At 55.0% G+C, this 113,956-nt stretch carries 108 protein-coding genes, 1 tRNA gene, 1 other RNA gene and 3 pseudogenes (1 of these 113 running past the window's edge); 45 read left to right on the top strand and 68 right to left on the bottom strand.

From position 1 onward, the window contains the following. A protein-coding gene (locus tag ACLRGG_RS09755; RefSeq protein ID WP_416249566.1) for a carbonic anhydrase crosses the window boundary here: on the bottom strand, positions 1–188 show its beginning. 439 nt of this gene lie to the left of the window's left edge; only the first 188 of its 627 coding nucleotides appear in the window; the start codon lies at positions 186–188; the stop codon falls past the left edge of the window. 1,096 nt (positions 189–1,284) lie between these two features. On the opposite strand from ACLRGG_RS09755, the gene ACLRGG_RS09750 reads away from it, so the two are divergent. The 4 genes from ACLRGG_RS09750 to aroQ are packed head-to-tail and all read left to right on the top strand — an operon-like array spanning position 1,285 to position 5,212. Then, positions 1,285–2,664 (top strand): MFS transporter, encoded by a 1,380-nt coding sequence (locus ACLRGG_RS09750; protein WP_416249564.1) that lies wholly within the window; start codon positions 1,285–1,287, stop codon positions 2,662–2,664. 19 nt (positions 2,665–2,683) lie between these two features. Further along, on the top strand, positions 2,684–3,943 hold the full coding sequence (locus ACLRGG_RS09745; RefSeq protein WP_416249562.1) for a gallate dioxygenase: 1,260 nt from the start codon (positions 2,684–2,686) through the stop codon (positions 3,941–3,943). Next, a complete protein-coding gene (locus tag ACLRGG_RS09740) occupies positions 3,943–4,767 on the top strand; it encodes an amidohydrolase family protein (protein ID WP_416249604.1) in 825 nt (274 codons plus the stop codon). Before ACLRGG_RS09745 ends, ACLRGG_RS09740 begins: the two co-directional genes overlap by 1 nt. 10 nt (positions 4,768–4,777) lie before the next feature. Further along, a complete protein-coding gene (gene aroQ / locus ACLRGG_RS09735; protein WP_416249561.1) occupies positions 4,778–5,212 on the top strand; it encodes a type II 3-dehydroquinate dehydratase in 435 nt (144 codons plus the stop codon). Between the two features lie 29 nt (positions 5,213–5,241). Here the strand turns inward: aroQ and ACLRGG_RS09730 are convergent, their stop codons facing one another. Continuing rightward, positions 5,242–6,477 (bottom strand): LysR family transcriptional regulator, encoded by a 1,236-nt coding sequence (locus tag ACLRGG_RS09730; RefSeq protein ID WP_416249559.1) that lies wholly within the window; start codon positions 6,475–6,477, stop codon positions 5,242–5,244. A gap of 127 nt (positions 6,478–6,604) precedes the next feature. On the opposite strand from ACLRGG_RS09730, the gene galB reads away from it, so the two are divergent. From galB to ACLRGG_RS09690, 8 genes are read left to right on the top strand one after another with little or no spacing between them, the layout of a single operon-like run. Next, complete coding sequence (galB, locus tag ACLRGG_RS09725; protein ID WP_416249602.1) at positions 6,605–7,345, top strand: 4-oxalmesaconate hydratase; 741 nt, start codon at positions 6,605–6,607, stop codon at positions 7,343–7,345. Continuing rightward, positions 7,342–8,055: a 4-carboxy-4-hydroxy-2-oxoadipate aldolase/oxaloacetate decarboxylase gene (locus ACLRGG_RS09720; RefSeq protein WP_416249557.1), complete on the top strand. Its 714-nt coding sequence runs from the start codon at positions 7,342–7,344 to the stop codon at positions 8,053–8,055. The genes galB and ACLRGG_RS09720 overlap by 4 nt, the downstream gene beginning before the upstream one ends. A 1-nt stretch (position 8,056) precedes the next feature. Beyond that, positions 8,057–9,157 (top strand): 4-oxalomesaconate tautomerase, encoded by a 1,101-nt coding sequence (locus ACLRGG_RS09715; RefSeq protein WP_416249555.1) that lies wholly within the window; start codon positions 8,057–8,059, stop codon positions 9,155–9,157. Continuing rightward, positions 9,157–10,065: an NAD(P)-dependent oxidoreductase gene (locus tag ACLRGG_RS09710; RefSeq protein WP_416249600.1), complete on the top strand. Its 909-nt coding sequence runs from the start codon at positions 9,157–9,159 to the stop codon at positions 10,063–10,065. The genes ACLRGG_RS09715 and ACLRGG_RS09710 overlap by 1 nt, the downstream gene beginning before the upstream one ends. Position 10,066: 1 nt before the next feature. Further along, positions 10,067–10,525: a GlcG/HbpS family heme-binding protein gene (locus tag ACLRGG_RS09705; RefSeq protein ID WP_416249553.1), complete on the top strand. Its 459-nt coding sequence runs from the start codon at positions 10,067–10,069 to the stop codon at positions 10,523–10,525. A 31-nt stretch (positions 10,526–10,556) separates the two neighbouring features. After that, complete coding sequence (locus ACLRGG_RS09700; protein WP_416249551.1) at positions 10,557–11,168, top strand: sugar dehydrogenase complex small subunit; 612 nt, start codon at positions 10,557–10,559, stop codon at positions 11,166–11,168. Beyond that, positions 11,161–12,774, top strand: a complete 1,614-nt coding sequence (locus ACLRGG_RS09695) for a GMC family oxidoreductase (RefSeq protein WP_416249549.1) — start codon at positions 11,161–11,163, stop codon at positions 12,772–12,774. The genes ACLRGG_RS09700 and ACLRGG_RS09695 overlap by 8 nt, the downstream gene beginning before the upstream one ends. Beyond that, positions 12,771–14,096 (top strand): c-type cytochrome, encoded by a 1,326-nt coding sequence (locus ACLRGG_RS09690; RefSeq protein ID WP_416249548.1) that lies wholly within the window; start codon positions 12,771–12,773, stop codon positions 14,094–14,096. The genes ACLRGG_RS09695 and ACLRGG_RS09690 overlap by 4 nt, the downstream gene beginning before the upstream one ends. Here the strand turns inward: ACLRGG_RS09690 and ACLRGG_RS09685 are convergent. Continuing rightward, complete coding sequence (locus ACLRGG_RS09685; protein ID WP_416249547.1) at positions 14,080–14,325, bottom strand: hypothetical protein; 246 nt, start codon at positions 14,323–14,325, stop codon at positions 14,080–14,082. The two genes, ACLRGG_RS09690 and ACLRGG_RS09685, sit on opposite strands and share 17 nt — an antisense overlap. Continuing rightward, positions 14,309–15,628, bottom strand: a complete 1,320-nt coding sequence (locus tag ACLRGG_RS09680; RefSeq protein ID WP_416249546.1) for a gluconate:H+ symporter — start codon at positions 15,626–15,628, stop codon at positions 14,309–14,311. The genes ACLRGG_RS09685 and ACLRGG_RS09680 overlap by 17 nt, the downstream gene beginning before the upstream one ends. A gap of 178 nt (positions 15,629–15,806) precedes the next feature. Here ACLRGG_RS09680 and ACLRGG_RS09675 point away from each other — a divergent pair, with 178 nt between their 5' ends. After that, on the top strand, positions 15,807–17,816 hold the full coding sequence (locus ACLRGG_RS09675) for an oxidoreductase (protein WP_416249545.1): 2,010 nt from the start codon (positions 15,807–15,809) through the stop codon (positions 17,814–17,816). Positions 17,817–17,906: 90 nt separating this feature from the next. On the opposite strand, the gene ACLRGG_RS09670 is transcribed toward ACLRGG_RS09675, so the two are convergent. Then, complete coding sequence (locus ACLRGG_RS09670) at positions 17,907–18,719, bottom strand: 5'-nucleotidase, lipoprotein e(P4) family (protein WP_416249544.1); 813 nt, start codon at positions 18,717–18,719, stop codon at positions 17,907–17,909. Between the two features lie 123 nt (positions 18,720–18,842). Here ACLRGG_RS09670 and ACLRGG_RS09665 point away from each other — a divergent pair, with 123 nt between their 5' ends. After that, positions 18,843–19,589, top strand: coding sequence for a purine nucleoside phosphorylase YfiH/LACC1 family protein (locus ACLRGG_RS09665; protein WP_416249543.1), 747 nt, complete (start codon positions 18,843–18,845; stop codon positions 19,587–19,589). Here ACLRGG_RS09665 and rlmG read toward each other — a convergent pair. Next, positions 19,576–20,703, bottom strand: a complete 1,128-nt coding sequence (gene rlmG, locus ACLRGG_RS09660; protein WP_416249542.1) for a 23S rRNA (guanine(1835)-N(2))-methyltransferase RlmG — start codon at positions 20,701–20,703, stop codon at positions 19,576–19,578. The genes ACLRGG_RS09665 and rlmG overlap by 14 nt on opposite strands. A gap of 81 nt (positions 20,704–20,784) precedes the next feature. Between rlmG and ACLRGG_RS09655 the strand changes: the two genes are divergently transcribed. The 3 genes from ACLRGG_RS09655 to ACLRGG_RS09645 all read left to right on the top strand — a co-directional run bounded on the left by ACLRGG_RS09655 (position 20,785) and on the right by ACLRGG_RS09645 (position 22,996). After that, positions 20,785–21,285 (top strand): M48 metallopeptidase family protein, encoded by a 501-nt coding sequence (locus tag ACLRGG_RS09655; RefSeq protein ID WP_416249540.1) that lies wholly within the window; start codon positions 20,785–20,787, stop codon positions 21,283–21,285. Between the two features lie 422 nt (positions 21,286–21,707). Continuing rightward, complete coding sequence (locus tag ACLRGG_RS09650; protein ID WP_416249539.1) at positions 21,708–22,115, top strand: YsnF/AvaK domain-containing protein; 408 nt, start codon at positions 21,708–21,710, stop codon at positions 22,113–22,115. Between the two features lie 26 nt (positions 22,116–22,141). Beyond that, a complete protein-coding gene (locus tag ACLRGG_RS09645) occupies positions 22,142–22,996 on the top strand; it encodes a YsnF/AvaK domain-containing protein (protein ID WP_416249538.1) in 855 nt (284 codons plus the stop codon). A gap of 218 nt (positions 22,997–23,214) precedes the next feature. Here the strand turns inward: ACLRGG_RS09645 and ACLRGG_RS09640 are convergent, their stop codons facing one another. Beyond that, positions 23,215–23,439, bottom strand: a complete 225-nt coding sequence (locus ACLRGG_RS09640) for a hypothetical protein (RefSeq protein WP_416249537.1) — start codon at positions 23,437–23,439, stop codon at positions 23,215–23,217. A 341-nt stretch (positions 23,440–23,780) separates the two neighbouring features. After that, positions 23,781–25,496: a chloride channel protein gene (locus tag ACLRGG_RS09635; protein ID WP_416249536.1), complete on the bottom strand. Its 1,716-nt coding sequence runs from the start codon at positions 25,494–25,496 to the stop codon at positions 23,781–23,783. Positions 25,497–25,861: 365 nt separating this feature from the next. Between ACLRGG_RS09635 and ACLRGG_RS09630 the strand changes: the two genes are divergently transcribed. The 10 genes from ACLRGG_RS09630 (at position 25,862) to ACLRGG_RS09585 (ending at position 32,928) form a co-directional block, all read left to right on the top strand. Then, positions 25,862–26,827, top strand: coding sequence for a TerC family protein (locus ACLRGG_RS09630; RefSeq protein WP_416249535.1), 966 nt, complete (start codon positions 25,862–25,864; stop codon positions 26,825–26,827). A gap of 151 nt (positions 26,828–26,978) precedes the next feature. Beyond that, positions 26,979–28,214: a serine/threonine transporter SstT gene (gene sstT, locus ACLRGG_RS09625; protein ID WP_416249598.1), complete on the top strand. Its 1,236-nt coding sequence runs from the start codon at positions 26,979–26,981 to the stop codon at positions 28,212–28,214. A 356-nt stretch (positions 28,215–28,570) separates the two neighbouring features. Continuing rightward, entirely contained in the window at positions 28,571–29,242 is a 672-nt protein-coding gene (locus tag ACLRGG_RS09620; RefSeq protein ID WP_416249533.1) for a DedA family protein, read from the top strand. A 5-nt stretch (positions 29,243–29,247) separates the two neighbouring features. Beyond that, positions 29,248–29,634: an EnvZ/OmpR regulon moderator MzrA gene (gene mzrA / locus ACLRGG_RS09615; RefSeq protein ID WP_416249532.1), complete on the top strand. Its 387-nt coding sequence runs from the start codon at positions 29,248–29,250 to the stop codon at positions 29,632–29,634. A gap of 171 nt (positions 29,635–29,805) precedes the next feature. Beyond that, positions 29,806–30,180 (top strand): DUF1090 domain-containing protein, encoded by a 375-nt coding sequence (locus ACLRGG_RS09610; RefSeq protein ID WP_416249531.1) that lies wholly within the window; start codon positions 29,806–29,808, stop codon positions 30,178–30,180. A gap of 41 nt (positions 30,181–30,221) precedes the next feature. Continuing rightward, positions 30,222–30,527 carry an ElaB/YgaM/YqjD family protein gene (locus ACLRGG_RS09605; RefSeq protein ID WP_067704006.1) on the top strand — a complete coding sequence of 102 codons (306 nt, stop codon included), beginning with the start codon at positions 30,222–30,224 and terminating at the stop codon, positions 30,525–30,527. A 1-nt stretch (position 30,528) separates the two neighbouring features. Further along, positions 30,529–30,924: a phage holin family protein gene (locus tag ACLRGG_RS09600; RefSeq protein ID WP_067704009.1), complete on the top strand. Its 396-nt coding sequence runs from the start codon at positions 30,529–30,531 to the stop codon at positions 30,922–30,924. Continuing rightward, positions 30,921–31,208: a YqjK-like family protein gene (locus ACLRGG_RS09595; protein ID WP_067704012.1), complete on the top strand. Its 288-nt coding sequence runs from the start codon at positions 30,921–30,923 to the stop codon at positions 31,206–31,208. Before ACLRGG_RS09600 ends, ACLRGG_RS09595 begins: the two co-directional genes overlap by 4 nt. 237 nt (positions 31,209–31,445) lie before the next feature. Further along, entirely contained in the window at positions 31,446–31,838 is a 393-nt protein-coding gene (locus tag ACLRGG_RS09590; RefSeq protein ID WP_416249528.1) for a DoxX family protein, read from the top strand. Positions 31,839–31,941: 103 nt separating this feature from the next. Continuing rightward, a complete protein-coding gene (locus ACLRGG_RS09585; protein ID WP_416249526.1) occupies positions 31,942–32,928 on the top strand; it encodes a glutathione S-transferase family protein in 987 nt (328 codons plus the stop codon). A gap of 29 nt (positions 32,929–32,957) precedes the next feature. Here the strand turns inward: ACLRGG_RS09585 and ACLRGG_RS09580 are convergent, their stop codons facing one another. Further along, complete coding sequence (locus ACLRGG_RS09580; protein ID WP_416249524.1) at positions 32,958–33,860, bottom strand: LysR family transcriptional regulator; 903 nt, start codon at positions 33,858–33,860, stop codon at positions 32,958–32,960. Between the two features lie 121 nt (positions 33,861–33,981). Here ACLRGG_RS09580 and ACLRGG_RS09575 point away from each other — a divergent pair, with 121 nt between their 5' ends. Further along, positions 33,982–34,686 carry a pirin family protein gene (locus ACLRGG_RS09575; RefSeq protein ID WP_416249523.1) on the top strand — a complete coding sequence of 235 codons (705 nt, stop codon included), beginning with the start codon at positions 33,982–33,984 and terminating at the stop codon, positions 34,684–34,686. Between the two features lie 28 nt (positions 34,687–34,714). On the opposite strand, the gene ACLRGG_RS09570 is transcribed toward ACLRGG_RS09575, so the two are convergent. After that, positions 34,715–35,290, bottom strand: coding sequence for a YecA/YgfB family protein (locus tag ACLRGG_RS09570; RefSeq protein WP_416249521.1), 576 nt, complete (start codon positions 35,288–35,290; stop codon positions 34,715–34,717). A 1,210-nt stretch (positions 35,291–36,500) separates the two neighbouring features. Here ACLRGG_RS09570 and cspG point away from each other — a divergent pair. Beyond that, the gene (gene cspG, locus ACLRGG_RS09565; protein ID WP_416249520.1) at positions 36,501–36,713 is read left to right on the top strand and encodes a cold shock protein CspG; all 213 of its coding nucleotides are present in this window, start codon (positions 36,501–36,503) and stop codon (positions 36,711–36,713) included. Positions 36,714–37,172: 459 nt separating this feature from the next. On the opposite strand, the gene rnpB is transcribed toward cspG, so the two are convergent. Both rnpB and rsmI read right to left on the bottom strand, forming a co-directional pair. Then, positions 37,173–37,600: RNase P RNA component class A (gene rnpB, locus ACLRGG_RS09560), an RNA gene on the bottom strand. A 32-nt stretch (positions 37,601–37,632) separates the two neighbouring features. Next, on the bottom strand, positions 37,633–38,496 hold the full coding sequence (gene rsmI / locus ACLRGG_RS09555) for a 16S rRNA (cytidine(1402)-2'-O)-methyltransferase (RefSeq protein WP_416249518.1): 864 nt from the start codon (positions 38,494–38,496) through the stop codon (positions 37,633–37,635). 62 nt (positions 38,497–38,558) lie between these two features. Here rsmI and ACLRGG_RS09550 point away from each other — a divergent pair, with 62 nt between their 5' ends. Genes ACLRGG_RS09550 through dolP form a run of 4 tightly spaced genes read left to right on the top strand, consistent with a single transcriptional unit; the run spans position 38,559 to position 42,230 of the window. Then, entirely contained in the window at positions 38,559–40,676 is a 2,118-nt protein-coding gene (locus ACLRGG_RS09550; protein ID WP_416249516.1) for a penicillin-binding protein activator, read from the top strand. Next, positions 40,634–41,026: a YraN family protein gene (locus tag ACLRGG_RS09545; protein WP_416249514.1), complete on the top strand. Its 393-nt coding sequence runs from the start codon at positions 40,634–40,636 to the stop codon at positions 41,024–41,026. Before ACLRGG_RS09550 ends, ACLRGG_RS09545 begins: the two co-directional genes overlap by 43 nt. 30 nt (positions 41,027–41,056) lie before the next feature. Further along, on the top strand, positions 41,057–41,647 hold the full coding sequence (gene diaA, locus ACLRGG_RS09540) for a DnaA initiator-associating protein DiaA (protein ID WP_416249512.1): 591 nt from the start codon (positions 41,057–41,059) through the stop codon (positions 41,645–41,647). 10 nt (positions 41,648–41,657) lie between these two features. Further along, a complete protein-coding gene (gene dolP / locus ACLRGG_RS09535) occupies positions 41,658–42,230 on the top strand; it encodes a division/outer membrane stress-associated lipid-binding lipoprotein (RefSeq protein ID WP_345830193.1) in 573 nt (190 codons plus the stop codon). Positions 42,231–42,285: 55 nt separating this feature from the next. Here the strand turns inward: dolP and ACLRGG_RS09530 are convergent, their stop codons facing one another. The 12 genes from ACLRGG_RS09530 to pmbA all read right to left on the bottom strand — a co-directional run bounded on the left by ACLRGG_RS09530 (position 42,286) and on the right by pmbA (position 53,485). Further along, positions 42,286–44,196, bottom strand: coding sequence for a BglG family transcription antiterminator (locus ACLRGG_RS09530; RefSeq protein WP_416249510.1), 1,911 nt, complete (start codon positions 44,194–44,196; stop codon positions 42,286–42,288). Positions 44,197–44,251: 55 nt separating this feature from the next. Continuing rightward, positions 44,252–45,394 (bottom strand): lactonase family protein, encoded by a 1,143-nt coding sequence (locus ACLRGG_RS09525; protein WP_416249508.1) that lies wholly within the window; start codon positions 45,392–45,394, stop codon positions 44,252–44,254. 59 nt (positions 45,395–45,453) lie between these two features. Continuing rightward, the gene (gene dagF / locus ACLRGG_RS09520; protein ID WP_416249506.1) at positions 45,454–46,194 is read right to left on the bottom strand and encodes a 2-dehydro-3-deoxy-phosphogluconate aldolase; all 741 of its coding nucleotides are present in this window, start codon (positions 46,192–46,194) and stop codon (positions 45,454–45,456) included. Continuing rightward, positions 46,191–47,312 carry a DgaE family pyridoxal phosphate-dependent ammonia lyase gene (locus ACLRGG_RS09515; protein WP_416249504.1) on the bottom strand — a complete coding sequence of 374 codons (1,122 nt, stop codon included), beginning with the start codon at positions 47,310–47,312 and terminating at the stop codon, positions 46,191–46,193. Before ACLRGG_RS09515 ends, dagF begins: the two co-directional genes overlap by 4 nt. Beyond that, on the bottom strand, positions 47,296–48,429 hold the full coding sequence (locus tag ACLRGG_RS09510; protein ID WP_416249502.1) for an amidohydrolase/deacetylase family metallohydrolase: 1,134 nt from the start codon (positions 48,427–48,429) through the stop codon (positions 47,296–47,298). The genes ACLRGG_RS09515 and ACLRGG_RS09510 overlap by 17 nt, the downstream gene beginning before the upstream one ends. Positions 48,430–48,503: 74 nt before the next feature. Beyond that, complete coding sequence (locus ACLRGG_RS09505) at positions 48,504–49,148, bottom strand: DUF4310 family protein (protein ID WP_416249501.1); 645 nt, start codon at positions 49,146–49,148, stop codon at positions 48,504–48,506. 13 nt (positions 49,149–49,161) lie between these two features. After that, a complete protein-coding gene (locus tag ACLRGG_RS09500; RefSeq protein WP_416249499.1) occupies positions 49,162–49,938 on the bottom strand; it encodes a DUF4311 domain-containing protein in 777 nt (258 codons plus the stop codon). Positions 49,939–50,006: 68 nt separating this feature from the next. Further along, a complete protein-coding gene (locus ACLRGG_RS09495) occupies positions 50,007–50,303 on the bottom strand; it encodes a DUF4312 family protein (RefSeq protein WP_416249497.1) in 297 nt (98 codons plus the stop codon). Positions 50,304–50,306: 3 nt separating this feature from the next. Next, positions 50,307–50,669 carry an SFCGS family glycine-rich protein gene (locus ACLRGG_RS09490; protein WP_416249495.1) on the bottom strand — a complete coding sequence of 121 codons (363 nt, stop codon included), beginning with the start codon at positions 50,667–50,669 and terminating at the stop codon, positions 50,307–50,309. Positions 50,670–50,780: 111 nt separating this feature from the next. Next, positions 50,781–51,128 carry a glycine dehydrogenase gene (locus ACLRGG_RS09485; RefSeq protein WP_416249494.1) on the bottom strand — a complete coding sequence of 116 codons (348 nt, stop codon included), beginning with the start codon at positions 51,126–51,128 and terminating at the stop codon, positions 50,781–50,783. Positions 51,129–51,658: 530 nt separating this feature from the next. Further along, positions 51,659–52,042 (bottom strand): cytochrome b562, encoded by a 384-nt coding sequence (gene cybC, locus ACLRGG_RS09480; protein WP_416249492.1) that lies wholly within the window; start codon positions 52,040–52,042, stop codon positions 51,659–51,661. Between the two features lie 102 nt (positions 52,043–52,144). After that, entirely contained in the window at positions 52,145–53,485 is a 1,341-nt protein-coding gene (gene pmbA, locus ACLRGG_RS09475; protein WP_416249490.1) for a metalloprotease PmbA, read from the bottom strand. A gap of 163 nt (positions 53,486–53,648) precedes the next feature. Between pmbA and yjgA the strand changes: the two genes are divergently transcribed. After that, positions 53,649–54,194, top strand: coding sequence for a ribosome biogenesis factor YjgA (yjgA, locus tag ACLRGG_RS09470; protein WP_416249489.1), 546 nt, complete (start codon positions 53,649–53,651; stop codon positions 54,192–54,194). Between the two features lie 91 nt (positions 54,195–54,285). Here yjgA and mpl read toward each other — a convergent pair whose 3' ends face one another. Then, positions 54,286–55,641, bottom strand: a complete 1,356-nt coding sequence (mpl, locus tag ACLRGG_RS09465) for a UDP-N-acetylmuramate:L-alanyl-gamma-D-glutamyl-meso-diaminopimelate ligase (RefSeq protein WP_416249487.1) — start codon at positions 55,639–55,641, stop codon at positions 54,286–54,288. Positions 55,642–55,809: 168 nt separating this feature from the next. Between mpl and fbp the strand changes: the two genes are divergently transcribed. Both fbp and ACLRGG_RS09455 read left to right on the top strand, forming a co-directional pair. Next, entirely contained in the window at positions 55,810–56,808 is a 999-nt protein-coding gene (fbp, locus tag ACLRGG_RS09460) for a class 1 fructose-bisphosphatase (protein ID WP_067704091.1), read from the top strand. Positions 56,809–56,892: 84 nt separating this feature from the next. Next, on the top strand, positions 56,893–57,162 hold the full coding sequence (locus tag ACLRGG_RS09455) for a hypothetical protein (protein WP_416249485.1): 270 nt from the start codon (positions 56,893–56,895) through the stop codon (positions 57,160–57,162). On the opposite strand, the gene ACLRGG_RS09450 is transcribed toward ACLRGG_RS09455, so the two are convergent. Continuing rightward, positions 57,112–58,674 (bottom strand): methyl-accepting chemotaxis protein, encoded by a 1,563-nt coding sequence (locus ACLRGG_RS09450; RefSeq protein WP_416249484.1) that lies wholly within the window; start codon positions 58,672–58,674, stop codon positions 57,112–57,114. The genes ACLRGG_RS09455 and ACLRGG_RS09450 overlap by 51 nt on opposite strands. Before the next feature lie 655 nt (positions 58,675–59,329). On the opposite strand from ACLRGG_RS09450, the gene ppa reads away from it, so the two are divergent. Then, positions 59,330–59,860: an inorganic diphosphatase gene (ppa, locus tag ACLRGG_RS09445; protein WP_416249483.1), complete on the top strand. Its 531-nt coding sequence runs from the start codon at positions 59,330–59,332 to the stop codon at positions 59,858–59,860. Between the two features lie 58 nt (positions 59,861–59,918). Here ppa and ACLRGG_RS09440 read toward each other — a convergent pair whose 3' ends face one another. From ACLRGG_RS09440 to tamA, 3 genes are read right to left on the bottom strand one after another with little or no spacing between them, the layout of a single operon-like run. Then, positions 59,919–60,272: a gamma-glutamylcyclotransferase family protein gene (locus ACLRGG_RS09440; protein WP_416249481.1), complete on the bottom strand. Its 354-nt coding sequence runs from the start codon at positions 60,270–60,272 to the stop codon at positions 59,919–59,921. A 2-nt stretch (positions 60,273–60,274) separates the two neighbouring features. Next, on the bottom strand, positions 60,275–64,045 hold the full coding sequence (gene tamB / locus ACLRGG_RS09435) for an autotransporter assembly complex protein TamB (protein ID WP_416249479.1): 3,771 nt from the start codon (positions 64,043–64,045) through the stop codon (positions 60,275–60,277). Beyond that, the gene (gene tamA / locus ACLRGG_RS09430) at positions 64,042–65,781 is read right to left on the bottom strand and encodes an autotransporter assembly complex protein TamA (protein ID WP_416249478.1); all 1,740 of its coding nucleotides are present in this window, start codon (positions 65,779–65,781) and stop codon (positions 64,042–64,044) included. The genes tamB and tamA overlap by 4 nt, the downstream gene beginning before the upstream one ends. Before the next feature lie 560 nt (positions 65,782–66,341). On the opposite strand from tamA, the gene paeA reads away from it, so the two are divergent. Continuing rightward, entirely contained in the window at positions 66,342–67,667 is a 1,326-nt protein-coding gene (gene paeA / locus ACLRGG_RS09425; RefSeq protein ID WP_416249476.1) for a polyamine export protein PaeA, read from the top strand. 88 nt (positions 67,668–67,755) lie between these two features. Here the strand turns inward: paeA and ACLRGG_RS09420 are convergent, their stop codons facing one another. Further along, complete coding sequence (locus ACLRGG_RS09420; protein WP_067704109.1) at positions 67,756–67,962, bottom strand: DUF1107 domain-containing protein; 207 nt, start codon at positions 67,960–67,962, stop codon at positions 67,756–67,758. 312 nt (positions 67,963–68,274) lie between these two features. Here ACLRGG_RS09420 and ACLRGG_RS09415 point away from each other — a divergent pair, with 312 nt between their 5' ends. Further along, on the top strand, positions 68,275–68,868 hold the full coding sequence (locus tag ACLRGG_RS09415; protein WP_416249474.1) for a YtfJ family protein: 594 nt from the start codon (positions 68,275–68,277) through the stop codon (positions 68,866–68,868). Positions 68,869–69,140: 272 nt separating this feature from the next. Here the strand turns inward: ACLRGG_RS09415 and cysQ are convergent, their stop codons facing one another. Beyond that, positions 69,141–69,881: a 3'(2'),5'-bisphosphate nucleotidase CysQ gene (cysQ, locus tag ACLRGG_RS09410; protein ID WP_416249472.1), complete on the bottom strand. Its 741-nt coding sequence runs from the start codon at positions 69,879–69,881 to the stop codon at positions 69,141–69,143. Positions 69,882–70,222: 341 nt separating this feature from the next. Here cysQ and ACLRGG_RS09405 point away from each other — a divergent pair, with 341 nt between their 5' ends. Then, positions 70,223–72,163, top strand: coding sequence for a bifunctional 2',3'-cyclic-nucleotide 2'-phosphodiesterase/3'-nucleotidase (locus ACLRGG_RS09405; RefSeq protein ID WP_416249470.1), 1,941 nt, complete (start codon positions 70,223–70,225; stop codon positions 72,161–72,163). A gap of 119 nt (positions 72,164–72,282) precedes the next feature. Here the strand turns inward: ACLRGG_RS09405 and ACLRGG_RS09400 are convergent, their stop codons facing one another. Both ACLRGG_RS09400 and bamJ read right to left on the bottom strand, forming a co-directional pair. Continuing rightward, on the bottom strand, positions 72,283–72,543 hold the full coding sequence (locus ACLRGG_RS09400; RefSeq protein WP_416249468.1) for a hypothetical protein: 261 nt from the start codon (positions 72,541–72,543) through the stop codon (positions 72,283–72,285). A gap of 232 nt (positions 72,544–72,775) precedes the next feature. Beyond that, positions 72,776–73,396, bottom strand: a complete 621-nt coding sequence (gene bamJ / locus ACLRGG_RS09395) for a BamJ family beta-barrel-assembly machinery protein (RefSeq protein ID WP_416249467.1) — start codon at positions 73,394–73,396, stop codon at positions 72,776–72,778. A gap of 299 nt (positions 73,397–73,695) precedes the next feature. Here bamJ and ACLRGG_RS09390 point away from each other — a divergent pair, with 299 nt between their 5' ends. Beyond that, positions 73,696–74,256, top strand: coding sequence for an OapA family protein (locus ACLRGG_RS09390; RefSeq protein ID WP_416249465.1), 561 nt, complete (start codon positions 73,696–73,698; stop codon positions 74,254–74,256). 72 nt (positions 74,257–74,328) lie between these two features. On the opposite strand, the gene rplI is transcribed toward ACLRGG_RS09390, so the two are convergent. From rplI to yjfP, 5 genes and pseudogenes are all read right to left on the bottom strand, one after another. Next, the gene (gene rplI / locus ACLRGG_RS09385; protein WP_416249463.1) at positions 74,329–74,781 is read right to left on the bottom strand and encodes a 50S ribosomal protein L9; all 453 of its coding nucleotides are present in this window, start codon (positions 74,779–74,781) and stop codon (positions 74,329–74,331) included. 38 nt (positions 74,782–74,819) lie between these two features. Beyond that, a complete protein-coding gene (rpsR, locus tag ACLRGG_RS09380; RefSeq protein ID WP_002210155.1) occupies positions 74,820–75,047 on the bottom strand; it encodes a 30S ribosomal protein S18 in 228 nt (75 codons plus the stop codon). 4 nt (positions 75,048–75,051) lie between these two features. Beyond that, positions 75,052–75,368: pseudogene (gene priB, locus ACLRGG_RS09375) on the bottom strand (primosomal replication protein N). 6 nt (positions 75,369–75,374) lie between these two features. Next, positions 75,375–75,770 (bottom strand): 30S ribosomal protein S6, encoded by a 396-nt coding sequence (rpsF, locus tag ACLRGG_RS09370; RefSeq protein WP_416249460.1) that lies wholly within the window; start codon positions 75,768–75,770, stop codon positions 75,375–75,377. Between the two features lie 286 nt (positions 75,771–76,056). Continuing rightward, complete coding sequence (gene yjfP, locus ACLRGG_RS09365) at positions 76,057–76,803, bottom strand: esterase (RefSeq protein ID WP_416249458.1); 747 nt, start codon at positions 76,801–76,803, stop codon at positions 76,057–76,059. Between the two features lie 174 nt (positions 76,804–76,977). Here yjfP and ACLRGG_RS09360 point away from each other — a divergent pair, with 174 nt between their 5' ends. Both ACLRGG_RS09360 and bsmA read left to right on the top strand, forming a co-directional pair. Further along, the gene (locus ACLRGG_RS09360; protein WP_416249457.1) at positions 76,978–78,912 is read left to right on the top strand and encodes a methyl-accepting chemotaxis protein; all 1,935 of its coding nucleotides are present in this window, start codon (positions 76,978–76,980) and stop codon (positions 78,910–78,912) included. A gap of 276 nt (positions 78,913–79,188) precedes the next feature. After that, positions 79,189–79,518, top strand: coding sequence for a biofilm peroxide resistance protein BsmA (bsmA, locus tag ACLRGG_RS09355; protein WP_416249456.1), 330 nt, complete (start codon positions 79,189–79,191; stop codon positions 79,516–79,518). On the opposite strand, the gene ACLRGG_RS09350 is transcribed toward bsmA, so the two are convergent. The 14 genes from ACLRGG_RS09350 to nnr all read right to left on the bottom strand — a co-directional run bounded on the left by ACLRGG_RS09350 (position 79,489) and on the right by nnr (position 97,487). Further along, a complete protein-coding gene (locus tag ACLRGG_RS09350; RefSeq protein WP_416249455.1) occupies positions 79,489–81,120 on the bottom strand; it encodes an isovaleryl-CoA dehydrogenase in 1,632 nt (543 codons plus the stop codon). The two genes, bsmA and ACLRGG_RS09350, sit on opposite strands and share 30 nt — an antisense overlap. Before the next feature lie 102 nt (positions 81,121–81,222). Then, the gene (rlmB, locus tag ACLRGG_RS09345; protein ID WP_067704147.1) at positions 81,223–81,960 is read right to left on the bottom strand and encodes a 23S rRNA (guanosine(2251)-2'-O)-methyltransferase RlmB; all 738 of its coding nucleotides are present in this window, start codon (positions 81,958–81,960) and stop codon (positions 81,223–81,225) included. Between the two features lie 70 nt (positions 81,961–82,030). After that, on the bottom strand, positions 82,031–84,487 hold the full coding sequence (gene rnr, locus ACLRGG_RS09340) for a ribonuclease R (RefSeq protein WP_416249454.1): 2,457 nt from the start codon (positions 84,485–84,487) through the stop codon (positions 82,031–82,033). Positions 84,488–84,811: 324 nt separating this feature from the next. Then, positions 84,812–86,110, bottom strand: a complete 1,299-nt coding sequence (locus ACLRGG_RS09335; RefSeq protein WP_416249453.1) for an adenylosuccinate synthase — start codon at positions 86,108–86,110, stop codon at positions 84,812–84,814. Between the two features lie 191 nt (positions 86,111–86,301). Beyond that, positions 86,302–86,508 carry a DUF2065 domain-containing protein gene (locus tag ACLRGG_RS09330; protein ID WP_416249452.1) on the bottom strand — a complete coding sequence of 69 codons (207 nt, stop codon included), beginning with the start codon at positions 86,506–86,508 and terminating at the stop codon, positions 86,302–86,304. Between the two features lie 65 nt (positions 86,509–86,573). Then, a complete protein-coding gene (gene hflC / locus ACLRGG_RS09325; protein WP_416249451.1) occupies positions 86,574–87,578 on the bottom strand; it encodes a protease modulator HflC in 1,005 nt (334 codons plus the stop codon). 3 nt (positions 87,579–87,581) lie between these two features. Beyond that, positions 87,582–88,832: an FtsH protease activity modulator HflK gene (hflK, locus tag ACLRGG_RS09320; RefSeq protein WP_416249450.1), complete on the bottom strand. Its 1,251-nt coding sequence runs from the start codon at positions 88,830–88,832 to the stop codon at positions 87,582–87,584. A gap of 68 nt (positions 88,833–88,900) precedes the next feature. Continuing rightward, entirely contained in the window at positions 88,901–90,181 is a 1,281-nt protein-coding gene (hflX, locus tag ACLRGG_RS09315; RefSeq protein WP_416249449.1) for a ribosome rescue GTPase HflX, read from the bottom strand. 216 nt (positions 90,182–90,397) lie between these two features. Further along, positions 90,398–90,709: an RNA chaperone Hfq gene (gene hfq / locus ACLRGG_RS09310; RefSeq protein WP_416249448.1), complete on the bottom strand. Its 312-nt coding sequence runs from the start codon at positions 90,707–90,709 to the stop codon at positions 90,398–90,400. A 102-nt stretch (positions 90,710–90,811) separates the two neighbouring features. Continuing rightward, entirely contained in the window at positions 90,812–91,762 is a 951-nt protein-coding gene (gene miaA, locus ACLRGG_RS09305; protein WP_416249447.1) for a tRNA (adenosine(37)-N6)-dimethylallyltransferase MiaA, read from the bottom strand. Then, a complete protein-coding gene (gene mutL / locus ACLRGG_RS09300; protein ID WP_416249446.1) occupies positions 91,755–93,803 on the bottom strand; it encodes a DNA mismatch repair endonuclease MutL in 2,049 nt (682 codons plus the stop codon). Before mutL ends, miaA begins: the two co-directional genes overlap by 8 nt. A gap of 17 nt (positions 93,804–93,820) precedes the next feature. Beyond that, positions 93,821–95,494 carry an N-acetylmuramoyl-L-alanine amidase AmiB gene (amiB, locus tag ACLRGG_RS09295; RefSeq protein ID WP_416249445.1) on the bottom strand — a complete coding sequence of 558 codons (1,674 nt, stop codon included), beginning with the start codon at positions 95,492–95,494 and terminating at the stop codon, positions 93,821–93,823. Then, the gene (gene tsaE, locus ACLRGG_RS09290) at positions 95,491–95,967 is read right to left on the bottom strand and encodes a tRNA (adenosine(37)-N6)-threonylcarbamoyltransferase complex ATPase subunit type 1 TsaE (RefSeq protein WP_416249444.1); all 477 of its coding nucleotides are present in this window, start codon (positions 95,965–95,967) and stop codon (positions 95,491–95,493) included. The genes amiB and tsaE overlap by 4 nt, the downstream gene beginning before the upstream one ends. A gap of 2 nt (positions 95,968–95,969) precedes the next feature. Next, positions 95,970–97,487, bottom strand: a complete 1,518-nt coding sequence (nnr, locus tag ACLRGG_RS09285) for a bifunctional ADP-dependent NAD(P)H-hydrate dehydratase/NAD(P)H-hydrate epimerase (protein ID WP_416249443.1) — start codon at positions 97,485–97,487, stop codon at positions 95,970–95,972. Between nnr and ACLRGG_RS09280 the strand changes: the two are divergent. Next, positions 97,486–97,863, top strand: a pseudogene (locus tag ACLRGG_RS09280) (QueG-associated DUF1730 domain-containing protein); the annotation flags it as partial. The gene nnr and the pseudogene ACLRGG_RS09280 sit on opposite strands and share 2 nt — an antisense overlap. A 499-nt stretch (positions 97,864–98,362) precedes the next feature. Here ACLRGG_RS09280 and ACLRGG_RS09275 read toward each other — a convergent pair. The 16 genes and pseudogenes from ACLRGG_RS09275 to ACLRGG_RS09200 form a co-directional block, all read right to left on the bottom strand. Next, positions 98,363–98,438: transfer RNA gene (locus ACLRGG_RS09275), tRNA-Gly, on the bottom strand. A 253-nt stretch (positions 98,439–98,691) separates the two neighbouring features. Further along, a pseudogene (locus tag ACLRGG_RS09270) lies at positions 98,692–98,825 on the bottom strand (IS5/IS1182 family transposase); the annotation flags it as partial. 345 nt (positions 98,826–99,170) lie between these two features. After that, on the bottom strand, positions 99,171–99,566 hold the full coding sequence (gspS, locus tag ACLRGG_RS09265) for a type II secretion system pilot lipoprotein GspS (RefSeq protein ID WP_416249442.1): 396 nt from the start codon (positions 99,564–99,566) through the stop codon (positions 99,171–99,173). Between the two features lie 49 nt (positions 99,567–99,615). Further along, positions 99,616–100,479, bottom strand: a complete 864-nt coding sequence (locus ACLRGG_RS09260; RefSeq protein WP_416249441.1) for a prepilin peptidase — start codon at positions 100,477–100,479, stop codon at positions 99,616–99,618. Between the two features lie 48 nt (positions 100,480–100,527). Beyond that, positions 100,528–101,016 (bottom strand): type II secretion system protein GspM, encoded by a 489-nt coding sequence (gene gspM / locus ACLRGG_RS09255; RefSeq protein ID WP_416249440.1) that lies wholly within the window; start codon positions 101,014–101,016, stop codon positions 100,528–100,530. Next, complete coding sequence (gene gspL, locus ACLRGG_RS09250) at positions 101,013–102,218, bottom strand: type II secretion system protein GspL (protein WP_416249439.1); 1,206 nt, start codon at positions 102,216–102,218, stop codon at positions 101,013–101,015. Before gspL ends, gspM begins: the two co-directional genes overlap by 4 nt. A gap of 10 nt (positions 102,219–102,228) precedes the next feature. Then, entirely contained in the window at positions 102,229–103,326 is a 1,098-nt protein-coding gene (gene gspK, locus ACLRGG_RS09245) for a type II secretion system minor pseudopilin GspK (protein WP_416249438.1), read from the bottom strand. Between the two features lie 9 nt (positions 103,327–103,335). Next, positions 103,336–103,932, bottom strand: a complete 597-nt coding sequence (gspJ, locus tag ACLRGG_RS09240; RefSeq protein WP_416249437.1) for a type II secretion system minor pseudopilin GspJ — start codon at positions 103,930–103,932, stop codon at positions 103,336–103,338. After that, positions 103,929–104,249 carry a type II secretion system protein GspI gene (locus ACLRGG_RS09235; RefSeq protein WP_416249596.1) on the bottom strand — a complete coding sequence of 107 codons (321 nt, stop codon included), beginning with the start codon at positions 104,247–104,249 and terminating at the stop codon, positions 103,929–103,931. Before ACLRGG_RS09235 ends, gspJ begins: the two co-directional genes overlap by 4 nt. Further along, a complete protein-coding gene (gene gspH / locus ACLRGG_RS09230) occupies positions 104,179–104,865 on the bottom strand; it encodes a type II secretion system minor pseudopilin GspH (RefSeq protein ID WP_416249436.1) in 687 nt (228 codons plus the stop codon). Before gspH ends, ACLRGG_RS09235 begins: the two co-directional genes overlap by 71 nt. A gap of 2 nt (positions 104,866–104,867) precedes the next feature. Continuing rightward, on the bottom strand, positions 104,868–105,323 hold the full coding sequence (gene gspG, locus ACLRGG_RS09225; protein ID WP_416249435.1) for a type II secretion system major pseudopilin GspG: 456 nt from the start codon (positions 105,321–105,323) through the stop codon (positions 104,868–104,870). 11 nt (positions 105,324–105,334) lie between these two features. Further along, positions 105,335–106,531 carry a type II secretion system inner membrane protein GspF gene (gene gspF / locus ACLRGG_RS09220; RefSeq protein WP_416249434.1) on the bottom strand — a complete coding sequence of 399 codons (1,197 nt, stop codon included), beginning with the start codon at positions 106,529–106,531 and terminating at the stop codon, positions 105,335–105,337. Position 106,532: 1 nt separating this feature from the next. After that, positions 106,533–107,981: a type II secretion system ATPase GspE gene (gene gspE / locus ACLRGG_RS09215; protein ID WP_416249433.1), complete on the bottom strand. Its 1,449-nt coding sequence runs from the start codon at positions 107,979–107,981 to the stop codon at positions 106,533–106,535. A gap of 20 nt (positions 107,982–108,001) precedes the next feature. Further along, complete coding sequence (gspD, locus tag ACLRGG_RS09210) at positions 108,002–109,954, bottom strand: type II secretion system secretin GspD (protein WP_416249432.1); 1,953 nt, start codon at positions 109,952–109,954, stop codon at positions 108,002–108,004. A 65-nt stretch (positions 109,955–110,019) separates the two neighbouring features. Continuing rightward, on the bottom strand, positions 110,020–110,547 hold the full coding sequence (locus ACLRGG_RS09205; RefSeq protein WP_416249431.1) for a type II secretion system protein N: 528 nt from the start codon (positions 110,545–110,547) through the stop codon (positions 110,020–110,022). 107 nt (positions 110,548–110,654) lie between these two features. Next, complete coding sequence (locus tag ACLRGG_RS09200; protein WP_416249430.1) at positions 110,655–112,454, bottom strand: glycosyl hydrolase family 18 protein; 1,800 nt, start codon at positions 112,452–112,454, stop codon at positions 110,655–110,657. 697 nt (positions 112,455–113,151) lie between these two features. Between ACLRGG_RS09200 and ACLRGG_RS09195 the strand changes: the two genes are divergently transcribed. Beyond that, positions 113,152–113,637 (top strand): winged helix-turn-helix domain-containing protein, encoded by a 486-nt coding sequence (locus ACLRGG_RS09195; RefSeq protein WP_416249429.1) that lies wholly within the window; start codon positions 113,152–113,154, stop codon positions 113,635–113,637. Positions 113,638–113,956: the final 319 nt, after the last annotated feature.

Raw genomic sequence — 113,956 nt, 5'->3', positions numbered from 1 at the left:
TGAACAAAAAGCTCTCCCGGATGCGCGCCCGTTAATACCTCTGCGGGGACCCGGCTGTCTGAACAGCCAATCCATAATGAATGGGGCGTTTGGGAATGAACATTTTGCCGAAAATAGTGAGGATTGCGTTGGCGGCGCTGTAAGGCCCAACTGCGGTTTTTCGCTAACAGGGGTTTTAGAGTCGTCAAAATAAAGCCTCTCTTTTCAGGACGGCAGGAATAAACCTGAACGGCAAATAAGCCGGGTAAACACCAGAGGGTTGCTCCGGTATTGCTTCACAGCTTTCGGTGAAATAAGTTCTAACACTTAACGCTTAATTTATTCATTAAGAATAATCCTGGATGAATAATTAATCCCGTTTTGTAATTTTATTTAAATACTCTTTATTTCCATTGCGTTATTTGCATTGAAACGGATTTAATATAAGCCCTTCATATGACCGCCATCAGCACTAACCATAAAACACTTATAAAACAAATAATTGAAAAATAATCCAGGGTGATTTTTATGGGTTAAACAGCGTTCATGACAGCAGACGCAAAGCAGATCACAGCCAGGCGAGAAACGAATAACAAGCAAATAATAAGACTGCTATCTAATAAACTTTATGGCGTAAAAAAATATTTAGATTTATCCATGGTGTCAGCAGGGATTATTTCGATGTGATAATAACTATTCCCGCCGTGCGCATAAGTGGAAAACCCCGCCAGTATTACCGTTTATTTTAAATAGTAGTGTCAGAACTTCTCGAGGAATATTTAATTTAATTTACATCTCTTCTGGGTTAGCTACGCTCCCTGTAGATCATTCTTCGTCACTGCCATCGTATTACAGGCGATTGCGCAGGCGATCGGCTAATTCAATAATGCTGCGCCTCATATCCAGCTATCCGTTCCTGACCGCCACGCTCCATTTTTGCAGGTTGACGGGGTTTATGCAGCCAGAGCGCGTTGAATGCAAAATTTATGCTGCCGGTCCATCCCGTCTCACCGCCTGAAAAGACCGCGTCGCCCAGGAGTAAATTTAAGGCCCGCAACTGATTCCGCCCCGCAAATGATAAACAAAAATCATGGCTCTTTAATCATTTTATGGCAGACAAAAAGCTCGCCTCACCCTAAGTTGGTATTGGAATAGTAGCACTAGTGATATATAAACGATTGTTTTAAAAATAAAAATAGACACAATTCGCCCGAAGCGATCCGCGACGAAAGGGCCATTGCCGCCGTTATACAGGCATTTTCTTACCCGATTACGGATTAGCAAAAAAAACAGAGAGCATACCCTATGAGCAATCGTGACATGGTTAACGTGAAGGAGTGGATAGACGGCCGCTCAATATCCGGGAGGCAGTGGCTAATCCTCGCGCTGTGCTTCTTTATCATTACCTTCGACGGCTACGATGCTGCCGTGATGGGATTTATCGCCCCTGCCCTGATCGAAGACTGGGGCATTGCCCGCTCGGAAATGGGCCCCATTCTGGGTGCGGCGATGTTAGGTGTTGCTCTCGGCGCGCTGTTTGTCGGGCCGTGGTCTGACCGCTTTGGCCGTAAACGCGTTCTACTGCTTTCCGTCGCCGGTTTTGCCTGCTTCAGCCTTGCCAGCGCCTTTGCCCGCACGCCGGTTGAGATGGCGCTGCTGCGCTTTATTACTGGCCTGGGGCTGGGTGCGGTGATGCCGAACTGCGTTACCCTGGTATCCGAATATATGCCTGAACGCCGACGGGGTCTGATGATCTCCCTGATGTATAGCGGCTTCAATATCGGTTCGGGTCTCGGCGGCTTTATCGCGGCCGGGATGATCCCGCGTTTTGGCTGGCAGTCTGTGCTGCTGTTTGGCGGCGGTATTCCCCTGCTGATGCTGCCGCTGCTGATTTGGGTGCTGCCCGAATCCGCTCTGTATATGGTCGTCCGCAAGGTCAGTCAGCATAAGATCGCGGCGGTGCTCAATCGTCTCGGCGGGCAGTTTAGCAGCGGCGTAACCTTTGTGCTGAATACGCCGGTGGTCCCCAAAAAGTCACAGGTGCTGCAACTCTTCTCACCGGGCTATACCGTGGGCACGCTCTCTCTCTGGCTGACCTATTTTATGGGCCTTTTCGTTATTTATCTGCTTAACGGCTGGCTGCCAACCATCATGCGGTCAGGCGGCGTCACCATTGAGCGCGCGGCGATTGTTGCCGGACTTTTTCAGCTGGGTGGCACCCTTGGCGGACTGCTGGTGGGCGGGCTGATGGACCGCCTGAAAGCCAAATACGTCATCGCCAGTTTCTATCTGCTGGGCTGTTTCTGCCTGCTCGCACAGGGCGTCTGGGGATTTGGCCCCACTATGCTGGCGGTACTGGTCTTTATCAGCGGTGCCTGTATTAACGGTGCTCAGACCGGTTTGCAGGCCTTTTCGCCTGCCTTTTATCCGACAGAAATGCGCGCGACCGGCGTCTGCTGGATGCACGGCGTAGGCCGTACCGGCGCCATCCTCAGCTCCTCGCTCGGTGGCGTGCTGCTGGGTATCTTTCCCGGACAAACCAGTATTTTCATTGTGTTGTCACTTCCTGCCCTGCTGGCAGCACTCGCCATTACCCAACACAGAGATGCGCATGGCGTACGGACGCTCAAAGGTGCCGAACCGGACGAGATCCCTGGCCTGACGCGCACAATAAATAACCGATAAGTGAAGAAAGAGGATTATTATGGCTAAAATCATCGGCGGTCTGGCGGTTTCACATACGCCAACAATCGGCTTCGCAGTTGACCATCACAAACAAAAAGAAGAGCCCTGGGTGCCCATCTTTGATGGCTTCGCCCCCATGCAGCGCTGGCTGGAAGAGAAAAAACCCGATGTGCTGCTCTACGTCTTCAACGATCACGTCACCTCATTTTTCTTCGATCACTACTCCGCTTTTATACTGGGCATTGATGACCAGTATGCGGTAGCAGATGAAGGGGGTGGCCCGCGTGATTTACCCCCGGTTCGGGGTCACGCCGCGCTGTCGCAGCATATTGGTGCCAGCCTGATGGCCGATGAATTTGATATGTCTTTTTTCCAGGATAAGCCGCTGGATCACGGCCTGTTCTCACCGCTGTCGGCCCTGCTTCCCTTTGATAACGACTGGCCGGTACAGATTGTCCCGCTCCAGGTCGGCGTGTTGCAGTTCCCTATTCCCAGCGCCAGACGCTGTTATAAGCTTGGCCAGGCCCTGCGTCGCGCGGTGGAAAGCTACCCGGAAGATCTGAAGGTCGCTATTGTCGCCACCGGGGGCGTGTCGCATCAGGTTCACGGTGAACGCTGCGGTTTTAACAACCCGGACTGGGATGCCCAGTTTGTTGATATGCTGGTTAACGATCCTGAACGCCTGACCGAAATCACCCTCGCGGAGTACGCCACCCTGGGCGGCCTGGAGGGTGCGGAAGTCATTATGTGGCTGGTTATGCGCGGGGCGCTGTCGGCCAACGTAGAGAAGCTGCATCAGGCTTATTACCTGCCCTCCATGACCGGTATTGCTACGCTTATCCTGGAAAATCAGGCCCGTGAGGCGCCAGCCGACGTGCATCAGCGCCAGCGTGACAAAATTGAGCTACAGCTCAAAGGGGTCGAAAAGCTGCCCGGTACCTATCCCTTCACCCAGGCGCGCAGCCTGAAGGCGCTGCGAATAAACCGCTTCCTGCATAAAATGATCCAGCCCGCCTGGCGCGAGCGCTTTAAGCACGACCCTCAGGCGCTCTACGCCGAGGCAAAGCTGACCGATGAGGAGCAGACGCTGCTGACCCAGCTCGACTGGCGCGGCATGATCCACTATGGCGTAAGCTTCTTTCTGCTGGAAAAGCTGGGCGCGGTGGTTGGCGTCTCCAATCTGCATATCTACTCTGCCATGCGCGGGGAAACGCTGGAAGCGTTCCAGAAAACCCGTAATCAGCAGGTGCTCTACTCGGTGGCAGGAAAAAAAGCATGATGACACCGCAACCTATTATTGACTGCCATCACCATGTCTTTGATCCGGCGCGATTTCCCTACGATCCGGCCAGTACCTATCGCCCAGAGGGACATGAGCTGGGTACGCCCGATAATTATCAGACGGTGATGGCGGCATATAACATTCGTCATTCGCTGATCGTCGGTCCTACGTCGGCCTACAACACCGATAACCGCTGCCTGCTCGATACCCTCAAGCGCGGCGAGGGAAAGTTTAAAGGCGTTGCCGTCACCCCACGCGACGTGGACAGCGCAACGCTCAGCGCCCTGCGCGATCGGGGCGTGGTGGGCATTGCCCTTAACGTTGCGATGCTGGGCACCGAGCCTTTTCTGAAGCTGGACGACCTGATGGAAAGGCTGGCCGCATTAGAGATGTATGCGCAGATCCAGGTGCAAAACGATCAGCTGCTGGCGCTGATGCCGCTGCTGAAGCGTACCCGAACCCGGCTGCTGATTGACCACTCCGGCAGACCGGATGTGAGCGCGGGTCTCGATCAGCCGGCCTTTCAGGCGCTGCTGTCGCTGGCGGACAATGGGCGTACCTTCGTCAAACTCTCGGGTTTGTCGCAGTTCTCAAAGCAGGGTTACCCCTGGGCCGACGGCCACGCTTTTCAGCTGGCGCTGCTGGCGCACTTTGGGGCTGAAAACTGCATGTGGGGATCGGACTGGCCGTTTTTGCGGGCCAAAAGCCGGATGGATATGGGCGCACTGTTACTGCTGCTTGAGCAGCTGATCCCGGACGAAGCGACGCGGCGTCAGATCCTGTGGCATACGCCAAAACGCCTGTTTGGCTTCAGCGAATAAGGAGAAATTTATGCAGACCGTTTATATCCTCAATGGCCCCAATCTTAACCTGCTGGGCACCCGCGAACCGGCTACCTATGGTACCGATACGCTGGCTTCGATTGAGGCGTTATGCCGCGCCACGGCGGCAGAACTGAATATCGACGTCGAGTTTCGTCAGACCAACCACGAAGGGGAGATGATCGACTGGATCCAGGAGGCGCGCCACCATGCTCAGGCGCTGGTGATAAATCCTGCGGCCTGGACGCACACCTCGGTGGCCATCCGCGATGCGGTGACGGCGATCGCCCTGCCACTCTATGAGGTACATATCACTAACGTGCATAAGCGTGAGCCCTTTCGCCATCACTCGTATCTCTCGGACGTGGCGCAGGGGGTGATTTGCGGCTACGGACTGCGCGGCTATCGCTACGCCCTGATCGAAGCGGCCAGGCAGCACGGCTAAGCGTTAGCGTCTGGCCGTTCAACCGGGCGCTATGCCTCTGACGGATAGTCGCCGCAGACGTCACGCAGGCAGACAATTAACGCATCGGCGGCGGGCGAATGCAGGCAGCCGGTACGGTAGCAGAGACCGATAGCCCTGCCGGTAGCCGGTAGCGCTATCGGCAGCACGGCCAGCTCGCCTGAGGCCAGCTCAACTTCCAGCTGGTGGGCGGAAACCGCCGCCAGCATATCGGAGTCGCGCAGCAGCCCGCGCACCAGCGCCAGATCGCCGCTTTCCACCACCGGGTCGGGGGCGGGGATCCCCATCCGTTGAAAACAGGTATCCAGCAGTCGGCGGGCAGGCGTATGCGAACGTGGCAGCACCCAGCGCGCCTCGCGCAGTGCACGTCTGTCGCAGGGATGCTGGCTCAGCGGATGGCCGGGGCGGGCCACCAGCACCATCTCCTCGCCAAACAGCGTCTCGCTGGTCATATCCTGCTGCTCTTCGCTGTTGCGCAGCGCACCGAAAATAAAGTCGATTTCACCGGCGCGCATCTCCGCGGCCAGCATCCCCCAGGCGCTTTCGCTGGTTACCACCTTAATACCGGGATACCGCGAGGTCAGCCGGATAATCGCCTGGGGCAGCAGCCGGGTGCGCCCTAGGGGCAGCGCCCCGACCCGCACCGTGCCGACCAGATTGCCCTTGCGCGCGGCAATATCGGCTGGGATATGCCGCAGCTCATTCAGCGCGCGGCGAATATTGGGTTCAATCTCGCGCCCCGCCAGCGAAGGCACCATGCCGTGAGGCGTGCGTTCCAGCAGGGGGATACCCGCGCCGTTCTCCAGCACCTTGAGCGCAGCGCTGACGGCGGGCTGACTCAGACCCAGCAGATGCGCAACCGACTGCATATGATTGGTCTGACACAGAGTGATAAAAATTTGCAGCCGGCGGACGTTGAATAACCACAGCGGTTCTGACTCATTGCGGCTGCTTCTGCTTAGCAGTTTCGCCAGCAGGCGCGGCAGGGAATGCAGTTCTTCAATCGCCCGGCGCGCGCGCGGAAGAATGCACTTGCCAAAGTCGGTCAGCATCATGCCGCCGGAGTGGCGCTCGAACAGCGGCACCGCAAGACGCTGCTCCAGATCGTGAATCGATCGCGTGACTGCCGACTGGGTACGAAATAACTCATCGGCCGCGCGCGAGACGCTGCCCTGCGTAACCACCTGACAAAATGCCCTGATTTGCATCAGATTTACTGGCTCATGCCCGGTTATATTTGGCGTCATACCCTGCCCTCTTTTGCCCGGCTGAATTAAGGCACTATAAATAAAACGCATACCTGCTGCAATCAAATGAATTATCCCGCCTGCGACCAGAGTGACAGCATAAAAAAAAACGCAAAGGAACCCGATGATGACTGAAATCACTTCCCCTAAAACAGCTCTGGTCGTTAGTGCACACTCCGCTGATTTCGTCTGGCGAGCAGGCGGGGCCATCGCCCTGCATCAGCAGCAGGGTTATCAGGTGCACGTGGTCTGCCTGTCGTTTGGCGAACGCGGCGAATCCGCGAAGCTGTGGCGTAAAGGCAATATGACCGAAGAGAAAGTTAAAACGGCACGCCGCGCCGAAGCCCTGGCCGCCGCAGACATTCTTGGTGCCAGCATAGAATTTTTTGATATGAGCGATTATCCGCTGCGTGCGGATAAAGAGGCCCTGTTCCGCCTGGCAGACGTCTATCGCCGGGTCCAGCCGCACTTTGTGCTGACGCATTCACTGCACGATCCTTATAACTACGACCATCCGCTGGCCAACAACCTGGCGCAGGAGGCCCGCATTATCGCTCAGGCAGAGGGATACCGCCCCGGCGAAAAAATTGTCGGCGCGCCACCGGTCTACTGCTTTGAACCTCATCAGCCAGAGCAGTGCAGCTGGAAGCCGGATGTGTTGCTGGATATCACCCCCGTCTGGGATAAAAAATATGCCGCTATCCAGTGTATGGCCGGGCAGGAACATCTGTGGGAATACTACACCCGCGTGGCGCAGCAGCGCGGCGTGCAGGCGAAACGCAACGTTGGCATCACCTCGACCCGCGATATTATTTACGGCGAAGGCTACCAGAGTATTTTCCCGCGTGTGACGGAGGATCTGGCATGAGTGCGATCGGTAAAAAAGGGGTCGTGGTGCGTCATATCGAACGGGCGGACGGGCGTGATATCGCCGCGCTGGCCGGATATGGCGTTGCGACGGTACATGAAGCGCAGGGTCGAAAAGGACTGCTGGATGCGGCAATCCGTCCGATTCAGCAGAATAAAGGCATTGCGGGCAGCGCCGTTACCGTTCTGCTGGCACCCGGCGACAACTGGATGTTTCACGTGGCGGTCGAGCAGTGCCAGCCGGGGGATATTCTGGTTGCCGTACCCACTTCCCCCTGCGTTGACGGTTACTTTGGCGATCTGCTCGCTACCTCCCTGCAGTCGCGCGGCGTGCAGGGCCTGATTGCCGACCACGGCATTCGCGACAGCAAAACGCTGCGTGAGATGGGTTTTGCCGTCTGGTCCCGCGCCATTTATGCCCAGGGCACGGTAAAAGAGACGCTGGGATCGGTCAACGTCCCCGTGGTTTGCGCCGGCCAGCTGGTCTGGCCTGGCGATGTCATCGTCGCCGACGACGACGGTGTGGTGGTGGTGCGTCGTGCAGAGGCCGCCAGTACCGCAGAAAACGCCGCTAAACGTGAAGCGCTGGAGGAGAGCAAGCGCGCGCGCATGGCCTCCGGCGAGCTGGGGCTGGATATCTATCAAATGCGCCCCCGGCTGGCTGAAAAAGGCCTGCGCTATGTGGACACCCTCGACGATCTGGAGAACTGATATGCGCCAGCGCCGCCTGCCCTGCCTGCTGATACGGGGGGGCACCTCTAAAGCCGCCTGTTTTCTTGCCGACGATCTGCCGGAAGACAGGGATCTTCGCGATCGCGTACTGCTGGCGGTAATGGGATCGCCGGATATCAGGCAGATCGACGGGCTGGGCGGCGGCGATCCGCTGACCAGCAAAGTCGCCATCGTACGTGCTTCCCAGCGGGATGATGCCGACGTGGATTATCTGTTTGCCCAGGTTAATGTAGATCGCGCCAGCGTGGATTACGGACAAAACTGCGGCAACGTGCTGGCGGCCATTGGCCCCTTTGCGCTGGAGCGGGGGCTGGTGAAAGCGGCTGGCGAGACTACCGACGTGCGGATTTTTATGGAAAATACCGGCCAGATAGCGACGGCCCAGGTCGCCACCCCGGACGGCGAAGTCTGCTACGACGGCGCGCTGAAAATTGACGGCGTGCCGGGTACGGCAGCGGAAATTGTCCTGAACTTCAGTGATATTGCCGGCTCCAGCTGTGGCGCGCTGCTGCCCACCGGCAACGTGCGCGACACTGTTGAGGGTGTTGATATCACCTGCATTGATAACGGCATGCCGGTGGTGATCCTGCGTGCCGCCGATTTCGGCCTGAGCGGCTATGAATCACGCGAGCAGCTGGACGCTGACCAGACGCTGAAGCGACGTCTGGAATCCATTCGCCTGCAGGCCGGTCCGCTGATGAACCTGGGGGATGTGAGTCAGCGAACCGTGCCTAAAATGAGCCTGCTGGCCGAACCGCGCGAGGGCGGCGCAATTTGCAGCCGGACCTTTATTCCTCACCGCTGCCATGCCTCGATCGGAGTGCTGGGCGCGGTCAGTATTGCCAGCGCCTGCCTGCTGCCGGGAAGCGTGGCCGAAGGGCTGGCGCGTATCAGCGACGCGCGCGATCAGCGCCTGAGCGTTGAGCATCCCAGCGGCGAATTTAGCGTTATTTTGCAGCGCGACGAGCAGATGACGCTGACTGGTGCAGGGTTACTGCGCACGGCCAGGTCGATCTTTGACGGCGAGGTGCTGATCCCGGCCGCCGTCTGGCCAGCGACAGACACCCACGGAGCGCCATGATGATCAATATTACCTTTATCGGCTTTGGCGAGGCCGGGGGCATTTTCGCGGCGGATCTGGCCGATCGCGCCGTAGTCACCGTTTGGGATCGCAAGTTTATCACTCCGTCCGCACAGGCCGAATCGCTGGCGGACGAGCAGGCCGGGCTGCGACAAAAAGCGGCCGGGGCGGGCGTGCGGGTGGCGGGATCGCTGGCGGAGGCGCTGGACCATGCCGCGCTGGTATTCTCTACCGTTACTGCCTCCCAGGCGCTGGCGGTCGCCACTGAAGCCGCCGCGCTGCTGGAGCCCGGACAGGTATTTCTCGATCTGAACTCTGTTTCCCCGGCGACCAAACAGGCCGCTGCCGTACAGGTCCAGGCCAGCGGTGCCGACTATATTGATGTGGCCGTGATGTCGCCCGTCCCGCCTAAGCGCCTGGCCACACCGCTGCTGATTGGAGGCCTGGAGGCCGAGGCAATAACCCATAAACTGGAGGCGCTGGGGTTAAACAGTCGCTTTCAGAGTCAGCAGGTGGGCGAAGCCTCGGCAATAAAGATGTGTCGCAGCGTGATGATCAAAGGCCTGGAGGCGCTGACCACCGAGTGTCTGAGCGCCGCCCGTCGCTATGGCGTTGAACAGCCGGTGCTGGCCTCCCTGCACGCCAGCTTTCCCTCGCTGGGCTGGAACGATGCGCTGCCGGACTACCTGATCAGCCGCGTCGCCGAGCATGGCCAGCGCAGAGCAGAGGAGATGCAGGAAGTGGCAAAAACGCTGGCAGATGTCGGTGTGGATCCCGCTATGAGTCAGGGGATTGTCACCACGCAACAGGGCCTGGTGGACGGCCTGCGTCAGCGTAAGCTGACTTATCAGCAGCTTACGCCCTTCAACTGGCAGCATACCCTGGATATATTATTTAAGGACAGATGAGATGAAAAAGCATTTACTTGCCGCCACCCTGCTAATGGCAGCAGCGGGCGGTAGTCAGGCAGCCTCCGCATCAGATCTTAATGCGGATCAGGCCTGGCAGGTGATCGCGCAGGTGAAATCCACGCTGGCAGCGGCGCACAGTACCGGCTGCGTCGCCGTGGTTGATGGCGATGGCCTGCTGCTGGCCTTTCAGCGGCTGGATGGCGCACCGCCCGGCTGCGTAGAAGCCTCGCTGGCCAAGGCGCGCACCTCGGCCCTTTATCACACCCCGTCGCTGAAAATGATGCAGCGTCTGCAAAAAGGAGAAACCACCGTGCTGGCGATCCCGCAGGCTGTGGCACTCGGTGGAGGTTACCCCCTCTCTCTTAAAGGTGATGTTGTCGGCGCCGTTGGCGTCAGTACACCCCAACAGGAACTGGATAATCAGGCGTCGGAATCCGCAGCCCGTTCGCTGCACTGACCCGGACAACATGTACTTAAGGACTCATCCCATGCCCCTTACACGTCGTCGACTTCTGGCCAGCTCAGCGGGACTGCTGGCTGCCGGTGTCCTGACCCGGTGGTTACCGGGCGGCGCCGTTATCGCTGCTGCACCGCAGGCGCAGGCCTTTCTGTTACCGGATAATTTTCTTCTGCTTTCCCGGCAGCTAACCGGCACCCTCAGCCCGGACCCGGTGCTGGCGCAGCGCCTGCACCGCTGGCTACACGCCACGGTTGAGGACCTTGACCACAGTATTGACCGCCTCACCGCGCTGCTGGCGCAGGAGCACGGGCAGACGCTACCCGCGTCGCTTCCCCCTGACCTTCAGGCTCTGGCCCATATGCTGATCTCCGGCTGGTATCTCGGCGTGGTCGGGCGTGAGCATCCTCGCTGCATCGGTTTTGAAAATATCGTCAGCTACCGGCTGGTCAGAGACTCCCTTCTTCCGCCCAGCTATGCCCCCGGCGCACCCAATTTCTGGACCAAGCCCCCGGCAGAAGGAAGCCAGGTGGCCGGGCAGCCTCTCGCCACGAACGCTAATCCGCCAGCGCAGACCCTCGCCGCCGAAAAAGGTTACCCGACTGGCCGTCAGCATATGACAAAGGAGAGTCTGCATGGCTGAATCATTAAGCGCAGATGTGGTCGTGATTGGTGCCGGTATTGCGGGTTCTCTGGCGGCGCTGAAAATGGTGAAGGCGGGTGCTTCGGTGCTGATGCTGGAGTCCGGTCCTGAAATCAAAAGGGATCAGGCGGTGGAGTACTTCCGTAACTCCCCGTTTAAAGGCGACTTTACCGAACCTTATCCGCCCGAGCCCTGGGCGCCGCAGCCCAGGTTTATCCCGGTGGATAATGAATATCTGATCCAGAAAGGCCCGGATCCCTACCGTGCGCAGTATCTGCGCGGGATCGGCGGCACCACCTGGCACTGGGCCGGACAGGCATTTCGCCTGATGCCCAGCGATATGCGGCTGCACTCGCTGTACGGCGTGGGCCGTGACTGGCCCATCAGCTATCAGCAGCTTGAACCCTGGTACTGCGAGGCCGAATATCAGATGGGCGTCTCCGGTGACGCAGATCTCTCCTCGCCGCGATCGCGCCCCTACCCGCTGCCCGGTATCCCGCTGCCCTATGGCTTTGAGCGGCTCAAACAGCGTCTTGCTCCGCTGGGCTATGAGGTGGGTATTGGCCCGCAGGCCCGCAACAGTCAGCCTTATGATGGCCGTCCCGCCTGCTGCGGCAATAACAACTGTATGCCCATCTGCCCGATTGATGCGCAGTACCACGGCGGCATCTCGGCGCGCAAAGCCCTTGATGCGGGTGTGCGGGTCGTTGCCAACGCGGTGGTGTACCGCATCGAGTCCGATCCGCAGGGACGGATCCAGGCGGTGCATTATCTCGACCGCAACCGGGAGAGCCACCGCGTCACCGGCCGGTGCTTTGTGCTGACCGCTAACGGCCTGGAAAGCCCGAAAATTCTGCTGCTCTCCACCAGCTCGCACCATCCGCAGGGTATTGCTAATCGCTCCGGCATGGTTGGACGCAACCTGATGGATCACCCCGGATCGTCGGTGGAATTCTATGCTGATGAACCGATCTGGTTTGGCCGCGGCCCGATGCGACCGGGGAGTATCAATAACCTGCGCGAAGGCGCGTTTCGCCGCACGCGCTCGGCAGTGCGCATTGACTTTGCAAACACCTCGCCGGTGCGCTATCTGACCGAGCGTCTGGTACGTCAGGGCTTCTACGGTAAAGCCCTGAACGAGAAGCTGCGCTGGCAGGCAGAGCGCTTCGTCCTGCTGAAGTCGCTGCTGGAGATGCTGCCGGAGCCGGACAACCGCGTCACGCTCAGTCAAACGAAGAAAGATGCCTGGGGCATTCCAAAGCTGGAGGTTTACTACCGCTTTCCGCAGTACGTTCATCGCGGCTATGACCAGGCCGCCGCTGATTTTAAACGCATCGTGGCGCAGATGGGTGGCCGCGACGCCGCATTCAGTCCGCGCGGCGTTTACGACAACAACCAGCATATTACCGGCACGATGATCATGGGCAACGATCCTGAGAACTCGGTGGTCAATGCGGCGTGTCGTGCGCACGATCATCCCAACCTGTTTATTGCCGGTACCGGGATCATGCCCTCCTGCGCCACGGTCAACTCCACCCTGACCGGCACCGCGCTGGCGCTAATGATGGCGGACAACGTGTTGAAAACGCTCAGAGGTGCCGGATGAAACTGCCCTTAACAGCTCTTCTTGTGCTTATCCCCCTGCTGTTAAGCTTTCAGGCGCAGGCGGACCAGGCGCAAATTACGCGCGGGGCGTACCTGGCTACCGCATCTGACTGCCTGGCCTGCCATACCGCCACCCATGGCAAGCCGCTGGGTGGCGGCTTTGCGGTGAGTACGCCGTTTGGACAGATTTACGGCAGCAATATCTCCTCAGACCCGGAGTACGGCATTGGCGGCTGGAGCGAAGATCAGTTTGTCGCGGCGGTCCGCGAGGGCGTGGCGCCAGACGGCCAACAGCTGTATCCGGCCATGCCCTATGATGCATTCCGTAAAATGCGCCGCGACGATGTGCTGGCGATCCGCGCCTGGATCCTCTCGCAGCCCGGCGTTCACCAGCCCTCACCGCAAACGCATCTGCCCTTTCCCTTTAATCAGCGCTGGGGACTGCGCGTCTGGAAGTGGTTTAACCTCGATCGCGGTGAATTGCAGCCGGATCCGACGCGGAGCGCAGCGTGGAATAATGGCCGCTATCTGGTGGAGGCGCTGGCCCACTGCGGTACCTGCCACACGCCGCGAACGCTGACCTTAGGCATGGATAACGATCGTCCGCTGGCGGGCGGCGATCTCGGCGGCTGGATCGCCTGGAATATTACGCCGGACACTAATGCAGGCATTGGTGACTGGACGGAGGATCAGCTGGTTCAGTACCTGAAAACCGGCTATGTGGCCGGTCGCGCCAGCGCTTCTGGCCCGATGGCCGAGGCGATCGAGCACAGTATGCAGCATCTGCCGGAGCAGGATCTGCGCGATATCGCCGACTATCTGCGCTCGGTAAAGCCAGAGGGGGATAAGACGCAAACCCGGCCACGCAGCCAGTGGGGACAACCCGACTGGCGGGTGATGGGGCTACGCGGCGCCAGCGAGCAGCAGCGTCTGGCGCAGCCGGGCGCTGTGCTGTATGCCGGTAACTGCGCCAGCTGCCACGGCGCGCAGGGCAGCGGTTCTGGCAGCGGCTTTGGAGCCTATCCTTCGCTTTATCACCACACCACTACCGGCGCGTCCGACAGCCGGAATGTTGTATCGGTGATCTTAAATGGCGTGCGGCGGCATACGTCGCAGGGAGAAATCCTGATGCCCGCCTTCGCCTCTGAGCTGAGCGATCGGCAGATAGCAGATATCAGTAACTACGTCAGCCTGCGCTTCGGCAATCCGGCAGCGGCAAAGGTCAGCGAAAAGCAGGTCGCCGCCTGCCGTAAGGGATCAAAACTGCCCACGCCGCCGGTTTACAGCGAAGGTACTCTGATTAACCTTAGCCAACGACCTTAACGCCCTCGTCTGCGCCCGGCTCAGCGAAATAACGCGCGATCGGGGTACACTGCTCCACTGCTGAATAATCAGGCAAGTCCGTTGCATAAGGAGCGTACAGGCGGGATTGCCAGACTTCATCAGGCACGTTGAGTGCGAAGTGAATCATCGTGAATCCATCACCACTGTGCACGATCTGCTGGAGAATGCCGGGCATCATGCGATAGGGGGCATTAATGAACAATCGCATTAATAATCAGTACGCCAGCCAGCCCCAGGAAGGAGATCAAGGTTTCCATCACCGTCCAGGTTTTTAGCGTTTCGACCAGGCTAAGATTGAAATAGCCCTTAAACAGCCAGAAGCCCGGATCGTTGACGTGAGAGGCGATCACGCTGCCGGATCCCACCGCCAGCACCATCAGCGCCGGATCGGTGTGAGTGATCGCCACGAGCGGCGTAACGATACCGGCAGTGGTGATCGCCGCGACCGTTGCCGATCCCAGCGCCACGCGCAGCATCGCCGCGACCGTCCAGCACATCAGCAGCGGCGACAGCGACGATCCCTTCATCAGGCTGGCAATGTAGTCGCCTACGCCGCTGTCCACCAGCACCTGCTTAAAGGCCCCGCCCCCGGCGATGATGAACAGGATCATGGCGATGGCCGCGATCGAACTGCCGCAGATATCCATCACCTCCTCCATTTTCCGACCGTTGCGCAGCCCCAGCGTCAGCACGGCAACCACCACCGAGATAAACAGCGCCACCGCCGGATTACCGACAAACTCAAAAAACTGCCGCAGCGCGTTCTCTTTCGGCATTGTCAGCTCGCAAATCGCCGCCAGCGCCATCAGGATCACCGGGATCACCGCCGCAAAAATGCTGGTCCAGAAGCCAGGCATTTCATGCTCTTCAAAGATTTTCGGGTTAAACAGTCCTTCCGGCGGGCTGTGCTCAAAGCTTTTCAGAAAGCGGGAGAAAAGTGGCCCGGCGATAATCACCGTCGGCAGCGTAATGATCAGGCCGTACAGCAGCGTGGTGCCGATGTTGGCCCCAAATATCGTGGCGATTGCCGTGGGGCCGGGGTGCGGCGGCAGGAAGCAGTGGGTGACCGACAGCGCCGCCACCATCGGCACGCCAACGTAGAGCAGCGGCAGCTGTGCGGCCGCCACAATGGTAAACACCAGCGGCAGCAGCAGCACAAATCCCACCTCATAAAACATCGCCAGCCCGACGATCAGCCCGGTTACCACCAGCGCCCACTGCAGGCGCGCCTTGCCGAAGGCGGCTATCAGCGTAGTGGCCACGCGCTGCGCGGCACCGGTGTCCGATACCAGCCTGCCGAGCATGGCGCCAAAGCCCAGAATCAACGCCAGGCTGCCCAGCGTGCCCCCGACGCCCTTCTGAATCGAGGCGATGACCGCCAGCGGCGTCATGCCCTCAGCCACGCCCACCACGGCAGAAACAAAAATGAGCGCAATAAAGCCATTCACTTTGAAGACGATCATCAGTACCAGCAGCAGGATCACACCAAGCACAATAAAGGTAATGGGCATCGCAGTTCCCTGAAAGCGTTAGCATTGGATAGTTAAGGTGTAGACTCCTGCGGCTTCGTCTGCCCTTTTCTCTGTTGAATTGTTGGGCGCGCATCACACTCCGGTTAACAGATTGTTGCGAACAGGCTTTTCATCGCTAGAGTTAACTCATCCGACCACTTACGCTCAGGGGGGGCCTGTGAGCGTTTCACTTTTTTCTCCGCTGGATCTGGGCTTTACCCAGTTAAAAAACCGCATCCTGATGGGGTCCATGCATACGGGGCTGGAAGAGCATGAAAATGGGCCGCGCCGACTGACGGCATTCTATGCCGACCGCGCGGCGGCTGGCGTGGCGCTAATCGTCACCGGCGGCATCGCCCCCTCGCCGGAGGGGGTGGTGATGCCGGGCGCGGCCATTCTGAATCATGCTGACCAGCTGGCGCGCCACCGCCCGGTCACCGAGGCGGTTCATCGCGCCGGGGGAAAAATTGCCCTACAGATCCTGCACGCCGGGCGCTACAGCTATCAGCCTTCGCTGGTGGCCCCTTCCGACCTTCAGGCCCCTATCAACCCTTTCCGGCCTGCGGCGCTGAATCATGATGATATTCTGGCGTTGATTGGTGACTTTGCCCGCTGCGCCGCGCTGGCGAAGGAGGCGGGCTACGACGGAGTTGAAATCATGGGCTCCGAAGGCTACCTGATCAATCAGTTCCTGGCGGCGCGGACGAATCAGCGCAACGATGAATGGGGCGGTGACGATCCCCGCCGGATGCGCTTTGCCGTCGAGATCGTCCGCGCGGTGCGCGAAGCGACGGGACGCGAATTTATTATTATTTATCGCCTGTCGATGCTGGATCTGGTGGCGGGCGGCAACAGCCTGCCGCAGACGGTGCAGCTGGCGCAGGCGATTGAAAAAGCGGGTGCCACGATGATCAATACCGGTATCGGCTGGCATGAAGCCCGTATTCCTACCATCGCCACGTCGGTTCCGCGCGCCGCGTTCGGCTGGGTCACCAAATTGCTGCGTCAGCACGTTAGCGTGCCGCTGATCGCCACCAACCGTATTAATCATCCCGCCGTGGCGCAGGCCCTGCTGGATGACGACTGCGCCGATATGGTTTCTATGGCGCGCCCTCTGCTGGCCGACGCGCAGTGGGTCAGTAAGGCGCAGCAGGGTCGCAGCGATGAAATCAATACCTGCATTGGCTGCAACCAGGCCTGTCTGGATCAGATTTTTGCTGGCAACGTCACCTCCTGCCTGGTAAATCCCCGCGCCTGCCACGAAACTGAAATGCCGGTGACGTCGGCTACGCAGATTAAATCGCTGGCGGTGGTCGGCGCGGGCCCGGCGGGGCTGGCATTTGCGGTCAATGCCGCCCTGCGCGGTCATCGGGTGACGCTGTTCGACAGCGCACCCGTGATTGGCGGCCAGTTCGATATCGCCAGACAGATCCCCGGCAAGGAAGAGTTTGCCGAAACGCTACGCTACTACCAGCGTCAGCTGACCCTCACCGGCGTCACGCTGCGCCTTAATCAGACGGCGACCAGCGGAATGCTGGCGGATTTTGATGAGGTGGTGCTGGCCAGCGGGGTGGCACCGCGCACGCCGCAGATCCCCGGCATCGACCACCCTTCGGTGCTGAGCTATCTGGAGGTTCTGCGCGATAAAAAGCCGGTAGGCCAGCGCGTTGCTATTATCGGCGCGGGCGGGATTGGCTTTGACACCGCAGAGTATCTGAGCCAGCACGGCCAGTCACCCAGCCTGGACGTGGCGGCCTTCTGCCAGCAGTGGGGCATAGACCAGACGCTACAGCAGCCCGGCGGGCTGACTGCGCCACGCCCGTCCTCCTCCCGCCGCCAGATCTGGCTGTTGCAGCGTAAAACCGGCAGGCCGGGAGCCACCCTCGGCAAAACCACCGGCTGGATCCATAAAGCCACGCTGCATATGCACGGCGTAAGGATGTGGGGCGGCGTGCAATACCTGAAGATCGACGATGAGGGCCTGCATATTCTGCGTGACGGACTGCACGAAGTACTGGCTGTTGATAACGTCGTGATCTGCGCCGGGCAGGAGCCTTATCGGCCGCTGGCCAGCGAACTGCGAGCGACGGGGAAAACGCTGCACGTCATTGGCGGGGCCGACGTGGCGCAGGAGCTGGATGCCCGTCGGGCGATTGCCCAGGCTACCGCGCTGGCGCTGAGTCTATAAGCGGGCGATGACGGGCGGGGCTGAATCTGTAAACGAGAGATGCGCAGGGGACAAGGCGGTAAAGCCCGGGTCCGGCCCGGGCACAGGCTTTTATTTGTCGCTCCACGCCTTAAGGTTCGCGTCGCGCGTTTGCAGCTTTTGCGCCGGCGTCAGTGTGTTATAACCCTGTGCCAGCCCGCTTTCCCAGTCGCCGTAAAGCGGGTTCGGCAGGATAATAAACTGGGTGCCAAACAGGCGATGGTTCTGATTCACGAAGGCGCGGCGCTGGGCGTTGCCCTGATGGTAAGTGGCGGTGCCGTAGTCGTTAAGGTTATCGCCGATATAAAGCACTACGTTGTAGCCTTCCGCACGGATGGCATCAAAACGCGCCTGTTTGTTGGAGCTGTCGGTTTTCAGCCTTAGCGTTTTGTCATTTACGCCGGTAAAGCCCAGCCGCTTCAGATTATCCGCCGTGGCAGCGGCGTCCTGACCGTCGCGGTTTGAGACGTAAAACATCGTGCCGCCGTGGCTGTTAACGTAGTTGGCAAACTCTACCGCGCCCGGTATCGCCGTCGCCTGACGCGCCTGAGTCCACGCGGACCAGGTTTTATCGTCAAACGGCTGGTTAGCCTTTACCTGCCAGGCGCTGTAGGCGCTGTTATCAATCATCGTTTCATCCAGATCGACGATCACCGCTTTTGGCTTGCCGGTCAGTGACGCGGCATGGTCGAAGGCAAGCGTGGCAAAGTTAAACGCCTGCCAGGCCAGCGCCTGGTACTCTCCCGACTGCTGGAACCAGTTTAACGCCATCACCGACTGCTGATTAAGCCGATCGGCGGCATCCTGCTGTTGGCTGGCGCAGCCGGACAGCGTCAGGGCGACCAGCAGGGCGGCCCCGGTTAAACCTGTTCTGTTAATCTTCATTCTCACTGGCGTTTCCCTGTCTGAAAGTTTAAGAAGGAGGGGTGAAATAACGCCTTAAAATGTCGCATTTCACGCATAATGTGAAGAGATTGTTCTCCTGCTGGCTACCGATAAGGAAACCCTATGACCCCCGTCTGGCACTCACCGCTGCTTTCGTCCTTCGACTGGCTCGATCACGCCTTCCTGCCCGCCGGAGAGCGGCCCCAGGCGAATGCCATCTACAATCTCCAGCGCCATACCGCCGTGGTGGTGCCCGACAGCGACGCGCTGCCGGTAAAAAGTCGCGAAGCGGATGCGCTGATCGCTACCGGAACGCGTCCGGTGGCCGTATACACCGCCGACTGCCTGCCCATTCTGATTGCCGATACCCGCCAGCGCCAGGTTGCCGCCGTCCACGCGGGCCTGAACGGCGCGCTGAAGGGGGTGCTGATCAATACCCTTCGTCGCCTGTGTGAACAGGGCGCCAGGCCGGAAAGCCTGTTTATGGCGATTGGCCCGGCCATCGGCCCCTGCTGCTATGAGCTGGGAGAGGATCTGATTGCCCGTACGGCGAAGGAAAACCCGCACGGCCTTGCGCCGCTGCTGCCCTTCTCCCCTCTGCAGCCTGCCAACCCCCACGCGCGGCGTGCTCAGGCCGCAGGGACCACCCAGGGGGTCTGGTTTGACCTGCCGCTGCTGGCAAAACGCATGGCGATGCGCGAAGGCGTACCGGAAGCGCAGATCGAGTTAAGTCAGATCTGCACCTACTGTATGGCGGAAGAGCAGGCGAGCTATCGCCGCAATAGCCACTTTCATCATGGCTATGAACAGCGATTTTCGTGGATCTCACGACGACAGGCGTCAGGAAATGGCGGATTTAGCGAAGCTTAACCGAACGCAGTATGACGAATTTCTGATGTGAGGCGACGGTGGTGCAGTTGCCGAACAGCTTTTTCATCTTGCGGTAGTAGTCCAGGTGACGATTGCCGACCACACGCAGTTCACCGCCGTACTGCAGGCAGCGACGGGCGTCGCGAAACATCTGCCAGGCAATGTGATCGGTCAGGGTGTTCTGCTGGTGAAACGGCGGGTTACACAGCACCGCATGCAGACGGTCGGAGGGGAATCCGGCCAGCGCATTATTGACGGCAAAATGACAGCGGGTCAGGTCGTCCGGACGGTTGGTCGCGACATTAAGCTGGCTTGAGGCGACCGCCATATAAGACTCGTCAATAAAATGCATTTCAGCCGCGGGATTCTGCGCCAGCGCCGTCAGACCAATTACGCCATTACCGCAGCCAAGGTCTGCCATCTCACCCTCAACGTTTTCCGGTAAATGCGCCATAAAGAAACGCGCACCCACGTCCAGACCGCTGCGGGCAAAGACGTTCGCGTGGTTGTGGATCTGATAATCGGTGCCCTCCAGCGGCCAGACGTGGGTCACGTCTCCTTCGGCCAGCGGCGGCAGATCGGGCGTACAGAATACCAGGCGCGCTTTTTTCACCGCCAGCGAGGTGGTGGTTGGCCCCAGCACCCGTTCAAACAGCTGCAGGGTCGAAGTGTGAATATCCTTCGCTCTGGCCGCGGCGATCACCTGCGTGTCAGGGGTAACCACGCTGCGCAGGGCGCGTAGCTGCTGCTCCAGCAGGGCCAGCGTCCTGGGGATTTTAATCAGCACGCGGGCGGGCGCCGCAGGCAAGGGTGACAGACTGTCCAGCAGGCGCACTTCGCCTTCATCCATCCCGTTCAGCGAGAGGTTTTGCCGCGTCGCCTGCTGACTGATATAAGAATCGCTGACGCTGTACAGGTCATCGCCCTGTAAGGCGCAGGCCAGCGTCCCGAAGGTATCGTTAAACAGGATGGTGGGGCCACCGATCGCTGAGTTCTCAAGGTGTTTCAGCAGATATTCATCTGCGGCGTCCCAGGCCTGCAGCGGACTCTCTTCGCGCATCTGGGGAAAACGATGCAGCGTCAGCGTGCGGTGGCTCAGTTCGAGTTGGCTCATGGGATCTCCGGCGTGGTAAAATTCTCGCGATTTATCCCCTAAAACGGGCCGACAGTAAACGTTTTTCTTGCAGGAGCAGCCATGTCATTGATTTATCTTCAGGGGTATCCCGAGTCGCTGCTGGCACAGGTTCGCCAGCTGATCGCTGAGCAGCGGCTGGGGGAGGTCCTGCGCAAGCGCTATCCTGAGGGGCACGCCATCACCAGCGACCGCGCGCTCTATGACTACGCGCTGACGCTAAAAACCCAGGCGCTGCGCAACGCGCCCCCGCTCAACAAGGTGATTTACGACAGTAAAATAAAGGTGATGAAGCATGCGCTTGGGCTGCATACCGCCATCTCCCGGGTTCAGGGCGGTAAGCTAAAAGCTAAGGCCGAGATTCGCGTCGCCACAATATTTAAACAGGCACCTGAGGCTTTCCTGCGAATGATCGTGGTCCATGAGCTGGCGCATATAAAAGAGAAGGATCATAACAAGAGTTTCTACCAGCTCTGCTGCCATATGGAGCCGCAGTATCACCAGCTGGAGTTTGACACCCGGCTATGGCTTACCGAACAGGCGCTGCGTGGCCGGGAGAGCTAAAGCGCTGTTCTGAACAGGGCTACAGGTGTGGGAATACGGTAATTCTGTATTTAAACCACACCGTTACGCTATTCCTCTTTTTTTAAATGGTACTACAGGGCACCTAAATAAATATAAATTCCGCTATATAATTCTCTTAAGCGCTTTATCAACTAACGTTAAATAATTTTTTTCATAATTATCTTTGGGACATTAATTTATCAGAATCATTCAGTTATGTGCTATAAAATAAGAGCATTCCTAAGCGACGCGCTAATTAAAAACAAATTACAAGTTGTTACATTTGAAAGGCCAATTAAACTCGCGCCATGAGCATTTCTTGCTAAAGTTAAAAACGTGCAGGACGTTATACCGAAGCGGTGAATTAAATACGCGTTCAGCCCGATGGCGAATTTTTAAATATTCTCACTAAGGTTAACCATATGGGAAATAAAAACGAGCCGCTGGATGAATACGCTGAAGGCGTAGATAAAATGCAGCTGGCTGAAGAGCAGGTGAAAATCTCTAAAGAACGCAGCGTCGACGCGAGGTACCGCATACATCGCACGACACACGTCAGTGAAGAGCGACTTGAAGCCGAGCTGTCGCACGATGAAGTCGACATTCGACATGTCGCCATCAATCAGGTGCTGGGTGAAAACGATTCACCGCAGGTTCGTCAGGAAGGGGATGTACTTATTATTCCCGTCATTGAGGAACAGGTAGAAATTGTCCGTCGAAACGTGCTTAAGGAAGAAATTCATATCCATAAGCGCAGCAAAACAGAAAATTTCAGGCAGAGCATTACTCTGCGTAATCAGGAAGTCACTATCGAGAAAGAAGAAACCTGATTTAATCAATCTACGAGGATCCATTTATGTCACATGAAAAAATCGTAACCGCATTCAACCAACTTCAACAGGCAGAAGCGGCGAAAGAAAAATTGATCGTCGAAGGTATTGCTGAAAAAAATATCGATATTATTTCAGGTAAAAGATTACAGGTCGAAGATAAAGAGATTCGCCATCCAAGCTTCTGGCAGCGTCTGTTTGGTACGGATGTTGATGATAACTATGCAACCGAGTACAGCAAAGCGCTGCGCTCCGGCGGCGTCCTGCTGACGGTAAAAGTACCAAAAGACCAGGCCGACCATATTGAGCATGAGCTGAGCGCCTTTGCAGCCGACTACTCTTCGCTGTCCACCCACCGTGGCGCGCTGACCGGCGGCGAATTTGCCGGAGAAACTAATGACCTCGGTACGACGCCTGGCTCGCTCTCTTCTACTGCTACCGCGCAGACCCCCATCGCCACGCCAGCGGGTAAAGGTCCTGAAACCGACCGCGATGCGCTGAAGCTTGCGGAAGAAGAAGTGGCCATTGGTAAACGTCAGGTCAGCGATGGTTCCGTTCGCCTTCGTCGTTACACGGTAGAAGACGAAGTATCAGAAGACGTTTCACTGTACGATCAGCACGCTGAAGTTTTCCGTCGCGCAGTCGATGAGCCTGCCTATCTGAACGACGTTGACTGGTCTGATAAAACCATTGAGGTTGAAGAGTCCCATGAGATCCCAACCATCGAGAAGACCACGCGTGTGAAAGAAGAAGTCGGTCTTCGCGGTGAAGAAACTGCGCGTACCGAAACCGTTAAGGACAGCGTACGTCGTCAGGAAGTGGAAGTTGAGCACGATAAAGAAACGCGTCTTAACACCCCGCCAGTCGATAAGAAATTTTAAGCAGCCCTACCCCGCGCCCCTCGCGGGGTAGTGAAGACTGATGAAAACAGTGCGCCGCTTCCTTTGGGAGCGCGCACATTGTTATCAGATAACGGCGACGCCGCCGGTGATGGCAATCGTCGCGCCAGAAATGTAGCTGGCTTCGTCACTGGCCAGCATCACCTACGGCGCGGCCAGTTCAGCGGTTCAGCGGTTCAGCGGTTCAGCGGTTCAGCGGTTTAATCTTTATATAAATCATGCTCTCTCAACCGTTTACGGTGGAAATGCTGCAGAGTCATTCCGCCGGGTTCAGAGTAGCCAACAATGTTGCGAATCGCTTTGTTAAGGGCGCGCATCTCATCGTTGATCACTGCCCTTCTGTTTTGCTCAAGATAGCGCACCTCCTCAGGCTTTTTACTCAGGGCTGCGGTTAGGACAATATGCTGGGAAAGCACCTTTTTCATTTTGATTTTCGATAAAGTCATAAAACAGCTTTCCCATTTACGATATTTTATGCTGACAGCTTCCAGATAAGTAACGATAAAACTTCACTTGCCGAAAGAGGGCGTGATCGCTCATTTTCTGCAAAGTCTGCTCTGTTTAACGGATGTGCGATAATTCAGTTCAGTGCTTAAGCAGCAAAAAGGGATAAAGTTCTCTGCGACAGCCCCTGAAAGCTGACGGCTGATGAGGCAGGTCAGCTTCAGAAGAGGAGAAAAGGAAGCGCTTCTGGACGGAAAGGAACAGAAGGGGCTGCGCCGGCTCAGCCTGCAGTGATAAACTGCCCCGGCGGTGATCAGCAGGCTTAAAGAAACGCCTCCGCCTTCTGGATCAGGCTGGTTTTGGTCAGCGCGCCGAGATATTTCCGTTCCTGTGGATTATTCAGCACCGGCAGCCGTTCCAGCGTAACCCGGGCAAAGGCCTCCCATCCCTGGGTAATGGTCTGGTTTTCATAAACGGTGGGAAAGCTGGCATCCACTACGCAGCTAACCGGTGATTCCAGCGTGATCTCTTTATCCAGAACCTTATGGGAAATATCGTGAATAGAGACGGCTCCCATAAACTGCCCGCTGTCATTGATAACGTAGACAAATCGCTCACGCTTTAGCGTGCTGACCGCCAGCGCCTTGCCCACCGGATCCTCAGGCTTTAGCGCCGCGCCGGAGACGATAAACTGTGAGATAATGCCGTTGTCGAAATCGAACTTCGCATCCGAACGGCTAAAGTGGTTTTTAACCACCGGATAGGTGCTGGTAACCTGGAGTCGGTAAGCCGTCATGGTCGCCAGCACGCAGGCGATCATCGTCGGGAACAGCAGGCTGCTGTTGAGGGTCATCTCCAGCACCATCAGCATCGCCATCAGGGGAGCCTGACTTACTGAGGCCAGTACCGCCCCCATGCCGACAGCGGCAAAAATCACCGGATCGCTGACCGGAAAACCTGCCAGCCTCGCCAGCATCGCCACCAGTACACCAAGAACCGCACCCGTTAACAGCGACGGAGTAAACAGGCCGCCCACGGCGTTAGATCCGACCGATATGGCGGTAGCGAGCATTTTCAGCACCAGCAAAATCACCAGCCCTTTAATCATAAAGCCACCGGCCATGATCGCCACAATCACTTCATAGCCATTACCGAGAATGGCCGGGGTGGCTATCGCCATCGCTCCAACAATCAGCCCACCCAGCCCCAGCCGCAGCGGCAGGCTTGCCACCCGGCTGAAGCGCTGTCGACTCTGCTGGATCAGCCAAATCATCCCGCCGCCCACCAGCCCGGCCAGCAAGCCTACCACGACGGTCAGCAGCATATTTCCGGGCGTCAGGTCAAACTGAGCGTGTGAGAAAGGATAGATGGCCGAGCGGTAGCCCAGCGTCCAGAGGGTAAGTACCGCCACGCCGGAGGAGATAATCAGCGGAATAAGCCGCTGTAGCGCCGAAATGCCAAATGCGATCTCCGCCACGAAAATCGCCGACGCCAGCGGCGCATGATAAACTGAGGAGAGGCCAGCGGCGGCGGCCATCGCCACAATGTCACTGTTTCTTAATGCCAGCCGCGGAAAGCAGAAGCGGCCCATCAGGCTACCCGCCAGCGCCGAGAGCTGGACCATTGGCCCCTCTTTACCAATGGATGCACCGCTGCCAATACTGGCGATCGAGGAGAGCGCGCGGAACAGCGATGTTTTCGTGGGTACGGCATCCAGCCTGGCGTTAATCACTTCCAGATAGTCGGTGCGCACCGTTTCTTTTTTCTCAATAGCCGTGGCGTAGCGCAGGAAAAATCCGGCTAACAGGCCGCCGACGCCCACGATCAGCGGCCAGAGGTAAGCCGGATAAACGGCAATAGCCTGGGTGACATCCTGCTTACTGCCAAACAGCAGCGAGTTGATGAGTTCAATGACCAGTCTGAACCCCAGCGTCACCAGCGTGGCGGCAAACCCTACCGGGATGGCGACCAGTATGCTGGTCCAGTTAAGCGCGTGTCCGCTGCCCGTCTTAAGTACGTGTCTGCTGCCCGTCGTCATAAGTCTCGTTTATCCCCTGCTCCGCCTTCAGCCCTTATCGTGGGAGAGGTGACGGCAAAAATCAAACCCTCCTCGGCTCAATGCGCCTGCCGCCGCCAGGTGATTCTGTAAATATGTCTAAATATGACTGAAGAGTGTTGACCTTTCTGTCACGGTTCCTTATCGTCTGCCTCAGCAAAGGGGAGTAACTTCATTGCCGGCTAATCGTCAATACGGTGCGTACGCACCCGGTTACCGGGCATCCAGGATCCCATCCTGTGTTGTAAGTGAGACCTTGCCGTAAGGCGAGGTTTGCATACAGCAAAAATACTGTGGCTGACGTCGTCCAACGTTGGCCATTTTTATTTTATACAGGATACCGCGCTATGCACACCATGGGCACACCGCTTCTCTGGGGCTGCTTCGCCGCCATCGTATTGATTATGCTTGCCATCGACCTGTTTCTCCAGGGCCGACGCGGCGCACAAACCATGACCTTCAAACAGGCAGCCGTCTGGTCACTTATCTGGGTGACCGTTTCGCTGTTATTCAGCGCCGCGCTCTGGGCTTATTTGCAGGCAACCGCCGGACCTGATGTGGCACATCGCCAGACACTGGCTTTTCTGACCGGTTACGTGCTGGAAAAAGCGCTGGCCGTGGATAACGTCTTCGTCTGGCTGATGCTGTTCAGCTACTTCGCCATTCCCCCCGCATTGCAGCGGCGAGTGCTGATTTACGGCGTGCTTGGCGCGATTATCCTGCGCACCCTGATGATTTTTGCCGGCAGCTGGCTGGTGACCGAATTTAGCTGGGTGCTCTACCTCTTCGGCGCCTTTCTGCTGTTTACCGGGGTTAAGATGGCTCTCCCGGGTAAAGAGGACGACCAACCGGCGGGAGAGAAGCCGCTGATTCGCTGGCTGCGTGGTCACCTGCGCATGACGGAGGGACTGGAGGGCGAGAAGTTCTTTATCCGTCGTCAGGGATTACTGTATGCCACACCGCTGCTGCTGGCATTAATCATGGTTGAAATCAGCGATGTGATCTTCGCCGCAGACAGCATTCCGGCCATTTTCGCGGTTACCACCGACCCCTTTATCGTGCTGACCTCCAACCTTTTCGCCATTCTGGGCCTTCGCGCCATGTATTTCCTGCTCGCTAACGTGGCGGAGCGCTTTTCCATGCTGAAGTATGGCCTGGCGGTAGTGCTGGTATTTATCGGCATCAAAATGCTGATTGTCGATTTCTACCACATTCCGGTGGCGGCCTCGCTGGCGACGGTCGGCGGGATTCTGACAGTAACGCTGCTGATCAACGCCTGGATTAACCAGCGCAGTCGTCGCAAAGCGGGATAATCATCCGGAATGGCAGGATCACTTTTCACTTCCCCTGCCATGACATTTCCTTATACTCCTCAGCGCAAACTCGAGAATGCCGCTATGTTCAGCGCAGACGACGCTGACGCGCATCAGGATCACACTACTAAGCTGGTTGTTTAATATGAATATGGGAAAAGAACGCGCGGGGATACTCCAGCGCCTGATGCAGGGAAGTCTGGTTACACAGATTATGATCGGCCTGTTCGCGGGAATGGCGCTGGCGTGGTTTTCGAAGGAGAATGCGCTGGCAGCAGGTCTGTTTGGCGAGCTGTTCGTTAGCGCGCTTAAGGCCGTCGCCCCCATTCTGGTGATGGTGCTGGTGATCGCCTCGATTGCGAACCATCAGCAGGGGCAAAAAACCAATATCCGCCCCATTATTGTACTTTATCTGCTGAGCACTTTCTTTGCCGCCGTCGTGGCAGTCGTCTTTAGCCACCTGTTTCCACAAACGCTGACGCTGGCCGACCAGGGGCAGACCATCGCCCCGCCCTCCGGCATTCTTGCCGTGCTGCACAGCCTGCTGATGAGCATGGTGGCTAACCCCATTGATGCGCTGATGCACGCCAACTACATCGGCATACTGGTCTGGGCCATCGGTCTTGGCTTTGCCTTTCGCCACAGCAGCGATACCACGCGCGCCTTTCTTAACGATGCCTCAGAGGCCGTTACCGGGCTGGTGCGCATCGTCATCCGCTTTGCACCGCTGGGGATTTTTGGCCTGGTCGCTTCGATCCTCGCCTCGACCGGCTTTGCGGCACTGTGGAATTATGCCCACCTGCTGGCGCTGCTGTTGGGCTGTATGCTGCTGATGGCACTGGTGTTTAACCCGCTGCTGGTCTGGTGGAAAATCCGCCGCAATCCTTATCCTCTGGTATTTACCTGCCTGCGCGAAAGCGGCGTGACCGCGTTCTTCACCCGCAGCTCAGCGGCCAATATTCCGGTAAATATGGCCCTGGCGAAAAGGCTCCAGCTGGATGAGGACACCTATACCGTTTCTATTCCTATTGGGGCGAATATCAGCATGGCTGGCGCCTCCATTACCATTACCGTGCTGACGCTGGCAGCGGTCCATACGCTGGGGATCCACGTTGATAGCGGAACGGCTATTCTGCTTAGCCTGGTCGCATCAATATGTGCCTGTGGCGCATCCGGCGTGGCAGGGGGATCTCTACTGCTGATCCCGGTGGCCTGTAATATGTTCGGTATTCCTAACGATGTTGCCATGCAGGTGGTGGCCGTCGGCTTCATTATTGGCGTGCTACAGGATTCTGCCGAAACGGCGCTGAACTCCTCCGCCGATATTCTGTTTACCGCCGCCGCCTGCATGGCAGAAGATCGGCGGGAACAGCAAAAAAGCCTTTAATCTCGCCAGCGCGGTCGGGTATCTGTCCCGACCGCTTCACCTCTTTCGCATCAACCTGGCACGCGCCACGTAAGAGACTCTTCTTAAGTGTCAGTCTGTGTAAAGCGCCTTTCCGCTCACCGCCCGCCCCTGTAAAACATTCTGGCAAAGAGTTTATGCTGTCTCACCTGTCGGGATTTTGTTACATTTAGCGGCATTTCCTTACTTACCGTAAGGGGCGCGATGCCTTATCCCCTGCCAGGTTTCGGAGATTTTTGGCTTTGTTTAGCTCAGTTACGTACTCACTATTATACTAATAAGCTCCTTGTGACGGACACCGCCCGAACACGGCTAACAATGATGTTCAGGAATACCTTATGGATATTTTTAAAGCACTGATACAGGCTCTCTGGCAACAGGATTATAATTCGCTGGCCGATCCGACGCTGGTATGGGCAATCTACGCGGTGCTGTTTATGATTTTATTCCTTGAGAATGGCCTGCTTCCCGCGGCGTTCCTGCCGGGCGACAGCCTGCTGATTCTGGTTGGGGTGCTGATCGCTAAGGGCACCATGACCTTCCCCATGACGTTGTTTATTCTGACCACTGCCGCCAGCCTGGGGTGCTGGGTGAGCTATATTCAGGGCCGGTGGCTGGGCAATACGGCGACCGTACAAAAGTGGCTGTCGCATCTTCCCGCTCAGTACCATCAGCGTGCGCACAGCCTGTTTCATCGCCACGGCCTTTCCGCGCTGCTGGTTGGCCGCTTTATCGCCTTTGTCCGCACGCTGCTGCCCACCATTGCTGGCCTGTCCGGCCTGAGCAATGCGCGCTTTCAGCTATTTAACTGGCTGAGCGGGCTGCTGTGGGTCTTAATCCTCACCGTGACAGGCTTCGCGCTCGGCAAAACGCCACTTTTTCTAAAATACGAAGATCAGCTGATGTTCTGTCTGATGCTGCTGCCCCTGGTGCTGCTGGTTTTCGGACTGGCAGGATCGCTGTACGTGTTGTGGCGGAAAAAAACTTGCTCTGATGCTAATAAGGGATAATCCGGATGCGCAAATTTCTCAGATCCTGCGCGACTACGCGGATAGTTTCGATACTTTTATTGGGCGCGGCTGCGCTGGTGGCGATCTTTTTTCTGCCCACGCTGTTTCAAAGCGAAAGTGCGCTACAAATCCGCGCTTCACGGCAGGGCATTACGCTGCCCGATGGCTTCTACGTTTATCAGCGGCTCAATGCGGAGGGCATACATATCAAAAGTATTACCCCGGATAACAATGCATTATTGATAAAATTTGACTCCGTTGAGCAAAGTAATGCTGCGGAAAAGGTGCTCCATGAGCTGTTGCCCTATGGTTTCAGTATTGGCCGGCCAGACGCGCCGGGCACAAGTGAATGGATGCGCCGCCTCAGCCAGAATAAACAGGCCGTTGGCTAACATTTACACCCTGTCTCCGGCAATTTTTGCAGTCTATCTCTAAGAATATTCTCTCTTTTTGAGCTTTTCAGGATTTCTGACTATGCTTACTAAGCCAGACTCACCCGGATAGCCATGACGGGAGCATAGGTGTCGTTTCTGCGGCACCAAAATTAGAAAGGAAAATCTGATATGAAATACCGCACGATTCTCGGCTTAAGCCTGTTAACTCTGACCACTTTCTCACATGCGGCTGTCTCACTTTGCCAGCAAAAAGAGCAGGCTATTCAGCATGAGATCGATCTGGCCCGCCAGCACGACAATCAACGTCGCGTAAACGGACTGGAACGGGCTCTGACTGAAGCCCGCGCTGGCTGCACGGATGAAAAACTGAAATCGCTCCATCAGGAGAAGATCAAAGAACATCAGCAGAAAGTGGAAGAGCGGCAGAAAGAGCTGGATAAAGAAAAGGCGGATGGCGATGACCGTAAAAAAATTACCCGGCGTGAACAGAAACTGGCAGAAGCAAAGCGCGAATTAAAGGAAGTTCAGGCGGCTCGCTATTAAGCGCTGCATGACTCTCACAACAAAATTTAAAGGAGTTTGTTATGTCTAAAGACACCACATCTGAGCATCTGCGTGCCGAACTGAAAACCCTGGCGGATACGCTGGAAGAAGTTCTGAGCCATACTGGCGAAAAATCTAAATCCGAACTGGATAAGCTTCGCAGCAAAGCGCAGAGTGCGTTAAAAGATACGCGTGCGCGTCTTGGCGACTCCGGCGAGCGTATTGCACAGACCTCACGTGAAGTAGCCGATCAGGCCGACGTTTACGTGCGTGAAAATCCATGGACCAGCGTGGGTATCGGTGCCGCAATCGGTGTGGTGCTCGGTGTCCTGCTGACGCGTCGTTAAGATGGCAAATCTTCAGCAAAGCCAGGGCCCCGGCAAAGGGGTCATTAACATTGGGCAGCGTCTGGTCACCACGCTGGTAGGCCTGGTAGAAACGCGCGTCCGGCTGGCGGTCGTGGAGCTTGAAGAAGAGAAAGCGAATCTCATTCAAATGCTTCTGATGACCGGCCTGACTATGCTCTTTACCGCATTTGGCCTGATGAGCCTGATGATCCTCATTATCTGGGCGGTGAGCCCGCAGTATCGATTGATGGCCGTGGCGATCACCACCGGCGTACTCTTTGGACTGGCGGTTATTTTCGGCCTGTGGACGCTGGCGAAATCACGCCGCTCGACGCTGCTGAATGCCACTCGTAAAGAGCTGAAATCCGATCGTAAGCTGCTGGAGGAAGAAAAATGAGCAGCAGCCGGGAACGTGCCGAACATAAAGCGGAGCTGCTGCGTCTGGTACAGCAACAGCGGCTCGACTTAAGCGCTGAAAAAAAGCTGTTTCTGGAAGCCACCGCTCGCTACGACCGTGGCTGGCTTAAGCTGGTCAGCCTGCGACGCTTTGCCGTAGTCGGTAGTGGCCTGATGGCCATCTGGTCCGTTCGCCATCCCCGTCGCATTACCCGTTGGGCAAAACGCGGTCTGGGCCTTTGGAGCACCTGGCGCGTTGTACGCAATTATCTTCCTAATCGTTGAAGTCTGCCTTTCAGTCCGATTTATCCTGCCGTTTTAACGTCTGTGGCTCAGTTTTGACTGGGCCTGCGTCACATTCAATTTTACTGATAAACTCCGACAATTTATCTCGCTTACAATAGTTTCACCTTGCGAATATTATCCTGAGTGACAAAGGTGAGTCAGGACTAATCTCCTGACAGGCCTGAACTTAATGCGACGAACCGGTGTTCGTTGAGATAATTCCTCCTGGGGTGATTGATGAAAAAATTAGAAGACTTTGGCTTTCTGCTTGCCCGGATCCTGATGCCAGTGCTGTTTATTGTGGCGGGCTGGGGCAAAATTCACGGCTATTCCGCCACGCAGCAATATATGGAACATATGCACGTGCCGGGCTTTCTGCTGCCGCTTACTATCCTTCTGGAGTTCGGGGGTGGCCTGGCCATTCTGCTTGGTTTCCTGACCCGCTTTACCGCTATCGTCACCGCCGTCTTTGCGGTTATTACCGCGCTGATTTTCCATAGCGATGCGTCAGTGGCGGGCAGTTCTGTCAACTTTATGAAAAACCTGTCTATATCCGGCGGCTATCTGCTGCTGTTTATTACCGGTCCGGGCGCGTACAGCATCGATCGTCTGCTAAACAAAAAGTGGTAAAAACGGTGTCAGCCCCTGGTGCCCGAGTGCAAGGGGCAGATAACGATCCGACACGCAGTAAGGCGCTATACTCTTAGGCACTTACAGCAAGGGGGATGACACGATGGGCCAACTAATTGATGGCGTCTGGCACGATAACTGGTATGACACGGCATCCACGGGCGGCCGTTTTCACCGCTCTGAGTCTGCCTTTCGCAACTGGGTGACCGCCAGCGGTGATGCCGGGCCAACCGGTAAGGGAGGGTTTCGCGCCGAAGCGGGCCGCTATCACCTCTACGTCTCCCTCGCCTGCCCCTGGGCGCATCGCGCCCTGATTATGCGCAAGCTGAAAGGCCTGGAGTCGCTGATTTCAGTATCGGTTGTCCATCCTCTGATGCTGGAAAACGGCTGGACCTTTGATCAGACCTTCCCGGGCGCCACGGGCGATGATCTTTACCAGCACCAATATCTCTACCAGCTTTACCTTCAGGCCGATAAATCCTATACAGGACGAGTCACCGTTCCGGTCCTGTGGGATAAGCAGCAAAACACCCTGGTCAGCAATGAGTCAGCCGATATTCTGCGGATGTTAAACAGCGCTTTTGACGCCGCTGGCGCACGGGCGGGAGACTATTATCCTGTGGACCTGCGGGATAAAATTGATCGGGTTAACGGCTGGATTTACGACACGGTCAATAATGGCGTTTATAAATCTGGCTTTGCGACCACGCAGGAGGCCTATGACGAAGCCGTAACGGCCCTGTTCAATTCACTCGACCGGCTTGAGCAGATGCTGGGACAGCACCGTTATCTGACGGGTGAGCGTCTGACCGAAGCCGATCTGCGTCTGTGGACCACCCTGGTACGCTTCGATCCCGTTTACGTCACCCACTTCAAATGCGATAAGTATCGCATTAGCGACTATCTCAATCTGAATGGGTTTCTGCGTGAGATCTATCAGCTACCTGGCCTGGAAGAGACGGTAAACCTGGCGCATATTCGCCATCACTACTATTGCAGCCATAAGACTATCAACCCCAGCGGGATCATTTCACTGGGGCCAGCCTTTGACTGGGATGAGCCGCACGGACGTGATGAGCGCTTCCGTTAAACGCCCGCAGCCTCGGCCTGCCTGCCCGATCATCCCTGCCGCTTCCCCAGCAGTTTAGGAATTTCCCGCAGGCACCAGGCTTTCGCTTCGCCCATGCTGTCACGACGCCACGCCATTATAATATCCACCTCGCGGGTATATTCCGGGCTGACCACCCTCAGGCGACCTTCGGCAATATCTTTTTCCACCAGCGGATAAGGCATCGAAGCCACGCCCAGCCCGGCCAGCAGCGCCCGGTGTTTATCCGCAATCGAGCTGACGGTCAGCCGCTGCTGCTTGTCCAGCAGCTGGACGGTGAGCACCGGACGTTCGCGGGCGGTATCCGCCACGGCGATACCGCGATATTTCACCCGCGTCACCTCAGAGAGCGGTTCAGGCTCGTCATGAATAGGGTGGTCGGGACTGGCGACAATCACGCTAATCATGCTGTACAGCTTACGGGTATTAATTTCCGATGAGGCACGAAAGTGCATATCCGGGGCGATAACAATATCCGCTCTGCCCTGTTCCAGCCGCTCCCAGGCTCCCGCCAGCACCTCTGTTATCAGTGATATTTGGGTGTTTGCTTTCACCGCCAGCTTTTCAATCAGAGGAAAGAGCGACTCACAGGGAACCAGCGCCTCGTTCACGATTGTCAGATGGGTTTCCCAACCCCGCGCCAGCGCTTCTGCATCGGTAGTCAGCTTATCGGCTGCCTCCAGCAGGACCCGCCCTCGCTCCAGCAGCATGCGGCCAACGTTAGTAAATTTTGTGCGATGGCCGGAGCGGTCAAACAGCACCACATCCAGCTCCTCTTCCAGCTTTTGCATGGTATAGCTGAGCGCAGAAGGCACCCGGCCCAGCTCGTCCGCCGCCGCCGCAAAACTACCCCGGCGATCGATAGCATCCATGACTCGTAACGCTTCCAGCGTCAGAGCGCGATCTTTAGCCATCTCAATTCTCTGTCAGGAATTTTGAATGTAGTAAGCAGATTAACTGGCTAACAATCCGGCGTCCAGAAACTTACCATAGCAGTATTGTCGGGGCAGCAGACCGACTGTTGAGGAGAGTCACATGATTACCCGTCGCATAGCGAAAGCCTGTGGCAAAGCAGATTACGGTTGGTTACAGGCGCGCTACAGCTTTTCTTTTGGCCACTACTTCGATCCAGACCTGCTGGGATATGCATCGCTACGCGTGCTTAATCAGGAAGTGCTGACGTCGGGGGCCGCTTTTCAGCCCAGAACCTATCCGAAAGTCGATGTGTTAAACCTGATCCTTCAGGGTGAAGCGGAATATCGTGATAGCGAGGGAAATCATTATCGCGCGCGTGCGGGAGAAGCCCTGCTGCTCGCAACCCAGCCTCATATCAGCTACAGCGAACATAACGTCAGCAAAGAAACGGCTCTGACGCGCATGCAACTCTGGCTGGATGCCTGCCCGTCCCGGGAGATCCCGCCGCTTCAGCGCGTAAACCTCTCCGACGGTGACTGTGCGCAGCTGCTTGCATCACCGGACGGCGCAGAGGGCAGTCTTCAGCTTCGCCAGCAGGTCTGGATACATCATCTGGATCTGGTACCGGGTGAAACCTATACCGTCCGGCTTAATGGCCCCCGCGCCTATTTGCAGTCCATCCATGGCGCGCTGCATGCCGATACGGGCTCGCGGGCCAGAGAAGACCTCGTTTGTGGCGATGGGGCCTTTATACATCAGGAAGAGAGCGTGACGCTTACCGCCGCCACGCCGCTGCGGGCGCTGGTCATTGATCTGCCGGTCTGAACCGGGCACAGGCCCGGAACGGAACAGATTAATGTAATGTGTCCGTTCGCTGTGCAAACCAGTATTGAAAAAGACGAAGCGCAGCAGGACCGATGGCAGCCTGACTATGGTCATACGCCTCCTGCGTCATCTGCTCCAGTGCCGAAAGATTATCGTCCTCACCGTGCAGGGCGATGGCCTCCAGCGCAGGTTGCAGGCTTTCAGGTAGCGCGGACCAGTCATCCAGCGCGACGCCGCGCAAATAGCCAATACACCACTCCTCCACAACCAGGTACTCCTTCCCGTCAATTTCATTGAAACCAAACAGGGGCTCGAACTGATCGGGCGCATGGCGCAGCCGCTCTCCAATGTCGTTCATATGCTGGAAAATCAGCGAGGTAAAGCGCGTGAACTCCTGTTCCGACGCCCACGCGGGAAGGTGTTCCTCGCCGCCCCATATTCCTGGCAGCCATTGGGAAGGCATGATGACATCAGGGCCGGAAAGAAGGGCCGTCGTCATGCCGTCCAGTTCAGAGACGTCCAATACAGAGGCGTCATTGCCATACTTAAGCAGGATATCATCCAGCCATTCCAGATCGTCTTCTGAGAGCGGTCCGTTTTCCATGCTGCGGTCTCCTGTGGCATGTTGCAAATTCATTAAGCTCTATCTTATCGCGTTTAAAAATGAAAAACCCAGGGGTTGAGCACAGATGCTGGCGACAATGCCCGCTGGCTGGCGGGATGTCGTGCCGACGACTGACTGTGCCATGCCAACTGGTTAGCCCACTGGCTTCTGGCTTCTGGCTTCTGGCTTCTGGCTTCTGGCGGGCGCATCTTCGTCATCCGCTTGCAAAATTCAATTGTGAATAATCACGTACCTTATATTGTGGCATATCGTCATTACCGCGATACTGATAATATTTACATGGCATTAAAAACAGTATTGACTCTTATTTTTTAATGCGTAAAGTGGATTTCAACGGCACGAGAGAAGTTCTCGCCCGTTAAGTTGAAAGAGTTAATAAGTTGGATTTTTGAATATATTGCGATAAAGGCCACGAAGTTTGTTGTATGGGTAAGTCGCTGTGGACATTTGTTTTTCATTCACAGGATAATGCTTTCAGGCCATGCAGTGAGCATCACCAATCGCAACGGGTGTAAATAAGCGCGATGATGTAAGGCTATGATTCAACGAGTAAATATCTTTGCGAATACTGTTTTATGATTATGTGTTTCGCAATGAATGTACAGCCACGCATCAAAGAGTCTGTATCGCGAGGGGAGTGTACTTGTTTAACCTGCCGTGACTCATGGTTCAAAAGGTTAGCAGGCTATTATTAACCGATAAATATATGGGAGGTTCCACTGGATTTCTTAATCCCTAATATTATCTTTAATAAACATGTGCATTTAGAGTAGTACCGATAGCAGTAAAAACGTAATTAAGCCCATTAATGTTAAAGTTTGATTCTGTAGTACCTTAAAAGCCCTGACCGTTTCTGTCAGGGCTTTTATCATTGTGGCGTACCTGACCCGGCGGTTGCGCGACCTGGTTGTTTTCCTTCCTGTATAGCCACCTTCCGTTACGTGCTTTCCCGCTCGCAAAATAAAAAAAATTAACACTTGCTAAATCAACCCGATTGGGGCTAGTATCTGGCCATCGGTTTGGTACACAGACCTTATGAAAGCAGTTTTAGTAAAGCAGTCCTCAGTTCAAGTGTTATCTTAGATACCCTTCATCGTGAGCCTCCTCCTAAGTGCCCAATAAGTTTAATTCTGCTAAGCAGACCATCTTCGCCACAGTAAGTGGCTCAAAAAAATGACAGGAAATATCTATGTCTAACAAAATGACTGGTTTAGTAAAATGGTTTAACGCTGATAAAGGTTTCGGCTTCATCTCCCCTGAAGATGGCAGCAAAGATGTATTCGTACATTTCTCTGCAATCCAGAGCAACGATTTCAAAACCTTAGATGAAGGCCAGAAAGTTGAGTTCTCTATCGAGAACGGCGCTAAAGGTCCATCAGCTGTAAACGTTGTCGCGTTATAATTCGCGAAACACACTAAAAATTACGATAGCGATGACGGCATCTGCCTGAGCAGTTGAAATTTAGTGATAAAAAACCGCCCTGGGCGGTTTTTTTTTGCCTGTAATTCGAGTAAAAAACGGTCTGCCACACGTTTGTCATGACTGATGCCAGACTCGCACCCGCGCCAGCCGGCATTGGCCCGGAACAATCTCCGGTTTTCTGCCCGCCACCACATCGCTTACTTTCCTCAATGGCTGTGCCTGTGCATGGGCAGTAAAACCGGAGTCATAAAACGAATTGACGGGGCCAGAGATGAAGGTTAACGCGTAGTGCACAGAGTGTAAGCCGACAGGGCTCACGTAAGGCGATGTGGGGATATTGATGGGCGGAAGTAAAAGAACGACCGCTGATGCATTCCCTCGTCGGACTCATAGTGGCCTGTGAGTAACGGGGATACACCAACGGCTTGTTTCTGAATGAGTTGAAGCTGACCGGTAAGCCGGGTTCTGTCGTGGACAGTCATTCATCTAGGCCAGCAATCGCTCACTGGCTCAAGCAGCCTACCCGGGTTCAGTACGGGCCGTACCTGGTGAACCCCTATTTGGCCTTGCTCCGGGTGGAGTTTACCGTGCCGCGAACTGTTGCCAGCCGCGCGGTGCGCTCTTACCGCACCCTTTCACCCTTACCTGATCCCATATCCCCTTTGTCTTTCAAGCTGCGGCTATTGCTGCATCCTGAAATCTGCCGGGGGGGCCATCGGCGGTTTGCTCTCTGTTGCACTGGTCGTGGGCTTGCGCCCCCCAGGCGTTACCTGGCACCCTGCCCTATGGAGCCCGGACTTTCCTCCCCTCTGTTTGTCTCCCCCGAAGGAGGACGGCAACAAAGCGGCGACTGTCTGGTCAGCTTCGGCGCGGATAATAGGGCATTCGGCGCGGTTTGTCACCCCTCTTGCTGATCCAGTGCGTACTTATAGAGCGCATTCTTTTTTACACCGTGAATTTCGGCGGTCAGCTGCGCGGCTTTTTTCAGCGGCAGCTCTTTTTGCAGCAGGCCCAGCGTGCGTAGCGCTTCAGGCGGCAGCGCATCCTCTTCGGCGTGAAAACCTTCCACGACAAGCACCATCTCGCCTTTACGCCGGTTCTCATCCTCGCGCACCCATGCCAGCAGTTCTCCCACCGGCGCGCCATAAATGGTTTCCCACGTTTTAGTGATTTCACGGGCCAGTACCACATAGCGATCCATTCCCCATACCGTCACCATATCCTGTAGACTCTCCAGCAGGCGGTGGGTGGATTCGTAAAAAATCAACGTGCGTGGCTCCTGCTCAAGAGCACGAAGCGTATCGCAGCGCCCTTTGCTTTTGGCGGGCAGAAACCCTTCGTAACAGAATCGATCGGACGGAAGTCCGGCTGCACATAATGCTGTAATGGCTGCGCAGGCACCGGGCAGGGGTACAACGCGAATGCCTGCTTCACGGCACAGGCGCACCAGGTGATAGCCCGGATCGTTGATGAGTGGCGTACCCGCATCGGAAACCAGCGCAATGCTCTGCCCTTCCCGCAGCTTAGCCAGCAGGGATTCTGCTTTTTGCTGTTCATTATGATCGTGCAATGCGAACAGGCGCGCATTGATGGCGAAATGTTGTAGCAACAGCCCGGTATGACGTGTATCTTCCGCTGCGATCAGATCGACGCCCGCGAGTACCATCAGGGCACGCTGGGTAATGTCACCCAGGTTGCCGATCGGTGTGGGAACAATATAGAGCGTGCTGGCAGAAATATCTGCCCGATCGTGTTGTTTCATTGTGAGATCCGAATTGCCGATTTAATATTGAGCATCTTGAAAAAAACATCACTGGATACAGTATGCTTCCTTCGAAAGTCATTCATAACAAAGCAGGACGCTGCATGCCTGTTCTGCTGGCCGCCCTGATTTTTGCCGGATGTACCGGTCAGGCGCCGCAATCACCGACGGCAAACGTGCAGGGCAGCGCCCAGGGTACGTCCGACTACTACCTTCAGCAGATGCAGCAAAGCTCAGATGATAACAAGGTTGACTGGCAATTACTCGCAATCAGGGCGTTGTTGAAAGAAGGGAAGCTGCCCCAGGCTAAGGACCAGATTGGCCAGCTGCCGCAAAAGCTCAGCGATAAGCAGCGTCAGGAGAGCCTGCTGCTACAGGCAGAGCTGCAATTAACCCAGCAGGACGCCAACGGCGCCAGCGCGCTGCTGAAGCAGATTGATGCGGGTTCATTGTCCAAAGACCAGCTGGCCCGTTACTACCAACTGCAAATTGCCGCCGCCCAGGGGCATCCATCGCTGGATCTGCTGCGTGCCTTAATCGCGCAGGAGCCGCTGCTGACGCCTGCCGACAGGCAAAAAAATATTGATGCAACCTGGCAGGCGCTGGTACAGCTCACGCCAGAACAGCTCAGCAACATGGTGATCAATGCTAACGAGAATATCCTTCAGGGGTGGTTGGATCTGCTGAGCGTTTACCGGACTAACGGCAGCAACCCGGATATGCTCAAAGCGGGCATCAGCGACTGGCAGAAGCGCTACCCTTATAATCCGGCAGCTAAAATGCTGCCAACCCCTCTGGGCCAGGTACAGAATTTCCAGCAGTCGTCGACCGGTAAAATCGCCCTGCTCCTGCCGCTAAGCGGACAGGCACAGGTGTTCGCTAATGCCATTCAGCGCGGCTTTAACGACGCCAAAAATGGCGTACTGGCTCAGTCGCAGGCGCCTGCCCAATCCTCAGCGCAGCCAGCGACTCCGTCAGACTCCTCCGCGCCAGCCACCCCCCCTGCCATACAGACCCCAGGTACATCAGCGCCGGCCAGTCAGGCTGCGGTCAGTACTTCTGCCGCTCAGGCCAATCAGCCAGCCGCCAGCCCGTCGGGTGCTCCGGCTCAGACGCCAACTGAAAATACAGACAATGCAGCCGCTCAGGGCCAGCCTGCTCAGCAGAGCAGCCTTGCCGCGCAGACCGCTCCGCCTTCCAGCGCGACGCAGGTTCAGGTTTACGACACCAGTTCTCAGCCCATTGACCAGGTGCTGGCAAAAGCCCGGCAGGATGGCGCAACCCTGGTGGTTGGTCCGCTGCTGAAAAGCAACGTAGAGCAGTTGGCGAATGTGCAGACCCCACTGAATATTCTCGCCCTGAACGAACCTGAGTCTGTCCAGAACCATCCGAATCTCTGTTATTTTGCGCTTTCTCCTGAAGACGAAGCCCGCGATGCGGCCCATCATATGTGGGACCAGGGCAAACGTGCACCATTATTGATGGTGCCACGAAGCTCGCTGGGTGATCGGGTAAGCAAAGCGTTCGCAACTGAATGGCAGAAGCTGGGCGGCAACACCGTTCTGCAACAGCAGTTTGGTTCGACGGGAGAACTGAAGCAGGGTATTAACAGCGGAGCAGGCCTGCGCCTGAGCGGTACGCCGATTACGACTCAGCCGCAGCAGCCGCAGGGCGTGACCATCGCCGGTCTGACCATCCCTGCCCCGGTGCAGGATACCCCGTCCTCTTCTGCTGATGGCGGCAGCGTGGACTCGGTATATATCGTCGCGACGCAGGGTGAGATGGCGCTGATCAAGCCGATGATATCGATGCGCACCAGCAGCCGCAGCATGGTACAGCTCTATGCCAGCTCACGCAGCAATCAGGCCGGTGCCGGCCCGGACTACCGTCTTGAAATGGAAGGCGTACAGTTTAGCGACGCGCCGCTGCTTTCAGGCAGCAATCCGGGGCTGATGCAGCAGGCAGCTAAAACCTTTAACAATGACTACTCGCTGGTTCGCCTGTATGCCATGGGCGTTGATGCCTGGACGCTGGCTAACCATTTTAATGAGATGCGACAGCTGCCCGGCTTTCAGATCAAGGGAGAAACCGGTAGCCTGAACGCTTCACAGGACTGCGTAATCAACAGGAAGTTGATATGGAACCAGTATCGCCAGGGGCAAATCGTTCCGGCATCCTGAGTCGACAGCAGACAGGGGCGGGCGTTGAACAACAGGCCCGCCGCCTGCTGGAGAATGCAGGATTAACGTTTGTTTCAGCCAACGTTCGCTTTCGCTGCGGGGAAATTGACCTGATCATGCGGGATGCGCATACGTGGGTTTTTGTGGAAGTACGCTACCGTCGCAACGCGCTGTATGGCGGCGCAGCGGCAAGCGTGACGCGAAGCAAACAGCAAAAGCTGCTGCGCACTGCCGCGCTGTGGCTACGCGGGCAAGGAGCCAGCCTCGATACCACTGACTGCCGCTTTGACGTGGTGGCGATGACCGGGACACAGGTCGAGTGGTTGCCCAATGCATTTACGGCGGTGTAGCTGTCCGCCAACACGAGCCAGGTGAAAGAAGTGCTGGAAAGAATAAAAGTCTGTTTTACCGAGAGTATTCAAACACAGATTGCGGCGGCAGAAGCGCTGCCGGATGCGATCTCCCACGCTGCTATGGCTATCGTTCAGTCGCTGTTAAATGGCAACAAAATTTTGAGCTGCGGCAACGGCACCTCAAGCGCAAACGCCCAGCACTTTGCCGCCAGCATGATTAACCGTTTCGAAACCGAACGTCCAAGCCTGCCCGCGATTGCGCTCAGTGCTGATAATGTACTGCTGACGGCTATCGGTAACGATCGTCTGCACGATGAAGTTTACGCCAAGCAGGTTCGGGCGTTAGGCCACACTGGCGATATCCTGCTGGCTATTTCAACACGCGGCAACGGCCGCGATATTGTGAAAGCCGTGGAGGCCGCGGTCACGCGGGATATGACAATAGTGGCGCTTACCGGCTATGACGGCGGCGAGCTGGCCGGATTACTGGGGCCACAGGATGTAGAAATTCGTATTCCTTCGCACAGAAGCGCGAGGATCCAGGAAATGCATATGTTAACCGTAAATTGCCTGTGTGATTTAATCGATAACACGCTTTTTCCCCAGCAGGACGTTTAAAGGAGCTTAAATGAAGGCATTCTCTGCACTTGCCGTTATTCTTACCGCGCTGATGCTTCAGGGCTGCGTGGCCGCCGTAGTAGGCAGCGCAGCGGTAGCAACTAAAACCGCGACCGACCCCCGCACCGTTGGCACCCAGGTGGATGATGGCACCCTGGAATTGCGCGTAAGCAATGCGCTGTCCAAAGATCAGCAGATCAAAAACGATGCGCATATTTCTGCTACCGCTTATCAGGGCAAGGTTCTCCTCAGCGGGCAGGCACCCACTGCTGACGTTGCCAGCCGCGCCAAACAGATCGCCATGGGCGTGGACGGAGCCACGGAGGTCTATAACGAGATCCGCACCGGCGATAAAGCCACCTTTGGCACCGCCTCTTCGGATACGTGGATAACCACCAAAGTACGTTCTCAGCTGTTGTCGAGCGATCAGGTGAAATCTTCTAACGTTAAGGTGACGACCGAAAATGGCGAAGTCTTCCTGCTGGGTCTGGTAACCGAGAGTGAAGCCAAAGCGGCAGCAGATATTGCCAGCCGCGTTGGCGGCGTGAAACACGTCACGACGGCTTTTACAATCCTTAAATAGCCTGACAGCCGCCCGTGTAGCGTTATCACACGGGCGGTCATGCTACCGCTGCGCTTTATAACCGACTTAAACAGTCCATGGCCACCGCCTTGAAACTGTCGAAATCCTTGCTATCCCGTAGCCGTGCCATCGCCCTTTCGCGCATAAACGTCACAAACAGATCGTAAATGGCCATCGCCTCTTCATATTCCGTTTTGCTGATCGCCAGCAGGAAAATCACGCAGGCCGTTTCATCCCCCCAGCTAATTCCCTGCGGAGCCAGCACGGTGTAAACCACCGTTTTCTTTGCTAACAACCCTAATGCGTGCGGCAGGGCGATCCCCTCGCCCAGCATGGTGCTGACAATGGCCTCACGCTCCTCCACCGAGGGGAAAAACGCTGCATCCACCACGCCTTCCTGTTCCAGCTGATCGCATAGCGATCGGAACAGTTCGGACTGGGTCATGGGCCTGTCGATAATGCGGAAGTGGCTGGCATCAAAAAACTTCTCCAGCATATAAGGCCGGGTGCGATCGACCAGCACCAGCTTGCCAATCTGCTCCAGCTGATAGTCGGTGGGAAAAGGCGACATCACCACAACGGGCTTGTCCTTTTCGCTCAGGCGGGCGGTTGAGATAACAAAATCCTCCTCAACGCTACCCTGCTGCTCATACTGTCGAAGTGAAACAATATTACTGACGACAATCTGCGGATATTTCCGCATCAGCATGGCCTGGATCATCCGCACGGTGGAGTTACCCGTGTCGCACACCAGTAAAACCTGCGGATGCCGCTGATAGCCTACGTTGTAATGCCGTTCCAGCCCCACGCCGATATGCAAAACCAGAAAGCCAATTTCGTTTTCGCTAATCACATAGGGGGTGTATTTCCCCCAGCTTGATACCGCCGCCAGCGTCACGTCATATGCCAGCGGGTAGTGCTGCTTGATATTGGCCAGCAGCGGATTGGGAATATTAATCTGGTAGCGCATCCGCGTAATCATTGTTTTGATATGCGTCAGCAGGTCCGCACGAAGCTGTGGATCGTTTTGCAGATTGAAATTGTACTGGGTATTGATATAGCTAAGAATATAGTTAACCAGCGATTCGCCATCGTCCGGGCTGATGGCGCTGGGAGCAATCTCCTCAATTCGCCTTGCGGCAATGTTCACCCGCAGATAAGCCTCCTCGGAGGGCGAGATATCCTTGCCGGTAACAGGCCGTAGCAGGTTGACGATGTGGCGGGCCGCATCCCGTACGTCTTCATCCACATCTTCCGCGCTAAAGTCAGAGAGCGGATGACCTTCGCTGATGCGCCTTACCGCTACCGCACAGTAGAGGCGCAGATAAAACTCGCTGTCGTCAGTCATACGAATATGGAAGCGGCTGAAGCACTCCTGTAACAGAGGCTGTAGCTGGTCGAGAATACCGCTGTTTAGCGCTTCGATATTGAGCAGCGGGTTATCGCTGTCTTCCAGCGCAATCTGGTAGAGCAAGTCGGTCAGACAGGTGCGGATCGCCACTTCACTGCCGAACAGCTTCATTCCATAGCGCGGCTTGGTTTCAACCGACAGTCTGTAGCGTCCCAGCCACTCTCTTACCTCAGCCATATCGCTCTGTAGCGTGGCGCGGCTGACAAACCATTCGTCCGCCAGGTCCTCCAGCTTCAGGGAAAAAGCAGAGGTGAGAAAACGGGTCAGCAGGTAGTGTACCCGTGCGGCAGAGGTACGCGGAACCCGCAGATGGGAAGGAGACTGTTGCTGTAGCAGGCTATAGCGGACGGCATCATCGATCTTGAGCTGATAGCCCTCTTTGCGATTCAGTACAAAGCGCGCGCCGTGATCCACCAACATTCCGTTGAGGGCTGTCACATCAGTGCGCACGGTGCGCGTCGACACGTTGAAGCGGCGCGCCAGTTCATCCTGAGGCAACGTCTCGTTTTGAAGCAGGTCATACAGCTGAGCAAGGCGTTGGTTAGGAAATCTCACGATTTCTCCCATCTTAATGGAGCCGGTCAGCGCGTCCGACTCGGGTTACAAAATGCTAAGGCGTAAGCACCAGCTGTGAGGGTGCGCCAACGGCCGTATAGTCCTGGGTAAAAGAGAGCGCGCCGCTGCTATCTACCCGGAAGCGCGTGATGTTATCGCTACGCTGATTGATAGCGTAAAGCGTCTTACCATCGTGAGAGAGCGTGAGAGTGCGCGTGTAGTCACCTCGCGTCCAGACGTCATCTTTATGGCTCAACGTTCCGCTGGGTTTAATCGCAAAATGCGCAATGCTATTGTGCAGCCGGTTCGCCACATAAAGATTCTTACCCGCTTTATCAATGACCAGCCCGGCGGCAAAACTGGTGCCTTTGTAGCCATCGGGCAATGCAGAAACCGTAGCCCCCTCAGTAAGAACGCCGGTTTTCGGGTTAAGCCGGTAGCGGGTTAGCGTTGAGGACTCTTCATTGATCAGATACAGCGCGCTGCCGTCCGGTTGAAAAACGAAATGCCGTGGGCCTGCGCCCGCAGAAGATGCGGGGATCCATGGGGGCGTATTCGGCTGTAGCTGGCCTGCATTGCTCAGGCGATACTGATAGATACGATCCAGCCCCAGATCGGTCGAGAAGACAAATTTGCCGCTGGGATCGCTGGCGATCATATGCGCATGCGGACCGTTGTGATCGCTCACGGCAAAACTCCCTTCGACCGCCGCCGCCGGGTGACTGGCTCCGGCTGGCCCACTGTCCTGCTGCGTATCGCTGGCTTCTCCCAGACGGCCATCGGCCTGCACTGGCAGAACGGCTTTACTCCCGCTAATGTAGTTAGCCACCAGCAAATATCTGCCATCCGGGGTCAGAGAAAGGTATACCGGTCCGGCCCCCTGTGAACTGACCTCATTCAGCTTTGTCAGGCTGCCATCCCCATTGATGGTATAAGCGGCCACCGTCCCTTTCTCGCTCTCACTGGCAACGTAGAGCGTTTTCCCTTTGGCATCAAGGGTAAGCTGCGCCGCATTGACCTGATGGCTTACCAGGGTTTTATCGCTCAGTGCGCCATCGTGTGGACTAACCTGGAAGCGATAGACGCCCTCACCGTTGGGATGATAAGTACCGACATAAGCATACTGTGCATGGGCTGCCAGCGAAGTGGCGGCCATCAGAGATAACGAAAGGGCGGTAATTAGCGGGCCGTTACGCATGGTGATCCTCATTCAGAAGAGAGGCCGACCCGCCTCAGGCTGAGGCGGGTCGGGCGGGCTTATTTAACCCATTTTTTTGTCATTGCCAGCAGCGCACTGACATCGGCAGGGCGCGTATTGCCCGAAGCTTTATCAATGATAGAGCTGTAGATATGCGGGATGATTTTGCTTACGCCCGCATCCAGCGCAATTCTGAGAATCGCCTCATAATTTTCCAGATCGATTCCGCCGGTTGGCTCAAGCCAGAAGTCCTGCTCCGCGCAGGCCTTCGCCACGGCAGTGAACTCATCGATGGCTTTCAGCCCCCCCATTGGGAAGTACTTCACCGAGCTGCCACCCATATCTTTCAGCATAGCAATCGCGGTTGCCACCGGCACAATGCCATCAGCTGCCCCTGAGCTCAGCGGACCGGTGGATATTTTTACCAGACCGGGCGTGCCGGTAGGTGAAATCAGGCCGTTGACGACGGTCTGGTTCTGCCCCAGCAGCGCACGGCTGGTTGCCACGCCGGTAAAAACCTGATTAACGTGCTGCGGCTGAATTTCAGCGGAGATGGCGCTCACCATCGCCGACTGGTTAGGGTCGCCTGCGCCAAGGCCAACGGAGAGCGCATTGTCGATAAGCGCAGCATATTCACGCATATCAGCAACGGCGCTTGCTACGCTGGCATAGTTTTTCGACAGCACGCCCACCAGCACATGGCCTTCAGCGGCCTGCCAGATCTCACGGGCATTCTCTTTTGAACCAGCCAGCACGTTCAGACACACGCGGTCTTGATAAAATTTAGGGTTCAGCGTCATGCTTTTTTCTCTCCTGCTAACAACGCGTTAATACATGCATAGATGGTATCCAACTGCCCGACCGACACGCTGCGCACATCGACCTCAATAATACTTTCGTTAGCTTTATAGCCGCGGAAATAGATGGCGATTTCACCGGTTTTTAGCGCCTGTACCACGTCGCCGGTGGTATAACCTATTACCGCTTCATCCAGCTTAATCTCGGCTCGCGCAATGTCGCGTCCCGCCGGGTCCCATACCACGCGGGCGGTAATGCCATTAAGGCCATTCAGATTGCTGATAAACGGCGTCATTTTCTCGACCATCTGCACGCCGGTGACCTTCTCCTGGGTCAGATAGCTTTCAATCGCCTGGGTCAGCCCGAGGATGCCCTCTTTGCCCACTTTCATCGCGCGACCAATACCCATTGACTGCCGTTTTACCCATTCAACAGGCTGCCTGCGCCCCATGACCAGGCCACTGGTGGGGCCCTCAATGGCCTTGGCACCGCTGTAAATCACCAGGTCCGCACCGTACTGGTAGTAGCGCCTGAGATCTTCTTCTGCGGCGGCATCAACGATCAGCGGCACACCGTGTTTGCGGGCGACACTGACCGCCTGCTCAACGTTGAGATGGCTTTTCTGCACGCAGTGGTGCGATTTGATATAGAGAATGGCCGCCGTCTGCGGCGTGATAGCCGCGGAGAGCTGCTCGGCTGAACACTCGTTAGCGTAGCCTGCTTCTACCAGACGTCCCCCGCCCAGGGTGACCATCGTTCCAACCGGCGCGCCGTAGTTCACATTATGGCCTTTAGGTACCACAATATCGTGCGGCACGGTTAACGGCGCGGCGTGGAGGTTCTCCAGCAGCCAGTCGTTATCCTTTACAATCACTCCGGCTACGGCCTGAGCGATACCCGCAGAGGCGCAGGAAACCACTACCGCATCTTCCGAGCCAAGCAGCCCGGCGATATACGCGCCGGTCTTGTTGACCAGGTCTTTCATTTCAAAGTAATGATTCAGCCCATATTTGACCGTATCAACCACCTCTTCACCCGGCGTCGATACGCCCAGAATAGTCATGCGGCCGGAGGCGTTAATGACCTGCTTCAGGCCATATTTTTCATAAATTGACGACATGATGCTTTTTCCCTTCATCGGTAATAAACCACTCGCCACCCACAACGGCGGCCAGAGGTATCAGCTGTTTCTCACCGGCAACCGACTGCCCTTCGGAGTCGATAAACAGGCAGGGTTCTTCTTTGAGATCAAAAAGGGTCAGGTCGGCGTCAAGTCCCACTTCAAGCCGCCCTCTGTCGCGCAAACGCAGGCTCTGAGCAGCGTGAAGCGTCACACAGTCAATAATTTGCGGCAGCGTCATACCCACACTGAAGAATTTCGACATTACGTGAGCCAGCGAATGGACCGGGCCGTTAATGCGGTTGCGGCAGTAGATATCTGAACTGATGGTGTACGGCAGAATCCCCTGTGCGATGGCCACGCGGGCGACCTCAAAGCTAAAGCTGGCGCTGCCGTGCCCCACGTCCAGGCGTACTCCACGATCCAGGGCACGTTTAACCGAGGCGCGAAGCTCTCCGGCGGGCGTCAGAATACGGTTAGGCTTACCGTTATAGCAGTGAGTAATGATATCGCCGCTGCCAAGCAGGTTGGCGATTTCATCCAGATCCGGCGGGTTATTGCCGATATGCACCATCAGCGGCAAATCACCATTTTCCTGCTGGATCTCTTTAGCTCGCACCAGCGGGTGAATGCCGTTTGCGCCCACCACGCTGCTGCTCATTCGCGCCTTAATGCCGAGAATAAAACCCGGTAGCCGCTTAATGGCATCGCGAATGCCCACCTTGTCGATCTGACTCATATCCGCCAGCTCGTTTTGCGTCACGATGCCGGTACGGGCGATATTGAGCAGCGCATGAACCCGCGTATCTGCCTCGCGGGTGATCTGATAAAACGCGTCGATATCGTCCGCGCCGGTGCTGCCTGCATCCACAACGGTGGTGACGCCCGTTGCCACGCCGATGCGGTCGGCTTCATCATGATAGATGGGCGATTTGGGGTAGCAATGAACGTGGGAATCGATCCAGCCAGCGCTAAGCCAGTACTGCCCGGCAAGATCCTTTTCAGTGGCCGCTTCACCGCGCACCTCGCCAAGCGCAGCAATTTTACCGTCGCTTATGGCGATGTCGGTCAGGCTGCCATCAGGCAGACGCGCACGGCGGATAACAAGATCAAACATGACTGACTCCTTTAATACCGGATGCCGCAGCATCCACAGCGCGGTTTACCCATTCCAGGTAAACCGCCGTGACATCAGAGGGCTACCGGGAAAATCGCCCCCAGTAACATCGCCCCCAAAATGGCTCCGCCGGTAATGGGCTTATTCCACATGTAGAACAGCAGCGCCCCCAGCAGCGAGCCTAAGCCAATCGGTATTGAAGCCGTCATCGCAGAGAGAATAATCAACGGCCCCAGGAAGCGCCCGGAGGTGTTCCCAGCCCCCATCATCACGTCTGCACCATAGGTGGAGTCGCTGTTATTGATGGTGAACCTGCGCGCCAGAATAATGACGTAGCCAACCGCAACCCCAAGGGCCAGCCCGGTAACCAGCGAGGCCGCAAAGTTCGCCACCGGGTAAATAATTCCGGCCCCCAGCAGCAGGGCCGGTACACCCAGACCGATGCCGGTCTGAATCGCGCCGCCGATATCCAGAATACCGACCAGCGATCCTTCAATGATGCGGGCAAACAAAAAGCTGGCGCCGAACGCTGCAACCGCGCCGTAGACTCCCGTTTCCATGCCCGACCGCAGCATGGAAACAAAGGCGACTTCATTGAATGCGCCCAGCCCATAGACGTAATACATGTGCGTCCCGGCAAATACCCCAGCAGATAGCAGGCCGACAAAAATCGGAAAGGACCAGTCTGCATACCAGAAACCGTTTTTTGACTCTTCCATCGTCATCGTCCTCTTATTTACCGCTCATGGCGTTGTGGATCATTTCCAGCCAGTCCGGTACGCCCAGCTGGAAGGATTGCAGCATTTTCATGTCAAAGCCGCGGAAGAAGCCGCTGAGTACGAAAAGCAGAACGATGGCCGCCATCATCACCTTAGTGACTTTATTCCAGCCGCTCTCTTCAACGCCTTTGCCAATCAGGATGCCCAGCACCAGACCCGGTACGGCATTCCCCATCATCAGCTGGGCAAGGCCGCCGAAAATCGTGGCCCAGAATCCCGACTTCTTGCCGGCATCAATCGCAGCCAGCCAGAAGATCACCGGCATCACGGTATTCACCAGCAGATTCGCAGCGGGCACCAGTACCTTAACGGCGGTGACCTGCAGCGCTGCCGGGACGGCGGAGGCGGTTGAATTAAGGAAGGCGACCACGATCATGCCGATGATGCCGCAGGCAATCGCCATTTTTTTCGGATCGTGAAGGGTTTCAGCGACGTTACGGTTTTTCACCATCAGCGCAGCGGCACCCCAGTGGGGGATAATGCGGTGATCGACATCCTGGGTGAAGGAACCCGCGGCCACGGAAGAGGCCCAGGCATTAAAGAAAAAACCCAGACCAAAAGAGAAGTGAGAGGCCGGATCGCCTTCACAGGAGTTAAGTTCACCCAGTGTACGAAATGCACCCATTCCCTGCGTGGTGGGGGCGTGGAACATACGCGCTGCACCAGCGCCTACGCCCACACCAACCAGACCGCCGATGATGAGTGACTTAAGTAAGATTATTAAAAACATCAGTCTTTCCTTTCAGGCTTGCGCCAACGTTTTTAAATCATGATTATTGCTGCCTCGGGGGCAGTGCTTTATTTCGTGGCGAAAACGACCTTATCGGCGTCGATAACGGTCACGCTGACGGTAATATCCAGCTCAACGCTGTAACTCCGTCGTTCTCTCGCCAGAAAGAAAAACAAAAATTTCTCCTTCCTGACGCTCTGCTGTGCCCGGACCACCCTGACATCCTGAGGTTCAATACGCAGCAGTACCTTGCTTGTCGATTTAAGTAGCGTGTTCTGTACCCGGCTTAGCGCGTCAGCAAAGGCGCGGGACTTACTGTCCCCTTTGCCGCTTACGTTTACCGTTGTGGTGAATTGCTCCTTCATCGATCAGCCACCGTGTTTTTTTGTCCATGCCTGAACCAGACGTTCGCCCAACTCTTCTTTATCCATAAAGCCAAAACCCAGCGCGACGGCTCCTTCGTTGATGGCGGTAACACCTTCATCGACGGAACGCATCCCGTACTTTGCCTTGTAGCCGTGTTTGTTCTGTGCGGTGATCGACCCTGCGCCGCCGCTGCCGCAGAACGAGATGCCAAACGACGCCCCTTCCGCCTTCATCACGTCGCCCAGCTTCATATCAGCCGCCACGCCGGGGATGACGATGGCTTTCCCTCCGGCTTTCTCAACGCCTGCCGCGACTTTCTGGCCTTTACCTAAACGGTCACCAATGACCACGATTACCTGAGTCATGTCTGCTCCTTGATTCAATGAATGATGTCGTTATCAATTACAAAATGCGTGACGGGACGGCGACCATGCAGCAGTTTGCGCATTCGTGAAGACGCCATCATCCTTCTCCGTTCACGCCGGACCCGTATTCTCTTTCGCCACTTCAAAATGGACGGAGAGCATCCAGGCTTCCTCCACCGGCAAATTACCGAACAGATCCACTACCTGCTGCGCGAGCGCCATGGATGCAGCGGAGATATCTTCAAACAGATCGGCTTCTACTTCAGGTAGCGGCTCACCGGTTATCGAACGCAGCGCCATTGCCCGCACGTGTGAGGTCAACATTTGCTGCTGAACCGGGTTGGGATATATTTTTTGGGCGGCAAAAATATCTGCTATCTGCGCCATGACCTTATCTGCCAGCGCCTGAATAGCCCGTTCTTCATTAGCCGTATTAATCGATACCGCTGCATTATCCAATTTACGTCCCTCTTTTACCGTTTCTTCCCGGCCAGGAAATTTGGTTAATTTGTGATGTCCGTAAAATAGCGTCCCCGCCTGCTGGTGTGTAGAACGACTTTTTCCGTTTCGAAGTGGAAACAGGCTGCCGAAATACGATCGAGTACGCAAAAGCGCTAATTCATGCACAATCGGTGAAAACAGCCGGAGGAATATCACAATCTGCACTAAATTTTGCTAACATCGTTCATTATTATTCAAAACAAGATGTTAAGCGCTTCGCGCACGCATGTATCCAGAGGAAAAACTTATCACTGCCGAGTTATAGATGATTTTATGGAAATAATAAGCGCTAACGATGGTAATGAGTAATCACCATAATATAAAATATAAAACACTTTTCGCTATTGAGTTAATGTTATTTTTTAGGGTTTTATTTTTAGTTCCAGGTTAAATAAAAAAATGAAGCGTTACTTAATTAATATTAATGGCCCGAAAAAACTCTTCCCTGTTAACAGTCACTGAAAAAGGCTCCGCAGAGCCTTGCCGTTTCAGCGGAATTTTTTGTGATTTTCATCACGGGTGACGGTAAATTTTTTGGCTTCCGCCTTAGCCCCCGCGAGGTCGCCCGCCTCAACAAGCTTAATGTTGCTGTCAATCTGTCGGGTCAGCGTCTCCAGCCCGGCCCGGAAATCCTTCATCTGCGCGCTATCCGTGGGCTGGCCTTTGAGTTTATCGGGCGTCTGGGTTTTGGCATCACCGGCCGCCGCCCGCATTTTGATCAATGCCTGTTTCATTTCCGCCGCGTCGTCCGTTTTGGTTACGGTGCGCAGACCGGCGTTCAGCGTATCCATATCCTCTTCCAGACTCGCCAGAGCAGAGAGACTGGAACACAGCAGGGTCGCGGTTAACAGGGCCAGTAAACTTTTACGCATTGCTTAATTCCTTATTTTTATTTAAAGAGAACAGCAAAAAGGGCGCCCCTAAGGCCATCCCATAATAGTACGCAATAACTGAGAAATTGCCGCAGCCGGAAATTACTGCCCGGCGATTTTCATTTCTGGCAGCAGCACGGAACCACACTGAATATTGCTGCGGGTTTCGATATCGCTACCTACGGTGACCATATTACGCCACATATCCTTCAGGTTTCCGGCAATGGTCACTTCACTAACCGGATACTGAATTTCACCATTTTCCACCCAGAACCCCGCCGCACCGCGCGAATAGTCACCGGTAATACCGCTGACGCCCTGCCCCATCAGTTCGGTGACCACCAGACCGGTGCCCATCTTCTTCAGCAGCTGATCGAAGCTGTCACCCTGGCCGTTGATGCGCCAGTTATGGATACCGCCCGCGTGGCCGGTACTCTTAAGGCCAAGCTTGCGGGCCGAATAGTTGGTCATCAGCCAGGTCTGGAGAACGCCGTCCTTAATAATGTCACGATCGCGGGTCTGCACACCTTCGCTGTCGAAGGGGGTGGAAGCCAGACCTTTCAGCAGGTGTGGCCGCTCCTGAATGGTCAGCCACTCAGGCAGGATCTGCTGGCCCATCGAATCCAGCAGGAAGGTAGACTTGCGGTAAACGCTTCCTCCGCTGATAGCGCCTACCAGGTGGCCAAACAGGCCGGTCGCCACTTCAGCAGCAAAAATGACCGGGGCTTGCATGGTCGACAGTTTACGCGGTGAAAGACGCGACAGGGTGCGGCGGGCGCACTCTTCACCCACCCACTCCGGCGACTGTAAATCCTCCATCGCGCGGCCAATGGTGTAAGCGTAATCACGCTCCATATCGCTGCCCGCACCGGCAATTACGCTACAGGAGATGGAGTGGCGGCTGGAGCTGTACCCCTGGATCATACCGTGACTGTTGCCAAACACCTTCATGCCAACATGGCTGTTAAAGCTGCCGCCCTCGGTATTGGTGATGCGCGAATCGCTTTTTAGCGCCGCCTGCTCTGCGCGGGCAGCCAGTTCGATCGCCCGGTCCGGATCGAGGTCCGAGGGGTGAAAAAGATCGAGATCCGGCGCATCAAAGGCCAGCAGCTCGCGATCGGCTGGGCCGGCATAAGGATCCGGCGAGGTGTAGCGGGCAATATCAATGGCTGCCTGTACAGTGCGTTTGATCGCGTCCGGGCTAAGATCGGTCGATGACGCGCTGCCTTTACGGTTCTGCTGATAGACGGTGATACCCAGGGCGCCATCACTGTTGAATTCTACGTTTTCCACCTCACCGTAGCGCGTACTGACACCAATACCGGTGGTTTTGGTCACGGCGACTTCCGCCCCATCGGTGCTGGCCTTCGCCAGTTCGAGTGCTGTCGCTACCGCCTGTTCGAGGGTTTTACGCTGTTCTGCAACTTGGGAGAGTAATTTCATCGACCTACCATATAATTAACAGAGGGCTTTCTGACCGCGTAAAAGCGCCAGATTTCCAGACTCTTTGGTGATTAAGGTTCATTTCAGTCTAACAGACTCGGAGAACAATTTCGCAGTAGCCGCTTAACCTGATAGCATTAGCCTCTTTTTTAGGGAGCCTCCCATGACTAAACAGCCCGACGACTGGCTCGATGATGTACCGGATAATGAAGAAGAAGAAGACGACGAGATTATCTGGGTCAGTAAAAGTGAAATTAAACGTGACGCCGAGGAGCTAAAGCGCCTGGGCGCAGAGCTGGTCGAGTTAAGTAAAAACTCGCTGGATAAGATCCCGCTGGATGAAGATCTTCGTACGGCCATTGAGCTGGCGAAGAAGATCAAAAAAGAGGGCTACCGCCGCCAGATCCAGCTGATTGGCAAGATGCTGCGCTCACGCGATGAAGAGCCAATCCGCCTGGCGCTCGATAAGCTGAAGAATCGCCACAACCAGCAGGTTGCGCTTTTCCACAAGCTGGAGATGCTGCGCGACCGGCTGATTGAACAGGGTGACGAAGCGATCCCCGACGTGCTGACGCTTTATCCGGATGCCGATCGCCAGCAGCTGCGTTCGATGATCCGCAATGCGCAGAAAGAGAAAGCCTCTGAGAAGCCGCCAAAATCCAGCCGCCAGATCTTCCAGTATCTGCGCGAGCTTGCCGAGTCCCGCTAGCCAGCGCGCCAATAGCAAAAAGGGCGGAGTCGCCTCCGCCCTTTGACTGCTTTGCCGACCGGAAAGGTCGCACGGGGTTAAGCCCGCTGAATCAGCGCGCCAGCTTTTCCAGCAGCTTCTGATGAATCCCGCCAAATCCTCCGTTACTCATGACCAGAATGGTATCGCCGGGCTGTGCGGTTTTAACGATCATTTCCACCAGCGTATCCACCTCCGCGCTCCAGTGCGCTGGCTGCACGCACGCCTCAGCGACATCAGAAACCTGCCACGGAATATGGTGCGGCTGCAGCAGGAAGACTTCGTCCGCGCGGGCCAGTGCCGGAGCCAGATCGTCTTTACTGACACCCATTTTCATAGTGTTGGAACGGGGTTCCAGAACGGCCAGAATACGCGCCGTACCGCCGACCTTACTGCGCAGTGCGGTCAGCGTTGCGAGAATGGCCGTCGGATGATGAGCGAAATCATCGTAGACCTTGATACCGTTCGCTTCGCCGCGCAGTTCAAGACGCCGACGCGCATTGATAAAGTCGTTCAGCGCCCGCCCGGCATCCTCCGGCCTGATGCCGACGTGACGCGCAGCGGCGATCGCCATCAGCCCATTATGCATATTATGCTCGCCGACCAGCGCCCAGTTAACCTCGCCCACGCATTCGCCATCCAGCCAGATTTCCCACTGGGAAGCGTCAGGCACGCGCTTTTTCGCCTGCCAGCGCCCGCCATCGCCCAGGCTCTCCTGCTCGCTCCAGCAGCCCATGGCCATCACCTGTTTCAGGTTATGGTCCTGCTCCGGTAACAGGATTTTCCCCTGACCCGGTACGATACGCACCAGATGATGGAACTGACGCTGAATAGCGCGCAAATCATCAAAAATATCGGCGTGATCGAACTCAAGATTGTTGAGGATCAGCGTGCGCGGACAGTAGTGAACAAACTTAGACCGCTTATCAAAGAAGGCGCAGTCGTACTCATCCGCCTCAATCACGAAGAATGGGCTTTTTCCTAAAGTAGCCGATACGTCGAAATTTCCGGGTACACCGCCGATAACAAAGCCCGGTTCCAGCCCGCAGGCCTGTAAAATCCACGCTGCCATGCCCGCCGTGGTGGTTTTTCCGTGCGTGCCGGCTACCGCGATCACCCAGCGATCGCGCAGGACAAAATCATGCAGCCACTGCGGGCCGGAGAGGTAAGGAATATTGCGTTCAAGCACCGCCTCCACGCAGGCATTGCCCCGCGTCATGGCGTTACCAATAATCACCAGATCGGGCGCGGGTTCGAGCTGGGAAACATCATAACCCTGAATTAAATCAATGCCTTGCTTTTCTAAAAGCGTGCTCATTGGCGGATAGACGTTGGCGTCCGAGCCCGTCACTTCATGCCCGAGCGCGCGGGCAAGCGTCGCCAGGCCCCCCATGAAAGTGCCACAGATACCGAGGATATGAATACGCATAACAGGTCCGTTTACAGGAAAGTTCGGCGCACAGTGTAACGCCCTCACCGTATGGAATAAACGGATTTGCCCTATGTTCTTTCGTCTTCATTCGGCTAAACTGCGTACGCATACGTTGGCAGTTTGTAAATCAGGCTGCTGCTCAACCGCAGATTCAGGGATTGTGTTATGAAAACGTTAGGCGAATTCATCGTCGAGAAGCAACACGACTTTCCTCACGCCACAGGTGAACTGACGGCACTGATTTCCGCCATCAAGCTGGGCGCAAAAATCATTCACCGCGATATCAATAAAGCCGGGCTGGTTGATATTTTGGGCGCCAGCGGTGCCGAAAATATTCAGGGTGAACAGCAGATGAAGCTCGATCTGTTTGCCAATGAAAAACTCAAAGCGGCCCTGAAGGCGCGCGGCATTGTGGCCGGTATTGCCTCGGAAGAAGAAGACGAAATTGTTATTTTTGAAGGCGTGGAGAACGGTAAATACGTCGTTCTGATGGACCCGCTGGACGGATCGTCGAATATTGACGTCAACGTTTCGGTCGGTACGATTTTCTCTATCTATCGCCGCATCACCCCGCCGGGTACGCCGGTGACGGAAGAGGACTTCCTGCAGCCGGGCAGCCAACAGGTCGCCGCAGGCTACGTCGTATATGGTTCTTCTACCATGCTGGTCTACACTACCGGCTGTGGCGTCCATGCCTTTACCTACGATCCCTCACTGGGTGTGTTCTGCCTCAGTGCGGAAAAAATGGCGTTTCCGGAAAAGGGTTATACCTATTCGATTAACGAAGGAAACTATATCCGTTTCCCGAAAGGCGTAAAAAAATATCTGAAGTTCTGTCAGGAAGAAGATCAGCCCACCCATCGTCCTTATACCTCCCGCTATATTGGCTCACTGGTTGCTGACTTCCATCGTAACCTGCTGAAGGGCGGTATTTATCTCTATCCCAGCACCGCCAGCCACCCGAAAGGTAAGCTGCGCCTGCTGTATGAGTGCAACCCAATGGCGTTTCTTGCGGAGCAGGCCGGTGGTAAAGCCAGCGATGGCGCACAGCGTATCCTGGATCTGGTGCCGGAAACCCTGCATCAGCGTTCGCCGTTCTTTGTTGGCAATACCGATATGGTTGAAGACACCGAACGCTTCCTGCGCGAGTACCCGGACGCCTGAGCATCAGGCGTAGCGCCAGCTATACCGGCGGTTGCAGTCAGCCAGTGAAGCGTCAACAATCCTGGTGACAGAAGCCTGCGGATAATGGGTCAGCTAATTCGGCCAGTGCTGCCCGCTGATGATGAGCCGACGAACTGGGCAGCACAAGCCGCTGATAATGCATCAGTAACCCTGGCTATTGCTGCCGGGAGTGGTCAGCAACAGGGCGATCTTGCGATCGCCCTGTTTTTTTCCGTGATCCCGCCCGCTGCTGCCCGCTGGCAGGATTTCACCACCGTGCCTGAAGGGGAAGATGGGGTAACGTCAGGCTGGACTCACCCGGAAGGCCGCCATCGACTGAACCAGCTGCTGTGACTGCTCTTCGAGTGACTGCGTGGCCGCCGTAGCCTCTTCGACCAGAGCCGCGTTTTGCTGAGCGACTTCATCCATCTGCGTCACCGCCAGATTAACCTGTTCAATTCCCCGGCTTTGCTCCTGCGACGCGCTGGAAATCTCTTTCATCAGCTCGGTGACGCGCATCACCTCCGTGGCTATCTCATCCATGGTTTCTCCCGCTCGGGTCGCCATCTGGGACCCTTCACTGACGCGGCCCTGAGATTCGGTAATTAGCGAGCGGATCTCCGTGGCGGAGGTGGCACTGCGCTGTGCCAGGTTGCGAACTTCTCCGGCAACGACCGCAAAACCCCGCCCCTGCTCACCAGCCCGCGCCGCCTCTACGGCCGCATTCAGCGCCAGAATATTCGTCTGGAAGGCAATATCGTCGATCACCCCAAGAATGTCGCCGATACGCTTTGAGCTGTTAGTAATCTGCTGCATTTTCTCCATCACATAGCTAACGACTTCGCTACCGCGATCGGCGCTGTCTGATACGGAACGTGCCAGCTGATGCGCCTGGCTGGCATTGTCAGCATTCAGCTTCACCGTGGCGGTGAGCTGCTCCATGCTGGCGGCGGTCTGCTCCAGTGACGCAGCAGACTCTTCGGTACGCTGCGAGAGGTTCAGGTTGCCAGAGGCCAGCTCGCGGCTCCCCACGTCAATTTGCAGGCTGGCATCCCGTACGCGGCTGACAGAAAGCTGTAGTGAAGTCTGCATCGCCGACAGCGCCGCATTCAGACGTCCCAGCTCATTTTCCCCGCTTTCAGGAAGACGGCGTGTCAGGTCACCCGCAGCCACAAACTCAAGATGCGAAATGGCGGTGTTCAGCGGTCTGAGCAGGATTGTGCGTAGCAGCATCCAGGCCGTCGCCAGCAGAATTATCGTCAATACCCCGCAGAACAGGATCAGCACGGTGAGGATGCGTTCATTCTTTTTCGCCTCCATCAGCTGAGCCTGGGTGACCTGGTTGGCATAAAGACTGAAATCGTCCACCGCTTTAGCAAAGGCAATATTTAGCGAGCCCAGCTTATCTTCAAGCAGGGTGTAATAGCCGTCAGGATCCTGCTTCTCCAGGGCCTGCTGCATCGGGACGATCCCTTCGCTCAGATACTGGTTGTAGCGGGCAATCAGGGCATCCGCCAGCGCTTTACCGTGAGTGGTCACGGTGCCGGCGTCGACGAAACGCTTGATTTCAACGTGCGAGTTAGCCACATTATTTTTCACCAGCAGGGTGATGGCGCTGGATTCGTCTAACATACCGATTTCCATTTTCCGGGTCGCCAGCGCGGCGCTTGCCCTGGCGCGCAGCAGGCTGTTATTAGCCAGAAACAGGCTGTTCAGTTCCACCCCCTGAATGCGGTTAACCACATCCAGCGAACGATTCCCTTTATTAATGGCAAAAATACCCATCACGCTGACGCTAAGCAGCATTATCGTCATCAGGGCAAGAAGCACGATCAGGCCGGTGCGTATTGAAATTTTTTTTAACATAGTTTGAATGACCCTTAATTAAGCGAGATGCCTGAAAGCCAAAAAGAGATGAAGGTATCGGCAGTTTGGCAGCCATTCTTTAGCAAAGATGATGTAAGGGGGCTTATACAAAGCAGGAGGTTTGATGAGGATCACTTTTTCCTGCGCTTAAGAAAGCAGATGCACCTATTCGTTATAAAGCATTCATTAACAGGGATTTCAGTGATTTTCAGCCGCTATGGCAGCGCTTAAGGGCAGCCTACCCTACAGATTAATAGTGGAATAAATCTTCACTCCTTACGCAATTTCACAGTGATTTCACACAGACCTAAGCCTGTTAAGCAGTTAATTCCACCGAACTTCCGCCCATATAACAAAAAAAATTAACTGTGTAATTAAGCCAAATCCATACGTTCTTTCGTTCAGATAACGAGGTAGGCGTGGGCACAGGCTGGGCGCCACATCTGGCGCTGGGGGAACCCTTAGCGACCGCGATTTACATGCGATGTTATCGCCTGACCCGGCAGCCATTTACTGGCCCACATTTTGTCTGACGGCAGCCGCCATATCACCCCAAAACTGGAGCATTCTGAAAGGCCAAAAAGGGGGGATACTTTCATATTCAGTTGGCTATAATGAGCGACACATGATTTAAGACTGAATGAAGGAATTCACCATGAGTTTGAACCTGGTTCCAGCAGGTAAAGATCTGCCAGAAGATATTTATGTGGTTATTGAGATCCCGGCCAACGCCGATCCCATCAAATACGAAGTTGATAAAGACTCCGGCGCGCTGTTTGTTGACCGCTTTATGTCTACCGCCATGTTCTACCCGTGCAACTACGGCTACATCAACCACACCCTCTCTCTGGACGGCGACCCGGTTGACGTGCTGGTACCAACGCCACATCCATTGCAGCCGGGTTCAGTGATCCGCTGCCGTCCGGTGGGCGTCCTGAAAATGACCGACGAGTCTGGCGAAGATGCCAAACTGGTCGCGGTCCCTCATACCAAGCTGACCAAAGAGTACGATCACATTAAAGATGTGAACGACCTTCCGGAACTGCTGCGCGCGCAGATCACCCACTTCTTCGAGCAGTATAAAGCGCTGGAGAAAGGCAAGTGGGTTAAAGTTGAAGGCTGGGATAATGCAGCAGCGGCAAAAGCTGAAATCATCGCCTCTTTCGAACGCGCCGCGAAGAAGTAATCCTCTTCAGGGCAAAAAAAACACCGCTCACTGAGCGGTGTTTTTGTTTATCAGCCCATCAGGACTGCTCCTGCGCATCGCGCAGCAGCCAGTTGCCGCTGTCGATACGTTGTTTTCCTCTTACCGATCGCTGATAGACATACAGCCAGGCGCTGCCATAAGGCGTCTGCACCAGAGTCCGCTTATACTCTCCCCCCTGGGTGCGTAGCGCATCCAGTTCGCCCAGCGTGGAAGCATCAATGCGGTAGACTTCACAGTACACCTGGCCCTCTCCCACCACAACGCCGGGATAATGCCCAAGGTTGTATAGCGCATAGCCGCTAATCTGGTGATCGCCCAGCCACTGGCCGTTGGTCATCCAGTGACTGTTCCCTTGCTTACGCCTTAAGCTACCGTAGACAATTATTCGCATTGCTAAAACTCAAACTGATAAAGTAAATCCAGCGCCTGATCGATACCAGACACCGCTTCTAAATAGAGTTTAGGCATCAGGCGATAACGCAGAGTAAGCGTCGCCAGTGAATCAAAAATGCCAACGCCGTATTTTACCTGCAGACCCGGCAGTACGTAGCCGCTAACCTGGACCTGCTGACTGTCACCGACGCCAGCCGTATCCAGCGCCAGATTACTCACGCCGAAAGTCTCCCCGATTTTACCCACAATCTGACCACTTTGCGCAAGCCCCAATCCCACCAGCGCTGAGGTTATTGCACTGCTATCGCTGCCGCTCGCATCCAGTCCCTGTCCGCGCAGCAGATAAGACAGCGCTTCCTGCTGCGACATGGTGGGGTCAGCGAAGACTTCGGCCTTCGGTTCATCCGCCAGTCCGGTTACGCGAACGCCTGCGGTCACGTCGTCTTCCGTGGCTTCCGGATTACGGATTGCCTCGATGTTCAGATAAGGCTGATCCGGTGGTCCGGCAAACTGTAGCTCGCCCTTACGCACGATAAGATCCTGTCCATAGGCGTGAAAGCGGCCAGATGGAATATTGATCTGACCGTTCAGCCCCAGACCGCGCTTGTCCTGCACCAGCTTCAGGTCACCATTCAGACTGGCTTTCAGACCGAATGCGCTGAGACGCACGTCGTCACCGACGTGAATAACCAGATTACTGTTAATCGGGATGGCCGCAGTTTTCGGGGCCACCGGCTTAAGGTCTTTATCCAGCAGCACTTCGTCCGATGATACGCCCACCGCACTCTCAGGAACCTCCTGCACGGTGATACGCGCCCAGGGGATATCCACGCGGCCATTAAGATTGAACATCTGCGGCGTCGCCTCGAAAACCAGGTCCGGAGAGACATCCATCCGCACCATCGGCGGCACGGTAACCCGGACCCTGTCGCCCTTCGCGGCTACGCGCGCGCGCCAGGCATCCAGCTGCCGCCAGTCGGCATCCCCGTTAAGGGCAATCTGTCCGTGGGAGGTCTTAATCAGCCCTTCCAGCGTTGAGCTCATGCCGTTAAAAACCATATTCAGGCTGGCCGAAGTCAGTTCAACCGGCATAAAGCTGCCCTGTACATCAACATCTTTCAACCCCAGCTGACCAAATACCTGTGGCTGTTGCAGGTTTCCGCCCAACCGCAGGTTGCTGTTAAGCAGGCCTGCGACCTTCTCACCCTTCATCAGCGCAGGATTCAGCATCGCCAGCGACAGGCTGGCAATATTGACGTTGCCGGAGAGGGTGCGCTTACCCTGCGGATCGGCAATCTGCACGTTGCCGTTAAGCTGGCCGTTGTTCGCGATGCGGATCAGCCAGTCGAGCTGAGCACGACCCTCGTGCAGCCCGGCGTTAAGGTTTAGCTGGTCGAAGGCAACAGGCAGTTTATTGCCCTGCACGTCCTGCACCACCTTCACCCCGTTACCTTTCAGCGTCACGCGGCCCTGTGGCAGCCCGCCGTCAGCTTTCCAGGTGACGTCGGCATCACCCGTGAATACGCCGCTAAGCGCGGTTTCTTCGCCGAGGAGGGGTTTTGCCATCGCCAGATCGAAGCGGTTCAACACCACTTTGGCATGGCCGGATGGCCCCGCCTCAATGGTTTGCGGAACGCAGATCTGCGCATTCGGGTTTTGCCAGCAGTGCGGCCCAATGCTCACCGTCTGCTTCGCGTTCAGATAATCCAGCGCAATGGCCCGGGTCAGGCGCCATTCCCCTACCGGCGTATCGAAGCGCGTATTGTTCAGCGTCCCGGTCCAGCGCTGTGCCTGGCGATCAAAACTGCCGTTGAGCGCCAGCTGCCCGGAAACCGGTTGCCCGCTGATGGTGAGCTTCATCTGATGCTGCTTCTCATCGCCGCTGGCATCCAGCGTGACCAGAGAGAGGTTAAGCGCATCCTGTTTGATCCGCTCGACGCGCAGCGCCAGCTTACCTTTGATCTCATCCCCTGAGCTGACGTCGCCTTTTAGCTTCGCCCGGGCAATACTCAGCGCCTGCCAGCGCAGCCCGGCGGCGGTCACGTCGGCCAGCAGCTGCGGCGCTTTCAGATCGCCACGCGCTTTAATCGTCCCTTTCACCACGCCGCCCAGACCGGGAAGCGCGTTATCGAGGTGTGCGGCGTCTATATTGGCATCCAGCGCCAGCTTGTCGCCCAGGGAACCCTTAACATCAAGATTATTACGCCCCAATACCAGCTTCAGGCCGGGAATATCCCACTGGTTGTAGCTGTTGCCATACAGGGAACCGTCGGCGGTAACCGCATTTTGCTTCACGTTGCCGCGCAGCTTCAGCTCCGGCACGCGCACCTGCCAGCTGCCGCCATAGAGGCTGCCGCGGGTGGTGATTTTCCCTTCCAGCTTCGCCGGCCAGTCCGGATACTGCTTCGCGGTATTAATCCCGGAGAGCGTCAGCTCACTGCGCCAGCTGATAGCCTTGCTCCAGTCCACCAGCGCCGTTAGATCGGTATTGCCCTCCAGCGCCGCCAGCCTGAGCTTGTCCAGCGAGAAGTGTTCAACATCGCCTTTACCGTTCAGGGTGAGCGTCGCGGGAGGAACGCTCTGCCCTTTCAGGGCGGTCCTGAGCGACATCACGTAATCCGTCGCCTTGCCCTTAAAGCTGAAGTTCAGGTTATCCGCCTGGTACTGCGTTTCCCCATTCAGCGGCCAGCGCAGCTGCGCGCTTTGTAGCGTAAGCGACAGAGGCAGGCCGGCCTCGGCCAGCCTGGCACCGGCGTCCAGCTGCGCCCGCAGCGGGCCGGAAAGGTTGAGCGCCAGGTTTAGCTGCTCGCGCAGGCCGCCGCTGAGGGTCATTTTTATCTTCTCACCTTTGACCGGATCAACATTCAGCGCGCTGTTAAGCGTGAGGCTGACCGGCCAGTTATCCGCCAGCGTCGCCTCTCCCTGCGCGTTGAGACGTCCCTGAGGTGAATCCACCGCCAGCGTCTTCAGCTGTAGCTTGCGCTCCTGCGTTTTGGCCTTCACCAGCAGGCGGTTAATGGCAATGTCGGTATCGCCGGTAATGCGCAGCTGTTCGCCCAGTAGCTGCTGTACGTCGACGTCCAGCGGCATTTTGAAGTCGGGCAGCTCCGGCAGCAAAGGCTTAGCAAACATCGCCTTTAGCGTCTCGCCCAGCGGTTGCTCATCCGCTTTCGGCTGCTGTACCTTTGGCTGAACGACCTCTTTATCGGCCACCTGCGCGGCCTTCGGCAGCGCAATCAGCAGCCCCTGAATATGGGTCGGCATCAGAGTCAGCGCGCGCTGCTGCCAGTGCATACCCGAGGTGAAGTCGGCGAGTGAAATTGCCGTATCATCCACCTTAACGGTGATATTGTGCAGCGCCAGGCGGCGAAGCGTAATCGGGTAAGGCGTACTCAGATCGCCCGTGGACGTATCTTTGTCCTGCGTCTCTGCTGCGGGCGTCATTTTTTTGCTATCGACCGCCACGTTGACGTCTTTCAGGGAGAGGTCGTTAACGCAGAAGGCACTGTGCCTCAGGCAGCCCAGCTGCAGGGCCAGATGAAACTCCCCGGCGTTAACCGTCACGCCCGGCATCTGGTATTGCACCCCTTTGAGGGTCAGGTTTCGCCAGCCGCCGTCGATCTGTTTAATCTGCAATCCCGGCACCCAGCGCGATGCGCCGTTCAGCACCAGATGCAGGCCGGTTGTGGTGCCCACCAGGAAGGCGATTGTGCCCAGCAGCAGCATAATGAAAATCAGAATGCCGATCAGGACCTTTTTCCAGCGACTCATAGTTCAGGCCCCAGTCCGATATAAAACTGTATGTCACGATCTTCGTCATCACCCACCGGGCGGGCGATATCCAGCTTAATCGGCCCCACGGGTGACTGCCAGCGCACGCCAAAGCCCGCGCCCGTTTTCACGTTACTCTGTTTGATGTCGTTTACCGCTTCACCGGAATCAATAAACACCGCGCCCCACCACTTGCCGGTGACGTTGTACTGATACTCCAGCGATCCGGTTGCCAGCTTTGAGGCACCGGTTAGCTTACCGTCGTCGTCGCGCGGCGAAATGCCCTTGTATTTGTAGCCACGGATGCTGCGATCGCCCCCGGCGAAGAAGCGCAGATCGGGTGGAACACGCTCAAAATCGCTGGTTTCAATCCAGCCAAGGTTGCCACGCACGACAAAGCGGTTTTTTTCTCCCAGGGTACGGATCCAGACGTTCTGCGCCTGCACCACGGCAAAATCAACATCCGACCCCCATGTGGTATCGGACACGTCCAGGGAGTAGCGCTGGGAATCGCCCCAGACCGGCATCAGTCCGCCGCGTGAGCGGGTACGGTTGATGCTCACGCCGGGGTAGATAAGCATGGTGGTGTTGGTGACGTTACCCTGGGTAAAGTGATCCAGACTCCAGCGCAGGTTAATGGCCCGCTGCCAGCCGGATGATGATTCCCAATAGCGCGATGCCGCCAGGGTTGAGGAGTCCGCTTTAGTGTCATTCAGATCGGTACGCTTCAGTCCGCCCTGTAACAGGTAATACTGTTCGATCGGGCTTTTCAGCAGCGGGATCTTATAGCTGAAATCCAGCTGCTGTTCGGGCGCGGAGATGTTCGCGCTGGTAGTCAAGCTATGGCCGTAAGAGTTAACCCAGGGCCTTTTCCACGTTGCCTTAACGCGCGGGCCCACATCGGTGGAATAGCCCACGCCGGTTTCAATGGTATTTTCGGTTCGCGGAGTGACCACGCCCTGCAGCGGCAGTATTTTGCTTTTACGGGATTTGTCGAATTCAGGCGCCACCACCACCGAGTTAAACCAGCCGGTAGCTGAGAGGCGGCGGTTGAGTTCGGCCAGATCGCGCGAACTGTAGTAGTCGCCTTTTTTGAAGGGCACCAGATTCTGCAGGTACTCTTCCCGGATTTGTGAGCCTTCAAAGCTGACGCTGCCAAAGCGATACCGCTGGCCGCTGTCATAATCAATATCCCAGAACGCCTCGTGACGATCGACCGATACGCCAAGCTGGCTTTTGGTAAAGTCGCCGTCGAAATACCCTTTGCGCAGGGCCATATTGCTGAGCGAACTTTTGAATTTGTCGTACTCACCGTGATTCAGCACGCTGCCAATTTTGCTTTTGCCGCCCTGCACCAGAGCCTGATAGTCAGCGTCGGTGCGTCCTTCACCGCGAATAATCACCGTTTCGCCCGCCAGCTTAACCGGCTGGCCCGGCTTGACGTTGGCCACCAGCAGCGGTCTTTTACCGCCTGCTGGCGGCGGGAGCAGGCTAAACTCGATGGTGGGCTCATAGTAGCCCAGCGCCTTCAGGCCCTCTTTGACCGCCTCGCTTACGCGTGCGCGAAAACGCCCATCGGCAGAGATTTCATCGCTGGAGATGGTCGAAAGCCTCGCCCGCACGTTTTTCTGTAATTCCCCGGATAACCCTGTCACCTGCAATCGCACGGTCGCAGCCTCTACAGCGGGTGCGGCAGCGATCAGACAGATCACGCAGTAAAGATGGATACGTGGCACGCTTACTCCTGGTTTTATAGCCGACCCTGGTCCAGATGGGCATGACATCTTCTGGTTACTCGTCCTGAAGTTCAGGGTGGTGTTAATCATGGCAAAGTTTTGGCTGATTTCACCCTTCTTTCACCGATAAAGCTAAAATTTTCACTTATTGTGCGTAAAGAATTGACATGATACAACATATGATCGTGATCGAATGTAAATCGGGCTGTCAGGGAAGAGAGAGGCTTACAGGAGAAGCTCTCGCTTCGTAAAGCGCGCCACACGCGATGGCGACCGGGACGAAAGCGAGTCTGTCGAGCGCCGTAATTGTAAGCACTCGCCACCACGGCTATAATCCCCAGCACGGACCGCGATGCGGACCGTCGATACATTTCTGCCCCGGCTTTATTACCCGATGCAGACATTTTTGGCACGGACAGCCGACCCTGACTGAACGGCATCTCACGTTCGCAGAACCTTATGCGCTGCCCAGGCCAAAAATGACAGGTGATTAACCCAAGGCCAGGTTTCAGGCGCTTCACTCTGATTGCTACTGAATCGAGCCATATTATGGATGTTCTATGTTAGACAGCTTGCTTGTCATCTTACTGCTGATTGCGGTCAGTTCATTTTTCTCTCTTTCAGAAATCTCGCTGGCGGCGGCACGCAAAATTAAACTGAAACTGCTGGCCAACGAGGGCAATATCAACGCCCAGCGTGTGCTGAATATGCAGGAAACGCCGGGGATGTTCTTTACCGTGGTGCAAATTGGGCTGAACGCGGTCGCCATTCTCGGCGGTATCGTCGGCGACTCGGCCTTTTCGCCTGCCTTCCGCTCGCTTTTTCTCCGCTTTGCCAGCCCGGAGCGAGCCGAACAGCTTAGCTTTATCTGCTCCTTCACCCTGGTGACCAGCCTGTTTATTCTGTTTGCCGATCTGTTCCCTAAGCGTTTGGGTATGATTGCCCCCGAGGTCATTGCCCTCAAAATCATCAACCCAATGCGGCTGTGCCTGTTTATTTTCCGCCCGCTGGTGTGGTTCTTTAACGGCGGAGCCAATATTATTTTTCGCCTGTTTAAAATCCCGCTGGTGCGTAAAGACGACATCACTTCTGACGATATTTACGCGGTGGTGGAAGCCGGTGCGCTGGCGGGCGTACTGCGTAAGCAGGAACATGAACTGATTGAAAACGTGTTCGAACTGGAGTCACGCACCGTTCCGTCATCGATGACCTCGCGTGAAAACGTCGTGTGGTTTGATCTGCACGAAGACGAAGAGAGTCTGAAGAAAAAAATCGCCAATCATCCCCACTCTAAGTTCCTCGTATGTAATCAGGATATCGACCATATCGTGGGCTATGTGGACTCTAAAGAGCTGCTGCTGCGCGTACTGGGGCACCAGAGCATGGCGCTGAACAGCGGCGTACAGATCCGCTCCGCGCTCATCGTGCCGGACACCCTGACGCTGTCGGAAGCGCTGGAAAGTTTCAAAACCGCCGGGGAAGACTTTGCGGTGATCATGAATGAGTATGCGCTGGTGGTGGGGATCATTACCCTCAATGACGTGATGACCACGCTGATGGGCGATTTGGTCGGTCAGGGAATGGAAGAGCAGATTGTCGCCCGTGATGAAAACTCATGGCTGGTCGAAGGCGGTACGCCGATAGATGACGTCATGCGCGTGCTGGATATTGACGAGTTTCCGCAGTCAGGCAACTATGAAACCATCGGCGGCTTTATGATGTTTATGCTGCGTAAAATCCCGAAGCGCACTGATTTCGTTAAGTTTCACGGCTACAAGTTTGAGGTAGTCGATATCGACAGCTACCGTATCGATCAGCTGCTGGTTACCCGCATCGTTGCGCGTCCACCGGCGGCTCCGGTGCTGCCTGATGCAGCGGAAGAATAATCAGCCTGTCAGACATTCAGGGTTGCCAGAAACAGGTAAGGCGCGAAATTCGCGCCTTATTTTATCCCCCACGCTGGCTGCAGGGCGATCAGTTAAATTCTGTCTGCATACGCAGAACCTGACGGTTCACTTCTGACATCACGCTGTAGTGCTGTTTGTCTTTGATACGCGGAAGAAGGATTTTCCCCTTATCGAACTCGAAAGCGCCTACGTCTTTTATATACAGCCTGCCACGAAAAAGAATTTTAACGTATTTAGCAACCTGCAGCGGGTTATATCGCTGAAAGATCTTCATTGTGGTTCAACTCCTGAAAATGATGCTCGCTGCGTCGTGTCCAGGCTTGGTACGAAGCTGTGCAGCGAAAAGTGGATTTACTATAGACCAGGATCGTCTTCCTGAAGTCCTAAAATCAAACTTTTTTACTGTTATTACATAACCTGACAGTAGGCTCTGTCAGCCAAATGCGGACAAAGAGTATAAACCTTCAAACCGCCCGGATTTGTGCTGTGTGTTGCAAACATGTTATTCCGATGCGACAGAAGCATCATCTCTGTTTACTATTGCAGTCATATGACCATCTGGTCCGATCAGATCTCAGGAGCCCCTATGTTGCCCTTTCGCGCGTTTTTGATTCCCCTTGCTTTACTGTTCGCCGTACAGGCGAGCGCGCATGATTTTGTCCTGGGAGCGCGCGTAACACCGATCGGTATTGCGGATAAGGGGGAACTTCTCTACCAGCAGAACAGCTTCAGCTACGCAAAATGGAACAGCGCTCGCCTGGTAGGGAAAGTACGCATCATTCAGCACATTGCAGGGCGCTCTTCTGCAAAAGAAAAGAATGCGGCACTGATTGAAGCGGTGAAGGCCGCCGGGCTGCCGCACGATCGCTATCAGACCACGACCCTGGTGAATACTGATGATGCTATTCCCGGTACGGGTATGTTCGTCAGCAGCAGCATTGAAAACAATAAAAAGCAGTATCCCTGGTCACAATTTATTGTTGACGAGCGGGGCGTGGCAAAAAAAGCCTGGCAACTCCAGGATGGAGGTTCAGCTATTATCGTGCTGGATAAAGAGGGCAAAGTACGCTTTGCAAAGGATGGCGCACTGACGCAGGATGAGGTGAAACAGGTGCTCGCGCTGGTACATCGTTTAGTGGGGCAGCCAGAGGGAGAGCTATCCGGACAGTCAGGTAAATGAAGCGGCGCGACGCGGCCAGTTCGGACAGGGGTTGAGCCGCCCGCCGCGTTTAAAGACCGGACAGCGGACATCTCGCCCCCCGTTTAAAGACCTGACAACAGGCAGGTCGACTTGCCCGTTCGTAGATCCGACACTGGGCAAGTCGCCTCGCTTGTTCTAAGACTGGCGGGAGAGCGCCCCGTCAGTTTTCATCCCTTATCGGCGATGATGCGTTGCACTCAGTCGTGTGCTAACGCGTCCGATCGCTGAGGCGAGCCTCGGGTGCAACGTCGTCAGAATATTGATACCCGAAAGCCGGGATTAAGGAACGATTCGCGTGGGGCATAATCCAGCGTACGACCCTGCCAGTCATGAACATGCGCGCCGGCTGCCACCGCCACGGCATGGCCCGCCCCCGTATCCCAGATATTCGTCGGCCCAAAGCGGGGGTACAGCTGTGCTTTCCCTTCTGCCACCAGGCAAAACTTAAGCGACGAACCAATGGCGATGGTCTGGTGCTCGCCCAGATGACTCAGATAGTCCTCAAGTTCGGTATCGCTGTGCGAGCGGCTGACAACGACCAGCGGAGGCCGCGCCTCGCGCACCTGAATCTGCTCCCGGTGGCCGCCCTCTTCCTTCCAGGCTTTCCCCTCTGCTGCCGAGTACATCACGCCAAGCACTGGCGCATAAACCACACCCATAACCGGCCTGCCGTTCTCAATCAGGGCAATGTTTACGGTGAATTCGCCGTTGCGCTTGATAAACTCTTTCGTGCCATCCAGCGGATCAACCAGCCAGTAGCGCTGCCAGGCCTTACGAACGTCCCAGGCAGGAGGATCTTCCTCAGAGAGTACCGGGATCTCCGGCGATAACGCGGTCAGCCCGGCGATGATCACCCGGTGTGCGGCGATATCCGCAGCCGTCACCGGCGAGTCGTCCTGCTTGTGTGAAATATCAAGCGGTGCCTGCCCATCATAGACCCGCATAATGGCGTCTCCCGCTTCCCGCGACAGCTGGCAAATTTTCTCTAACATGCTTCACCTCCTGATTTGCGTCTTATTTCCGGTATCAAAAGCATACTTTATTATTCATCGCAGAACCTGCGGTTTATGGTCGTACCCTCCCTGAGACAAATAAATTCCGATTACCGCGCCGTCATAAGGCGTAAATATTTGTGTGAGATCACATATCTGTGAGACACCAGGTAACATTCTTTTTAAAAGCTGAGATGTTGATAGCCGAAACTGTACCTGCCTGAAAACGGGCTCCGGCACCTTCCCGGAGATCGAAGCACGCCGGTGACCGGTATCGACGAGAGAAGCCTGCAATCGGCAAGGTAACACAGAGGATATCAGCGATTAACATGGAGAGAACGATGATGAAACCCTGCCTGACGCTGGCAGCACTGCTGGTCAGTACCACTATCCATGCGGCAACGGTCGATTTCCGCCTGCTGGAGACGACCGATCTGCACAGTAATATGATGGATTTCGATTACTACAAAGATACGCCAACTGAAAAATTTGGCCTGGTACGCACCGCAACGCTTATTGAAGCAGCCCGGAAAGAGGCGAGCAATAGCGTACTGGTCGATAACGGCGACGTTATTCAGGGAAGCCCGCTGGGCGACTATATTGCCGCCAGAGGGCTAAAGCCGGGGGATGTACACCCGGTATATAAAGCGATGAACCCGCTGAATTATACCGTGGGTAACCTGGGCAACCATGAATTTAACTATGGACTTGATTATCTTCATAGAGCGATCGACGGCGCCCACTTCCCCTATATCAACGCCAATATTATCGATCTTGAAACCGGTAAGCCCCTGTTCACGCCATGGCTTATCAAAGAGATACAGGTGACCGATCGGGAAGGAATATCCCACCCGTTAAAAGTCGGCTACATTGGATTTGTTCCGCCACAGATTATGTTATGGGACAAAACCAATCTTAGCGGCAAAGTAAAAGTAGATGATATTACCGAAACGGCCCGGAAATGGGTGCCCATCATGCGTGAGCAGGGTGCTGATATCATTGTCGCCATCCCCCATTCCGGCCTGTCCGGCGATCCTTACAAAGCAATGGCAGAAAACTCCGCTTACTATCTGAGCCAGGTGCCCGGTATTAATGCGATCCTCTTCGGGCACGCTCATGCTGTCTTCCCCGGGAAAGATTTCGCGGTCATCAAGGGGGCTGATATCAGCAAAGGTACGCTGAATGGCATTCCGGCCGTGATGCCCGGCATGTGGGGCGATCATCTCGGCGTCGTCGATCTGGTGTTAAACAACGATGCGGGCCGCTGGCAGGTTCGCGAAGCAAAAGCTGAAGCGCGCCCGATATATGATAAAACCTCAAAGAGATCACTCGCGGCCGAAGATACGTCGCTGTTGAAGGAACTGGATGAGGATCATAAGGCCACCCGCGCCTTCGTTGGAAAACCGGTGGGTAAATCCGCCGATGTGATGTACAGCTATCTGTCGCTGGTGCAGGACGACCCGACCGTCCAGATCGTTAATAACGCTCAGCGCGATTATGTGCAGCACTTTATTCAGGGCGATCCGGACCTGGCCAATCTGCCGGTGCTGTCGGCAGCAGCGCCATTCAAAGCTGGCGGGCGTAAAAACGATCCCAGCAGCTATGTCACCGTAGAAAAGGGAGAACTGACCTTCCGTAACGCCGCCGATCTCTATCTTTATCCCAATACGCTGGTAGTGATGAAAGTAAGTGGCGCAGAGGTCAAAGAGTGGCTGGAGTGCTCAGCAGGCCAGTTTAACCAGATTGATGTAAACAGCAGCCAGCCACAATCACTCATCAACTGGAATTTCCGCACCTACAACTTTGATGTGATCGATGGTGTGGACTACCGCATCGACGTCACCCAGCCTGCCCGTTATGATGCCGAGTGCCAGCTAATTAATGATAAAGCCTCGCGCATTCAGCATCTGACCTGGCAGGGCAAACCCATCGACCCTGAGGCGACTTTTCTGGTGGCGACCAATAACTATCGGGCCTATAGCGGGAAATTTGCCGGTACGGGTGAGTCGCATATTGCCTTTGCATCGCCGGATGAAAACCGTAGCGTACTCGCCGCCTGGATCCGCGCACAAACTAACGCGCAGGGGGTAGTTAACCCACAGGCGGATAATAACTGGAAGCTGGCGACGATTAAGCATTCCACGCCCTTAGATATTCGTTTTGAGACATCACCAGATGAAAAGGCCAGACAGTTTATTCAGCAGCATGCTCAGTACCCTGTTGAGTTAAAAGGAACGGATGAAACTGGCTTCGCTATCTATCAAATTAATTTACAAAAATAGTACGGGGTATCAAAGAGCGTCGGGGAACGGAAATATCACGAACCAGCAGATTAATAGATAATTGTAAGCCAGCCCTCATTAATCTCTCAGGGCTGGCCTTTACTGCGAAAGCAGTTAACTTAGCTTTCTGTGTTTCCTGTATTCTCTGTACTTCCTGTGGCCCAATTTACGATACCACGAATACCCTGGCTCATATTTTGTAACGCACCGATAACATTCAACTCAAAAATACAGCCAATACCCTTACCCAGCATACCTGCGGAATCGGCTACAGCTGAACTGACCGCAGAGCCAATAGCTTTACCCAGCGCTTCGCCAAAACGATCAAAGATCAACCCGCCGGATACGGCAGAAACTTCATTATTATTTAATTCACGCATTATTTATCCTCTATAATATATTTAACCCCCAATTATTGGGGCGGGAGAAACAATAACTACGGAAGCGTTAATGAGTCAATCGTATATAAACGAAATGGAGAATATACGCAGGCAATTAGAATATTATCTAAAGAACAGAGGCAAAATAAATCCGTTTTAAGCCAATAAAAAAAGAGAGGATGAAATAATCATGCCCCTCTTTTTTCGTTATCAGCAAACTACCCTGCGTGGATCAGAGAATTTCCAGCAGTTCCACTTCAAACACCAGCGTACTGAGTGGTGGGATGGTTGCACCCGCGCCGCGTTCGCCGTAGGCCAGGTTCTGTGGGATAACCAGCTGCCATTTAGAACCCACTGGCATCAGCGTAAGCGCTTCGATCCAGCCAGGAATCACGCCGCTGACCGGGAACTCAGCCGGCTCGCCACGCTGTACTGAGCTGTCAAATACGGTACCGTCGATTAGCTTACCAGTGTAGTGCACACGAACGCGATCCTGACGGGAAGGAATTGCGCCTTCGCCCTGGGTCAGCACGCTGAATTGCAGCCCAGATTCGGTCGTACTTACCCCTTCACGCTGAGCATTTTCTTCGAGGAATTTCTGACCCTCAGCCGCCATCGCCTGCTGGCGTTCAGTCCGTACGACATCGGCACGTTCGTGAACTTCACGTAGCGCGCGGTGAACAACATCAACAGGTACAGCCGGGGCATTCCCTTCCAGCGCGTCGCGCAGGCCAGCCAGCAGGGCTTCAGGCTGCAGGCCCTGTAGTCCGGACTCCAGCAGCTGCTGGCCAACCTGTAAACCAATACCGTAGCTTGCTTGCGCTTCTACACTGTCAAAAGAAGGGGTTGTCATGGAATTTCCTTTCATCATTGATAAAACCGAAGACGAAGCATAACAGCCAGTACTACCGCCGTAAAACCCCATCTTCTTAAGGTGACTTTTGCCGTTGAAAAGGAAACAATACTTTGATCCCACTGACGGTATAAACTCCGCACGCACAACGCGTTATCAGCTATATTTGAGTCGAGGTTAACATGGGTTACTCTGCCCGCAGGCAAGGGAAAAGCCAGCCGCTTTCACTAAACGGTTTTGTAAGCCGGATAGCCAGAAGCTCACTATTTGCGCGATATTCGCGCCAGGAGGCCGACGCCATGCCGAAAGCGTCTTCAGGAAAACGATTACCCCATTTTTTCAGCCAGCTGTGGCAGCTGCCGGATTCTATACGCTGGATGGACCCGCTCCCTCCCTTTCACCGTCGCGGCATTATTTTTATCATCGCGATGGTGCTGCTGGTGTTTCTTTGGCCTTCCCCCACACCGGAACCGCCGCTGCGTCCGGTGAATACCGGCAGTACGGGCGGCACTGATCTGCCGCTACAGGCAGAAATCACGGACAGGCCAGCGCAAAGCCCGCCTGCTGCTCAGCAACCGGTCGCCTCGCCTGATTCACAGGGGCAGTGGCGCAGCTATCAGATTGCATCAGGCCAGACGCTGGCGCAGCTTTTCCGCGATAATAATCTGCCGGTTAACGATGTATTCGCTATGGCGCAGGTGGAAGGTACCGATAAGCCGCTGAGCAACCTACAGACAGGACAAAGGGTGAAGATTCGGCAAAATATGCAGGGGATCATTACCGGGCTGACCGTCGACGGCAGCAGCGGACAGGTGCTGTTTACCCGCCAGCCGGATGGCACATTTCTGCGCGCGCAGTAGTCTGGTCGGCTGAATAAGAGGTAAAAAAAACGCCGGCACAGGGCCGGCGTTTTTATTCGCTACTTAAACCAATCAGGCTTGAGCAACGATGTTAACAACCAGTTTCGCCACGACTTCGCTGTGAACAGCAAAGTGTACTTCGTGGTCGCCAGTGGTGCGCAGAACGCCGTTCGGCAGGCGAACTTCGCTCTTGTTCACTTCAACGCCAGCTGCGGTAACAGCATCAGCGATGTCGCGAGCACCCACAGAACCGAACAGTTTACCTTCGTCGCCTGCTTTAGACGCGAGGGTAACGGTGCCCAGTGCGTTGATTTTCTCAGCGCGAGCATTAGCTGCGGCCAGAACGTCAGCCAGTTTGGCTTCCAGTTCTGCACGGCGAGCTTCGAAAAACTCTACGTTTTTCTTAGTCGCTGGAACCGCTTTGCCCTGTGGAACCAGGAAGTTACGAGCGTAGCCCGCTTTAACATTAACCTGATCGCCCAGGGTGCCCAGGTTTGCTACTTTATCAAGCAGAATAACTTGCATTACCTTATCCTCTTAAAGTCGTTATAGACGATTGCCGATTACTGATGACGATCGGTATATGGCAACAGGGACAGGTAGCGAGCACGCTTGATGCAGCGAGCCAGCTGACGCTGGTATTTTGCGCGAGTACCGGTGATACGGCTCGGGACAATTTTACCACTTTCGGTAATGTAGTTTTTCAGCGTAGCGATATCTTTGTAATCAATCTCTACAACGCCTTCCGCGGTGAAACGGCAGAACTTGCGACGACGGAAATAACGTGCCATTAGGCTAGTCTCCAGAATCTATAATTCAATCTGCTCGGCATGCAGTACCGTTTTGTTCAGCCCATTACGCCCTTGATGGCAGCTAATGAAACCTGAAACGGTGATATGCGTACCGACCGTTATACTTTGAGTAATGGCCTGATGGGCTTTGCCGCTAATTACCACCGGCATACGACACCAGGCTTGCCGGGTAAAACCGGCTTCCACCTGCTCTGAACGGTGCTCAAGCACGAACTGGCAGTGTGGAATACCTGACGGACTGACTTTTCGCATCGGCGTCTTGCACACGGTGCCAGACAGCGTCAGCTGATTAGCCGTCATGGTTGATTACTCTTCAGAATCCCCAGCATCAGCATCATCAGAGGTTTCGTTAGCAAAATCTTCACGACGCTCGCGGCGCTCGTCTTTCGCTTTAACCATCGGAGAAGCTTCAGTTACCGCGTGCTTAACGCGCATAACCATGCTGCGGATAACGGCGTCGTTGAAGCGGAAGTTAGTTTCCAGCTCATCGATCGCTTCCTGCGGCGCTTCCACGTTCAGCAGAACGTAGTGAGCTTTATGCAGTTTGTTGATCGGATAAGCCAGCTGACGACGGCCCCAGTCTTCCAGACGGTGGATCGTGCCTTGTGCACCAGTGATAGCACCGGTGTAACGCTCGATCATGCCAGGAACCTGTTCGCTTTGGTCAGGGTGAACCATAAATACGATTTCGTAATGACGCATCGAATTTGCTCCTTACGGATTATTCAGCCTCCTGTCAGGGTCAGCCGCGGCCCATGGAAGCAAGGAACGTGTATGTGTGTGCGGCCGAAAAATTGACGCGTAATCATACTGGCAGCCTGCGAAAAACTCAAGGCAAAGTCGCAGCAGGCGTCAGTTATTTTCAGAAGCGGATGAGTTTCGCATAAGAAAGGCCTGCCGTGGTTAAATTACGTTCGGCGAGGTGTAAAAATCGGCTTATGTCGGTAGCAAATGGCCCCCCTGCGCAGGTGCGGCAGCTCCGGATAAGTTATAAATGACTACGAAAAAATGCCACCGTCTCTGCCAGCGCCAGTGGCGTAATGCGATGACCGACACCCTGCTCAATAATAAATGTCAGATGGCGATCTATTTTTGCTTCGCGCAGCGCGCTGGCCAGCCTGACGCTCTCAGCAGCAGGCACCAGTTCATCAGCATCACCGTGCCAAACCAGCAGCGGTCTGTCAGCGATTTTTTCTAACTGATGGCTGACATCACAGGCTGCCAGCGGGGCCACCTGCGCCTCAACCTCGCTCGGCTGCTCGTTATTGGCCGCCAGCGGGGGAAACAGATGGTGAGACAGTGACATAAAATAGCCCGACCCCATCAGGCAGGCGACGCAGGAGAGGTGCGGATAGCGCGTCATGGCACCGATTGCCGTCATCCCGCCCATTGACGCGCCCGCCACGGCAAGGCGATCTTTATCAATCAGCCCCTTTTCCCGTAGCGCCGCTTCCAGTGCGGGCAGTTCATCAATGGTCGTTTTCAAAATGCCCCAAAAATGGCCCAGCCGCGCCTGCGCGTCGCCATCATAACGCGCGCCATGCTGAGAGGCATCGGGCATCACTACGCGAAACCCCGCCTGCGCCAGCGCGACGGCAAAGTACGCGTACACCTCTTTAGAAGAGGTAAAGCCGTGATAAAAAATTACGGTGGGCAGCGGATGGTCCTGCTGGCCTGAGGGGGTGGCATGCAGGCAGTCGATACCGGTAAAGGTTTCAGCACTGAGTTCGATCATAAGTATCATCTTACCTTAAGACGGCTCCGCAGGCGTAAAACGCCCTGGCGGCGCAGTGAGAAGAAAGTCATTCAATCAGTATGCCTTCTCATACCCTTAACTATTAAATATTAAATATTGATTAAGGTTTGCCGTTAACCGTTGTGACCCCCTTATACATCAACAGGCTAAACCATGACCCTTTTCTCATTACGCTACTGGAGCCTTGGCGCTAAACTGTCGGTAATGGCATCACTCACTGTTACCCTGCTTTTTCTGGCCCTGACGCTTTCCCTGACCCATAACGCTTCCCGTCAAATAGAGAACCTGACGTTAGAAAATATGGAAAGTCAGGTGAGCGGCATGGGTGATATGGCGACCATGTTTAAAGGAACGCTGACTGAAGAAGTCGCTCACTACAGCGCCCTGTTTCGAAACTTTCTGCCAAAGCGCTTTTCGCGGGATGAAAATCAGCGGGTAACCATTGGCAGCGAACAGTCTCCCACCCTGCGGGCCGGCGTAAAGACGCTAAACCTGGATCAGGGGCTGGTTGACGACTTTCAGCAGCGAACCGGTGCCATCTCTACGATTTTTGTCCGGACGGGTGACGATTTCCTGCGCATCTCCACTTCACTGCGTAAGGAGGATGGCGAACGTGCCATAGGTACACGGCTCGACCACAGCAGTCCGGCCTGGAAGCGGGCATTGCAGGGGCAGACATATGAGGGCGTCAGCCTTCTGTTTGGCAAACGCTATATTACTCAGTATCAGCCCGTCAGAGACAGCATTGGCGCGGTAATTGGCATACTTTTCGTCGGCGTGGAAATCACCAAACCCTTTGCGCTGATGCGCAATAAGGTACTGGATAAAAAACTGGGGGAAAGTGGACACTTCTACGTTTTGAACAGTGCCGAAGGGAAAAGCCAGGGTCAGTTTCTCTTTCACCCCACGCTGGAAGGCAAACGCCCGGGATGGGGTGAGGCGCTGCAAAAGCAGCTGCTAAGTCAGACCAGCGGCAGTGCAGAGTTTACTTCTGAGGACGGTAAAACGCGGATGATAACCTGGCAGAGACTGCCGGGCTGGAGCTGGGTCATCATCGGCGAAGTGGATAAGAACCTGATGCTGGCCTCCATCATTCACACCCGTAACCTGTTTTTACTGATTGGTGCAACGCTGGTGCTGCTATTTACCCTGTGCTTTTTAATTATTACCCGTCGCTGGCTCAGCAAACCGCTAAAGCAGGTCATCGATCTGGCGCGTCATTATGCGGCGGGAAATCTGCAGGCCACGCTGGAGACAAACCGCGATGATGAGATAGGTCAGCTGATTAATGCCATTAACGGTATTGGTGACGGGCTGGATCGTATTGTCTTCCAGGTGCGTGAGGCGGCGCAGGAGATCAGTACCAGCAGCGATGCTATCGCCATTAGCGGTGAAAATATTAGTGAACAGATCTCACGCCAGGCCAGCAGCGTCGAGGAGACCTCAGCCAGCCTGGAGCAGCTGAGTGCTACCGTGGCGCAAAACTCCGCCAACGTTTCGCAGGCGCTAACGCTGGTGGGCGAAACGACCCATGTCATCAGTCAGGGTGGCGATACCGTTTCGCGCTCGGTAGTGACCATGACGGAGATTAACAGCGCATCGCAGAACATCGCCGCGATAACCCACGTTATTGAGTCGATTGCTTTCCAGACCAATATTCTGGCGCTGAATGCAGCCGTTGAAGCGGCCCGCGCCGGTGAGCACGGAAAAGGTTTTGCCGTAGTCGCCGCTGAGGTTCGGGCGCTGGCCCAGCGCAGTGCACAGGCGGCAAAAGAAATTGACGGTCTTATTGATAGCTCGCTGAATAAAATCGTTCAGGGGCACGCGCTGTCTGAACAGACCCGTAGCGCGATGGAAGAGATTATTGACCGCATTGGACAGGTTAACGTGCTAATGGGTGAGATTGACGTCGCGTCCAGGGAGCAGGCGCTGGGGATAGGTCAGGTGAATCTGGCTATGAACCAGATTGGGCAGGCAACGCAGCAAAATAGTGAGCTGGTGACCACGTCCGGGCAGACAACTCAGGAGTTGAGTCGTAAGGGGCATGCTCTGAACAATTTGGTCAGCGTGTTTACCGTAAGGACGTAGTATGACAGGCCGCTGGGGGGCCCGGTGCTGCAAAGGCCCGTGTGGTCGTCTGCGGGTGGGGCCCGGCAACCGCTGGGATTGCCCACCGGCATCGCAGGTATTACAGCCTGAACATCAGACTCACGCTCCCGTTTCTAACGCTACATTCCCTGACCAGGATAGCAGAGTTAAAGCCGATCACAATACCACGAACCTGGTCAGCAAATTTACTCTCTCAACCCAAAAAAAGCGGGTTAACGTATACACTAAGTAATATCCCCCCCCTGAGAACTTACTATGCGTCGGTTAACCGTCCTGCTCGTTCCCCTGCTGCTGACAAGCTGCGCAATCCTTCAGACCGCGCCAGAATCGCCACCGGCTGCGACGGATCGCGCGCAGGAAATTACCCGCGCACAGAGCACAACGCTCACGCGGCTGGGCACCGTCAGCGTCCAGGAACGGGGTTCACCCGATGACGCCGAGCGGGCCATCGCCATGAAAGCAAACCAGGCGGGTGCCGCGTATTATGTTATTCAGCTGGTTAGCGAAACGGTAATGCCGGGCATATGGTACTCCACGGCCATCTTATATGGCCCCTCAGCACCCGCCCGAGGCGCGCAGCAGTAATCGCTGGCAGATATCCTCCGGAAGGATTGATCCCCCCCGCGGATCCAACATCTGGCGGCACCAGGCATCTGCCAGCCAGGGCTCAAGCTGACTTATCACCTGCACGGCGCTGGTAAGCGTAAAAAGCTCTTCACTCAGCTGCCGGGCCTCTACGGCCTGCGGCGCACGCAGCCGTAGTTTCAGCTGTTGCCAGCGGCGATCGAAATGCCTGCTCTGTCCCCTGACCGCATCAAACTCAGCGGTGAGCAACGCAATACTATGTGGCTGTTTCGCCAGTACCCGCAGAACGTCCAGACACATCACGTTGCCGGCCCCTTCCCAAATACTGTTAACCGGCATTTCACGGTATAACCGGGGCAGCTCGCTCTCCTCGCAATAGCCAATCCCTCCGGTCACCTCCATCGCCTCCGCCACAAAGTGTATACCGCGCTGACAGATAACGTATTTCGCCGCTGGCGTTAACAGTCGGCTAAAAGCGCGAGCGCCCTCCTCTTTATCCTGCGACCAGGCCCGTGCCAGGCGAAACAGCATCGCCGTCTGCCCTTCAAGCGTCAGCGCCTGAGTACTCAACACCTGGCGCATCAGCGGCTGATCGACCAGATTTTTACCCATCACCTGCCGCTGCTGCGCGTGGTGCAGCGCTATCGAAAATGCACGACGCATCATGCTATGGCTGCCCAGCGCGCAGTCAAAGCGCGTCCGCCCGCCCATTTTAAGGATAATTCTAACGCCCTCTCCCTCTTCCCCGATAAGCCAGCCGCTGGCGGCCAAAAATTCGACTTCGCTACTGGCATTCGAGCGGTTTCCCAGTTTCTCTTTAAGCCGCTGAATCTGCACCGCGTTCCTCTCCCCTTCAGGCAGCAGACGGGGGAGAAAGAAGCAGGAAAGCCCACCGTTTGCCTGCGCCAGCACCAGATGTGCATCGCTTTGCGGCACCGAAAAAAACCACTTATGCCCAGTCAGCCGGTAGCGTTCGCCGCTGCCGCGCGAGGCTACCGGCTCAGCGCGAGTGGTGTTACTCATCACGTCCGTGCCCCCCTGCTTCTCAGTCATTCCCATCCCAATCAGCAGGCCGTGCTTCTGCGCGCCATCCTGTAAATGAGGATCGTACGCATCGGAAAGCAGCCCTGGCAGCCACGGCCTAAAAGCGGCAGGAAGCTGCGCCTGCAATAGCGGAATTGCGCCGAAGGTCATTGTTACCGGACAAAGCGTTCCGGCTTCAACCTGTGCGTGCAGAATAAATCGGGCTGTCCGCGCCACAAAGGCCGAGGGGGAAGCATCACTCAGCCAGGGAAGGTTATGTACCCGACTCGCACAGAGCCCCTGCATCAGCCTGTGCCAGGCGGGATGGAATCGGACGTCGTCCAGCCGTTCGCCGCGCGGCGAAAAGGCAAGCAGTTCAGGGGGGTGGCAGTTGGCCAGGCGCGCGAGTTCCATCGCGTCCGCACTGCCTAACTGCTGGCCGAGGGCGGTAAGAAACTCACTGTCCCACCCGGCCCCTTCGCGGGCCAGCGCCTCGCGCAGCGGCGTGTCGGAAAGGAACAGGTTGCTGTTAATCAGTGGATTGGGCTGATTGAATACGGTATGAGTTTTCCAGTCCATTACGGCACCTTTATCATCAACGCTCACGTCAGTATGAGAGACAGATAAAAATGCAGGGGAAAGCGGGGTGAATTTCGGGGCGCAGGTCACGCCCCGGAAGGATTATTTACTGCGGCGCTGCCGGACGGCCTCGAACAGGCAGACACCCGTAGCCACCGAGACGTTGAGCGAAGAGACGCTTCCGGACATGGGAATGCGGATCAGCTCATCACAGTGCTCGCGGGTCAGACGGCGCATACCTTCGCCTTCCGCACCCATTACCAGCGCCATCGGGCCGGTCATTTTGCTCTGAAACAGGTCGTGATCGGCTTCGCCTGCGGTACCAACAATCCAGACGTTCGCCTCCTGCAGCATACGCATGGTACGCGCCAGGTTGGTCACGCGGATCAGGGGAACATGCTCCGCCGCGCCGCTGGCCACTTTTTTCGCCGTGGCATTCAGCTGCGCTGAACGGTCGCGGGGAACAATAACCGCATGTACACCTGCCGCATCGGCGCTGCGCAGACAGGCGCCGAGGTTATGCGGATCGGTAACGCCATCAAGGATCAGCAGGAAAGGAGAATCCAGCTTTTCCAGCAGCGCGGGAATATCATTTTCCTGATACTGACGACCCGGCTTAACCCGCGCAACAATACCCTGATGCACACCGCCCTCCACCTGGCTGTCCAGCCACTGGCGGTTTGCAACCTGTATAACAATCCCCTGCGCTTCCAGGCCCTGAATCAGCGGCTGCAGACGGCGATCGTCGCGCCCCTTGAGAATAAAGACTTCCTGAAAGCGCTGCGGATCGCTGTCCAGCAGCGCCTGCACGGCGTGGATACCAAAAACAATTTCACTCATTAATCGGCTACTCAATATGGAATTTTTAATGCCGCGGGCGGCAGCTTACCGCCCTCAGCACCGGACGGGCTCACGCCGTGGTATCAGGTTTTTTCTTAGCGGCGCGTTTGGCACGGGTCGCAGCGGAGATCCTGCGGGTTTTATCCGACGGTTTTTTGGCTTTTTTCTCTTTGCTGGCACCGTCGTCAACGCTGGTTTCTTTGGGCTTCGCAGCGCGAAATGCGCTGTCTGGCTCAAAGTTTTTACGCTTGCTCTGCTCGCGACGACGCTTGCCGCTATTCTGCGAAGGACTTTTCTTTGCGCGGTCGCGCTCAGTTTTGCCTTCGCCGCGCGGTTTACGCTGGCTCGAGATCAGCGCGAAGTCGATTTTACGCTCCTCCATGTGCACCGCATCCACGCGCACTTCTACCGTATCACCCAGACGATACGATTTGCCGCCGGACTCGCCAACCATACGCTGACCAACAGCATCAAAGCGATAGTAGTCGTTATCCAGCGAGGAGACATGCACCAGCCCGTCAATAAACAGATCGGTCAGACGCACAAAGAAGCCGAAGCCCGTGACGCTGGAAATCACGCCGCTGAAGGTTTCGCCGACCTGATCCTGCATAAAGTCACACTTCAGCCAGTCGGCAACGTCCCGCGTCGCTTCATCGGCCCGGCGCTCCGCCATCGAACAGTGCTGGCCCAGCTGCAACATCTGCTGAAGCTCGTAATGGTAGCCGCCCGTCGGCGTGGTGTTGCCCTGCAGCGTGCCGTTCTCTTTCGCCACCAGATACTTAATGGCGCGGTGCAGCAGCAGGTCGGGATAGCGACGGATAGGCGAGGTAAAGTGCGCGTAGGACGCCAGCGCCAGCCCAAAGTGACCCCGGTTTTCCGGATCGTATACCGCCTGTTTCATCGAGCGTAGCAGCATGGTTTGCAGCATTTCGTGATCGGGACGGCTGGCAATTTGCGTCAACAGTTCGGCATAGTCCAGCGGATGAGGCTTATTGCCGCCACCAAGCGTCAGACCCAGCTCGTTCAGCACCGACCGGAAACTTTTAATGTTCTCTTCGCCTGGCCGGTCGTGATCGCGGAATAGCGCCGGCTCGTTGTTTTTTTCGACATAGCGCGCGGAGGCGATATTCGCCAGGATCATGCACTCTTCGATCAGCTTGTGCGCATCATTGCGCGATACCTGCTCAACGCGCTCAATACGGCGATCGGCGTTGAAAACAAATTTGGCTTCGTCCGTCTCGAATGAAATGCCGCCGCGCTGCTCGCGGGATTTCTCAAGCACCAGATACATGCGGTGCAGCTCTTCCAGATCCTTAACCAGCGGCTGATACTGCTCGCGCAGCTCCTGGTCGCCCTGAAGGATATTCCAGACCTTGTTATAGGTCAGACGCGCCCAGGAGTTCATTACCGCTTCATAGTGCTTATAACCGGTCAGCTTACCGGTAGCGGAAATGGTCATCTCGCAAACCATACACAGGCGATCGACCTGCGGGTTAAGCGAACAGAGTCCGTTGGACAGCACTTCCGGCAGCATGGGAACAACCTGCGACGGGAAGTAAACCGAGGTACCACGGTTAACCGCTTCGTCGTCGAGCGGCGTACCGGGACGCACGTAGTAGCTGACGTCGGCGATGGCTACCCACAGCCGCCAGCCGCCGCCGCGTTTTCTTTCACAGAATACGGCATCATCAAAGTCGCGGGCGTCTTCACCATCAATGGTAACCAGCGGCAGATCGCGCAGATCCACACGGCCTGCTTTCGCCTCTTCCGGCACTTCTTCTTTCAGTTTAGCGATCTGTCGTTCAAGCTCGGGCGACCAGCTATGGGGAATATCATGGGTACGCAGCGCCATTTCCACGGCCATACCGGTGCCCATGTTATCGCCGAGCACTTCGACAACCTTACCTACGGCCTTGCTGCGGCGGGTTGGGCGCTGCATTAGCTCCACGACCACCACAAAGCCCATACGCGCGCCCATTAGCTCTTCGGCGGGGATCAGGATATCAAAACTCAGGCGGCTGTCATCCGGCACCACAAAGCCGACCCCGGCTTCGGTAAAGTAGCGGCCAACGATCTGATTGTTGCGCGGCTCAAGTACGCGTACCACGCGTGCTTCCCGACGGCCTTTGCGGTCTGCGCCCATCGCCTGCGCGAGGATCACATCACCGTGCATGCACATTTTCATCTGATCGGCAGAGAGGTAGAGATCGTCTTTGCTGCCTTCAATGCGCAGGAAGCCAAAGCCATCGCGGTGGCCGATAACTTTACCGCGCAGCAGATCCAGACGCTCAGGCAGCGCATAGCACTGGCGGCGAGTGAATACTAACTGACCGTCACGCTCCATGGCGCGCAGGCGGCGGCGCAGCGCTTCTGTCTGCTCTTCGCCTGTAATAGAAAGTTCATCGGCCAGCTCTTCACGGCTGGCCGGTTTTTCGCGTTTATCAAGATGGGCAAGGATAAATTCGCGGCTGGGAATGGGGTTTTCGTATTTCTCTGCTTCCCGTTCCTTAAATGGATCTTTTGACATTGCGGTTCCTCCGTTGTCATTCATTGCAGCGTGAAGATCGTTCACGGCACAATAATGGGTAGAGCGGACGGTTATGATCAACCCGGTCGGCCAGCGGCTGACGTGGGGGTAATGTAGCTGAGCGCTGGCCCCCAGGGTACAGGCTCTTTTTCGGGCAACAGGTCCGGAGCGCTACCGTATTCCGCTCATAAATGAGTGTATTGTAAATGATGATAAACCACCCTTTACACTTAGGGCCATTTTATTTAAGCGCGGTGGCAAGAGAAAACCTGGCAGGGCATGACACGGAAGGACAAAGGCCGGGAAACCCCGGCCTGAGACGGCTTATGCGTCAAAAGGATCGCGCAGAATCATTGTCTCACTGCGATCCGGGCCGGTAGAGATGATATCTACCGGTACGCCGGTGAGTTCTTCCACCCGCTTGATGTAGTCACGCGCTGCCTGCGGCAGGCCTTCCAGCGTTTTAACCCCAAAGGTGTTTTCACTCCAGCCAGGCAGGCTTTCATAAATGGGTTCAATACCGTCCCAGCCCTCAGCGGCCAGCGGCGTGGTGGTCATTTCACGGCCGTCTGGCATGCGATAGGCCACGCAAATTTTGACTTCTTTCAGGCCATCCAGCACGTCCAGCTTGGTCATGCAGAAACCAGAAAGCGAGTTTATCTGCACGGCACGACGCACGGCGACCACGTCCAGCCAGCCAGTACGACGGCGGCGACCGGTAGTGGCACCAAACTCGTTGCCTTTAGTACACAGGAATTCGCCGGTTTCATCGAAAAGCTCGGTCGGGAATGGACCCGCTCCCACGCGCGTAGAGTAAGCTTTAACAATGCCCAGCACGTAGTCCACGTAGCGCGGGCCAATGCCTGAGCCGGTCGCCACGCCGCCTGCGGTGGTGTTTGAAGAAGTCACGTACGGATAGGTGCCGTGATCGATATCCAGCAGGGTGCCCTGCGCGCCTTCGAACATGATCAGATCGCCACGCTTACGCGCGCCGTCCAGCAGTTCAGAAACGTCAACCACCATGCCCGTCAGGATGTCGGCAATCGCCATTACATCGCTCAGCACTTTGTCGTAGTCAACGGCTTCTTCTTTGTAGTAGTTCACCAGCTGGAAGTTGTGATACTCCATCACTTCTTTGAGCTTGGCAGCGAAGGTTTCTTTATTAAACAGATCGCCGACGCGCAGGCCACGACGTGCGACTTTGTCTTCGTAGGCTGGACCAATACCGCGCCCTGTCGTGCCGATGGCTTTAGCACCGCGCGCTTTCTCACGCGCCACATCCAGCGCAACGTGATACTCGAGGATCAGCGGACAGGCTTCAGAAATAAACAGACGTTCACGTACCGGGAAGCCGCGATCCTCCAGCCCTTTCATCTCTTTCATCAGCGCAGCCGGAGACAGCACCACACCGTTGCCGATGATGCTGGTAACGTTTTCGCGGAGAATACCAGAAGGGATTAAGTGGAGGACGGTTTTCTCACCGTTGATGACTAGCGTATGGCCAGCGTTATGGCCGCCCTGATAGCGTACAACGTATTTTGCACGTTCGGTCAGGAGGTCAACAATCTTACCTTTACCTTCGTCACCCCATTGGGTGCCCAGTACGACGACGTTCTTACCCATTTCTCAAAATCACCGATTGCTTAAAAATGGATTCTACCATCGTAAAACCCGTCTTTCAGCTCTTTTAGCATACGATTGCGTACTTTTTTGCCCTAAATCAGCGGTGCAGCGTAAAGGAAAATGCCAGGCGGGGATCCCGAAGGTTGAGAAGACGCGAGAGCGGAGGTTGGGCACTCCCTTGCCACAGCAGGTCAGCCCTGACCACCATTATGAATGCTCACCATATAGTAGATAACCGCGCCTGCCACCACCAGCCCACCGCCAAAACGGCGCAGCAGCTGGTCAGGAAGATTCGCCATTGATAAAATCATTCGACGCCAGATACGCGGCAGCAGTACGGGCCCTAAGCCTTCTAAAACCAGCACCAGAGCCAGCGCCATCCAAATGGTTGAGTTCATTATCACACCCGCATAAGACAAAAAAAAAGGGCCGGATAATCCGGCCCCAGTTTTATAACAGATTCTTAGCGTGTGGCGGTAGAAGGCGACTTCATAAAGCGGAAGAAATCGCTGTCCGGGCTGAGCACCATAATATCCTGGTTACTCTTGAAGCTGTTATCGTATGCCCGCAGGCTACGAATGAAAGCGTAGAAATCCGGATCCTGGCTGAACGCATCGGCGAACAGCTTAGCTGCATCCGCATCCCCTTCACCACGCGTCATCAGCGCGGTACGCTGTGCTTCTGCCAGCGTGCGGGTCACTTCATAATCCGCACCGGCACGCAGCTTCTCAGCCTCTTCCTGCCCTTGCGAACGCTGGCTACGGGCGACGGCTTCACGCTCTGCGCGCATACGGTTGTAGATCGCATCAGACACTTCCGTTGGCAGATTGATCTGCTTAATGCGCACGTCGACTACCTGAATGCCCAGTGCGGCCATGCTGTTCGGATTGACCGCCGGCTCTTTACTGGTGGTTTCACGCTCAACGCGGGCCGCCGCAGATGCGATGGCGTCGTCTGCAGCAGGCGTGGCAATTTCATCATCCTGCCCTGCCGTACCGGTATTCAGTGCTTCCCGCACGTCCGTGGTCAAACGCCCACGGGAGTCAGTAACGATATCCTTCACGTCCAGACGCCCCATTTCGGAACGCAGACGGTCACTGAACTTGCGCTTCAGCAGCACTTCGGCCTGAGAGATATCACCGCCGCCTGTTGCCAGGTAGTACCGGCTGAAATCGCTGATGCGCCACTTGATGTAGGAGTCGACGATCAGATCTTTCTTCTCTTTCGTAACAAAGCGATCGGCCTGGTTATCCATGGTCTGAATACGCGCATCAAGCGACTTTACCGATTCCAGGAATGGGATCTTAAAATGAAGGCCTGGCGCATAGACCAGCGGCTTATTCTCGCTGTCGCGCAGTACTTTACCAAAGCGCATCACGATACCGCGCTGCCCCTCCTGTACTACAAACAGTGACGCGTACAGCACCACCAGCACAACAATCAACACTACGATTAATGGCTTACGCATCGCTTATTCTCTCCCTTCGCGCTGGGTATCGTTGCGCTGGGCGTTGACCCGACGCTGATCCATGATGTCGTCCGGGCTGAACGACGAACTGCTACTGGCGCGTTCATTGCTGCTGCCTGAAGCCGGTGGCAGACGAAGCAGGCTGTTGCTGCTGCTGTCCTGGGTTGCATTGGAGGGCGAACCGCCCTGACCCCGCATCAGCTGGTCCAGCGGCAGCACCATCAGGTTATTGCCTTTATCGTTAACCAGCACCTTGCGGGTATGGCTCAGTACACGTTCCATGGTTTCAATATAGAGACGCTCGCGGGTAATCTGCGGGGCAGCTTTATATTCAGGCAGAATTTTTGCAAAGCGGGCAACTTCCCCCTGAGCTTCAAGCACGGTGCGCGTTTTATAAGCGCGGGCCTCTTCGAGAATACGCTGAGCCTGGCCATTAGCGCGCGGTTGTACCTCATTCGCATAGGCTTCGGCTTCACGGACGTACTGCTCGCGGTTTTCACGCGCGGCAATGGCATCATCAAACGCGGCTTTCACTTCTTCAGGCGGACGGGCAGCCTGGAAGTTGACGTCCAGCAGCGTAATACCCATATCGTAAGGACGGATGGTCTCTTCCAGCTCGCGCTGCGTTTCGCTACGCACCACGGTACGACCTTCGGTCAGGATGCGATCCATCGTCGAGCGGCCAATCACGCCGCGCAGCGCGCTGTCCGTGGCCTGACGCAGGCTGTCGTCGGCGCTGGTGACGGCAAACAGATAGCGCTCCGGATTGGTGATGCGGTACTGCACGTTCATCTCAACCCGTACGACGTTTTCGTCAGAGGTCAGCATGGTGCCTGACGCAGCCAGCTCGCGCACGGCCTCAACGTTTACTGCACGCACCTGATCAACAAAAGTGGGCTTCCAGTTCAGGCCGGGTTCAACCAGATGGCTAAATTTACCAAAGCGCGTTACCACACCTCGTTCCGCCTCTTTGATGGTATAGAAACCGCTACCCGCCCAGATAACTACCGCGGCCACAACCACGATACCGACCAGCCGGCCACCGCGTCCTGGCGCATTCTGGCTACCGCTGTTATCGTTTTTACCACCGCCAAATCCACCAAGCTTTTTGCTCAGCTTGCGAAAAATATCATCCAAATCAGGAGGCCCCTTATCGCGCCCTCCCTTATTTCCCCCAGAGTTGCCGCCTTGATTATTGCTGCTTCCCCACGGGTCGCGGTCCTGTCCGTTATTCCCGGGCTGATTCCACGCCATGTTTATACTCCATTAATTGTGTGTGCGGTGGTATCCCAGGCCGGGATACGCGTGTCAGGCAAAATCAGTCAAACAATGTAATCCACCAGTGCCGGCTCCTGCTTGCACAGCCGACGCCAGTCAACAATGGGCATGCGTACCTGCAAACCTACGCTGCCATCGTCTTCGTTCCACTCTTTTTCTATCGCCTGGAGCTGATAAAAACGGCTACGCAACCGTCCCGTTCCCGGCGGCAGACGTAAATCATACTGCGCAATCTCGCCTGCCAGACGTTCAGTCAGCGCCTGAAACAGGAGCGGGATCCCTTTGCCCGTTTGGGCAGAAAGCCAGACGCGGATCGGCAGATTTTCTTCATTACGATCGATTCGCGGAACAAACTCCTCCAGCATATCGATTTTATTCATCACTAACAGGGCGGGAATATCATCAGATTCGATCTCTTCCAGAACCTCATTCACCGCCTCAATATTTTCATCCACGCGCGCATCGCTGGCGTCAATGACGTGCAGCAGCAGCGTTGCCTCGCGGGTTTCCTGTAGCGTGGCTTTAAACGCGGCCACCAGGTCATGGGGCAGATGGCGGATAAATCCAACCGTATCCGCCAGCACCACTTCTCCTACATCCGCCACGTCGACGCGACGTAGCGTGGGATCCAGGGTCGCAAACAGCTGGTTTGCAACATACACCTCTGCGGAGGTAATACAGTTAAACAGCGTCGATTTACCGGCGTTGGTATAACCCACCAGCGAAACCGTTGGAACGTCGGCCTTGTTGCGAGCCTGTCTGCCCTGCTCTCGCTGCTTTTCAACTTTTTCCAGTCGGGAAAGGATCAGCGTAATACGATTGCGCAGCAGACGGCGGTCCGTTTCCAGCTGGGTTTCACCCGGCCCCCGCAGGCCAATACCGCCTTTCTGGCGTTCAAGGTGAGTCCAGCCGCGTACCAGACGCGTGGCGAGATGGCGAAGCTGAGCCAGCTCCACCTGCAATTTACCTTCATGGGTACGTGCGCGCTGGGCAAAAATGTCAAGGATCAGGCCCGTGCGGTCAAGAACCCGGCACTGGCACAGGGCTTCCAGATTACGCTCCTGAGCCGGGCTAAGGGCGTGATCAAACAGCACCACTGAGGCACCGCTGGATTTTACCGCTTCAGCAATTTCAACGGCCTTACCTTCGCCAACAAAATATTTAGGATGTGGCGCTTTTCGGCTACCGGTTACGACTCGCAGGGCTTCAACACCCGCAGAAGACACAAGAGTTTCAAACTCCTGCAGATCTTCCATATCTCTGTCTTGGGAGAAATAGATGTGCACCAGTACGGCCTGCTCACCGGCATCATAACGGTCAAACAAACTTGAAACCTCTCAGAACCTTGTGAAACCTGTTACGCAATGGCCATACAGCGTTAAAATCAGATTTACAGTGCGCGTTTTCGGTTGAAAACGGCGTTTATTTGCGTAATTTGGCCCAGGCTTAATCTGCCCGGGCAAATCAGGCTGGCATTATCCTACCTAAACGGGGAACCTGAGGAACGCCTCCCCGTTATATAAGACATATAAGACCTGTGATTACTCTGCGTCGTCACCGTCTTGCTGAGGCTGAGCTGAAGCCCCCTGAGTGCTGCCACTGTGGTGATAGTTGCTGCTTCCGCCACCCGCGTTATTGTTGTGGTGGGAGACCGGACGGGACGGAACAACGGTGGAGATAGCGTGCTTATACACCATCTGGCTTACCGTGTTTTTCAATAAAATTACAAATTGATCAAACGACTCGATCTGACCCTGAAGTTTGATACCATTAACCAAATAAATCGAAACCGGAACACGTTCGCGACGCAGTGCGTTCAAGAACGGATCTTGCAATGATTGCCCCTTAGCCATTCTATCTTTTCCTTATATGCTTGTTGTTTGCTACTTAAGAACCTCGCGGTTCTGAAATACTGCGTAAAAATTTGCGCAAGATAACGTACCAATTGTACACAATCACCCATGCTTCGCACCAAGAACCTGTAACACTTTCACCCGCGCGGCTTCAGGATGTTCGCTATCCAGCCAGTGGACGTCTTTCCAGCCGCGAAGCCAGGTCATCTGGCGCTTAGCCAACTGACGGGTCGCGCAAATTCCCCGATAAACCATGTCATCGTAATCGATCTCGCCCGTGAGAAATGACCACATCTGGCGATACCCGACACAACGAATGGAAGGCATATCCGTATGCAAATCACCTCGTGCAAAAAGCGCCCGAGCCTCCGCTTCAAATCCTGACGCTAACATCTGTCGGAAACGCAGCTCAATACGCTGGTGAATCAGTTCACGTGCCTGAGGGGCTATCGCAAACTGAACAACGTCATAAGGCAGGGCGTCACCTGAGATTTTAGTCAGTTCTGTTAAAGTTTTACCCGAAATAAAAAAAACTTCCAGTGCTCGCGAGAGTCTCTGGGGATCATTCGGATGAATACGATTTGCAGCAACGGGATCTATTTCACATAACTGGCGGTGAAGTGCATCCCATCCACTCTCACTCGCCTTCTGCTCAATACGCTGGCGCACCTCAGGATCGGCCGGGGGCAACGGCGATAATCCTTCCAGTAACGCCTTGTAATAGAGCATGGTGCCACCAACAAGCAACGGAATTCGACCGCTCCGCGTGATCTCAGCCATCTCAGCCAGCGCATCGCGACGGAACTCGGCTGCCGAATAGGCTTCTGCCGGATCGCGGATGTCCAGTAAACGATGGGGAGCAAGACGCTGTTCCTCTGCGGAGGGCTTGGCGGTGCCAATGTCCATACCGCGATAAATCAGGGCAGAATCTACGCTAATCAACTCAACCGGCAGATGCTGGCGTAGTGCAATTGCCAGCGCCGTCTTACCGGATGCGGTCGGGCCCATCAAAAATAGTGCCTTTGGCCGGCCAGCCTTGGAAGTTTCACTCATGCTTCAGGGCGTTCATCGCCTGTTCAATATCGATGTGCTGCAATAATCCAGAAGGTGGTGATTTAATCAGCTGCGGGCATAATCGTTCGAGATCGGCCAGCAGTGCAATCGCCTGCGAGTGATTCCAGTGCGGGTGTTCAGCAACCGCATGACGCGCTAACCAGTGCGCCATTTGCGTCGTGCTGACATCCTGCTGCCGGGCCAGATAGCCTAACAGTTCTGGAATCAAGATTTGTAAATTTTGTTGGCGCAATGGTAAAGGCACCGCGCGTAGCTGGATGTGGTGCCCGTCAGCTTGCAGGTCAATCCCCATCTTATTCAGAAGGCTGACGTAGCGGGCATGGGCATCTCGCTCAGGCCGGTCGATTTTCATCCTGAGGGGGATAAGCAGCGGCTGCGGCCGAAGCCCCTCGTCACCGGGTTCAAGCTGGGCCTGTTTTAGCCAGCGCTCCGCCACCGGCAGCAGGATCAGCGCCAGCTGGTTGTGCCCCTCAACCAGCGCACAATCCTCCCCGATAATGGTCAGTACGCGGCCAAAGCTCTGGCTGTGGCCACCAAGCGGCGAAGCGGCCTGAATTTCTGGCGGCGGAGTCTGTTCATTATTGCGGGAGGTGCCCGAAACATTTAATAGCTGCTGGTAAACCGCCCCCTCTTTTTTCTGGTAGAGCGGATCCTGTCGCTGCCAGCCGGGAGGCGTGGCGCCAGCACTTACCGGACGTGCTGTGCCACTCTTCGACGAACCAGAGGAGTCGCCCGCTGAATGTGTCGCACCGCCCTGTGACGAACCAGAGGTGTCGCCCGCTGAATGTGTCGCACCGCGCTGCGACGAACCAGAGGAGTCGCCTGCCGTACGCGTCTGGTGAGTCCGTGATGAATCAGACGACCCGCTCACAGATTTAGCCGCGGCAGGTAGAGGGGCGCGATGATCACCCGCTGATACCGTCGCCGCAGGCGTAGAGAAGTGGTTACCGCCCGCAGCCTGCCGATTTTCAGGCTGCCAGCGCGCCGGGGAGTCGCTTCCCTCACCCGGCAGCACGGGCTGCGCACTCTCCTGCAGGACGCTCACGACGCCCTGATAGATAAAATCATGTACCAGGCGGGACTGGTGGAAACGCACCTCATGCTTGGCAGGATGCACGTTAACATCGACCTGATGCGGATCGATTTCCAGATATAGAACATAAGCGGGTTGATGATCGTCCCCAAGCTTATCCTGATAGGCCTGACGGATCGCGTGGTTGATCAGCCGATCGCGCATCATTCGCCCGTTCACATAGCAGTATTGAAGGTCGGTCAGGGTGCGCGAACCGGCGGGATCGGCCACCCAGCCGCGCAGGCTAAGATCGCCGTGCTGCCACGCTATCGCCAGCGCATGGTTCAGGAAGGGAAGGCCGCAGATCGAGCCAAGCCGTCGCTCCTGCTGGCCACTACCGCTCACGGCACGATACTGCCGCATCAGCTTGCCGTTGTGCGTCAGCGAGAAGGCCACATCGAATCTCGCCAGCGCAATACGCCGAATGATTTCATCAATGTGGTTAAATTCCGTTTTCTCGGTGCGCATAAATTTACGCCTGGCGGGCGTGTTGTAGAAGAGATCGAGCACTTCCAGCGTTGTGCCAACCGGATGCGCCGCCGGTTTCAGCGTCACCGCCATCTCACGCCCTTCCGCGTAGGCCTGCCAGGCTTCGGTTTGTGTTTCCGTCCGCGACGTCAGCGTCAGACGTGAAACCGAGCTGATGCTGGCCAGCGCCTCGCCGCGAAAACCGAGGCTGACGATCGCCTCAAGGTCGTCGAGCGAAGTAATTTTGCTGGTGGCATGGCGGGCAAGCGCCATCGCCAGCTCATCCTTGCCAATGCCGCTGCCGTTATCACGGATACGGATCAGCTTTGCGCCGCCCCGATCGATCTCGACATCAATGCGCGTGGCACCCGCATCCAGGCTATTTTCAACCAGTTCTTTGACCACCGACGCCGGACGCTCCACCACTTCACCGGCCGCAATCTGGTTAGCGAGTTGGGGAGGCAACACCTGAATGGGCATAAACGTTCCTTGGTTAATTACGAGGTCGGGATTGTGAGCGTCTGACCCAGCATCACATTCTGCGACTTCATTTTATTGGCCTGCATGATGGTGCCCGGGCTGACGCCGTAGCGAGCGGCGATGGCGGTCAGTGAGTCGCCGCGGACCACCTTGTGGCGCATCACCCTCTTCGGCCTGGCAGCGCGGGTAAGCTGACTGCCCGCCGGAACCTTAAGGCGTTGCCCAACCCATACCACGTCTCTTTTCAGCGTATTGAGGGTGCGCAGCGTCGCCATGCTCACGCCATACTGCGCAGCGATGCCGGAAAGCGTCTCGCCCCGTTTTACCACATGCCGCTGGGTTGGCCCAGAATACTGCGTATTTACCGGAGCAGGTATCGGTTGGACGTTAACCGCCGCTGCGGACTGCAGCGGTCGGTTTTCCTCCTTTGGGACCGATTGTAGCGGGTGCGCCAGGAAGTAGTTGCGGAGTCCTTTATAAATCGACTCGGCAATCTTCTGCTGGTATGCGCTACTGCCAAGCAGTCGCTCCTCCGAAGGATTACTGATAAAGCCGGTTTCCACCAGCAGGGACGGAATATCCGGCGACCGCAGTACGCCCAGGCTCGCATGTTCAGGACGTCGCTTGTGCAGCGAGCCCACGCGCTGTAGCTGAGCGATCACTTTTACCGCCACGTCATAACCCACGCGCTGGGAGTGACCGAACTGCAAATCCAGCACTGCCTGGCTCAGATAGGGATCGGCCTGGCTGTTCGCCAGCAGATCGCCTGCGCCGCCCAACAGCTCTGACTGCTTCTCATGCTGTTCCAGCCAACCCGCCATCTCACTATTGGCACGGCGGTTAGACAGCACCCAGACGGAAGCCCCGGAAGCGCTGCGATTCGGTGCCGCGTCGGCGTGGATCGACACCAGCACATTCGCATTTTGCTTGCGCGCCACGTCGGAGCGGCCCATCACCGAAATAAAGTAGTCGCCATCGCGGGTCATCACGCCTTTGAACATCCGGTCCTCATTCAGCAGGACTTTCAGCTTACGGGCGATAGCAATGGTGACATTTTTCTCTTTTAACCCGCCTGCGCCAATGGCACCAGGATCCTGCCCGCCGTGCCCGGCGTCAATGGCCACAATCACCGCGTCGTTGGTCGCGGTAGTACTTGCGCCGGGCCGCAGGACGTTATTACTGCTGCTGACGACGGTAACAGGCTTCGACTTAAACGGATTTTCAGCGGCGGTCGCCCGGCTCGGGGAGGTGGTGCGCGATGCGCGACTTATCCCAGCCTGCTGACCGGCTGATGCCGCCTGCTGCGTACCAGAAATGGTAAATATTACGTTGTAGCTGCTGCCGCTACGCTGGGTTATGGCGCGGGTTTTGCCCTTCTGATTCAGCTCAAACACCAGCCGGATACTCTGACCGTCTATCGGCTTGCTGGAGCGAATGCGCTTAACAATATTTTCGCCGTTAAAAGTCAGGGGCAGTCCCTTGATCACGCCGCTCTGACGGATATCCAGCACCACCCTGTCAGGATTGTGCAGCGGAAAAAAAGCATAGGTCGGCTGCCCGCTAAAATTGAGCGTCACCGTCGCCTTGCTGCTGCCATTAGAGACGTTGATATCCGACAAATTCGCAGCCAGGGTGGAGAACGTACTGAATAACAGGGCCATTATCAGACCCATCTTCATGCGCAACATCATTTACAGCCCTTCTCTACGGCAAGCAGCCGCACAATTTCATCACCCGTTGCGGAACAGGCGGTAATTTCGGCCTCACGCGCCTCACCCTGATAACGGAGATGAAGTTCAATATCCGGCGTGGGAAGGACGCCAGCGCCCTGCTGCGGCCATTCGACCAGGCAGAGGCTGTCGCCGGTAAAGTAGTCACGGATGCCCATAAACTCCAGCTCTTCCGGGTCGGCAAGGCGATAGAGATCGAAGTGGTACACCCGGCGGGCAGGCAAAATGTAAGGTTCGACAAGGGTGTAGGTTGGGCTTTTCACATTGCCCTGATGCCCCAGCGCCTGGAGAAAACCGCGGCTAAAGGTTGTTTTACCCGCGCCGAGATCGCCATACAGATAGAGGGTGGCCGCTGCCGTGCAGAATCGGGCCATGCTGGCGCCAAGGGCGAGAGTAGCTGCCTCATCGGGCAATGTGATTACACAGGTCTTCATTCTTATTTATTCAACATCTCAGGATTAACAAACAGATAAAGCTCGGAAAACAGATCGGTCGCTAACATTCCCCGCGTGCCATAACGTCTGGATACGGCTTCAGCAGCTGCGCCGTGCGCCACGCATCCTGCACAGGCCGCTTCAAACGGTGAGAGCATCTGTCCTGACAAACCGCCAATAATACCCGACAATACGTCACCCATACCGCCACTTGCCATCCCCGCATTGCCTACATCGGCAATCGCCATTTCGCCTTTTTCACTGGCGATAAGCGTACCGGCACCTTTCAGTACCACCACGCCACCGTAGCGTTTTGCCAGACGTGTCGCGGAATGTAAGCGGTCACTTTCAATTTCGCCGGTCTTAACATTCAGCAGGCGCGCCGCCTCGCCGGGATGAGGTGTAATGATCCGATTTTGACGTTTATCCGGACTGATTGCCAGCAGGTTAAGCGCATCCGCATCCCAAAGCATAGGTTTCTGAGAGTTTTCTACCTTTTTCAGCGCATTTTTACCCCACTCGCCCTGCCCGAGACCCGGCCCAATCACAATGACATCGGCCCATTCCAACGCGTCGTCAATGCTCTTGTTGCTAAGCTCATGCACCATCAGCTCGGGACGTGCGGTCAGTATGGGTGACACATTATCTTTGTGAGTAAGCACTCGCACCAGGCCGGCACCTGCACGTAAGGCGGCCTCGCCAGTCATGCGGATGGCACCCGCCGTGCCGCGATCGCCACCAATAATCACCAGCTTGCCGTGGTCGCCCTTGTGCGATGTCGGGCGCCTCGGTTTCAGCCAGCGGGACAGTGCACTGGCGTCATAGCGCGAAATGGGTGCCGTCTGCTGGCTGAGCCAGGGATCAAGGCTCAGCGCGTGGAAATGCAGCGTGCCAACCACGTCACGTGCCTTCCCGGTCAGCAGGCCGGGCTTTAATGCAATAAACGTCAGCGTGTGTGTTGCGACGATAACGTCACCGGGAACCGTCCCCGTAGCAGCAACCAGACCGGACGGCACATCGACGGCCAATACCGGCGCCGGGTGGGCATTGGCTTTTTTGATCAGCGCATCATAGGGCGCTTTAGGGGCACGGTTACCACCGGTGCCCAGGAGCGCATCGACAATCACCCCGACGTTCTCAGGCCAGGCTATCGCAGGATCGTGAACAATGCCGCCCGCCGCCAGCCAGGCCTCGCGCGCCTGTCCGGCTTCCTCCGGTAACGGTTTACTGCCGTCGCAGGCGATCAGCGTGACCGTTAATCCCACTGACTGCGCCAGCCGGGCGATGATGTAGCCATCGCCACCGTTGTTGCCGTGGCCACAGAGAATGACATAATGTTGTTCAGCGGGCCACAGGCTGCGAATTTTAGCAAAGGCGGCCTCTCCCGCACGCTGCATCAGTTCAAACAGCGTAACGCCAAGCGCATCCGCCCCCTGCTGCTCAAGGCGGGATAGCGCCTCTACAGGCCAGACGGAATAGGGTAAACTGGCGGTGTTCTCTTGCTGGTTCAGGTTACTCATGTCACATCCTCTTGATCTTATTCAACTCGCCCGGGATATCAAACACTGGGGGCTGGCCCGCGGTTTTCAACAGGTCGGCATTTGCGATACCGATTTAAGTCTGGAAGAACCTCGCCTCCAGGCCTCTGGCTGGACAAACAGTATCACGGCGAGACGGGCTGGATGACACGCCACGGCATGATACACGCGCGCTCACGAACTCCTTTCCGGCACCCTGAGGGTGAGCAGCGTACGAATGAATTATCTTCCGGCGAAGGCCGCCTTCGCCTCTACGCTAAAAAACCCCCAGCCTGGCTACGTCAGCCGCTATGCGCCTGGCCGTGATTATCACAAAGTATTGCGCAATCGACTGAAAAAGCCTGGAGAGTTGATCCGCGGGCGCAGGAGAATCTCGACGCGGTCGTCGCCAGATGGAGCGAGAACGCGATGCTGGATGAGCATATTGAGTGGGCGACAGAGCGTCAGTAAGAAGGCAGGAAGCAAAATGCTGTCGATATCACCGCGGCACGTCATAAGCGGCTGCTCAGGTCGATTGAGAAAGGATTACCATATGGTGCCTGACAGAGAAGGTGTCGCGTAGGGTATCGGAACAGTTTTCCACAAGCTGTGAGTAAAAATAAAAAGTCTTTGTCATTCAACTGTCACAGAAAGCACAAGGGATCCCGATAACAAATTGAAATATTATTTATACTAATTAATTCATGGAGTTATCGACAAATGTAAAAAAACTGCATATTCGAGAACCCTTACAGGGTGGCGGCTAACTTGTGGATAACTCTGTGAATGACGTATTTATGAATGGCAAAAAAAGCGATGCGCAGCTGAATTACCGCTGTGGATAAATCATCTGTCTGTCAGGCTTTTCATCATTTTTTTGGAGCGGGAAACGAGACTCGAACTCGCGACCCCGACCTTGGCAAGGTCGTGCTCTACCAACTGAGCTATTCCCGCATACGATCTGGATTTTGAAAGAGATTATTCGTGGAAAAATCAGCAAACCTTCGCTAACTCTTTGATTTTAAACAATCTCTCTATTCCCTGTTTCGGAATGGAGGGGATTATGAACGTTATGCTCGTTGATGACAAGATCTTTTTAGCGTTCAGAGGATCCCGATCGGCATGATGTCGCGGGGTGGTTTCCAGCTTTCACTGCTGGTGTTATCGGATGGGGTGGCTTTGTTAAATAAATCGGATTCAGATAAAAGCGCCGTCTGGGCTCGTTATGGCACAGTTTTGTGTCATAAGCCCCTTCAGCGCAAGCGCCCTGATTTTCCTGTGAGTCTGACGGATGAGACCCGAGAATGCCTCTGCATCAGTCACGTTGTTCAGGGAGAGATCATCTCATCGAACCAGAATGTCAGTGAACCAGAATATCAGTGAGCCAGAATGTCAGTGAGCCAGAATGTCAGTGAGCCAGAATGTCAGTGAGCCAGAATAACAGTGAGCCACGATTGATGAGCGCCATGCTGTAGGTAGTAGCCCTGTGAGTGATTTTGAACTTTTGTTTTGCCACGTAATATCGCTGCAGGACCAGGAGTATGGTGTTCTGATCCTGACTACGGCCAAAAGTTAAATTTATTCAACAAAGCCAGCTCTTTCGATGATGAAATATTTCTCCCTTTCAGTTAAAAATACAAATAGGAAAAGCATATTAATTAAAACCAGGACACACCGTAGCCAGTATTACTCGTGGAAATATCCGCTAATATTTTGATTGAAATATTGACACTGCTGCTCTGGTGGGGTGCCGTCAGTGAGCAGGGCCTGATAGATGTGCTCACTTTTTTCAGCCAGCTGCTGATATTCAGTGGCCTCCACCGGCCAGCTGCGCTGCTTAGCCAGTTCAAGGACGCGGGACAACATCTTCTCGCCTGAAGGCAGGTCGCTGCGATGGCATTTTGCTTTCAGATAATATCCTCCCCCCATAATGGCGGACAGCTGCTGGACCTGCTGCTCGATTTCTGGTATTTCGGCCACTGAGGTAATGTTTAACTTTTTGGTGCTTTGTTGGCACCCCGTCAACGTCAGCAACACTAAAAATGACACACAGCCATTAAATAAAGAGTTTTTATGGATCATTATTCTTTTCCTTAAGTTTACGATACGCTGTCCCTTATTAATTCACCTGCTATCCCGTAGTTAAACCTCCCATTATCTGTAGCCACCCCACGACGGCCAGAGCCGGCCCGAAAGGAATGGCCGAGCTGAGAGATTTTTTGTACAGCAAACGCGAGAGCAAGATAGCGACAATCCCCAATGCCGCCGCCAGTAACAGCAGCTGCGGCAGGCATTGCCAGCCACTCCACGCGGCGAGAGCGGCAGTAAGTTTGAAATCCCCGTTTCCCATACAATTTTTGTTCATCAGAGAGGATGTCACTGCGTTAAACAACCACAGCAAACCATAACCGGCTGTTGCGCCTAAAACCGCATCCTCTAAGGGTGCAAATTGACCGTTCAGATTAAACAGTAGCCCCAGCCATAGCAGGGACAAGGTTAAGACATCCGGAAGCAGCCAGGTCTTGCTGTCGATCACTGCCAGCGCAAGCAGTAGCCAGCTGAAAAGCAGTACTCCAACCAACGCAAGGCCCGGAGGGAACAGCCAGGCGCATAACAGCGTCAAACCCATCGTGGCTAATTCTACCAGCGGATAGCCAATGCTGATGGGCTTATGGCAGCAGCGGCTTCTTCCCCTGATCAGTAACCAGCTTACGAGTGGAATATTATTCCTCCATCCCAGTGGGGTGCGACAGGAAGTACAGTGTGACGCCGGTATTAACAGGTTAAATACGGCCCTTTCCTGCCGCGCATTAAGCTGAGTAGTGAAAACGTGCGTGGCTATTATTTCTTCGCCTCTCTGGTCAGCGATGGAAATCATTAGCGGCAGACGATAGATCAGCATGTTTAAAAAGCTGCCGACACAGAGGCCGCCCGTCGCCACTCCTGCCCACCAGAGTACCGGCAGGTGCCGGGCAATTTCTGCGAATAAGTCCATTTAACCTGTCCTTTCTTTTAACGGTGCGCTGACTTTCTGAAGCCCCCCTCATTGGCCATGTTTTAATACCATCTCAGTGACGCTCACGACATCATTTTTATCACTTTGCGCCACTGTATTTAGCTGGAGAACCTCAATGCCAAATTCTTCCTGTAACTCATTAATAATGCTGATTAGGTGGCTAAACTGAATAGCCGCTATTTGCACCTTAACCTCCTGCGATGAGTGATTATCCATTACGGCCGTTATGCCGTTTCTCATCATAGTTTGGTCTATATGTGTTAATAAAGTGCCCGGGCTTATATTTGCGGCGCGGCTTCCACTTAGCTTAAGCAAAAGGGATTTTTGCTGAGCGATCCACTGCAAATCCCCCTCAGCCTTAACCCTCCTTTTATAAGCGCTGTCAGCGTACTCTTTCAAGGGGCTAACGATACCAAAAGTGATAATCAGCACAATTACCACGCTTATCATTCCCAGCGAGGCGACTTTTTCGCTGCTGGAATAAGCCTTCCATCGCTGGATTATTTTCTCTTTCATTTCTGCCTGTCCATTTGCAGCCACACCGTCTGGGGATCTTTATGCGCATTCAACTCCGGCCTTGCTGTGCGAACGACTAATGACTGGGCTTCCAGACTGGCACTCAGCTTTTCTGCATTCTCACGCGGGATCTCAATAAATAATGCACCCTGATTGCCGTCATAACAGATCGAATGAATAACAATCCCAGCCTCAACCTTACTGGCTACTGCCAGGACATTCAGTAACTGCAATACGCCACTCTGCTGCTGCTTTTGCTCGTTATTCTTAACTATTTGCATCAGCCGGAATTTAGGATTGCTCACTTTTCGCTTACTTTGCGTGATCTGCCGGTACAATTCCTGAGATTGCATCTCCATCCGATCTGCAGCCTGCTGATACTGATAGCCGCGAAGAAAAAGCGACAGACAGAGCATCCCCAAAACCAGGGCTGCCAGTAGCAACGTATATTTCCATCCCTGAAACAGGATGCCTTTTTTTGCACCCACTGGCTGCTTAAGTAAATTCACCGCCGTGCTGCTACTGTGCGCAGCCAGGCACTCAATCGTATTGCCCGCTACAACCGGATACCATCCTGCCGGAAGCGCTATCCCGGTATTGACGCCGTACACTTTTGCAGCAGGAAGATCGCCAGACAGGGCTGAGAGCCACTGACGATTAAGCACCATGCCGCTACCCGTAGTCTGACGGATAATCCATCGCTCTCCATCCTGAACACAGCTCCACTCCTCGTTGCCGGGAACCGGCAGGCACAGCGTATCCGGCACAATGCGATGCAGCGGTAATTCAGCTTCGGTAAACCAACTGATCCATGCCTGCAACGCGTTTTTATCCACGCCGAGCATACTGACGGGAGGGCCAACAGTAACCCTCAGCCACGTCAGCGCGTCTACTTCGCCTATGATCTTATCCTCCAGCCAGTAGGGCAGAGCCTTCTGCAGCTGGCGGCTCATTCTTACTTTTCCTGCCCCAGGTATATCAACAGAATGAAATACCGCGAACTCACCCGGAAGGATCAATATGACATCACCCGCCGCCGCATACTCCTTCAGCCTGTTAATGCTGGCCATACCAGGGAGTTCACCTGAGGCCTGAATATCTTTATTAATGGAGTAAAGCCATTCAACCCGCTGGTCAGAAGAGGGCGAGGGTCGGATAAAAAGCACCGCATGCTTACCTGCTTTTTTCTTAATATTATTCATTAACTCTTACTCAGTAAGCTTCGCTCATGCCATAACGCCGTTGGATGACAGTGAGTTTTTTATTTTCGTCTTTTAACAGTGAGCGAAGAACGTACTCATTTTCATCGTCCGTGACCCACTGAGACAGCGAGAAATAGCGGCTTTCCAGCACCAGTGTTTTCCCCATCGCTTTCTTAAACTCACTCTCCTTCTCTGTTGCTGCCGCCATTAATAAAGCACTGTCTGTCCAGCCCTCCGGCGGTCTTTCACTTAATAACCGGCTGGCCTTGCTAACAGGCAAGCTTCCGGTGAATAACGCAGCCAGCATCGGGCCATGATATGGATTCAATGCATTGATATTTATCGTTAAATCATTATCCGGCAGCACGCAGACCCAGGGTTTTAGCTGATCCAAGACTTTCTGGTCAATGCCGCTTAGCCTGCGCAGCTCGCGGCTATCAAGTATCGGCGCATAGGAAGCAGGCAGATCGACGGACCGTTGTCTGTCTGCATTTTTATCCTCCTCGCCTGCCACATTATTTACCGAATCGTCTGCTGCCCGATTTGCCCACTCTACGGCTGACTGAGTAACGCTTTTTGCTGCTACGGGGTTCATCCCGGTGACATTGATCAGCAGGTGGGTAAAGACAGCCGCAGGATAATGTCCGGCTTTCTGCGCCATCCCCTCATCGTTAGCAGTCAATGGCATGTCCACCGCAGACGCCCCATCCAGCGGAGAGATTTGAGATCCCGCTACAGAGGATTCGTTTTCCTGTACCTCATCTTTTACTGCCTTTCTCCCCGGTAAGTCACTTTTGTCAGAAGAGCCCGCGCTGACCAGTGAGTTCAGATTGAAACAATCACTTCTGTCGCGAATTTCATAGCTAACTGGCACATCGTCCAGCACCGCAATCCGCCTTACGGGCCGGATCTTCGGCTCTTTTTGCAGCTGGTTCCTGACAATCTTCTCATTGCCCAGTAGCATCCACTTCATGTGCGTCTGCCAGACCGAGTGCTGGCTTCTGGTCATAACGTGCTGCCAGTACTCATTGCTCAACACGGTTACGGTGAGAATTAAGGCCATCATCAGCAATACCATCAGCAACGCGCTTCCTTTCTGATCTGACATCTTCTTCTCTCACTCCTCTGCCAGCAGAAATACCCGGCTGAATTTCCCGGAGTCAGTAAGCACCAGCGTTATTTCAACGGCCTTCGGCAGCACGCTCAGCATATTGAGTTCCGCCACCCACTGATTACCGCTGTAGTAGCGGAGTGTAAAAGCCTCTACGCCCGTCAGTAATGAAGTCACTTTCGGCTCGCGGCCCGCTAAATCCGCAGGCCATACGGCGCTGACTTTTTGCAGCTCTCCCTGCCTCAGACGATAGCTGACCGCCTCGATTTGCGTACGCTGCAGCATACCGCCGGGATTAAGCCAGTTCCCCCGTAAAAACTGCACTACCGAGTCGGAAGCTGTCGTGGGCAGGTCGCTGTTCGGGTTGAAGTCATTATCTTTGCTACCAGCGGCGCTTAGCAGAGCATGTGAAAAATCATTTTCCATCACCGAGAAGGCAAACTGTTGTTGCATCAGTCGGGTAGATTTCTCACGTATCAGATCCGAACTCCGCACTACCCCCTGAAAAAGCTGTAGCGCTACCACGCTGATTGTCGCAGTCAGCGCCAGAGCGACAACCATTTCCAGCAGCGTAAAACCGGCCTGCCGCTTAAGCCCGTTCATTTCTTAATGCTCATCCATGTTCTTAGCGATGCCACAGGTTGTTGCTTCTTGTTTTGACGGACTTCAACTTCCACGGCCACGATCCCCGGATCGGTGGTAGGAACCCGCCGCCAGCGAAGATGCCACGTCGCGCCTCCCATCATCTGTGATCCGTGCTGCCACAGCTCTGAAGTGCTGGCAGGATGGAGCATAATTTCGTTCAGCTTCGAGTCTGCCAGCCATGCTCCACTTTGTTTCTGTTGCAGACTAGTGAGAGCCTTTACCTGTTGTCCGTTGATTCTCAACACCGCAGTCGCTGAGAGAGCCAGAATAAGCATCGCCACCAGCACTTCCATCAGTGCCATTCCGCTTTCTTTCACAGCCTCCACCCTCTGATAGCAAAAATTGTGCGCTGGAGGTGATCAATCCCCCTGGTGCTACATCGTTTGCCTGCCTGTCCCTGTCGTCACTGGCCTGTCGCATCGACATCGTTAAAACGAAGTCTGTGACTTCCCCTCCAGGCAGGAAGAGCACCTGGGGTTTGTCACCGCCTCCCTTATCCCCGGCAGAGGAATAAGACAGGTGATTAGCCTCAATTTTCAGCACGACCTGTGGCGGTAATTGGTACTGTAAACTTTTACTTCCGCGTTTCGCTATCCGCCAGCGGTAGCCGTCGATTAAAGCCCCTACCTGCCGGGACTCAGCAGGCTCGGTATCCCGGCTTAACACCCTGATTTCCCATCCACCGGGGCGGATTTGCAGGCCGTAAACCCGCCCTTCAAGCTGAGCCCGCTCAGCCGCAGTGCGCAGCGCCAGAAGCAATTTTTCATGCTCCCTGGCCATTTCACGGTGCGGAGAAGGAAACGCGCCGGTTACCAGCGACCCCATCAGCCCCAGCAGGAACACCACGCAAAGCATCTCCAGCAGCGTGAACCCCTGACTACGCGGTATCACGGCTATTTCTTCCGCTCATCGTCCCAGTTACCGATATATTGCTCACGTGCGCCTTCGCCCTTTGGCCCGAAGGAGAAGACATCAATCGCGCTGTGTTCGCCAGGGTTGAGCAGCTGATAATCATTGCCCCAGGGGTCCCTGGGCAGACGACGAATGTACCCCTGTTCAGGGTAATTTTTGGGGATGGGTGACAGCTCAGGCTTCTCTGTCAGCGCCTCCAGTCCCTGTTCGGTGGTGGGATAACGATGGTTATCCAGCCTGTACATATCCAGCGAATTTTCCAGCGTGGCGATATCGCTTCTGGCTTTTTGCAGGTCTGCTTTCTCTTTATTCCCCATCAGGCTGGGTATAGTCAGGCTGGCAAGCAGCCCCAGAATGACGATCACCACCATAATCTCAAGCAGGGTAAACCCACCCTGCCCGTCAGGTCGCCGGATGCGACTCTCTCCATAAGTCATCGTGTATATCCTTATCCAATCATTTCATTGAGCTGCAATATGGGCTGTAAAATAGCCAGAATGATGAAAAGCACTATGCTCGCCATCGTCACTACCAGCGCAGGCTCAAAAAGAGCCAGGGCCAATGTAATCTGATGTGATAATTGTTCTTCCTGTAGCTCTGCCGATCGCTCCAGCATCTCATCCAGGCAGCCGCTCTGTTCCCCCGACGCCACCATATGCAGCATCATCGGTGAAAAAAGTCCGGTAGCTTTCAGAGACTGATGAACTTTCCCACCCTCTCTGACTTTCGCTTCAGCGTCGTTCAGCTGTTGTCGGGCATACTCATTCATTACCACAGACGCGCTGATGCGCATCGCGTCAAGCAGCGGTACGGCACTGGCATTCAGAATGCTGAGGGTGCGGGCATAGCGTGCGGTGCTGATACTGAGAGTGAGTCGACCAATCAGCGGCCAGCGAAGATGCTGCCGGTGACGCTGAAGCAGCCTCGCCGGGTCACGCAGCCACAGCAGATTCGTTATCGCTAACGCCACCATCCCGCCGAGCAGCATTACGCCGAAGGTGCGCAAAAAATCGCTGCAGGCGATCAGTATTCTGGTCGTTAACGGCAGGGCCTGCTTCATGGTGATAAACTGTTCAATCACTTCAGGAACCACGGCCGTTAGCAGGATAGCCACGACAGCAAAGGCCACCAGCGTCAGCACTACCGGATAAATCATGGCCTGCATAATTTTGCCTTTCAGCTTCTGGCTCTGTTCTTCATTACTCGCCAGCCGCTGCAGCACTAACGGCAGATGCCCCGAGGCCTCGCCTGCCGCCACCATCGCACAGTACATCCGGCTGAAGACCGCTGGAAAAGCCGCCAGCGCCATCGCCAGCGAGTGTCCCTCACGGATCATGCCTCTTAGCTGGGAAAAAATATCCACGACGGTTTTTCTTTCGCTTTGCTGAGCAACGGCCTGTACCGCTTCATCAACTGGCAGATGCGCCGCAATCAAGGTCGCCAGCTGCCGGGTCGCCAGCGCCAGCTCCCTGCCAGAGAGGGAGGAACGCCGCGGAAGCGCTACTTTTATCGACTTTTTAAGCGTAATAACCGCAAGTCCCTTCTCTCTTAACTGTTGCCTGGCGTCGCTGAGACTGGCTGCCAGCAGGTATCCACGGCATTTTTCTCCCTGGGGTGACAGCGCCTGATAGCTAAACTTTTCCATATCAGACTTCTCTCGTCACGCGGGTGACCTCTGCCAGGGTTGTCAGTCCGGCCAGCACCTTGCTTATACCATCCTGCCGCAGCGTATCCCTGCGTTGATGGACCAGCGCCTCAATTTCCTGCTCACTCTTCCCCTGGCTCAGCGCCGTTCTTACCTGCTGATCAAGAATAATCAGCTCATAAATGCCGGTACGCCCGCGATAGCCGGTCTGCTTACAGTGCTCACATCCTACTGCACGATAAAGCATCAGTGTCGGTTGCGTACAGCCTGTAAGTTGCTGCTCCTCCGGGCTGGCCGCTGTTTGTGTGCTGCAGTGAGTACACAGGGTACGCACCAGCCGCTGGGACATCACCCCGGCCAGCGTATTGGCGAGCAGAAAGGGTTCAATCCCCATATCCTGCAGTCGGGTAATGGCGCCGGCGGCGGTATTGGTGTGAAGTGTGGAGAGTACCAGATGTCCGGTCATGGAAGCCTGTACGGCGACCTGTGCCGTTTCTGCATCGCGTATTTCACCCACCAGTACCACGTCTGGATCCTGACGCAGTAACGCCCTGAGTCCACGGGCAAAGGTCATCTCCACCCTGCTGTTCACCTGGGTTTGGCCAATCCCATCCAGCTCATATTCAATTGGGTCTTCGACGGTCATGACGTTGCGTACGCCGCTGTCGATCTCATTTAACGCCGCATAGAGCGTGGTACTTTTGCCCGATCCGGTGGGTCCGGTGACCAGAATCAATCCATGGGGTTGATGCACCAGCTGCGTCAGCCCCTCGCGGCAGGCGGCAGACATCCCTGAACTGGAGAGCGTCAGCCTGGCATTATTTTTATCAAGCACACGCATCACCACCCGTTCACCATACTGCGTGGGAAGCGTCGAAACGCGCACATCTACCGCACGCCCCGCAATACGTAAGGCAATGCGCCCATCCTGAGGAAGGCGCTTTTCCGCAATATCCAGCTTCGCCATGACCTTGATGCGGGAAACCAGTAGCGAAGCCAGCTGACGCTGAGGCTCCAGAACATTATGTAAAATGCCATCCACCCGGAAACGGATCACCAGGCGTTTTTCAAAAGGTTCTATGTGCACATCTGATGCCGCTTCTTTAATTGCTTCCCCAAGCATGGCGTTTATCAGTCTGATAATAGGCGCGTCATCATTGCTATCCAGCAGATCGACGTGGTTGGGGATCTCTTCTGCCAGCGCATAAAAATCAATTTCACTGCCAATATTCGCCATCACGCCAGCGTTATTCTGATAAACCTCCCCAAGGGTATGCTCGAATTGGGCCTGGCTGACCCTTTCCAGCTCCCGGATGGCAGGAAAGAGGCGCTGTATCTCCATCAGTGCGGAGATTGTCACATTCTCCCGACAGACCACGCGCTGGCTTCCCCGCGCCTCTGATACCAATGCGCCGTGCTGCTTCACCCATGAGAGAGGCAGCGATGGCATCGGATCACCTTGCCTGCCTGTCACTCTTTCACTCCTGCGTACTGCTGAAAGGCTGAGATCAGCGCGGTAACCTGTTTGAACTGTTCACGCTGAACGTCAGAGTCTTTCAGCGCTATCAGCTCGCCGGGCAATTTATGTATGCCATCTCGCACAGGCTGGCGATCCTGATGATCGTTGAATTTACGTGAGCTGAGGTGACGGTACTGTTCGCCATCACGAATGATTGTCGGACGGATAAACAGGATTAAATTGCGCTTGATAGTTTTCTTAGACGTAGAGCTAAACAGACGCCCAATGAGAGGAATATCGCCCAGCAATGGGACTTTCTGCATCACGTCAGACTGAGTGGTATCCAGTAGCCCACCCACGACGACGGTTTCCCCGCTTCCCACCAGCACAGAATTATTCAGCGTGCGGGTGTTAAACGTCGCACCGAGCTCGGCGCTGCCGGTGGTTGAACTCTCCGCCACGCTGGAGACTTCCTGCTCGATTTTAAGGAATACAGAATCGCCCTGATTAATCTGCGGTTTGACCTTCAGTTTAATCCCGACATTCTTGCGCTCGACGGTGTTAAATATGTTATCGCTATTGGTAGTTTGTGATCCAGTAAGCACCGGCACTTCCTGCCCGACGCTGAAAACCGCTTCAATGTTATCCAGCGTAACAATGCTTGGCGTGGCCAAAATATCGTTATTGGTATTACTTTTGATCGCGTTAAGTAAAGCCGACCAGTTATTATGACCAAAGCCCGCGCCTAATCCCGTCACGTTCTGAACGGCACTCGTCAGCGATCCGCTCTCCAGAATTCCGATAGCTGATGCATTATTTGATGAGAAATTTGTACCGCCGCCATTTTTATTGAACCACTGGACGCCCAGATTCAATCCCTCGGCATCCTGCAACTCCACAATCACCGCTTCCACCAACACCTGGGCGCGACGGATATCTAATTTTGCAATGACGCTTTCCAGTTCGGGCATCATGCCTGGCTTAGTGGTAATAATCAGCGAATTGGTCTGCTCATCCGCTTTGATGCTGGTGCCTTGTAACAGTGCGGGGCTGACTGTTGATGTGGCCGACTGGCCATTATTTTCCATACTGGCACTCATGCCGGTCAGGACTTCAACTAACCCGGCAGCTTGCGCATATTTCAGGTAGATGACTTTCGTTTTTCCCTGCACGGTATATTCCAGATCGAGCTTCTGGAAAAGGTCGCGTGCTAAGCGGCGTGGCTCAGGCTCTCCCATGATCAGAATACTGTTAGTGCGCTCATCAGCCACCATCTGAAGCGCCAGCGCGCCCGGTCGGGTAGACTTTTTACTGTCGTTTAGCATCTCATCCGCGAGACGGATAAGTTCACTCGCTGAAGCGTGTTGCAGGGGATAGACGTCAATATGGCTATCACCGCGACGATCGAGTCGCTGGATAACTTCCAGCAGGCGGTTAATTACGCTGCTTTTCCCGGTAAGCAACAAACTATTGGAGCCTTCAAAACTGCTAATTATCGTTCCGCTGGCGGCATTCGATTTTTCCAGCGCAGGCACCAGCTCGTGCGCAGCTATATTCTTGATGGCCACCACGCGGGTTGCAAGCAGGTCACCGCCCTGGGTCATCCCCTCATCGACGGCGGCATTGCTGCCTGCCAGTACCGCGGGCACGACTTTCAGGACATTATTGTCCATTTCAATTACGTTATATCCATAAACGTCCAGTACATTCAGGAAAAACTGATAATACTGTTCTTCATCAAGCTGTTGATAACTTCTGACGGTTACCGTGCCGCTTACCGCTGGCTGAATGATTACGGTTTTTTTTAGTGCCTGACTAACCGTATTAATAAATTCCCGAATATCCGTATTCTGGAAGCTGGCACTGTATTTATCGGCCCTGGCGGGTGCGGTAACTATCAGAGCCAACACAATAAGTAATACCGTTTTCAACGCCCGGTAATCAGCGATTTTACATCCCTGCAAAGTTACAACTCCTTGAAACGCGACTCAGCTATTTAATCCGGAAGGGAATAATGAATTCCTTTTACTTATCTTTCTTGCTCCGTAAACATAAGCTTAGCGACATAAAACCCCGCTGACTCAAATATGACTCTGTCGGGTAGAACTCGCGCGATCGTCACGCCGGCGTTCAGCGGGTCACCGGGTCGGTAACTTTTTTGCTGGCCAGAAAAATCAATAATAGCCAGATCCTGATGCCGTTGATCGCTACTAAACAATCCGGTTACTGTGCCGGGCAATTCACCGACGGGGGCCTGCATAAGCACTGCATCGTCAGGCAGCGGATGAGTGACAGCAATTTTCCCATCTCTGGCGCTGTCTGTCGCACGAATTCTTATTAACTGTTCAAATGGGCTGGGGGCATCAGCCGCGCGCACTTTCTTAGAAAAATCAGCATCTTCCCTCTCTTTAGCTGATAATATAATACTTTTAACATCCTTTTCTTTAAGCGTTAAATCGGTATAGGTCGTTGCAAGCAGGTAACCTGCCAGGCTCAACAGAATGAAGCTGATCCCAATCATTAGCGGCGAAGCACGTAGGAATTCAAAATGCTGCAACTTTAGGCTCTCCCTGAACTAACCGACCTGTGATAGCGGAAAGGAGAGAGTCACGCCCTCCTCTCCGCCTGTTAATACCCTGTCCTAATAAGCGACAGGATCATTTATTATTTAACTACATGAGAATAAATCGTGCTGAAGTCAGATGAACCTAAGCCTGGGATATGACTTACGCGTCGAACCTCTACTTTATCACCTGATTTAACAGACCATGACCTGCTCATCGTCACTTGATCTGCCTGTTTTTTTAACGAGGAGTTATAGGCTTTACCAGCACAGGACTCCATAAGGTATTTACCGTTCAGGTAAACTATATAACGATTCGGCTGGTTAAACTCTTTAGCATTCATAGTTACACTCACTTTGCCATTGTTGGCAGTGACAGATTGAATAGCTTTATCGGCAATGTAACGCGCACCATTTTTCACCACAATTTTTTGACTGATAGTTGGTCTGCCAGTCACATTCAGGGTGATGATATCGCCATCTTTAGCATTCAGGCCACGAACCAGCTGTATCACACCGCCACCCAGATTTGATTTGTAAGAGTAGTATGCGCTACCCTTGTCAAAGGAGAAGATATATCCCCCATTTAGTCTGACCTGGTAAGAAGCGGTTTTTAACGTTTTTTCAGAGACAAACAGCTTAACCTCAGCCCCCTTGTTGTAATCAACGTAGCGTATCCGGGGACCGGCTGAAACGTCTGGCACAGCCAATTCTACCAGGGGTGCTTCAGGCTGTTCTGGCTCAACCGGTGGGACAGGATTAACCGGTGGGACAGGATTAACGGGGGTAACGGGCTGCGTTTCTTTCGCCAGTTTAACCATATCGTTAAGGTATGAAACCTGACTGGCGAAAGGTGTTTGTTCAGTTGAAGAACCTAATGTCCAGGCGAAGAAGCCACCATAGCCATTCTCCGCCTGCCACGCAGCACGCTCCATATTGTTAGCTTTGCTTTCGACAAAGTTGCCTGTTGGTCCCCACTGACTGTTAATAGTCGTGCCAACCAGAATTTTACTTTTATCTCCAACCGCATTGGCGTAGTTCTGCATGGCAACTTTATATTTGAAGTTTTTGCCCGCGTCATAGGTCATTACGTTGAAGAAATCAAAAAGGTCCTTACTGTCTTTCAGTAGCTGGGTCACTTCGCCATGATGAGCTGAACGCTCGCTTTCAATATAAGAACAGCTTTCAGTGATGGAGGAATTCTCGCAGTTTTCCGGATCCGCGCCAACGTGGTATGTGGTCAGACTCAGCAGAGGTTCTTTACCGACCAGCGCACGCAGACGCTTAACCAGATCCACCAGATTATCGTTTTCCTGCTGCGTCAGGCGGGCAGCTTTTTCAAAATCAAAATCAATGCCGTCGATAGACGTATATCCCGCCAGCTGATATTGACTGTAGTCACACTTTCCATCCCAGGTTGTCGCCAGACATTTATTCAGGACCTCATTGGCCTTCAGCCCTCTTTGGTAGACAGGGAAACGTGTATTGAGCAGCTTTGCCAGACTTTTGGCAACCTTATCACGCTGTGCCGGAGTACTGATTGCTGACCAAATTCCTTCATAGGTCTGACCGCCAAAGGCTACAACAATCTTTTTGTTTGGATTGGCCCGCTTAAGCTGTGTCCATCCCACATAATTCTGTGGCATCCAGTAACCGTTGTATTCAGGCACGGTTAGCATATCATCAGATACTTTAATATTACCTTCGCTATCCCACTGGCCAAAAGAGAGCATGAAAATATCAATATCAGATTTTTTCAGCTGAGTAGTGAGGGTATCGATGTCGGGTAAGCCCCAGGAGGTCAGATAGCTGACATAGCGATTTCCTGCCGCAGTCGCAGGCATTATTTGAGCCAATAGTGTACAACCCAATAACGTTGCAATAGCCGTCTTTTTAAACATTTATACATTCCCTTATAAAACGTTAAATAAAACACAGTTGACATCACTGAAAGTGAGACGATGGCTCTGAGACAAGTACTGCAAACCAGCCATAACTATTAGTGAACAAAGGATTTGCTCTCCTGATTATATTAGGTCGCAGCCTGTCATACTTCAGTATGCCCTCAGATAAAGCAGGGCAATATAACCAAAAAAATAATATTTCTCTTGCATTTTTCACTTAACCCCCCAGCTTAATGATGATTAATACGCTCATTAAGGCCCGGACCGGCAATAAATCATCTGATAAAGCATGACGCCGCACTTAAATTCATTACTTCAATAAAGATAATCCTGTCAGCAAGTAATTTATGCTCTTAAGTGAGGTGCTTTATGGAACATAAAGCACCGTCAGCCTGATTATAGGAAACTTTAAAACCCATTAATGCTAATATCTTATCATTAAAGTAATAGCGCCCTCCTTAGCTTATTGTAATAATCCACATTATGTGACAGAAGAACAACTGAGAATTACAAAGTCTGCTGACACTCTTTGATCCTGTTGCTATTTATGTTATTAAATGCTTTCATTATCACTGGGAATAAGAGAAAGGTACCGATTGAAATCAATCGTTGATAAGTGAAATATCTTATCATTTTCGGTGCCGCTTTACGCTAGTTAAGTCATAATCTTCAATATATTAAGGATGATGAAATCATGGCCAACCAATGCGACACATGCTATTTAATCAATGAAAAGGTAATATTCCTACCACATAAAAACCTATTCATTTCACGTAACAACAACACTCAGCATGTAATTTTCAGTACGGCCTCCCGCTGTTTAGTTTTGTTAATTGTTAACCATGGTAACATTGTCAACCATCAGCAACTCTATAAGCGTGGCTGGGAAGAGCATGGAAAACAGGTCACTCCTAATACTCTCTATCAGACCATATCGGAGTTGCGCAAACAGCTTGGCAAAGCCGGTCTTGAAATTAATATTATTAATACAATACCGAGACAGGGTTGGGTTATAGATCAGGAAAGTGTCGTTATAGAAGAATACATCCCCAATGACTTTTCTGGTCAGGATGTGGATCTAAAGCCAAAGGAAAAAGTGCCCTCCGCTAAGCTGCCAGCCTGGCTGTCACTGGCCCGAAAGTTAAAAGCCTTTGCACGTTCGTTGGTGTCAGCGCAGTAACAGAAAACGTAATACGCGCTGCAACGCTAAAACCTTCGTGTACACCTCGTCAATATCATTACAGGTAGGCCGCGTCTTAACAGAACCAGCGGCTTAAAATCGACACAGGATCTGTGAGTTAAAATGGGATACGTTAAAGGTTTGCCAGGATCGCATAGGGCACGCGGCGTAATGCAGAGAAATCTATTAGCGTAATAAGGAGCAATCTGTTATTGGTTTGAGATTTTAACGAATGGGCAGGCCGTGGATGTAGACTACGAAGATGGCGTTTCACTCTGAGCGAGTGCAAACGAGATTTGGAGCGGGAAACGAGACTCGA

This window comes from Erwinia sp. PPS120, from assembly GCF_047918655.1.
Taxonomy (GTDB): Bacteria; Pseudomonadota; Gammaproteobacteria; order Enterobacterales; family Enterobacteriaceae; genus Erwinia; species Erwinia tasmaniensis_A.
Note: the sequence above shows the minus strand (reverse complement) of the source record. Positions and strands in the feature narration are given on the sequence as shown.

Bases quoted from the DNA above. Each gene is read 5' to 3' on its own strand.
- ACLRGG_RS09750 (WP_416249564.1), top strand. From the start codon at position 1,285: ATGAGCAATCGTGACATGGTTAACGTGAAGGAGTGGATAGACGGCCGC.
- ACLRGG_RS09745 (WP_416249562.1), top strand. From the start codon at position 2,684: ATGGCTAAAATCATCGGCGGTCTGGCGGTTTCACATACGCCAACAATC.
- ACLRGG_RS09740 (WP_416249604.1), top strand. From the start codon at position 3,943: ATGACACCGCAACCTATTATTGACTGCCATCACCATGTCTTTGATCCG.
- aroQ (WP_416249561.1), top strand. From the start codon at position 4,778: ATGCAGACCGTTTATATCCTCAATGGCCCCAATCTTAACCTGCTGGGC.
- ACLRGG_RS09730 (WP_416249559.1), bottom strand. From the start codon at position 6,477: ATGACGCCAAATATAACCGGGCATGAGCCAGTAAATCTGATGCAAATC.
- galB (WP_416249602.1), top strand. From the start codon at position 6,605: ATGACTGAAATCACTTCCCCTAAAACAGCTCTGGTCGTTAGTGCACAC.
- ACLRGG_RS09720 (WP_416249557.1), top strand. From the start codon at position 7,342: ATGAGTGCGATCGGTAAAAAAGGGGTCGTGGTGCGTCATATCGAACGG.
- ACLRGG_RS09715 (WP_416249555.1), top strand. From the start codon at position 8,057: ATGCGCCAGCGCCGCCTGCCCTGCCTGCTGATACGGGGGGGCACCTCT.
- ACLRGG_RS09710 (WP_416249600.1), top strand. From the start codon at position 9,157: ATGATCAATATTACCTTTATCGGCTTTGGCGAGGCCGGGGGCATTTTC.
- ACLRGG_RS09705 (WP_416249553.1), top strand. From the start codon at position 10,067: ATGAAAAAGCATTTACTTGCCGCCACCCTGCTAATGGCAGCAGCGGGC.
- ACLRGG_RS09700 (WP_416249551.1), top strand. From the start codon at position 10,557: ATGCCCCTTACACGTCGTCGACTTCTGGCCAGCTCAGCGGGACTGCTG.
- ACLRGG_RS09695 (WP_416249549.1), top strand. From the start codon at position 11,161: ATGGCTGAATCATTAAGCGCAGATGTGGTCGTGATTGGTGCCGGTATT.
- ACLRGG_RS09690 (WP_416249548.1), top strand. From the start codon at position 12,771: ATGAAACTGCCCTTAACAGCTCTTCTTGTGCTTATCCCCCTGCTGTTA.
- ACLRGG_RS09685 (WP_416249547.1), bottom strand. From the start codon at position 14,325: ATGCGATTGTTCATTAATGCCCCCTATCGCATGATGCCCGGCATTCTC.
- ACLRGG_RS09680 (WP_416249546.1), bottom strand. From the start codon at position 15,628: ATGCCCATTACCTTTATTGTGCTTGGTGTGATCCTGCTGCTGGTACTG.
- ACLRGG_RS09670 (WP_416249544.1), bottom strand. From the start codon at position 18,719: ATGAAGATTAACAGAACAGGTTTAACCGGGGCCGCCCTGCTGGTCGCC.
- ACLRGG_RS09665 (WP_416249543.1), top strand. From the start codon at position 18,843: ATGACCCCCGTCTGGCACTCACCGCTGCTTTCGTCCTTCGACTGGCTC.
- rlmG (WP_416249542.1), bottom strand. From the start codon at position 20,703: ATGAGCCAACTCGAACTGAGCCACCGCACGCTGACGCTGCATCGTTTT.
- ACLRGG_RS09655 (WP_416249540.1), top strand. From the start codon at position 20,785: ATGTCATTGATTTATCTTCAGGGGTATCCCGAGTCGCTGCTGGCACAG.
- ACLRGG_RS09650 (WP_416249539.1), top strand. From the start codon at position 21,708: ATGGGAAATAAAAACGAGCCGCTGGATGAATACGCTGAAGGCGTAGAT.
- ACLRGG_RS09645 (WP_416249538.1), top strand. From the start codon at position 22,142: ATGTCACATGAAAAAATCGTAACCGCATTCAACCAACTTCAACAGGCA.
- ACLRGG_RS09640 (WP_416249537.1), bottom strand. From the start codon at position 23,439: ATGAAAAAGGTGCTTTCCCAGCATATTGTCCTAACCGCAGCCCTGAGT.
- ACLRGG_RS09635 (WP_416249536.1), bottom strand. From the start codon at position 25,496: ATGACGACGGGCAGCAGACACGTACTTAAGACGGGCAGCGGACACGCG.
- ACLRGG_RS09630 (WP_416249535.1), top strand. From the start codon at position 25,862: ATGCACACCATGGGCACACCGCTTCTCTGGGGCTGCTTCGCCGCCATC.
- sstT (WP_416249598.1), top strand. From the start codon at position 26,979: ATGGGAAAAGAACGCGCGGGGATACTCCAGCGCCTGATGCAGGGAAGT.
- ACLRGG_RS09620 (WP_416249533.1), top strand. From the start codon at position 28,571: ATGGATATTTTTAAAGCACTGATACAGGCTCTCTGGCAACAGGATTAT.
- mzrA (WP_416249532.1), top strand. From the start codon at position 29,248: ATGCGCAAATTTCTCAGATCCTGCGCGACTACGCGGATAGTTTCGATA.
- ACLRGG_RS09610 (WP_416249531.1), top strand. From the start codon at position 29,806: ATGAAATACCGCACGATTCTCGGCTTAAGCCTGTTAACTCTGACCACT.
- ACLRGG_RS09605 (WP_067704006.1), top strand. From the start codon at position 30,222: ATGTCTAAAGACACCACATCTGAGCATCTGCGTGCCGAACTGAAAACC.
- ACLRGG_RS09600 (WP_067704009.1), top strand. From the start codon at position 30,529: ATGGCAAATCTTCAGCAAAGCCAGGGCCCCGGCAAAGGGGTCATTAAC.
- ACLRGG_RS09595 (WP_067704012.1), top strand. From the start codon at position 30,921: ATGAGCAGCAGCCGGGAACGTGCCGAACATAAAGCGGAGCTGCTGCGT.
- ACLRGG_RS09590 (WP_416249528.1), top strand. From the start codon at position 31,446: ATGAAAAAATTAGAAGACTTTGGCTTTCTGCTTGCCCGGATCCTGATG.
- ACLRGG_RS09585 (WP_416249526.1), top strand. From the start codon at position 31,942: ATGGGCCAACTAATTGATGGCGTCTGGCACGATAACTGGTATGACACG.
- ACLRGG_RS09580 (WP_416249524.1), bottom strand. From the start codon at position 33,860: ATGGCTAAAGATCGCGCTCTGACGCTGGAAGCGTTACGAGTCATGGAT.
- ACLRGG_RS09575 (WP_416249523.1), top strand. From the start codon at position 33,982: ATGATTACCCGTCGCATAGCGAAAGCCTGTGGCAAAGCAGATTACGGT.
- ACLRGG_RS09570 (WP_416249521.1), bottom strand. From the start codon at position 35,290: ATGGAAAACGGACCGCTCTCAGAAGACGATCTGGAATGGCTGGATGAT.
- cspG (WP_416249520.1), top strand. From the start codon at position 36,501: ATGTCTAACAAAATGACTGGTTTAGTAAAATGGTTTAACGCTGATAAA.
- rsmI (WP_416249518.1), bottom strand. From the start codon at position 38,496: ATGAAACAACACGATCGGGCAGATATTTCTGCCAGCACGCTCTATATT.
- ACLRGG_RS09550 (WP_416249516.1), top strand. From the start codon at position 38,559: ATGCTTCCTTCGAAAGTCATTCATAACAAAGCAGGACGCTGCATGCCT.
- ACLRGG_RS09545 (WP_416249514.1), top strand. From the start codon at position 40,634: ATGGAACCAGTATCGCCAGGGGCAAATCGTTCCGGCATCCTGAGTCGA.
- dolP (WP_345830193.1), top strand. From the start codon at position 41,658: ATGAAGGCATTCTCTGCACTTGCCGTTATTCTTACCGCGCTGATGCTT.
- ACLRGG_RS09525 (WP_416249508.1), bottom strand. From the start codon at position 45,394: ATGCGTAACGGCCCGCTAATTACCGCCCTTTCGTTATCTCTGATGGCC.
- dagF (WP_416249506.1), bottom strand. From the start codon at position 46,194: ATGACGCTGAACCCTAAATTTTATCAAGACCGCGTGTGTCTGAACGTG.
- ACLRGG_RS09515 (WP_416249504.1), bottom strand. From the start codon at position 47,312: ATGTCGTCAATTTATGAAAAATATGGCCTGAAGCAGGTCATTAACGCC.
- ACLRGG_RS09510 (WP_416249502.1), bottom strand. From the start codon at position 48,429: ATGTTTGATCTTGTTATCCGCCGTGCGCGTCTGCCTGATGGCAGCCTG.
- ACLRGG_RS09505 (WP_416249501.1), bottom strand. From the start codon at position 49,148: ATGGAAGAGTCAAAAAACGGTTTCTGGTATGCAGACTGGTCCTTTCCG.
- ACLRGG_RS09500 (WP_416249499.1), bottom strand. From the start codon at position 49,938: ATGTTTTTAATAATCTTACTTAAGTCACTCATCATCGGCGGTCTGGTT.
- ACLRGG_RS09495 (WP_416249497.1), bottom strand. From the start codon at position 50,303: ATGAAGGAGCAATTCACCACAACGGTAAACGTAAGCGGCAAAGGGGAC.
- ACLRGG_RS09490 (WP_416249495.1), bottom strand. From the start codon at position 50,669: ATGACTCAGGTAATCGTGGTCATTGGTGACCGTTTAGGTAAAGGCCAG.
- cybC (WP_416249492.1), bottom strand. From the start codon at position 52,042: ATGCGTAAAAGTTTACTGGCCCTGTTAACCGCGACCCTGCTGTGTTCC.
- pmbA (WP_416249490.1), bottom strand. From the start codon at position 53,485: ATGAAATTACTCTCCCAAGTTGCAGAACAGCGTAAAACCCTCGAACAG.
- yjgA (WP_416249489.1), top strand. From the start codon at position 53,649: ATGACTAAACAGCCCGACGACTGGCTCGATGATGTACCGGATAATGAA.
- mpl (WP_416249487.1), bottom strand. From the start codon at position 55,641: ATGCGTATTCATATCCTCGGTATCTGTGGCACTTTCATGGGGGGCCTG.
- fbp (WP_067704091.1), top strand. From the start codon at position 55,810: ATGAAAACGTTAGGCGAATTCATCGTCGAGAAGCAACACGACTTTCCT.
- ACLRGG_RS09455 (WP_416249485.1), top strand. From the start codon at position 56,893: ATGGGTCAGCTAATTCGGCCAGTGCTGCCCGCTGATGATGAGCCGACG.
- ACLRGG_RS09450 (WP_416249484.1), bottom strand. From the start codon at position 58,674: ATGTTAAAAAAAATTTCAATACGCACCGGCCTGATCGTGCTTCTTGCC.
- ppa (WP_416249483.1), top strand. From the start codon at position 59,330: ATGAGTTTGAACCTGGTTCCAGCAGGTAAAGATCTGCCAGAAGATATT.
- ACLRGG_RS09440 (WP_416249481.1), bottom strand. From the start codon at position 60,272: ATGCGAATAATTGTCTACGGTAGCTTAAGGCGTAAGCAAGGGAACAGT.
- tamB (WP_416249479.1), bottom strand. From the start codon at position 64,045: ATGAGTCGCTGGAAAAAGGTCCTGATCGGCATTCTGATTTTCATTATG.
- paeA (WP_416249476.1), top strand. From the start codon at position 66,342: ATGTTAGACAGCTTGCTTGTCATCTTACTGCTGATTGCGGTCAGTTCA.
- ACLRGG_RS09420 (WP_067704109.1), bottom strand. From the start codon at position 67,962: ATGAAGATCTTTCAGCGATATAACCCGCTGCAGGTTGCTAAATACGTT.
- ACLRGG_RS09415 (WP_416249474.1), top strand. From the start codon at position 68,275: ATGTTGCCCTTTCGCGCGTTTTTGATTCCCCTTGCTTTACTGTTCGCC.
- cysQ (WP_416249472.1), bottom strand. From the start codon at position 69,881: ATGTTAGAGAAAATTTGCCAGCTGTCGCGGGAAGCGGGAGACGCCATT.
- ACLRGG_RS09405 (WP_416249470.1), top strand. From the start codon at position 70,223: ATGATGAAACCCTGCCTGACGCTGGCAGCACTGCTGGTCAGTACCACT.
- ACLRGG_RS09400 (WP_416249468.1), bottom strand. From the start codon at position 72,543: ATGCGTGAATTAAATAATAATGAAGTTTCTGCCGTATCCGGCGGGTTG.
- bamJ (WP_416249467.1), bottom strand. From the start codon at position 73,396: ATGACAACCCCTTCTTTTGACAGTGTAGAAGCGCAAGCAAGCTACGGT.
- ACLRGG_RS09390 (WP_416249465.1), top strand. From the start codon at position 73,696: ATGCCGAAAGCGTCTTCAGGAAAACGATTACCCCATTTTTTCAGCCAG.
- rplI (WP_416249463.1), bottom strand. From the start codon at position 74,781: ATGCAAGTTATTCTGCTTGATAAAGTAGCAAACCTGGGCACCCTGGGC.
- rpsR (WP_002210155.1), bottom strand. From the start codon at position 75,047: ATGGCACGTTATTTCCGTCGTCGCAAGTTCTGCCGTTTCACCGCGGAA.
- rpsF (WP_416249460.1), bottom strand. From the start codon at position 75,770: ATGCGTCATTACGAAATCGTATTTATGGTTCACCCTGACCAAAGCGAA.
- yjfP (WP_416249458.1), bottom strand. From the start codon at position 76,803: ATGATCGAACTCAGTGCTGAAACCTTTACCGGTATCGACTGCCTGCAT.
- ACLRGG_RS09360 (WP_416249457.1), top strand. From the start codon at position 76,978: ATGACCCTTTTCTCATTACGCTACTGGAGCCTTGGCGCTAAACTGTCG.
- bsmA (WP_416249456.1), top strand. From the start codon at position 79,189: ATGCGTCGGTTAACCGTCCTGCTCGTTCCCCTGCTGCTGACAAGCTGC.
- ACLRGG_RS09350 (WP_416249455.1), bottom strand. From the start codon at position 81,120: ATGGACTGGAAAACTCATACCGTATTCAATCAGCCCAATCCACTGATT.
- rlmB (WP_067704147.1), bottom strand. From the start codon at position 81,960: ATGAGTGAAATTGTTTTTGGTATCCACGCCGTGCAGGCGCTGCTGGAC.
- rnr (WP_416249454.1), bottom strand. From the start codon at position 84,487: ATGTCAAAAGATCCATTTAAGGAACGGGAAGCAGAGAAATACGAAAAC.
- ACLRGG_RS09335 (WP_416249453.1), bottom strand. From the start codon at position 86,110: ATGGGTAAGAACGTCGTCGTACTGGGCACCCAATGGGGTGACGAAGGT.
- ACLRGG_RS09330 (WP_416249452.1), bottom strand. From the start codon at position 86,508: ATGAACTCAACCATTTGGATGGCGCTGGCTCTGGTGCTGGTTTTAGAA.
- hflC (WP_416249451.1), bottom strand. From the start codon at position 87,578: ATGCGTAAGCCATTAATCGTAGTGTTGATTGTTGTGCTGGTGGTGCTG.
- hflK (WP_416249450.1), bottom strand. From the start codon at position 88,832: ATGGCGTGGAATCAGCCCGGGAATAACGGACAGGACCGCGACCCGTGG.
- hfq (WP_416249448.1), bottom strand. From the start codon at position 90,709: ATGGCTAAGGGGCAATCATTGCAAGATCCGTTCTTGAACGCACTGCGT.
- miaA (WP_416249447.1), bottom strand. From the start codon at position 91,762: ATGAGTGAAACTTCCAAGGCTGGCCGGCCAAAGGCACTATTTTTGATG.
- mutL (WP_416249446.1), bottom strand. From the start codon at position 93,803: ATGCCCATTCAGGTGTTGCCTCCCCAACTCGCTAACCAGATTGCGGCC.
- amiB (WP_416249445.1), bottom strand. From the start codon at position 95,494: ATGATGTTGCGCATGAAGATGGGTCTGATAATGGCCCTGTTATTCAGT.
- tsaE (WP_416249444.1), bottom strand. From the start codon at position 95,967: ATGAAGACCTGTGTAATCACATTGCCCGATGAGGCAGCTACTCTCGCC.
- nnr (WP_416249443.1), bottom strand. From the start codon at position 97,487: ATGAGTAACCTGAACCAGCAAGAGAACACCGCCAGTTTACCCTATTCC.
- gspS (WP_416249442.1), bottom strand. From the start codon at position 99,566: ATGATCCATAAAAACTCTTTATTTAATGGCTGTGTGTCATTTTTAGTG.
- ACLRGG_RS09260 (WP_416249441.1), bottom strand. From the start codon at position 100,479: ATGGACTTATTCGCAGAAATTGCCCGGCACCTGCCGGTACTCTGGTGG.
- gspM (WP_416249440.1), bottom strand. From the start codon at position 101,016: ATGAAAGAGAAAATAATCCAGCGATGGAAGGCTTATTCCAGCAGCGAA.
- gspL (WP_416249439.1), bottom strand. From the start codon at position 102,218: ATGAATAATATTAAGAAAAAAGCAGGTAAGCATGCGGTGCTTTTTATC.
- gspK (WP_416249438.1), bottom strand. From the start codon at position 103,326: ATGTCAGATCAGAAAGGAAGCGCGTTGCTGATGGTATTGCTGATGATG.
- gspJ (WP_416249437.1), bottom strand. From the start codon at position 103,932: ATGAACGGGCTTAAGCGGCAGGCCGGTTTTACGCTGCTGGAAATGGTT.
- ACLRGG_RS09235 (WP_416249596.1), bottom strand. From the start codon at position 104,249: ATGCTTATTCTGGCTCTCTCAGCGACTGCGGTGTTGAGAATCAACGGA.
- gspG (WP_416249435.1), bottom strand. From the start codon at position 105,323: ATGACTTATGGAGAGAGTCGCATCCGGCGACCTGACGGGCAGGGTGGG.
- gspF (WP_416249434.1), bottom strand. From the start codon at position 106,531: ATGGAAAAGTTTAGCTATCAGGCGCTGTCACCCCAGGGAGAAAAATGC.
- gspE (WP_416249433.1), bottom strand. From the start codon at position 107,981: ATGCCATCGCTGCCTCTCTCATGGGTGAAGCAGCACGGCGCATTGGTA.
- ACLRGG_RS09200 (WP_416249430.1), bottom strand. From the start codon at position 112,454: ATGTTTAAAAAGACGGCTATTGCAACGTTATTGGGTTGTACACTATTG.
- ACLRGG_RS09195 (WP_416249429.1), top strand. From the start codon at position 113,152: ATGGCCAACCAATGCGACACATGCTATTTAATCAATGAAAAGGTAATA.